The sequence below is a fragment of the Stenotrophomonas sp. PvP093 genome (genome assembly GCF_017876915.1).
Lineage (GTDB): Bacteria > Pseudomonadota > Gammaproteobacteria > Xanthomonadales > Xanthomonadaceae > Stenotrophomonas > Stenotrophomonas muris.
Map to the genome: position 1 here is coordinate 3672531 of NZ_JAGIOX010000004.1, position 113038 is coordinate 3785568.

General features: G+C 66.5%; 100 protein-coding genes, 14 tRNA genes, 1 other RNA gene and 1 pseudogene (2 of these 116 only partly in view). 51 read left to right on the forward strand and 65 right to left on the reverse strand.

What is annotated here, in order from left to right:
• Positions 1-2: a 2-nt sliver of a pyrroline-5-carboxylate reductase gene (gene proC / locus J3A72_RS19790; protein WP_014646216.1), read on the forward strand. It extends 820 nt beyond the left edge of the window; a 2-nt sliver of its 822-nt coding sequence is all that appears in the window; its start codon lies beyond the left edge, outside the window; the stop codon is cut by the window's left edge — 2 of its three bases fall inside, at positions 1-2.
• A 59-nt stretch (positions 3-61) separates the two neighbouring features.
• Here the strand turns inward: proC and J3A72_RS19795 are convergent, their stop codons facing one another.
• Positions 62-937, reverse strand: coding sequence for a LysR family transcriptional regulator (locus J3A72_RS19795; RefSeq protein ID WP_014646215.1), 876 nt, complete (start codon positions 935-937; stop codon positions 62-64).
• Positions 938-1008: 71 nt separating this feature from the next.
• Here J3A72_RS19795 and J3A72_RS19800 point away from each other — a divergent pair.
• Positions 1009-1638 (forward strand): annotated as a pseudogene (locus J3A72_RS19800) (short chain dehydrogenase); the annotation flags it as partial.
• Between the two features lie 72 nt (positions 1639-1710).
• Here J3A72_RS19800 and soxR read toward each other — a convergent pair.
• Positions 1711-2145: a redox-sensitive transcriptional activator SoxR gene (gene soxR, locus J3A72_RS19805; protein ID WP_069117543.1), complete on the reverse strand. Its 435-nt coding sequence runs from the start codon at positions 2143-2145 to the stop codon at positions 1711-1713.
• 29 nt (positions 2146-2174) lie between these two features.
• Here soxR and J3A72_RS19810 point away from each other — a divergent pair, with 29 nt between their 5' ends.
• The gene (locus J3A72_RS19810) at positions 2175-3596 is read left to right on the forward strand and encodes an MFS transporter (protein ID WP_075075572.1); all 1422 of its coding nucleotides are present in this window, start codon (positions 2175-2177) and stop codon (positions 3594-3596) included.
• 87 nt (positions 3597-3683) lie between these two features.
• Here J3A72_RS19810 and J3A72_RS19815 read toward each other — a convergent pair whose 3' ends face one another.
• Both J3A72_RS19815 and J3A72_RS19820 read right to left on the reverse strand, forming a co-directional pair.
• Complete coding sequence (locus J3A72_RS19815) at positions 3684-5705, reverse strand: hypothetical protein (RefSeq protein ID WP_075075571.1); 2022 nt, start codon at positions 5703-5705, stop codon at positions 3684-3686.
• A complete protein-coding gene (locus J3A72_RS19820) occupies positions 5705-6679 on the reverse strand; it encodes a DUF4105 domain-containing protein (protein ID WP_075075570.1) in 975 nt (324 codons plus the stop codon). The genes J3A72_RS19815 and J3A72_RS19820 overlap by 1 nt, the downstream gene beginning before the upstream one ends.
• Before the next feature lie 171 nt (positions 6680-6850).
• Here J3A72_RS19820 and J3A72_RS19825 point away from each other — a divergent pair, with 171 nt between their 5' ends.
• Complete coding sequence (locus tag J3A72_RS19825; RefSeq protein ID WP_014646209.1) at positions 6851-7255, forward strand: GFA family protein; 405 nt, start codon at positions 6851-6853, stop codon at positions 7253-7255.
• Between the two features lie 278 nt (positions 7256-7533).
• On the opposite strand, the gene J3A72_RS19830 is transcribed toward J3A72_RS19825, so the two are convergent.
• The gene (locus J3A72_RS19830) at positions 7534-9051 is read right to left on the reverse strand and encodes an MFS transporter (RefSeq protein WP_075075578.1); all 1518 of its coding nucleotides are present in this window, start codon (positions 9049-9051) and stop codon (positions 7534-7536) included.
• Between the two features lie 106 nt (positions 9052-9157).
• Here J3A72_RS19830 and J3A72_RS19835 point away from each other — a divergent pair, with 106 nt between their 5' ends.
• A complete protein-coding gene (locus tag J3A72_RS19835) occupies positions 9158-10075 on the forward strand; it encodes a LysR substrate-binding domain-containing protein (RefSeq protein WP_075075569.1) in 918 nt (305 codons plus the stop codon).
• A 49-nt stretch (positions 10076-10124) separates the two neighbouring features.
• Here J3A72_RS19835 and J3A72_RS19840 read toward each other — a convergent pair whose 3' ends face one another.
• Entirely contained in the window at positions 10125-10988 is an 864-nt protein-coding gene (locus J3A72_RS19840; RefSeq protein WP_032958514.1) for a DMT family transporter, read from the reverse strand.
• Between the two features lie 133 nt (positions 10989-11121).
• On the opposite strand from J3A72_RS19840, the gene J3A72_RS19845 reads away from it, so the two are divergent.
• A complete protein-coding gene (locus J3A72_RS19845; protein ID WP_069117551.1) occupies positions 11122-12501 on the forward strand; it encodes a PLP-dependent aminotransferase family protein in 1380 nt (459 codons plus the stop codon).
• Between the two features lie 98 nt (positions 12502-12599).
• The gene (locus tag J3A72_RS19850; RefSeq protein WP_075075568.1) at positions 12600-13274 is read left to right on the forward strand and encodes a class I SAM-dependent methyltransferase; all 675 of its coding nucleotides are present in this window, start codon (positions 12600-12602) and stop codon (positions 13272-13274) included.
• A 3-nt stretch (positions 13275-13277) separates the two neighbouring features.
• Here the strand turns inward: J3A72_RS19850 and smqnr are convergent, their stop codons facing one another.
• Positions 13278-13925 carry a SmQnr family pentapeptide repeat protein gene (smqnr, locus tag J3A72_RS19855; RefSeq protein WP_075075577.1) on the reverse strand — a complete coding sequence of 216 codons (648 nt, stop codon included), beginning with the start codon at positions 13923-13925 and terminating at the stop codon, positions 13278-13280.
• A 162-nt stretch (positions 13926-14087) separates the two neighbouring features.
• Between smqnr and J3A72_RS19860 the strand changes: the two genes are divergently transcribed.
• Both J3A72_RS19860 and J3A72_RS19865 read left to right on the forward strand, forming a co-directional pair.
• Complete coding sequence (locus J3A72_RS19860; RefSeq protein WP_014646202.1) at positions 14088-14864, forward strand: DeoR/GlpR family DNA-binding transcription regulator; 777 nt, start codon at positions 14088-14090, stop codon at positions 14862-14864.
• A gap of 11 nt (positions 14865-14875) precedes the next feature.
• Complete coding sequence (locus J3A72_RS19865; protein WP_209572138.1) at positions 14876-16009, forward strand: MFS transporter; 1134 nt, start codon at positions 14876-14878, stop codon at positions 16007-16009.
• A 9-nt stretch (positions 16010-16018) separates the two neighbouring features.
• On the opposite strand, the gene J3A72_RS19870 is transcribed toward J3A72_RS19865, so the two are convergent.
• The 3 genes from J3A72_RS19870 to J3A72_RS19880 form a co-directional block, all read right to left on the reverse strand.
• Complete coding sequence (locus J3A72_RS19870; RefSeq protein ID WP_140222868.1) at positions 16019-17524, reverse strand: PepSY domain-containing protein; 1506 nt, start codon at positions 17522-17524, stop codon at positions 16019-16021.
• Between the two features lie 11 nt (positions 17525-17535).
• Positions 17536-19674: a TonB-dependent receptor gene (locus tag J3A72_RS19875; RefSeq protein WP_075075565.1), complete on the reverse strand. Its 2139-nt coding sequence runs from the start codon at positions 19672-19674 to the stop codon at positions 17536-17538.
• A gap of 129 nt (positions 19675-19803) precedes the next feature.
• Positions 19804-20199 carry a DUF2946 family protein gene (locus J3A72_RS19880; protein WP_075075564.1) on the reverse strand — a complete coding sequence of 132 codons (396 nt, stop codon included), beginning with the start codon at positions 20197-20199 and terminating at the stop codon, positions 19804-19806.
• 241 nt (positions 20200-20440) lie between these two features.
• Here J3A72_RS19880 and J3A72_RS19885 point away from each other — a divergent pair, with 241 nt between their 5' ends.
• Both J3A72_RS19885 and J3A72_RS19890 read left to right on the forward strand, forming a co-directional pair.
• Entirely contained in the window at positions 20441-21016 is a 576-nt protein-coding gene (locus tag J3A72_RS19885; RefSeq protein ID WP_075075563.1) for a hypothetical protein, read from the forward strand.
• 40 nt (positions 21017-21056) lie between these two features.
• The gene (locus tag J3A72_RS19890; RefSeq protein ID WP_075075562.1) at positions 21057-22154 is read left to right on the forward strand and encodes an XVIPCD domain-containing protein; all 1098 of its coding nucleotides are present in this window, start codon (positions 21057-21059) and stop codon (positions 22152-22154) included.
• Positions 22155-22188: 34 nt separating this feature from the next.
• Here J3A72_RS19890 and J3A72_RS19895 read toward each other — a convergent pair whose 3' ends face one another.
• Positions 22189-22569, reverse strand: a complete 381-nt coding sequence (locus J3A72_RS19895; RefSeq protein ID WP_074726395.1) for a tautomerase family protein — start codon at positions 22567-22569, stop codon at positions 22189-22191.
• Positions 22570-23133: 564 nt separating this feature from the next.
• Here J3A72_RS19895 and J3A72_RS19900 point away from each other — a divergent pair.
• From J3A72_RS19900 to J3A72_RS19915, 4 genes are all read left to right on the forward strand, one after another.
• Positions 23134-23541: a hypothetical protein gene (locus J3A72_RS19900; RefSeq protein WP_075075561.1), complete on the forward strand. Its 408-nt coding sequence runs from the start codon at positions 23134-23136 to the stop codon at positions 23539-23541.
• Positions 23542-23593: 52 nt separating this feature from the next.
• Positions 23594-24157, forward strand: coding sequence for a hypothetical protein (locus J3A72_RS19905; RefSeq protein ID WP_075075560.1), 564 nt, complete (start codon positions 23594-23596; stop codon positions 24155-24157).
• 136 nt (positions 24158-24293) lie between these two features.
• Entirely contained in the window at positions 24294-24515 is a 222-nt protein-coding gene (locus J3A72_RS19910; protein WP_140222869.1) for a hypothetical protein, read from the forward strand.
• A 308-nt stretch (positions 24516-24823) separates the two neighbouring features.
• The gene (locus J3A72_RS19915; protein ID WP_140222870.1) at positions 24824-25306 is read left to right on the forward strand and encodes a hypothetical protein; all 483 of its coding nucleotides are present in this window, start codon (positions 24824-24826) and stop codon (positions 25304-25306) included.
• A gap of 94 nt (positions 25307-25400) precedes the next feature.
• Here J3A72_RS19915 and J3A72_RS19920 read toward each other — a convergent pair whose 3' ends face one another.
• Positions 25401-25547, reverse strand: coding sequence for a hypothetical protein (locus J3A72_RS19920; RefSeq protein WP_172617741.1), 147 nt, complete (start codon positions 25545-25547; stop codon positions 25401-25403).
• A gap of 155 nt (positions 25548-25702) precedes the next feature.
• On the opposite strand from J3A72_RS19920, the gene J3A72_RS19925 reads away from it, so the two are divergent.
• Positions 25703-26278, forward strand: a complete 576-nt coding sequence (locus J3A72_RS19925) for a hypothetical protein (protein WP_075075559.1) — start codon at positions 25703-25705, stop codon at positions 26276-26278.
• A gap of 518 nt (positions 26279-26796) precedes the next feature.
• On the opposite strand, the gene J3A72_RS19935 is transcribed toward J3A72_RS19925, so the two are convergent.
• The 14 genes from J3A72_RS19935 to J3A72_RS20000 form a co-directional block, all read right to left on the reverse strand.
• Positions 26797-26871, reverse strand: a tRNA-Val gene (locus J3A72_RS19935).
• A gap of 111 nt (positions 26872-26982) precedes the next feature.
• Positions 26983-27336 (reverse strand): PilZ domain-containing protein, encoded by a 354-nt coding sequence (locus J3A72_RS19940; protein WP_005412452.1) that lies wholly within the window; start codon positions 27334-27336, stop codon positions 26983-26985.
• The gene (locus J3A72_RS19945) at positions 27333-28289 is read right to left on the reverse strand and encodes a DNA polymerase III subunit delta' (RefSeq protein WP_014646193.1); all 957 of its coding nucleotides are present in this window, start codon (positions 28287-28289) and stop codon (positions 27333-27335) included. The genes J3A72_RS19940 and J3A72_RS19945 overlap by 4 nt, the downstream gene beginning before the upstream one ends.
• Positions 28286-28951, reverse strand: a complete 666-nt coding sequence (gene tmk, locus J3A72_RS19950; RefSeq protein ID WP_075075558.1) for a dTMP kinase — start codon at positions 28949-28951, stop codon at positions 28286-28288. Before tmk ends, J3A72_RS19945 begins: the two co-directional genes overlap by 4 nt.
• The gene (mltG, locus tag J3A72_RS19955; RefSeq protein ID WP_075075557.1) at positions 28948-30009 is read right to left on the reverse strand and encodes an endolytic transglycosylase MltG; all 1062 of its coding nucleotides are present in this window, start codon (positions 30007-30009) and stop codon (positions 28948-28950) included. Before mltG ends, tmk begins: the two co-directional genes overlap by 4 nt.
• 192 nt (positions 30010-30201) lie before the next feature.
• The gene (locus tag J3A72_RS19960; protein ID WP_075075556.1) at positions 30202-31566 is read right to left on the reverse strand and encodes an aminodeoxychorismate synthase component I; all 1365 of its coding nucleotides are present in this window, start codon (positions 31564-31566) and stop codon (positions 30202-30204) included.
• A 92-nt stretch (positions 31567-31658) separates the two neighbouring features.
• The gene (gene fabF, locus J3A72_RS19965) at positions 31659-32921 is read right to left on the reverse strand and encodes a beta-ketoacyl-ACP synthase II (RefSeq protein WP_075075555.1); all 1263 of its coding nucleotides are present in this window, start codon (positions 32919-32921) and stop codon (positions 31659-31661) included.
• 143 nt (positions 32922-33064) lie between these two features.
• Positions 33065-33304, reverse strand: a complete 240-nt coding sequence (gene acpP, locus J3A72_RS19970; RefSeq protein ID WP_005415509.1) for an acyl carrier protein — start codon at positions 33302-33304, stop codon at positions 33065-33067.
• 152 nt (positions 33305-33456) lie between these two features.
• Positions 33457-34200: a 3-oxoacyl-ACP reductase FabG gene (gene fabG / locus J3A72_RS19975; protein ID WP_005408312.1), complete on the reverse strand. Its 744-nt coding sequence runs from the start codon at positions 34198-34200 to the stop codon at positions 33457-33459.
• Between the two features lie 82 nt (positions 34201-34282).
• The gene (fabD, locus tag J3A72_RS19980) at positions 34283-35227 is read right to left on the reverse strand and encodes an ACP S-malonyltransferase (protein WP_075075554.1); all 945 of its coding nucleotides are present in this window, start codon (positions 35225-35227) and stop codon (positions 34283-34285) included.
• A gap of 159 nt (positions 35228-35386) precedes the next feature.
• Positions 35387-36169 (reverse strand): serine/threonine protein phosphatase, encoded by a 783-nt coding sequence (locus tag J3A72_RS19985; protein ID WP_075075553.1) that lies wholly within the window; start codon positions 36167-36169, stop codon positions 35387-35389.
• Positions 36170-36246: 77 nt separating this feature from the next.
• A complete protein-coding gene (locus J3A72_RS19990; RefSeq protein ID WP_075075552.1) occupies positions 36247-37224 on the reverse strand; it encodes a beta-ketoacyl-ACP synthase III in 978 nt (325 codons plus the stop codon).
• Positions 37225-37315: 91 nt separating this feature from the next.
• Entirely contained in the window at positions 37316-37510 is a 195-nt protein-coding gene (gene rpmF, locus J3A72_RS19995) for a 50S ribosomal protein L32 (RefSeq protein ID WP_005408308.1), read from the reverse strand.
• A gap of 107 nt (positions 37511-37617) precedes the next feature.
• Positions 37618-38127 (reverse strand): YceD family protein, encoded by a 510-nt coding sequence (locus J3A72_RS20000; RefSeq protein WP_075075551.1) that lies wholly within the window; start codon positions 38125-38127, stop codon positions 37618-37620.
• A 113-nt stretch (positions 38128-38240) separates the two neighbouring features.
• On the opposite strand from J3A72_RS20000, the gene J3A72_RS20005 reads away from it, so the two are divergent.
• The gene (locus J3A72_RS20005) at positions 38241-38810 is read left to right on the forward strand and encodes a Maf family nucleotide pyrophosphatase (protein ID WP_075075550.1); all 570 of its coding nucleotides are present in this window, start codon (positions 38241-38243) and stop codon (positions 38808-38810) included.
• A gap of 102 nt (positions 38811-38912) precedes the next feature.
• Here J3A72_RS20005 and J3A72_RS20010 read toward each other — a convergent pair whose 3' ends face one another.
• Positions 38913-40745 (reverse strand): glycosyltransferase family 39 protein, encoded by a 1833-nt coding sequence (locus J3A72_RS20010; RefSeq protein ID WP_075075549.1) that lies wholly within the window; start codon positions 40743-40745, stop codon positions 38913-38915.
• A 42-nt stretch (positions 40746-40787) separates the two neighbouring features.
• Between J3A72_RS20010 and J3A72_RS20015 the strand changes: the two genes are divergently transcribed.
• The 4 genes from J3A72_RS20015 to J3A72_RS20030 are packed head-to-tail and all read left to right on the forward strand — an operon-like array spanning position 40788 to position 45154.
• Positions 40788-41741, forward strand: coding sequence for an AAA family ATPase (locus J3A72_RS20015; RefSeq protein ID WP_032958559.1), 954 nt, complete (start codon positions 40788-40790; stop codon positions 41739-41741).
• Between the two features lie 23 nt (positions 41742-41764).
• The gene (locus tag J3A72_RS20020; RefSeq protein WP_032958561.1) at positions 41765-42688 is read left to right on the forward strand and encodes a DUF58 domain-containing protein; all 924 of its coding nucleotides are present in this window, start codon (positions 41765-41767) and stop codon (positions 42686-42688) included.
• Entirely contained in the window at positions 42681-44630 is a 1950-nt protein-coding gene (locus tag J3A72_RS20025) for a DUF3488 and transglutaminase-like domain-containing protein (protein WP_075075548.1), read from the forward strand. The genes J3A72_RS20020 and J3A72_RS20025 overlap by 8 nt, the downstream gene beginning before the upstream one ends.
• The gene (locus tag J3A72_RS20030) at positions 44627-45154 is read left to right on the forward strand and encodes a Slp family lipoprotein (protein WP_014036182.1); all 528 of its coding nucleotides are present in this window, start codon (positions 44627-44629) and stop codon (positions 45152-45154) included. The genes J3A72_RS20025 and J3A72_RS20030 overlap by 4 nt, the downstream gene beginning before the upstream one ends.
• Before the next feature lie 103 nt (positions 45155-45257).
• Here the strand turns inward: J3A72_RS20030 and J3A72_RS20035 are convergent, their stop codons facing one another.
• The 4 genes from J3A72_RS20035 to dnaX all read right to left on the reverse strand — a co-directional run bounded on the left by J3A72_RS20035 (position 45258) and on the right by dnaX (position 48760).
• Entirely contained in the window at positions 45258-45617 is a 360-nt protein-coding gene (locus tag J3A72_RS20035; RefSeq protein WP_014646179.1) for a histidine triad nucleotide-binding protein, read from the reverse strand.
• Positions 45618-45684: 67 nt separating this feature from the next.
• The gene (gene recR, locus J3A72_RS20040; protein WP_014646178.1) at positions 45685-46284 is read right to left on the reverse strand and encodes a recombination mediator RecR; all 600 of its coding nucleotides are present in this window, start codon (positions 46282-46284) and stop codon (positions 45685-45687) included.
• A gap of 82 nt (positions 46285-46366) precedes the next feature.
• Entirely contained in the window at positions 46367-46687 is a 321-nt protein-coding gene (locus J3A72_RS20045; protein WP_005408298.1) for a YbaB/EbfC family nucleoid-associated protein, read from the reverse strand.
• 6 nt (positions 46688-46693) lie between these two features.
• The gene (gene dnaX / locus J3A72_RS20050; RefSeq protein WP_075075547.1) at positions 46694-48760 is read right to left on the reverse strand and encodes a DNA polymerase III subunit gamma/tau; all 2067 of its coding nucleotides are present in this window, start codon (positions 48758-48760) and stop codon (positions 46694-46696) included.
• Positions 48761-48903: 143 nt separating this feature from the next.
• On the opposite strand from dnaX, the gene J3A72_RS20055 reads away from it, so the two are divergent.
• The 17 genes from J3A72_RS20055 to J3A72_RS20135 all read left to right on the forward strand — a co-directional run bounded on the left by J3A72_RS20055 (position 48904) and on the right by J3A72_RS20135 (position 63747).
• Positions 48904-48996 (forward strand) — tRNA-Ser (locus tag J3A72_RS20055).
• Between the two features lie 1003 nt (positions 48997-49999).
• A complete protein-coding gene (locus J3A72_RS20060) occupies positions 50000-50329 on the forward strand; it encodes a hypothetical protein (RefSeq protein WP_126411778.1) in 330 nt (109 codons plus the stop codon).
• Positions 50330-50373: 44 nt separating this feature from the next.
• Positions 50374-51381, forward strand: a complete 1008-nt coding sequence (locus tag J3A72_RS20065; protein ID WP_168708242.1) for an OmpA family protein — start codon at positions 50374-50376, stop codon at positions 51379-51381.
• A 539-nt stretch (positions 51382-51920) separates the two neighbouring features.
• Positions 51921-52193, forward strand: a complete 273-nt coding sequence (locus J3A72_RS20070) for a hypothetical protein (protein ID WP_014036176.1) — start codon at positions 51921-51923, stop codon at positions 52191-52193.
• A gap of 190 nt (positions 52194-52383) precedes the next feature.
• Positions 52384-53835 carry a pilus assembly protein TadG-related protein gene (locus tag J3A72_RS20075; protein WP_075076728.1) on the forward strand — a complete coding sequence of 484 codons (1452 nt, stop codon included), beginning with the start codon at positions 52384-52386 and terminating at the stop codon, positions 53833-53835.
• Positions 53832-54617, forward strand: coding sequence for a hypothetical protein (locus J3A72_RS20080; protein ID WP_014646173.1), 786 nt, complete (start codon positions 53832-53834; stop codon positions 54615-54617). Before J3A72_RS20075 ends, J3A72_RS20080 begins: the two co-directional genes overlap by 4 nt.
• A gap of 15 nt (positions 54618-54632) precedes the next feature.
• Entirely contained in the window at positions 54633-55448 is an 816-nt protein-coding gene (locus tag J3A72_RS20085) for a hypothetical protein (protein ID WP_209572139.1), read from the forward strand.
• Entirely contained in the window at positions 55432-56100 is a 669-nt protein-coding gene (locus J3A72_RS20090; RefSeq protein WP_014646172.1) for a hypothetical protein, read from the forward strand. The genes J3A72_RS20085 and J3A72_RS20090 overlap by 17 nt, the downstream gene beginning before the upstream one ends.
• Before the next feature lie 10 nt (positions 56101-56110).
• Positions 56111-56296, forward strand: a complete 186-nt coding sequence (locus J3A72_RS20095; RefSeq protein WP_014646171.1) for a hypothetical protein — start codon at positions 56111-56113, stop codon at positions 56294-56296.
• On the forward strand, positions 56293-57087 hold the full coding sequence (gene cpaB / locus J3A72_RS20100; RefSeq protein ID WP_075076727.1) for a Flp pilus assembly protein CpaB: 795 nt from the start codon (positions 56293-56295) through the stop codon (positions 57085-57087). Before J3A72_RS20095 ends, cpaB begins: the two co-directional genes overlap by 4 nt.
• Positions 57074-58570, forward strand: coding sequence for a pilus assembly protein N-terminal domain-containing protein (locus tag J3A72_RS20105; protein ID WP_075076726.1), 1497 nt, complete (start codon positions 57074-57076; stop codon positions 58568-58570). The genes cpaB and J3A72_RS20105 overlap by 14 nt, the downstream gene beginning before the upstream one ends.
• A gap of 13 nt (positions 58571-58583) precedes the next feature.
• Positions 58584-60308 carry an ATPase, T2SS/T4P/T4SS family gene (locus J3A72_RS20110; protein WP_080342718.1) on the forward strand — a complete coding sequence of 575 codons (1725 nt, stop codon included), beginning with the start codon at positions 58584-58586 and terminating at the stop codon, positions 60306-60308.
• Positions 60301-61155, forward strand: coding sequence for a type II secretion system F family protein (locus tag J3A72_RS20115; RefSeq protein ID WP_014646168.1), 855 nt, complete (start codon positions 60301-60303; stop codon positions 61153-61155). Before J3A72_RS20110 ends, J3A72_RS20115 begins: the two co-directional genes overlap by 8 nt.
• On the forward strand, positions 61152-62042 hold the full coding sequence (locus J3A72_RS20120) for a type II secretion system F family protein (RefSeq protein ID WP_014646167.1): 891 nt from the start codon (positions 61152-61154) through the stop codon (positions 62040-62042). Before J3A72_RS20115 ends, J3A72_RS20120 begins: the two co-directional genes overlap by 4 nt.
• Positions 62043-62052: 10 nt before the next feature.
• On the forward strand, positions 62053-62436 hold the full coding sequence (locus J3A72_RS20125) for a DUF192 domain-containing protein (protein WP_041863110.1): 384 nt from the start codon (positions 62053-62055) through the stop codon (positions 62434-62436).
• Positions 62433-63119 carry a TadE family protein gene (locus J3A72_RS20130; RefSeq protein WP_032958205.1) on the forward strand — a complete coding sequence of 229 codons (687 nt, stop codon included), beginning with the start codon at positions 62433-62435 and terminating at the stop codon, positions 63117-63119. Before J3A72_RS20125 ends, J3A72_RS20130 begins: the two co-directional genes overlap by 4 nt.
• A gap of 1 nt (position 63120) precedes the next feature.
• Positions 63121-63747: a hypothetical protein gene (locus J3A72_RS20135; protein ID WP_032958203.1), complete on the forward strand. Its 627-nt coding sequence runs from the start codon at positions 63121-63123 to the stop codon at positions 63745-63747.
• Positions 63748-63847: 100 nt separating this feature from the next.
• Here the strand turns inward: J3A72_RS20135 and J3A72_RS20140 are convergent, their stop codons facing one another.
• Together J3A72_RS20140 and sugE are read right to left on the reverse strand one after the other, a co-directional pair.
• Positions 63848-74740 (reverse strand): autotransporter-associated beta strand repeat-containing protein, encoded by a 10893-nt coding sequence (locus tag J3A72_RS20140; protein WP_075076725.1) that lies wholly within the window; start codon positions 74738-74740, stop codon positions 63848-63850.
• A gap of 359 nt (positions 74741-75099) precedes the next feature.
• Positions 75100-75417, reverse strand: coding sequence for a quaternary ammonium compound efflux SMR transporter SugE (gene sugE, locus J3A72_RS20145; RefSeq protein ID WP_005415486.1), 318 nt, complete (start codon positions 75415-75417; stop codon positions 75100-75102).
• 301 nt (positions 75418-75718) lie between these two features.
• Between sugE and ffs the strand changes: the two genes are divergently transcribed.
• Positions 75719-75815: signal recognition particle sRNA small type (gene ffs, locus J3A72_RS20150), an RNA gene on the forward strand.
• Positions 75816-75905: 90 nt separating this feature from the next.
• On the opposite strand, the gene J3A72_RS20155 is transcribed toward ffs, so the two are convergent.
• Genes J3A72_RS20155 through J3A72_RS20165 form a run of 3 tightly spaced genes read right to left on the reverse strand, consistent with a single transcriptional unit; the run spans position 75906 to position 77808 of the window.
• Positions 75906-76295, reverse strand: a complete 390-nt coding sequence (locus tag J3A72_RS20155) for a nuclear transport factor 2 family protein (RefSeq protein WP_075076724.1) — start codon at positions 76293-76295, stop codon at positions 75906-75908.
• A complete protein-coding gene (locus tag J3A72_RS20160; RefSeq protein WP_032958196.1) occupies positions 76292-77059 on the reverse strand; it encodes an MBL fold metallo-hydrolase in 768 nt (255 codons plus the stop codon). The genes J3A72_RS20155 and J3A72_RS20160 overlap by 4 nt, the downstream gene beginning before the upstream one ends.
• On the reverse strand, positions 77059-77808 hold the full coding sequence (locus J3A72_RS20165) for a 3-deoxy-D-manno-octulosonic acid kinase (RefSeq protein WP_075076723.1): 750 nt from the start codon (positions 77806-77808) through the stop codon (positions 77059-77061). Before J3A72_RS20165 ends, J3A72_RS20160 begins: the two co-directional genes overlap by 1 nt.
• Positions 77809-77828: 20 nt before the next feature.
• On the opposite strand from J3A72_RS20165, the gene J3A72_RS20170 reads away from it, so the two are divergent.
• Complete coding sequence (locus J3A72_RS20170) at positions 77829-78875, forward strand: glycosyltransferase family 9 protein (protein WP_046429133.1); 1047 nt, start codon at positions 77829-77831, stop codon at positions 78873-78875.
• An 18-nt stretch (positions 78876-78893) separates the two neighbouring features.
• On the opposite strand, the gene J3A72_RS20175 is transcribed toward J3A72_RS20170, so the two are convergent.
• Together J3A72_RS20175 and J3A72_RS20180 are read right to left on the reverse strand one after the other, a co-directional pair.
• Positions 78894-79298 carry a DUF6165 family protein gene (locus tag J3A72_RS20175; protein ID WP_014646159.1) on the reverse strand — a complete coding sequence of 135 codons (405 nt, stop codon included), beginning with the start codon at positions 79296-79298 and terminating at the stop codon, positions 78894-78896.
• Positions 79299-80008: 710 nt separating this feature from the next.
• Positions 80009-80099 (reverse strand) — tRNA-Ser (locus J3A72_RS20180).
• 165 nt (positions 80100-80264) lie between these two features.
• Between J3A72_RS20180 and J3A72_RS20185 the strand changes: the two genes are divergently transcribed.
• Entirely contained in the window at positions 80265-80969 is a 705-nt protein-coding gene (locus J3A72_RS20185) for a PP2C family serine/threonine-protein phosphatase (protein ID WP_014036153.1), read from the forward strand.
• Between the two features lie 110 nt (positions 80970-81079).
• On the opposite strand, the gene dnaQ is transcribed toward J3A72_RS20185, so the two are convergent.
• The 3 genes from dnaQ to J3A72_RS20200 are packed head-to-tail and all read right to left on the reverse strand — an operon-like array spanning position 81080 to position 82925.
• Positions 81080-81811: a DNA polymerase III subunit epsilon gene (gene dnaQ / locus J3A72_RS20190; protein ID WP_014646158.1), complete on the reverse strand. Its 732-nt coding sequence runs from the start codon at positions 81809-81811 to the stop codon at positions 81080-81082.
• A 4-nt stretch (positions 81812-81815) separates the two neighbouring features.
• Positions 81816-82268 (reverse strand): ribonuclease HI, encoded by a 453-nt coding sequence (rnhA, locus tag J3A72_RS20195; protein ID WP_014646157.1) that lies wholly within the window; start codon positions 82266-82268, stop codon positions 81816-81818.
• Positions 82269-82280: 12 nt separating this feature from the next.
• Complete coding sequence (locus J3A72_RS20200; protein WP_041863105.1) at positions 82281-82925, reverse strand: methyltransferase domain-containing protein; 645 nt, start codon at positions 82923-82925, stop codon at positions 82281-82283.
• A gap of 11 nt (positions 82926-82936) precedes the next feature.
• Between J3A72_RS20200 and gloB the strand changes: the two genes are divergently transcribed.
• Together gloB and J3A72_RS20210 are read left to right on the forward strand one after the other, a co-directional pair.
• Positions 82937-83701 (forward strand): hydroxyacylglutathione hydrolase, encoded by a 765-nt coding sequence (gene gloB / locus J3A72_RS20205; protein WP_032961823.1) that lies wholly within the window; start codon positions 82937-82939, stop codon positions 83699-83701.
• The gene (locus tag J3A72_RS20210; protein WP_046429131.1) at positions 83698-84900 is read left to right on the forward strand and encodes a lytic transglycosylase domain-containing protein; all 1203 of its coding nucleotides are present in this window, start codon (positions 83698-83700) and stop codon (positions 84898-84900) included. Before gloB ends, J3A72_RS20210 begins: the two co-directional genes overlap by 4 nt.
• A 181-nt stretch (positions 84901-85081) precedes the next feature.
• Here J3A72_RS20210 and J3A72_RS20215 read toward each other — a convergent pair whose 3' ends face one another.
• The 18 genes from J3A72_RS20215 to J3A72_RS20300 all read right to left on the reverse strand — a co-directional run bounded on the left by J3A72_RS20215 (position 85082) and on the right by J3A72_RS20300 (position 96282).
• Positions 85082-87037 carry a peptidyl-prolyl cis-trans isomerase gene (locus tag J3A72_RS20215; protein ID WP_032961821.1) on the reverse strand — a complete coding sequence of 652 codons (1956 nt, stop codon included), beginning with the start codon at positions 87035-87037 and terminating at the stop codon, positions 85082-85084.
• A gap of 181 nt (positions 87038-87218) precedes the next feature.
• Positions 87219-87295, reverse strand: a tRNA-Asp gene (locus tag J3A72_RS20220).
• 106 nt (positions 87296-87401) lie between these two features.
• Positions 87402-87478 (reverse strand) — tRNA-Asp (locus J3A72_RS20225).
• Positions 87479-87565: 87 nt separating this feature from the next.
• Positions 87566-87642, reverse strand: a tRNA-Asp gene (locus J3A72_RS20230).
• Positions 87643-87724: 82 nt separating this feature from the next.
• A tRNA-Asp gene (locus J3A72_RS20235) sits at positions 87725-87801 on the reverse strand.
• 26 nt (positions 87802-87827) lie between these two features.
• Positions 87828-87902, reverse strand: a tRNA-Val gene (locus tag J3A72_RS20240).
• 11 nt (positions 87903-87913) lie between these two features.
• A complete protein-coding gene (locus tag J3A72_RS20245; protein ID WP_004146343.1) occupies positions 87914-88186 on the reverse strand; it encodes an HU family DNA-binding protein in 273 nt (90 codons plus the stop codon).
• 219 nt (positions 88187-88405) lie between these two features.
• Positions 88406-90853, reverse strand: a complete 2448-nt coding sequence (gene lon, locus J3A72_RS20250) for an endopeptidase La (RefSeq protein WP_209572140.1) — start codon at positions 90851-90853, stop codon at positions 88406-88408.
• A 143-nt stretch (positions 90854-90996) separates the two neighbouring features.
• Entirely contained in the window at positions 90997-92286 is a 1290-nt protein-coding gene (clpX, locus tag J3A72_RS20255) for an ATP-dependent Clp protease ATP-binding subunit ClpX (protein ID WP_014646099.1), read from the reverse strand.
• 126 nt (positions 92287-92412) lie between these two features.
• Positions 92413-93039: an ATP-dependent Clp endopeptidase proteolytic subunit ClpP gene (gene clpP / locus J3A72_RS20260; RefSeq protein WP_019659528.1), complete on the reverse strand. Its 627-nt coding sequence runs from the start codon at positions 93037-93039 to the stop codon at positions 92413-92415.
• Between the two features lie 74 nt (positions 93040-93113).
• Positions 93114-94409, reverse strand: a complete 1296-nt coding sequence (gene tig / locus J3A72_RS20265) for a trigger factor (RefSeq protein ID WP_032961818.1) — start codon at positions 94407-94409, stop codon at positions 93114-93116.
• 189 nt (positions 94410-94598) lie between these two features.
• Positions 94599-94683 (reverse strand) — tRNA-Leu (locus J3A72_RS20270).
• A gap of 139 nt (positions 94684-94822) precedes the next feature.
• Entirely contained in the window at positions 94823-95191 is a 369-nt protein-coding gene (locus J3A72_RS20275) for a hypothetical protein (protein ID WP_014646096.1), read from the reverse strand.
• Positions 95192-95411: 220 nt separating this feature from the next.
• A tRNA-Lys gene (locus J3A72_RS20280) sits at positions 95412-95487 on the reverse strand.
• 196 nt (positions 95488-95683) lie between these two features.
• Positions 95684-95759: transfer RNA gene (locus J3A72_RS20285), tRNA-Lys, on the reverse strand.
• A gap of 79 nt (positions 95760-95838) precedes the next feature.
• Positions 95839-95915: transfer RNA gene (locus tag J3A72_RS20290), tRNA-His, on the reverse strand.
• A 174-nt stretch (positions 95916-96089) separates the two neighbouring features.
• A tRNA-Arg gene (locus tag J3A72_RS20295) sits at positions 96090-96166 on the reverse strand.
• Between the two features lie 39 nt (positions 96167-96205).
• A tRNA-Pro gene (locus J3A72_RS20300) sits at positions 96206-96282 on the reverse strand.
• Between the two features lie 180 nt (positions 96283-96462).
• On the opposite strand from J3A72_RS20300, the gene J3A72_RS20305 reads away from it, so the two are divergent.
• Both J3A72_RS20305 and J3A72_RS20310 read left to right on the forward strand, forming a co-directional pair.
• Complete coding sequence (locus tag J3A72_RS20305; RefSeq protein WP_014646095.1) at positions 96463-97221, forward strand: Bax inhibitor-1/YccA family protein; 759 nt, start codon at positions 96463-96465, stop codon at positions 97219-97221.
• Between the two features lie 89 nt (positions 97222-97310).
• On the forward strand, positions 97311-97931 hold the full coding sequence (locus J3A72_RS20310; RefSeq protein WP_014646094.1) for a flavin reductase family protein: 621 nt from the start codon (positions 97311-97313) through the stop codon (positions 97929-97931).
• A gap of 11 nt (positions 97932-97942) precedes the next feature.
• On the opposite strand, the gene J3A72_RS20315 is transcribed toward J3A72_RS20310, so the two are convergent.
• From J3A72_RS20315 to grxC, 6 genes are all read right to left on the reverse strand, one after another.
• The gene (locus J3A72_RS20315) at positions 97943-98695 is read right to left on the reverse strand and encodes a sulfite exporter TauE/SafE family protein (RefSeq protein WP_075076704.1); all 753 of its coding nucleotides are present in this window, start codon (positions 98693-98695) and stop codon (positions 97943-97945) included.
• A gap of 25 nt (positions 98696-98720) precedes the next feature.
• Positions 98721-99629: a LysR family transcriptional regulator gene (locus J3A72_RS20320; RefSeq protein WP_075076705.1), complete on the reverse strand. Its 909-nt coding sequence runs from the start codon at positions 99627-99629 to the stop codon at positions 98721-98723.
• A 71-nt stretch (positions 99630-99700) separates the two neighbouring features.
• Positions 99701-100426: a cysteine hydrolase gene (locus tag J3A72_RS20325; protein ID WP_075076706.1), complete on the reverse strand. Its 726-nt coding sequence runs from the start codon at positions 100424-100426 to the stop codon at positions 99701-99703.
• A 248-nt stretch (positions 100427-100674) separates the two neighbouring features.
• Entirely contained in the window at positions 100675-101679 is a 1005-nt protein-coding gene (locus tag J3A72_RS20330) for an isocitrate dehydrogenase (RefSeq protein ID WP_014036138.1), read from the reverse strand.
• A gap of 322 nt (positions 101680-102001) precedes the next feature.
• Entirely contained in the window at positions 102002-102394 is a 393-nt protein-coding gene (locus tag J3A72_RS20335; RefSeq protein WP_209572141.1) for a carboxymuconolactone decarboxylase family protein, read from the reverse strand.
• Positions 102391-102681, reverse strand: coding sequence for a glutaredoxin 3 (grxC, locus tag J3A72_RS20340; RefSeq protein ID WP_004154541.1), 291 nt, complete (start codon positions 102679-102681; stop codon positions 102391-102393). Before grxC ends, J3A72_RS20335 begins: the two co-directional genes overlap by 4 nt.
• An 88-nt stretch (positions 102682-102769) precedes the next feature.
• On the opposite strand from grxC, the gene J3A72_RS20345 reads away from it, so the two are divergent.
• The 6 genes from J3A72_RS20345 to J3A72_RS20370 all read left to right on the forward strand — a co-directional run.
• Complete coding sequence (locus tag J3A72_RS20345; protein WP_209572142.1) at positions 102770-104476, forward strand: M48 family metalloprotease; 1707 nt, start codon at positions 102770-102772, stop codon at positions 104474-104476.
• A gap of 116 nt (positions 104477-104592) precedes the next feature.
• Positions 104593-105282, forward strand: coding sequence for a phosphate regulon transcriptional regulator PhoB (phoB, locus tag J3A72_RS20350; protein ID WP_005408258.1), 690 nt, complete (start codon positions 104593-104595; stop codon positions 105280-105282).
• 106 nt (positions 105283-105388) lie between these two features.
• A complete protein-coding gene (gene phoR / locus J3A72_RS20355; protein ID WP_075076708.1) occupies positions 105389-106720 on the forward strand; it encodes a phosphate regulon sensor histidine kinase PhoR in 1332 nt (443 codons plus the stop codon).
• Positions 106721-106724: 4 nt separating this feature from the next.
• Positions 106725-108812, forward strand: a complete 2088-nt coding sequence (gene ppk1, locus J3A72_RS20360; RefSeq protein ID WP_046429123.1) for a polyphosphate kinase 1 — start codon at positions 106725-106727, stop codon at positions 108810-108812.
• Between the two features lie 175 nt (positions 108813-108987).
• Positions 108988-110514, forward strand: a complete 1527-nt coding sequence (gene ppx, locus J3A72_RS20365; RefSeq protein ID WP_032955928.1) for an exopolyphosphatase — start codon at positions 108988-108990, stop codon at positions 110512-110514.
• A gap of 317 nt (positions 110515-110831) precedes the next feature.
• On the forward strand, positions 110832-113038 hold the 5' portion of the coding sequence (locus J3A72_RS20370; protein ID WP_075076709.1) for a TonB-dependent receptor. The gene runs 733 nt beyond the window's last position; only the first 2207 of its 2940 coding nucleotides appear in the window; it begins with the start codon at positions 110832-110834; its stop codon lies beyond the right edge, outside the window.

A 113038-nucleotide genomic window follows, 5' to 3' on the forward strand; every position in this document is an offset into this window, starting at 1 on the left:
GATCCCGATGTGTGCCGACCAACGGTCGGCACCTACCATCATCCACGCATGGCGTGGATGCTCATTGCCCAAATGTGGCCATGACGAAATCGACGAAGCACTGCAGCCGCGGGCGCGGCCGTCGATCCGGCAGGTAGATCAGGTGCATCGGTCGCGGTTCGGGCAGGTAGTCGCGCAGCAGCGGCTTCAGGCGCCCTGCTGCAATCTCCCCCGCCAACAGCGCGGTGGGCTGCAACACCAACCCGGCCCCGGCCACGGCGGCTTCGCGCAGCGCGAACCCGTCGTTGCAGGTCAGCCGCGCCTCCCAATCCACCTGTTCACCGTTGGCCAACTGCCAGCCATGGCCACCACGCCAGGCAAGATGGCTCAGGCAATCATGCCCCTGCAGGTCCGCCGGCGTGCGTGGCGTGCCGCGCCTGCGCAGGTAAGACGGCGCCGCGCACAGGCTCATCGCATACGGCGGCAGCGGCCGCGCCACCACCTCCTGCGATGGCAACGGCCCGACCCGGATCGCCACGTCGAAGCCGTCCTCGATCAGGTCCACACGGCGGTTGCTCAGATCCAGTTCGATGTTCAACTGCGGCTGCGCGCGCAGCAGGCCGGCCAGCTGCGGCGCCAGCACGCAGCTGCCCCAGGTGGTCGGCGCACTGACCCGCAGCAGGCCGCGCGGCTGTACCTGCAGACCGGCCACATCGGCCTCGGCCTGCTGCACCTGCTCCAGCACTTGCCGGCAGCCAGCCAGATAGGCGCTGCCGGCTTCGGTCAGGCGCTGGCGGCGGGTGTTCCGTTGCAGCAGCGCGGTGCCCAGATGCGCCTCCAGCTGCTGGATGTACTTGCCCACCATCACCGCCGAGACCTGCAGCTGTTCGGCGGCGCCGGCGAAGCTGCCACGCTCGGCCACGGCAACGAAGGCCTGCATGCATCGAAGGGTATCCATTACTAATCCTTAGTTAGGAATCTGCGAATCATACGCCGCTTACCTAACCCCATTGTGAGGGCGCAGACTGCGCTCACTCCCTTACGCAAGGAACGGCCATGAAGATCCTCCTCGTTGGTGCCAGCGGCACCCTCGGCCAGGCAGTCGCCCGCCAGCTCGGCCAACAGCATCAGATTCTCGCCGCCGGCCGCAGCAGCGGCGAACTGCGCGTGGACCTGACCGATGACGCCAGCGTCGCCGAACTGTTCGCACGTACCGGCCCGGTCGATGCGGTGATTTCCACCGCCGGCAAGCTGCACTTCGGCCCGCTGCAGCAGATGACGCCGGCGCAGTTCAACCTCGGCCTGCAGGACAAACTGCTGGGCCAGGTGAGGCTGGCACTGGCCGCGCAGCATCATCTCAACAGCGGCGGCTCGATCACCCTGACCAGCGGCATCGTCAGCGCACAACCGATCCGCGACGGCGTCAACGCCACCTCGGTGAATGCCGCACTGGAAGGCTTCGTGCGCGCAGCCGCACTGGAGCTGCTGCCGCGCGGCCTGCGCATCAACGTGGTCAGCCCGAACGTACTGATCGAATCGATGGCCGCCTACGGCCCCTACTTCCCGGGCTTCGAGGCGGTAAGCGCACAGCGCGCGGCACTGGCCTTCCAGCGCGCGGTGGAAGGCATCCAGAGCGGCGAAACCATCACGGTCTGGTAAGAAAAAGGGGACGGAGGGGATTAAGTCGCAAGTGCACAAACGACATAATCCCCTCCGTCCCCTTTTTGTCGCTCACTCCCAGCGCATCGGGCCGTCGCCGCGTTCGCCGAGGACGTCGTCGGGATTGGCCAGGCGGCAATGCTGCAGCGACAGGCAGCCACAACCGATGCAGCCGGTCAGTTCGTCGCGCAGCAGCTGCAGCATGTGGATGCGCTCTTCCAGCTCGGTGCGCCAGCGCGCGGACAACCTGGCCCAATCCGCTTTGGTCGGTGCGCGGCCGTCAGGCAGGCTTTCGAAGGCACGGCCGACTGCTTCCAGCGGCATGCCCACCCGCTGCGCCACGCGGATCACCGCCAACCGGCGCAGCACGTCCCGGCTGTAACGCCGTTGGTTGCCCGAGGTGCGCAGGCTGCTGATCAGCCCCTTGCGCTCGTAGAAATGCAGTGCGGAAACGGCCACGCCACTGCGCTGGGAGACCTCGCCAACGCTGAGTTCCTGGGATGCCATTGCTTGACCTCAACTACAGTTGAGGTGGCATGCTGCTATCTTCGCCGCCCGTTGACAAGCGCGGCCTGCACCTGACCCGTATGACCCCGACCCTCTCTCCCGCCGACACCCACCTGCCGGCTGACAGCTCGATCCTGTCCGCGCGCTACCGCGCCACGACCATCGGCATGGTCGCACTGGTCGCGCTGCACGCCTTCGAAGCACTGGCCGTCGCGGCCGCGATGCCCACCGTGGCCGAAGCACTCGATGGACTGCGCCTGTACGCGCTGGCCTTTGGCGGCACCCTGGCCACCAGTGTGATCGGCATGACCCTGGCCGGGCGCTGGGCCGATCGCCACGGCCCCGCGCGGCCACTCTGGTACGGCCTGGGCTGCTTCGTGCTGGGCCTGCTGCTGGCCGGCTTTGCGACGCGCATGGGCATGCTGGTGGCCGGGCGCCTGATGCAGGGCCTGGGCGCGGGCGCGATTTCGGTCTCGCTCTACGTGATGGTCGGCCGCAGCTACCCCGAGCACCTGCGACCGAAGGTGTTCGCGGCGTTCTCCGCAGGCTGGGTGGTGCCCTCGATGGTCGGCCCGGCGTTGAGTGGCCTGATGGTGCAGCACCTGGGCTGGCGCTGGGTATTCCTGGCAGTGCCACTGCTGGCGATACCGGCCGCACTGCTGCTGCGCCCGGCACTGGCGCGCATGCAACCTCCCGTTGCGGTCTGCAACGATGGCGAACGCAGCAACGTGGTGTGCTGGGCCTCTGGCGCCTCACTGGCCGCACTACTGCTCTACGTCGGCGGCCAGCAACAGGGCATGGCCGCCCTGCTCTGCATCGGCGTGGCGATGCTGGCGCTGCTGTTCTGCGTGCATCGGCTGCTGCCGGCCGGAACCCTGATCCTGCGCCGCGGCCTGCCCAGCGTGATCGCGTTGCGGGGCATTGCTGCAGCGGCGTTCTTCGCCTGCGAGGCCTATCTGCCCCTGCTGCTGCAGCGCGAACGCGGGCTCTCGCCCAGCTGGGCAGGCGCCGTGCTCAGCCTCGGTGCGCTGGGCTGGTTCGCCGGTTCATGGCTGCAGGGCCACCAGCAGCGTGGCTGGTCACGCCAGCAGCTACTGCGCGTTGGCACGGTGATGATGACGTTCGGCATCGCCGCAACGCTGTCGGTGCTGTTCAACCCGATGCCGCTGCCGGTCGCGCTGGTCGGCTGGGCCGTGACCGGCTTCGGCATGGGCATGATCTACGCCAGCCTGTCGGTGCTGACCCTGTCGCTGTCAGCACCGCATGAGCAGGGTGCCAATACCTCGGCGCTGCAGCTGAGCGAGGCGTTGTCGGTGACCACCGCGCTGGCGGTGTCCGGCGCGTTGTTCGCCATGTTCGTGGAAAGCGCGCCGCACACCGGCTACCTGCTGTGCCTGGCCATCACCTTCTGTCTGGCGGTGCTGGCCGCAGTGATCGCGCGGCGGGTGTAGCGCCGCCGGATTCCGGTAGCGCCGGCCGCTGGCCGGCAACCTCCGCGCACGCGGGAATCCCATGATGGCGACGGCCAGAGGCCGGCATTACCGTGTACCGGCTCCCACATCATCGATATCCCGATGCAGGATGCGGCGCACTTCCAGCACGGCCTGCGGGGTCTCCTGCACGCTGTGGCCGGAAATGATCACCTTCTCCGACAGCGCGCCCGGCAGATGCGCGCTCCAGTACGGCACCAGCCCGTCATCGGACTTCTCCACCGGCAGCTCCGGCTTGCGCTGGGCGATGATCGAGTGGTACTTCAGGCCCGCTTCGATCGGCAGCTGTGCGGCGGCCTTCACGAACGGATCGCTGGCCTTGAGGTTGTCGATGCTGTTGGGAATCTTCGGCTTGGCGGTGCCGTCGACCTGCTGCTCGGCCTGTGCCAGCGCCATGAACACGTCCTCGAACTTGCCGAGAATGGTCAGCGGCAGGCGTACCAGGCGCCCGATCAGCCGCCCGACCTTGTTGCCGGCGATATCCGTGCCCTGGTGCGGCGCGGCGATGAAGATCGCGCGTTCCACGTTCGGCTGCGCCTTGAAATGCAGCAGTGGCCCCAGCTTGGCCTGCACACGCTTCAGCCGCTCGCCCTTCAGGTCATAGTTGGCCAGCAGGTCATCCCACAGCACATCACCCGAGTCGCTCACCAGCAGCCGCGCGAGCACGCCGCCCATGCTGTGGCCGATATAGACCATGTCCTTCGATGCGCGCGTGCTGCCGTTGGGGTCGAAGTGCTTGAGCGTGTCATTGAACGCGTTGGCGATCTCGTAGCGGTTCAGCGCGATCGGTGCATTGGTCGGGTAGTAGACCTGCCACACCTGGAACTGCTGGCGCAGCTCGGGGTCGCCCATGATCTCGTTGGCCAGGTTCACCCAGGCTTCCGGGCTGCTGGCCAGGCCGTGCAGCATGAAGATGATGCGGCGGTTCGGGTCCCAGGGCTGCATCAGGTAGATGTGCGGTTCGCCGATGCCCTCACTCATGCCGAACAGGGTGCGCAGTGACTGCCGGGCGAAGCCACTCTGCGCCAGCCACAGGCCGTAGGCAGCGGTGAAATTGCCGGCCAGCGGCACCTGTTCGCCGTGCAGGGTGATGCGTTCAGTGGCCTCCGGCGAATAGGCGTCCAGCTCGACCCGGCGCGTGCGCATCACGTCTTCCAGGCTGCTGCCTTCGAAACGCAGCAGCGCGGTGACGTTGATCGAGGACATCTCGCTGAATTCCGGCACCGAATCGTCATGCCGATGGCGGCGGCCACGGCGCTCGTCGTCAGCATCATCCGCCGCTGTTTCCGCCTTCGGCCCATCGCCCGCGATCACCGGCGCGACCAGCTTGGGCGGGTCCATCACCATCACCAGCTCGGCACCGAAGCCATCGCGGCGATAGGTGCTGCGCAGGCCGACGAAGCTGACCGTGCCGGCCGGCACCAGCTGCGCCGGAATGCTCTTCAGGTTCAACTGCTGGTAGTTGGAGGCCAGCGACCAGCTGCCGACCGAGATCGGCTTCGTATAGTCCTCGCCGGCCAGTGCCGCTGCACGCGCGCGCACGAACAGCACCACCGCCGCCTTCTCGGCGGCGTAGTTGTAGTAGTCGCGCACCTGCGTCTGCCGGTCCTCGAAGGCGCGGTCGGACGGCGAGCGGCCGCTGTAGAACAGGTAGGCATAGGCATAGCGCGCGGCTTCCAGCCAGGCATCCAGCGCCGCATCGCTCATCGGCGGATCGCCGGCGGCGGTCTTCTTCGGCGTCAGCGCCAGTGCGGCCTTCACCCACAGTTCGGACAGCGCCGACAGCCGCTGCTCGACGTTGAGGTCATCGGTCATCAACAACGTGCTGCGGCAGACCAGGAAGTCCTTCTCGCACTGCGACTCATCCAGGCCCGCCGCGCTGAGCGTCTCGCGCGCGGCCGGGCTGAGCTTGCCGGTGTTGAGCACATCGGCGCGCTTGTTCACCAGCGAATCGCTGGACTTCACCTGCTTGACAGTCACCATCGCGCAGCCGCTGCTGCCCAGCAGCAGGAAGGCGGCGAACAACACCGGCAGCGCGCGCTGCCAGCGGATCAGGAAGAGTCGGTTCATTACTGCGGGTCCTGCTCGGTGCCGGGCACGCCCTGGCGGATCACGGTGGAGAAGTGGTCGCCGCTGCCCAGGTCCAGCGCACGCTGGGTGATGCGGCCCTTGTCATGCAGTTCGGCATAAGGCACGCCCGGCGTGAGCGCGCCGACCTCCTGTGCGTATTCGGCCAGGTAGCCGGACAGCAGCAGGCGGTAGTCCAGCGGCAAGCGCGGCGCGATGTGGCGGGCCAGATCGAAGACGATGGTGGTGCAGTTGCTGGTGAGCGTGTTGTAGAAGCCCGGCTTCGCATCCAGTTCGCGCGCCTGCGCGATGTACGCGGCGAACAGTTGCTTCAGTTGCGCCTGGTCCATGCCGTGCAGGCGGTACAGGTAGACATCCTCGCCACGCGCGTTGGTGCGGGTGCGGATGATGTCGGTCTCCTCCGCGGCCACCAGGGTCATCTCGAATTTGCGGAAGAAGCCGCCCAGCGCCGAGAACGATTCGCCGCGTTCCTTGCGGATCTCCAGCGAGAACACCACGTGGCGCCCATCCTCGAAACCGAACGAGATCAGGGTGTGGGCGATCGCCGGGCCCATCCAGTACGACAGCACCAGATCGGCCGAGCGGAGTTGGTCCAGGCCGTACGCGCGGCGCACCCAGTGCGCGTCGTAGTCGGTCTCGCTGCGCCAGGTGAAATCACGCACGTTGTCGAGCACCACGTGGCGCCCGTCGAAGGACACCACGTGCAGGCGCTGGGCCACGTCATCGGCCCAGACGCGGTCCTGGCGCGGGGTGAGCAGCAGCCACCACAGGCCGGCCAGCGCCAGCGACGCGCCGAACGCCATGCCCAGGCGACGATGGCCACGGCCACGCGCGACCTGCCACGACGCCCACAGCGCAACCAGCAGCCACAGCACCGCAATGCCATTGGCCAGCCAGCCCGGCCCCGGCATCTGATAGGCCAGCAGCCCGGTCACCCACAACGCTGCCAGCGCCATGGCACTTCCTGTCATCCAACGTCCTGCGGCTCTCACTGGCATCCTGTCGCGGTCCCGAAGCCGCATAGTTAGCCACAAGCGGGTTCACCGTGGCATCTACGGCCCGTTCAGGGACCGCGGCGCACCGTCTGCGGCGGTCCATGCGGCCAGGTTCACCTCACAGGAGCAACGATGGGCATCACTTCCGTGGCCGGCGTTCCGGTCCAACCCCAGCACCGCGCCACCTGCCACTGCGGCACGGTCGAGCTGTTGCTGGACCTCCCGGACGGCATCGTCGACCCGCGCCGCTGCGACTGCTCGATGTGCCGGCGCCGGGGTGCCATCGCCGCCAGCGTCCCCCGCCAGGGCCTGCAGGTGGTGCGCGGGCAGCATCATCTGCAGAAGTACCAGTTCAACACCCATGTGGCCGAGCACTACTTCTGCGGGGTGTGCGGCATCTACACCCATCACCGGCGCCGCTCCAACCCCGACCAGTACGGCTACAACGTGGCCTGCCTGGAGGGCATCGACCCGTTCGCGCTGGGGGTGATCCCGGTCAGCGACGGGGTCAACCACCCATCAGACCGCACCGGCTAGTGGCGCGTGCGCCGCGGTGGCGTGGCCACCTTCTGCCAGGGCGCCATGCCGCTGCGCCCGGCCCGCGCCGGGCGTTTCAGCCAGGGCCGGCGTGACGGTGCCTGTGGCGCGTCCTCGACCGGGGGAGGAAGGGGTCGACGGCTGGGCCAGAGATGGTCGAGCAGCCACATGGCGGGTCTCCGTGGGGGACGGGGACGATCAACACTAGGCCCGGGTGGGCATAGGCGGCGTGAGCGGGACACGACAGCGGGATGACGGCGGAGGCGGCGATGAGCCTGCTACACCATGTCCCCGACCAAGGCACCTGTGCGTTTCCGCAGCAACAGGCGCAACACGGCGGCACAGGCGGCGGTCAGCAGCGCCAGTACACGCAGCAGTGTCGCCAGCGCCTCACTACTGGCGTGCTGCAGCTGCATGCGGCTCATCGTCGGTAGCAGTGCCTGCGCCTGTTCCCGCGCCCCCGTGGCCAGATAGGCACCGGCACGCACCAGCGATGCCGGCGACGCGCCCTGCAGCTGATGGCCGATCAGCAGCGCAAGCAAGGCAGTGACTGCGGCCAACGCGATGCCTTCGCCGGCCACCCGCACGGTTCCGAATATGCCTGCGGCCATGCCGGCACGTTGCACCGGTACCACGCTCACCGACAGTCCATCCATCAGCCCCCACGGCAAAGCCGTGCCTGCGCCGACCAGCATCAGCAGCGGCACCCACTGCAAGGGCGACGGGTGCGACGCCTGCCGCGACAACAGGTACAGGCCGGCGGCGCACACCAGCAGACCCAGCGTGCACAACCGCGCACTTCCCACGCGCTCCGCCCAACGCGCGGCCAGCATCGGCAGGACCAGCATCGGCGCGGACAGCGCCAGCATCTGCAGTCCCACCAGCGTCGCGCTCTGGCCATGCACGCCCAGCAGTTGCAGAGGTAACGCGACCAGCAGCACCACGTAGCCGAAGCAGGTCGCCACCGGCAGCAGCTGGACACCGAGGAACGCCGGTTGTGAGAACAGTGAGAGGTCCAGCAACGGTGAGGGGTGCCGCCGTTCGATGAAGACGAACACCCCGCCCAACAGCAGCGTCACCAGCAGCGCCAGCCGCACGCGCGCGGCATGCAGGCCGAACTCGCCCAGCCACAGTAGCGCCAGGGTCAACGTCGCCAGCGTCAGGCTGAAACTCAGCATGCCGCCGATATCCAGTGGTCGGCGCTCGCCATGACTTTCAGGCAACGCGCGTGCCCCCAGGCCGAAGGCCACCAACGTGAGCACACCGCCCGCGGCGAACACGCTGCGCCATCCCAATGTCTGCAGCAGCAGGCCCGCGAGCAGGGGCCCCAACGCCAGCCCCATGCCGAACGTGGTGCCCAGCAGGGCGAAGACACGGGCACGCGCCGGCCCCTGCCAGGCCTGTGCCAGCAGCGCCGTGCCGGATGCCAGCGCCGCCGCCGCGGCAACGCCCTGCAACCCGCGCGCCAGATCCAGCCATAGCAGCGTGCGAGCAAGGCAGACGGCGGCGGTGGCGGTGGTGAAGCCCGCCGTGCCCAGCAGGAACAGCCGCCGACGGCCATATCGATCGGCCAAGCCGCCCGCAGCGAGCAACAGACTGCCGAAGGTGAGCATGAAGGCGTTGGTCACCCAGGCCAGCGCGGTGGGCGATGCCGCCGCGGAACGGGCCAGCGCCGGCACCGCGACTGCACCGGCAGAGAAGGACAACGGCAACGCCAGCGCGGCCAGGCAGACCGCAAGCAGCGCCCAGCGCTGCTGCGCGCGGACAGGTACAAGGAGCATCGAATCCGGGGCCATGCGGGCCTCCATCCATCAGGGGCATTGATGATGGACAGGCCGCTATTCCAGAAAAACAGGCTCGGTGGACGTTGATTGCGGCGAGATGTTCCGCAATCATCCAAGCATGGACTCCATCTCCGCCCTGCTCGCCTTCGTCCGCACCGCGGAGGCCGGCAGCATTGTCGGTGCCGCCCGCGTACTCGGCCTGTCAGCCTCGGCCGTCGGCAAGCGCATCGCCCGGCTTGAACAGGAACTCGGCACGCGCCTGTTCCAGCGCACCACCCGCCGCGTGCATCTCACCGACGAAGGCGAACTGCTGCTGCAACGCTGCCGACGTGCGCTGGATGAGCTTTCCGAAGCACAGGCGGACCTGGCGCAGCGACAGCACGCCCCCAGCGGGCTGCTGCGCATCGGCCTGCCCACCATCGGCTACCGCTTCCTGCTGCCGGTGCTGCCCGGCTTCCAGCAACGCTATCCGCAGGTGCAGCTGGAACTGGACTTCAACGACCGCATCGTCGATGTGGTCAGCGAAGGCCTGGATGCGGTGATACGCAGTGGCGAACTGGCTGATTCCAGCCTGACCGCACGGCGGCTGGGGGGTTTTCGTTTCATCCTCTGTGCGGCGCCGGGCTATCTGCAGATGCATGGAACGCCCGGCGATGTGGGCGACCTGCGCATACATACCGCGCTGCGCTTCCGTTACCCCACCACCGGAAAGCTGCATCCGTGGCAGCTGCCCGGCATCGAAGGCGACGCCGGGGCGCGCCTTCCCACGGCGATGACCTGCAACAACATGGAGGCCGTGCTGGCCGCTGCGACCGGATGCATGGGCCTGGCCTGGATGCCTGACTTCCTCGCCGCTGACGCGCTGGCCGATGGCCGCCTGCAACAGGTGCTGCCCACACTGCCCACGCACCAGGGGCAGTTCTCGCTGCTGTGGCCCGGCGGGCGCCATCCCAGTGCACGCCTGCGGGTGTTCATCGACTACGCCGTTGCGCACCTTTTCCGCCCGGAAAAGGGGACGGAGGGGATTAAGTCGTAATTGGTCCTGCTGTGCCTGAAACGACTTAATCCCCTCCGTCCCCTTTTTCCTAGCGGCTGAAGCGGCGCGCGCCGGCGACGCAGATCACCGCGACCAGAGTCACCAGCACCATGCTGAGGCTGACCGACTCGTGCAGCAGCAGCGCGGCCAGGGCCAGGCCGAAGAACGGCTGCAGCAGCTGCAGCTGACCGACGGCAGCGATGCCGCCCTGGGCCAGCCCGCGGTACCAGAACAGGAAGCCGATCAGCATGCTGAACACTGCCACGTAGCCCAGTGCCCACCACGCCGAGGCACCGACCGCAGTGAACGAGGCCGGGCGCATCAGCACCGTCAGCGGCAGCATCACCGGCAACGCCAGCAGCAGTGCCCAGCTGATCACCTGCCAGCCGCCCAGATGACGGGCGAGCCGACCACCTTCCGCGTAGCCCAGCCCGCACACCACGATCGCCGCCAGCATCAGCAGGTCTGCCTGCAACGAGGCTTCGATTCCGTTGCGCGCGGCATAGCCGACCACGCAGGCACTGCCCAGCAACGAGAACAGCCAGAACGCCGGGCGCGGCCGATCGCCACCGCGCAGCACGCCGAACACTGCTGTACTCAACGGCAGCAGGCCAAGGAACACGATGGTGTGCGCCGACGACGCGTGACGCAGCGCGAGCGCGGTCAGCAGCGGGAAGCCGACCACAACGCCGAGGCTGACCACCACCAGCCCCGGCAGGTCGCCGCGCCGCGGCCATGGCTGGCGCAGCAGAAGCAGCAGCCCCAGACCGAGCACCGCGGCGATGGTGGCGCGTGCGGCGGTGACGAACCCGGCATCCAGCTGCAGCACCGCCAGGCGGGTGGCCGGCAATGAGCCGGCGAAGATCACCACACCGATGAAGCCATTGATCCAACCACTCGCCGACCGTTCCACGCCTGTACTCCTGAAGGTGCCGGACGATGCCCGGCTGCACCTGTATGGAAGCATCCGGCGCGGAACGACCCCAGCTACAATCCAGTACAGCCGCAAGTAACTGTATTGCCCACACTTCCACTACGGTTCCACCATGCCGCGCCCGCTCACCCGCATCGAATCGGTCATCCAGACCGTCCGCACCCGCATCAGTGCACGGGTGGACGGCCCCGGCTCCCGCCTGCCTTCGGTACGTGCGCAGGCGGCGACCATGGGGGTTTCAGTCTCCACCGTGGTCGAGGCCTACGAGCGCCTGGCGGCCGAAGGCCTGATCAGTGCGCGCGCAGGCTCGGGCTTCTACGTCAGTGGCCCGGCCGCACCGCTGGCGCTGGCTGAAATGGAGCCGCGGCTGGATCGCGCGGTGGATCCGCTGTGGGTGTCACGGCAATCGCTGGAAACGCCCGCGGGCGATCTCAAGCCAGGGTGCGGCTGGATGCCCAGTGACTGGCTGTATCACGATGGCGTGCGCCGCGGCCTGCGCCGGCTGGCGCGTGCCGATGCCATGCAACTCGTGGACTACGCCGGTCCGCTCGGGCTGCCCGCGTTGCGCCAGCTGCTGCAAAGGCGCAGCGCCACGCTTGGCATCGATGCACCGATGGAGCAGATCCTGCTGACCGAATCCGGTACGCACGCGGTCGATCTGCTCTGCCGTTTCCTGCTCAAGCCCGGCGACTGCGTGCTGGTCGATGACCCGAGCTACTTCAATTACCACGCGCTGCTCAAGGCGCACCAGGTGCAGGCCATCGGCGTGCCGTACACGCACAGCGGCCCGGACCTGGAGGCGTTCGCGCAAGCCCTGCAGGCGCATTCGCCGCGGCTGTACATCACCAATTCCGGCCTGCACAACCCGACCGGCGCGGTGCTTTCGGCCAACACCGCGCACCGCCTGCTGGGCCTGGCCGAACGCAGCGAGTTGATCATCGTCGAGGACGACATCTTCGCCGACTTCGAACTGCAGCCGGCACCGCGGCTGGCCGCGCTCGATGGACTGTCACGGGTGATCCACGTCGGCAGTTTCTCCAAGACGCTGTCGGCAGCCTCGCGCTGCGGCTACATCGCTGCACGCCATGACTGGATAGAAGCATTGACCGACCTGAAGCTGGCGACCAGCTTTGGCGGCGGCCATCTGGCCGCGCAGTTGATGCACATCGCGCTGACCGATAGCGGTTACCGCCGCCACATGCAGTCGATACGTTCGCGCCTGGCCGATGCACGCCGGCACACACTGCGGAAACTGCAGGCGCTGGGCATCACGCCGTGGCTGCAGCCGGAAGCCGGCCTGTTCCTGTGGTGCCAGCTGCCCGACGGCCGCGACGCCGCCGCCCTGGCGCGGCAATGCCTGCGCGAGGGCATCGTGCTGGCGCCGGGCAACGCGTTCAGCCAGTCGCAGCGCGCGGCCGACTATCTGCGCTTCAACGTCTCGCAGTGCCAGGACCCGAGGATCTGGCAGGTGCTGGCGCGGGCGTTGCGCTGAGCTGGATGCAAGCCGGTCAGCGCAGGCAGGAGCGACCCGCGGCAAAGGCACTTGCATGCCACGGTACAGTGGTATGTCCCTGTTGCAGGAATGCACGCATGTCTTCGTTCTCCGATCCGCAGGCCGTTGCCCGCTATGCCGAGGGCCCGCTGCGCCAGGTGCCGGGCTTCCTCGCGTTGCAGCAGATGAGTCGCCTGCTGCTGGCCGAACACGTTCCTGCGCAGGGCCGCGTGCTGGTGCTGGGCGCCGGTGGCGGGCTGGAGCTGAAGGCATTTGCCGAGGCGCAGCCGGGCTGGCAGCTGCTGGGCGTGGACCCGGCTGCACCGATGCTGGCCCTGGCCGAACAGACACTGGGCCCGCTGATGTCGCGCGTGCAGTTGCTGGAAGGCTACATCGACGATGCCCCCGGCGTGCGCTTCGATGGTGCCAGCTGCGTGCTGACCCTGCACTTCCTCGATGCCGCGCAGCGCCTGCATACGCTGCGCGAGCTGCACCGACGCCTGCAGCCCGGCGTGCCGCTGGTGGTGGCGCACCACAGCGTGCCGCAGGATCCGGCCGGCAAGCTGCGCTGGTTGCAGCGCTACGCGGCATTCGCCGAAGCCTCGGGCGTTGCCCACGCCGATGCACAGCGCGCGATCGACGCCATTGCCGAGCGGCTGCCGCTGCTGGCCCCCGAACAGGAAGTGGCGCTGCTGCAGGAGGCCGGCTTCGACGGCGTGGAGCTGTTCTATGCAGGCTTCAGCTTCAAGGGCTGGGTGGCGTACGCCGGGTGATGCCTACGGCACCACGGTGATGCCGATGCGCTGCATCAACAGCGCCACCTGCTGCACGTCCAGCGTAGCGCCACGCAGGTTGGTGCTGCGCAGGTCCAGCTCGCCCAGCTCGGAGTTGGTCAGATCGCAGTCGGTGAAGTTGGCACTGTTCCAGTCAATGCCCTCGAACTGGCCGCCGGACAGGTCCGAGCCGGCAAAGCTGGCGCCGCTGACGTTTGCACCGTCCCAGCGGTTCTCCCACAGTTCGCATTTCTCCAGCGTGACCCGCGAGAAATTGGCATAGCGCAGGTTCGACTTCTTGATGAAGGCGCTGCAGAACCAGCTGCGCGTGGTGATCTGGTTCATGAAGCTGGCGTTGCTGAAATCCGCACCCTGCGCGCGGCACTCGCTGATCTCCAGGCCCAGCGCCTTGATGAAGTTGAAGTGGCACATGCTGATGTCGCAGCTGCGGAAGCTGGCCTCCTTCAATGTGGCGCCATTGAAGCGGCAGCCGCTGCGGCTGTCGGCATCGTAGAAGCTGCAGTTGATGAACTCGGTGGCGGTCAGGTCGGCACCGGAAAAATCGCACTCATGGAACTGCTGGTCGACCACTTTCTGGCCGGTGTACTGGTCCGCGCCGATGCGCAGCTTGCGGTGAACGGTGGGGGACATCAGGGATTCCATGCCAGGTGCCCCGCCATCATGCCGGGCCGCGAGGGCGATCCATAGACGTGGGCGCGGGCGGATTCACCGGCAGTCCAGCCGCCCTGTGCCCCGCCCAAACGCAGCATGCACGTTGTTGCACGTTAATGCACGAACGTGCAGACTTGCAGCATGAGCTCCGATCCCAGCCCCCTCCCCGCCCAGCGCACCCGGCAGATCCTGGAGGAACTGCGCCAGCAGGGCCGCGTGGTTGCCGCCGAGCTGGCGCGCCGCTATGCCGTGTCCGAAGATTCGATCCGCCGCGACCTGCGCGAGCTGGCCGCGCAGGGCCTGTGCCAGCGCGTCTACGGTGGCGCCGTGCTGCCACCGCCCAAGGAACGCCCGCTGCGCGAGCGGCTGACCCGCGACCGCGGCGACAAGGCCGAGCTGGCCGCCCGCGTCTGCGCGTTGCTGCAACCCGGCCAGGTCGTACTGCTCGACGCCGGTTCAACCAACCTGGCGATCGCCCAGCAGTTGCCGGCCGCCCTCGGCTTGACGGTGATCACCAACGCGCCACAGATCGCCACGGCCGCCAGCCTGCTTGAAGGCACCTCGGTGCAGCTGATCGGCGGGCGCCTGGCCAGCGGTGGCGGCGCGGTCGGCGCCGAAGCACTGGCCCAGGTGCAGCGCCTGCGCGCCGATGTGTACCTGCCCGGCCCCTGCGCGGTGGACGGCGACACCGGCGTGTGGGCAATGGATGCGGAAGAAGCCACGCTGAAGCGCGCGATGGTGGCCTGCAGCAGCCGTGTCATCGTCGCCGCCACGACTGAAAAGCTGGGTGCACGCGGCAACTGGCAGATTGCCAGCCTCGACGAGATCGACGACCTGGTGCTGACCACCACCGCACCGCCCGCATTGGCGGCACGCTTCCGCGCCGCAGGCATCGCGGTACACCCCACTCCCCCCTGACCGTACCGCTCATGTCCCTTCCCAACCGCGCGCGCGCCGAACAGCACGCGACCCGCGCTGCGTTCTTCATTCCCGGCTTCGCCACCGCGCTGTGGGCCACCCTGGTGCCGTTCGCAAAGGCACGCACCGGGATCAACGACGCCACGCTGGGGCTGGTGCTGCTCTGCCTCGGTGCCGGTTCGCTGCTGGCAATGCCGTTGTCCGGCGTGCTGGCCGCGCGCCTCGGTTGCCGGCGGGTGATGGTGGCCAGCAGCCTGCTGATCTGCCTGACCGTGCCCGGCCTGGCGCTGGCCGGTTCGGCCTGGACACTCGGGCTGGTCCTGTTCGTGTTCGGCGCCGCCGTGGGCGCGATGGACTGCACGATGAACGTACAGGCCGTCATCGTCGAGCGCGAAGCACGGCGCGTGATGATGTCCGGCTTCCATGCGTTCTTCAGCATCGGCGGCTTCCTCGGCGCGGCCACCATGACCGTGCTGCTGTCCGCACAGCTGCCGCCCTTGGCATCCGTGCTGGTCGGCGTCGGCGCCATGTTGCTGGTGATGCTGTTGTCGGCGTCGTACTGGCACAGCGAACGCATGCCGCATGACACACCGATGCTGGCCCTGCCACACGGCATCGTGCTGTTCATCGGCGTGCTGGCGTTCGTCGCCTTCCTCGGCGAAGGTGCGATGCTGGACTGGAGCGCGGTGTTTCTCAGCGACGTGCGCCGCGTCGATGCCGGCCTCGCCGGCATCGGCTATGTGACCTTCACCCTGACCATGACCGTCGCACGCCTGTTCGGTGATGCACTGGTGGCACGCGTGGGCCGCCAGCGCGCGATCGTGTTCGGCGCGTTGCTTGCCGCCGCGGGCGTGCTGGTGCTGACCCTGGTCACGCCGTGGCAGGCGTCGCTGATCGGCTATGTGCTGGTCGGCCTCGGCTGCGCCAACATCGCACCGGCGCTGTTCTCGCTGGCTGGCCACCAGACCCGCATGCCCGGCGCGCTGGCCATCACCGCCGTTTCCACGCTGGGCTTTGCCGGCATCCTTGCTGGCCCGGCACTGATCGGTTTTGCCGCCAACCACTTCGGCCTGATCGCTGCATTCATCGGCGTGGCCACGGCCTTGTTGCTGGTGGCGATGTCCACGCGTTGGCTGCGGGTGTAGCCCAGGGCATCAGCGCCGCCTGCGCCGCAGCTTCATCCGCAATCGCCGATAGCCGATCACTGTCGCCGTGGCACACAACGCGGTGCCGGCAGCGCTCAGCAGCAGCAACACCACCAACCGGGCACCTTCCTGGCGCAGCATCGCCGGCAGGTCCCAGCTATGCAGGAAGTAGAACAGCCAGCGCCCCACCCGCTCACGATGCCCCATCGTCAGCAACGGATCGCCGGTCGCCAGATCGAGATAGACGCGTGTCGCCTCGGCATCACCGAAATCCACCACTGCCACCGGGAAGCGACGTACCGCTGCACCATTCATGGCCTCGGGCGCACGCGGGTAGAAGTACGCATCCGCTGCATGCTGCACCACGAAACCCTGCATGGGTGTAGCGGACAGCGCACGTGCCCTCTGCTGCAACCACGCGGTCGGCAGCCACCGTGCGACATGCAGGTGCCCATTGCCGCCGGACACGATGCGCGTATCACCCTGCCCGTCCAGCAACACCGCGAACAGCTCACCACCGATCCGTCGCCACTGGATCTCCACCGGCTGGAAGCGCGCAGCTTCGGCCATCGCCAGAAGCTTCGCAGGATCACCCAGCGCACCATCCACCGCCACCGCGCCGCCACGGTAGTGCTCAACATCGATCGCTTCACCCGTACTGCTGAAGACACCCAATGGGTTCATCGACATCAGCCCGCTGAAGATCCAGGTGAACACGAAGGCGGACGCCATCAGGCCAAGCAGGTGGTGCCAGCGCATCCACGACTCCACGTACGGCGTCTTCGCACCGGAACGATAGTGCCCACGGAAACGCCAGCGCCATACGCCCACCACGATGCCGCTGATCGCCGCCACCGTGCACAGTGCGGACAGCACGATCACCACCCACGTCCACACCGGGTCGACCGACTGCATGCGCAGGAAGTACAGCCAGTGCAGCCAGGCGCCCACATAGTTCCAGCGCTGCTGCACATGCGGAGCGTCCAGCACCACTTCACCGGTACGCGAGGACACATACAGGTCGCCCGGCTGCGCGCCGCCCACCTCCACCCGATACAGCGGCCGATGCGCGTCCAGTGCACGCGAATGCGTCCAACGATCCTCATTCACGCGCATCGCACCCACGAAGGCCTGGCCGCCCGCGAACTGCGCAGCGGATGCTTCGGCGCGCTGTGCCGACACCGGCAGCAGCGCCTGGCCGGTCACGGCAGACCAGGCGCCCACGTTGCTGCCACTGCGCACCACATACGCAGGCTCGCCACGCAGCGTGGTCAGTGCCACGCTTTCCGGCTCGGCCTGCACGGCGGCAGGCAGTACCGACAGCCCCTGCAGGTCGCGGGCCTCACCCAGCACCGGCAACGCCGCCAGCCGCTCGCCGGGCGTCAGCTTCGGGTAACCAATGAACAGCATCACCATGCCGCTGACGAACCACAGCAGCATCAGCAGGCATCCGCCGATGCCCAGCCAGCGATGCACCAGGTAGGTCCAGCGCTTGGCGGTGGAACGCATCGTCATCGCCAGCGCCCTCAGAAGCGATGGTCGACGGTGAATTCGACGCGCCGGTCCGCCCCCAGCAGCCACTGCGTGCTGGTGTAGTACGCGGTGGCGTAGTACGCCTTGTCGAACACGTTGAACAGGCGTGCGGACAATCGCGTGTGCGGTGCCGCCTGCCAGGTCAGGGCGAGGTCGGTGGTGCTGTAACCGGGCAACTCCAGCGTGTTGGCATTATCGGCGTAGCGCTTGCCGACATAGCGAACGCCAACCGCCGCGCTCCAGTCCGGTGCGAACTGCCAGCTCAACCACATACTGGCCAAGCGCTCGGCCACGTTCGGCGGCACGTTGCCGTCGCGCGACACCAACACCGCCGGCGAACCCGTGGTTTCCAGGAAGTCCTCGAATTCGGCCTTCAGCACCGTCGCGTTGGCATCGAGCGACCAGCGCGGCGCGAAGTTCCAGTTCAGCGACGCCTCGATACCGCGCGAGGTCTGCGCGCCCACCTGCACCCGGCGATCCGGCACCAGCGGATCGCGGCTGAGCAGCCCGGTCTTGCGGATGCGATACGCCGCCAGCGTCCACTCGCCACCGTCGAAGGCCTGCTTCAGGCCCACCTCGATCTGCCTGCCCTTGGCCAGGTCGAAAGCACCGTTGGCCGGGCTGATCATCAACAGGCCACTGACCGGGTCCGCCGCCTGCGAATACTGCGCATACAGGCTCAGCGTCGGCTGCAGCGCGAGTACCGTACCCGCACGCCAGCCTGTGCTGCTGTAGGTCTTCGAGAACGCATTCTGGCCACTGATCAGATCGGTGCGATCAATGCGCGCGCGGTCGTGGCGCAGGCCACCCAGCACCGACCAGCGCTCGCTCAGCGCCAGCCGGTCCTCCACGAACAACGCGAACTGCTCGGCACGGTTACGGTAGCGCGGCAGGTTCGGCGCGTCGCTGGCGAACTGGCCCGGCACCGGATCGAACGGATCGACCGGGCCCGAGCTGCCGGCATAGGTGTTGTTGGTGTGCTTGAAGTGCGCGCGGTTGGCGTCCAGGCCCACCACGAAGTTGTTCTGCAGGCCACCCGCCGTTCCCTGCACACGCAGCGTCGAGGTCAGTCCGGTCTGGTCCTGATTGTGGGTGATCTCGGTATTGCCCGAGCGATCGATCAAGCCGGTAGCGCGGTTGTAGACATAGGCCTCGGCATTGCGCCAATCACGCTGGCTGTCGATCTGGTAGACGCGGGTTCGCCATTCCACGTTCGCGTTCGGTGCCCACAGCGCGTCGAGCTGGGTCCAGCGGTCGCGGAAGCGGATCTCGCTGTCGTCCACGTTGTAGTTGCGGTGGCGCAGCGCCTCCAGCTGGCGGCCCTCGACCAGCGGCGTGCCGAAGTAGCGCATCGGTTGCTGGTAGCCCTGCGCATGGGTGAGCGTCAGCTGCAGGTCCGCACGCGGCTGCCACAGCAACGCACCGGAGAACGTCGCATCGTAGTTGCGGCCACGGTCGACCCAGCCACCGCTGTAGTTGCCACCCACATCAACCCGATAAGCCAGCTCGGGGGTCAGCGCGCCACCACTGCCGAAGCCCAGCCGCGCGGTGTCCTCGCTGCCCACGGTCACGCTGATCTCGTTCTCGATGGCACCGCGCGAGGGCTTCTTCGGCACGATGTTGATCACGCCGCCGATTGCACCGTCGCCGTGGATGACCGACGCCGGGCCGCGCAGCACTTCGATGCGCTCGATCGACCAGGTATCGAACGGGAAGGTGATGCCCACGCCGCCATACTGGCGCAGCCCGTCGTAAAGCCGCATCACCGAGGCACCGTCGGTGAAGCCGCGGCTGGACAGCGCACTCAGGCCATTGCCCGGATGCGGCATGGCACTGATCGCACCCGCCCGGCTGATCGCATCGTTGAGGTTGCTGTCGCCGCGCTGCTCCAACTGCTCGCGCGAAATCACCGTCAGGCTGGCCGGTGTCTGCAGCACGCTCAGGCCCAACGCAGAGCCGGCGCTGGCGGTGGAGGACAGTTCACCGCTGCGGGTATCGACCACCCGCACGGTATCCAGCGTGGTCGGGGGTGCCGCGTCGGCGGCCAGCAGGGGCGCGGAATGCAGGAGCAGCGCGCACAGGACAGGCAGCGTCGCCCGGCGCAGGCGCGCGGAGTTGGGGTTCGTTTTCATTTTTTCACGGCACGCAAGGCCACCCCGCAATGGCAGGGCAGCAATCAGAAAGGGACAGACACGCGCGTGCGGGCACCGGCCGTGGCCGGCAACCTCATGGAAGAACGTTCAATGCAGCGCGCGTGCGGCTCAGGCAGCCATCAGTGCTGGCGGCCCACGCGCGCCCAATGTGCCGCTGATCCGTTGCGGCAACGCCCGCACCGCGCCGCGCAGTGCGCGGCACACCGGTGCCATCGGCGCCAACAGCAGCACGGCCGCCACCAGCAGGGTGATCAGCCGTGCAGCGATCAGGCAGTAATCGCAGTCCACGCCCATCTCATGATCGGCGTGTGGATCGGCGGGCGGCTTCTTTGCGGCCTCGCCGTGCGGCATCGCCATCGCGTGATGGTCGTGGTGCCCTTCCATCGCGTGCTGCGCATGTTCTGCGTGCATTGCGTGGTCCATGGCTGCCACCGGCGCAGCGGCAGCCATGTGACCGTGCGCCAGCCAGCGGCTCACCAGCGGAGCGAGCAGCACCAGCAGCATGGCAAGCCATGCCAGGGCCTGGAACCGGCGGTGGAGAGCAGAACGGCGCACGCCGCCATTCTACGGGGCCATAGCCAACCTTGGACCCCGTTCAGGGTTTGGCCCCTGCGACACGGTGACGCAGGGGCTCGCCTCCAGCGGCGACATGTGAATGCACCGCACCGCGGTCCCTACGCTTGCAGGCCCCGCCTCGCCAACGTTAGGGTTCAGATGGCCACGGCAAGGAGCCAGAGGGATCCGCATGACCACTCGCATCACACACCGGCTGCGCATCAGCCTGCTCGGCCTGACCGCGTTGCTCGCCGCCTGTGCCGACAAGGGGCCGCCCCCACCGCCAGAGCCGCTGGAACTCTCACAGCCCATCGCCGTGGACGCGCCCGGCCAGCGGGTGCAGTTCGAGTTCGAAACCACGGCGCGCAATTTTGCCAGCTACCGCACTTATGCGGTGGAACTGGATCTACAGCACGTTTCCCCATCGCCAGATGCTGCTTCTCCGCGCGACCTGCACATTCCTTTACGCGTTGGACTTCAGCAATGGTCCGGCGGCACGTGGCAGTCGCTGGCAAGCCCCGACGCCTACCAGATCGCACAGTCGCAATCTGGCCAGCCACTGCCAGACTGGCACCGCGATGCGGGACTGAACTATGCCCAGACCCAACGGGGCAGCGATGGCGCATACCGATTGCATGTCGCGTTGCTGCCGTTGCAGGCGCATAGCCGCTATCGGGTCCAGATCAGCACGGTTGAAGACATCGCACCGCTTCGTGGCGCAAGCGCCAGGATACTGATTCACGAATCGCGTCCGCTCGCCAAGTAGCGCAGCGCCTTCGTACACCTTCCAGGAGGATCACACGCACATGGACAAGCCACGCTACATCGTCGATATCGTCATTGCGGCGCCGGGAACACCGCTTCTCGACCCGGTAACGCAGCAGCCGCTGCGTAATCCGGATGGTTCCCCGCAGACATCCGGGCCGGGGCACATGTTCTACGTCCTGCGAGCACCGGGAAAAGATCCGGCGAGCTACGGCTTTGCACCGATCGAGCACGGCAGCGTGAACGGGCCGGGCGACATCGTGGACAGCGATGCAAAGACCTACAAGAACCCGCATTACACGCGCTCTCTGGAAATCACCGAAGCCCAGTACAACAAGCTCAAGGCGTTCGGCGACGATCCAGTGGCGCACGGCTTCAGCAAGCACTACGCCGACGTGCGCCACAACTGCGTGGACTTCACCTGGGACGCATTGAATCATGCCGGCATCCAGCGCAAGCAGAGCCTGGACGTGAACAGCATCGGCGGCCCTGTTGGGCAATTGCTGCCCGATGTCCGCATTCCGCTGGGCGTCCAGTCACAGGGCAAGGACGGTTATCGCCCCCTGCGCAACATCCATGGCGTGGACAGCATTGAACCGCCCTTCCCCAACAGCGAACTCAACCGCACGACCACCCATCCCCTGCCCGAGCGCAGCTTGAAGCAGCGTCTGCTCAGCGAAACCGATGGTATTGATGGCCCCTTGGGCGAGCGTCTGGCTGCGGACGCGCGCGCACCGGGGCACAGCCTTCATGCCTTGGACCAGAAAGTGCGTACCGCACTCGCCCAGGCCAGCGAACAGCAGGGACTGCCCCCCGGACAGGAGCACGAACGACTGGCCGGCCATCTGACCCACGCGGCGGTGCAGGCCGGCTTCAGCGAAAAGGACACGCTGCAGGTGGCATTCAGTTCAAACAGCACCGCCGAGGCACCCGGCTACGTATTCCTGCATCGCAGCGGCGACACCGCCTCGCCGGACCCTGCCGCCAATCGCCAGCGCCTGTCCCTGCTCGATACGCAGCAGGGCGACGCGGATACGCTGTATCAGCAGGCCAACGTGCAGCAGCAATCCCGCGACGCAAGCCGGCTGGCGCAGGACGAGCAACAGGCACAACAGCAGGCGTCGCCGCGCATGGCCTGACCCAGCCGCATCAGGCGCAGACACCGTTCCCGCATCAACTCACGTATTGCGCCTGACCGTTCCCGAACGACCAGTTCTCCTTCTTCACTTCCACCAGATTGATGAACACATCCTCGCGGCGGATGCCCACCGCCGCATGCAGGCCATCGGCAATGCCCAGGTACAACGCCTTCTTCTGCTCCAGCGTGCGCCCTTCGTTCCAGGTGATCTGGATGCAGATGAAGTCGTCGGTACGGTCCACGCCCAGGTAGCCGGGGTCGTAGATCAGCGTGCCGGGCGCGTGTTCCTGGAAGATCTGGAAGCGGTCGTTTTCCGGCACACCCACCGCGCGCATGGCCTGGTAGATGGTTTCGCCGACGCGTTGCAGGTAGTCGGCGGATTTACCTTTGCGAAGATCGATGCGGGCGAGCGGCATGGTGGCACTCCAGAGTGGATGGGCATGGCAACGGGCTGAGACTACGCCTGCCCGGGGCGGCGGGACAGCGCAGGGATGGAACCCTCTGGCTCCATCCGTGACATGTTCCCGCCAGAACTGCGCGAGGTGACGCGATCGCCATGGTGGCGTTCCTGCGGAGTCGTAATGTGCACGGTCGGCAGGGGCGGCGATGTGCGCCATCAGTGATGGGCCGCACTACTCGCGCGTGTCGAACGGCACACATCAGAAAACGTCTGGCCTGCCTAGGGACAGTTGAGAATTTTCCTTACAGACCGATGTGATTGCCCGGCTTGAAGATCGCCGCGCCGAGGCAAGACGCCTTGGCCGGGATTGGCGTCTCGAAAAAGCAAACCGAACGGATAGGTTGCGCAGCAGTGCGTAGCCGCAAGAATGCACCAACTGCCCTCAATGGCGGGCGGTGTGTGGGGATCACTCGATCCGCCGGGTGATTTCTCACTCCGTTGTGTTTGCCCCGGTACGCCAACCCGCACCGTCCGCCACCTTCACTCCGGAAGGTGGCTCTACGCCAGTGAGGGTTTCGCCATGACCAACCGCACCGCCGCCCATCCCCGCCTCCACGCTCTGATCGGCGACATCGCCGCCGACGTACCCGAAGGCGTCGCACGCGAGATCGAGTGCGCCCTGAACGCGCAGAATTTGTCCGCGCAGCTGCCCACTTTCTTCGCCCGTCTCAATGCGATCAACCAGGCCGACGGTGATGACGGACAGCCGTGCAACAACCTCACCCTCGGTGCCGGCAATCACGCTTCATTGCGCCGCTCGCTGTCTGGGCTCGGCGCATTGCTCGATCTGCTGCAGGCCGCCGACCATGCGCGCAACGAAGGCGGCCCGGACGAACAGTTGGGTGCCTTCCATATCGACGGACTGATCGTGGCCGCCCGACAACTGGTGCGCGAGGCACATCATTGCCTCTCCGGCGGCGACGCCTGACCGGCCCGGATATGCTCCCGCTACAATCGCGCAGGGAGCGCAGGAGACCGCAATGGACGCCGAACACCTGGAGTACTTCAAGGCCGCACTGGAAGGCCGCGCAACCGTGGGCTGGAACGTCTGGTTCACCGCCAACCAGCAGGCGCTGGCACAACACCTGAGCCGCCCTGCACTGCTGCGCTTGAAGTTCAGCAAACTGGATGAAGCCGAACGCCTGCTGGCCGAGGCCGGCATCGTGCCCCGCAGCACAGCGGGCAAGCGCTACGAAATGTACTGCGCGCAGTTCTCGGCGGACGTGGTGGACGCGAACGGTCGCCCGCTACCGGCGATCTGGCGCGCGGCGCACGGCGGTGCCATCGGCCTGCTTGCCGATGGGGAGCAGGAGGCCGGCCAGGCGAAGTTGCTCGCGGAGTTCCGACGCGTCCGCAAGCGCGGGCTGCAGCAGGCCCATGAATGGTTGGCCGATCTGTGCTTTGAAGGCGAGATGGAACTGACCAGTGGCCATGCCGAGGTGGGCCGTAGTCTGCTGGCGGTGGTGGCGCAGGCCGGCAGCGGCCATGACCTGCTGGATGCCACGGCGATGATCGCGAGCGAGCTGCTGGAGCGGCACGGCTGAAACGGTGTGCACATCCAGCTGATCCTGCTGGATCGCCAGCAACAATGAAGTAGCTATCGGAACCAACCAGTCAGACTGAAATAACGAAAAATTTACGAAACGGGGCTATAGTAGAGTCTCCACGGAGAGCCGCCCTATGAAAAGCCTAAGCGCAGAAGCCACATTTAGCGCCGCTGCCAAGAAGGCATTCGCCGACAAGGGAACCGCGCGCACCTTGGCAAGCAAGGTCCTTGCCGCTCGCTCTGCATCCGGAACTGGCTCCTTTGTTGTCAGTGGGCATTCGTTCACGACGACAAAAGAAGTCCGTGCGGTGGCTGCCAGTACCCTTTCCCAAGCCACCAAGAATAAGAAAAAGTAAGGAGATCCGTGGGGTCCTTTAGCCTTTCGGTGCTAGTTGGGCTCTGCATCTTCTTGCCCGGAGCCGCGTTCGTCTTGGGTCTGACGCGGCTTTACAATCCATCCGCTCCCAGCAGCCCCATCGACCAGCACTTCAGCGCCGGTCTAGCGTTAGCCGTGGCAGCGAACGTAGTGATTCACGGAGTCGGCTTTTCTCTGGCCACGGGATACACCCGTGCCCGGGGATTGCCGGAACCTGATGTCGGTCCGGTCCTCGCGCTTCTTTCTGGGGATCTCAAGAGCGCGTGGGGGAAAGCTGGAGTTCAGAGCTTGGCCGAGTTCCCCCTGAGAATTTCAGCATATTTCCTTACTAATACGGCAATTGCGTGGGGCGCGGGCATCTTGGCCAATCGGCTGATAAGGCTGCGCCCCCGCGCCAGCTGGTCTGAACTTCTCCGACCGCAAGAAGTGTCATTCGTATGGCTTACCACGGAAGTTCAATTGGACGGCACGTGCTATCTGTTCGCCGGGCCAGTCCAAGAGTTCAGCGTTGGAAAGGATGGCAACCTTGAGCGGGTAGTTCTGCCATATGCAATCAAGAAGCCACTCCCCCCACTCAAGAGAAAATCGGCGGACGGCGTCCCTCCAGAACAGCCCCCGCAAGGGGCTGCATCCGGTGCGGAGCTGAATGACGGGTGGACTGAGATTCCCGGTGAAATTCTTGTCTTGCAGCTGAAGGACTCCAAGACGGTAAATCTGGACTACTTCTACGAGAAAGAAGAGGCTCCGAAAGTCGCCAAGAGCCCGGATTAGATTAGCGCTTCGGTGGCGATGGGAAATTTTCTACGAAATCGCAGATTGTTCAGGTGGCGCCGTCAACAGAATGACGGCCCCGCTACCACATCGGCTACTTCTTCTTACCCTTCCCCTTGTCGGATGCCTGAGTAAGGGCACTAGCTGCAACTGACTTCACGGCCTTGGACGACTTCGGATCGGACAGAAGCTTGCCTGCAGTCGAAGCTGTTTTGGAGCCGGTCTTCTCGTTCTTCGCCATCTGGACGTTCCTTGAACCGTGCGGAGGATTCCGCGACGCCGATTCTAGTCATATCCGGACTTAATCAGACAGCTGTCCCGGCGCGACAGACGGCCTGTTTACTTAGACGGCTCCGTCGCCTCATGCTTGGGCAACCACCAAGGACCGGGAATGTCATGGTTGAGCCACTCTACTGCTCCCCACTGCAGCTCTTTTGCCAGCCTTTGAGTTGGTGGTCATCCGCAGCGGCGTGGGCCCAGGCGGTCCTATCAGCGGCCGCCATCTTCGGCGCCGCAATGATCGCCCGATGGCAGCACAAAAAGGCTCTGGGGCAACGGGTACAAGCCATCACGGCTATTGCTGCTTTCGCCATCGATGCCGCAAATGGCTATCTCGAGGAAATGAAGCGCTACGAGCACAAGCCAGTCGCCCGTCCTTGGAACCTCGACCAGCTGACCGAGGCGGCCAGAGCATTCGGGGCCATCCCAGCTCACGAACTGCCAGAAGATCGGCTGGTTTATCCGACCTTGGCTCTTAACGACAGCTTGCGCGAGCTGCTGGCGCTAGCACAGCAACTGGACATGCGTATCGCGAGCACCGGAAGCCCCATCAGCGCCACTCACATGAACTCCATTGAGGACCTAGTCGATCGGATCGAAAAGGGCTATGAGGCAGTGGTCGCTGTAGATCGAGCGGTCAACCCCCTAACCTGGCGCGACGTGCGGCGCATGAAGAAGGGACTGGGCAAGTAATGCCAGTGGGCAAAACACACGGGATACGGCGGGCGCTGGCAATCAGGTGGAAACGACGTGCGAAGATCACACTCCGGCAAGATCACCGGCCTGCCTGGTGATTTACCCGCCCACCAGACAGGCGCCGGTGGGGGGCCTTTACTTCATATTACTGCTGGTTCCGAGGCCGAAGTACGACAAGACTGTAGATGCGAGATTGAGGCTCATTCTTTGAATCAAACCACTCGCACTTTGCTTCGTCGTCACGTACCCACGCAACGGTCATCAAGGGACCACTGCTTTTCAGAACGACAACATCCCCTGCCTTGATTTCCATGTCTGATCCCTCGTTGTTGGAAGCCCCACGGGCACGAGAAATCATGGAGGCTGATAAGCGCCTTCTCAAGCAATGAATCAGAAGGAGATCTCTGCTCAACGCGAAGGCCCCCCCACTTCGCGGATTGCACCTACTCTGCAAAAACAAAAAAGCCGGCTCAGGGCCGGCTTCTTCATAACACCTGAAAAATCAGGGTTCTATTTGGTGGGCGGTACAGGGATCGAACCTGTGACCCTTGCCGTGTGAAGGCAATGCTCTACCGCTGAGCTAACCGCCCGGTGTGTTGCTGAGCCGCTCATTATAGGGGCTTTTCAGAGGCCGTCAACAGTTTTTCACATTCGTGTTCACGGGTGTTTCGAGGTCGCCGTCGGGCATGGCCCGGCGCCCCTCACATCGTATGGGTTGGCTTGTCCGAGCCGGTCAGGCCGGCCAGCAGGGTCTCGATCTTGTGCCGCACGCCCTCGCCTTCGGCACCGTCGGCCAGCTGCACGCCGATGCCGGCGGTGCGGTTGCCCTGTGCGCCGGCCGGGGTCACCCAGATCACCTTGCCGGCCACCGGCAGGCGCTCGCTGGAATCGGGCAGCGTCAGCAGCAGGAACACCTCGTCGCCCAGGAAATAGCGCTTGGGCGTGGGCACGAAGATGCCGCCATTCTTCACGAACGGCATGTACGCGCTGTACAGCGCGGCTTTGTCCTTCACAGCCAGGGACAGGATGCCCTGGCGGGCGTTGCTGGCACTCATCGATTTCCCCTTGCGGCAGGCCGCTCGTTCACCTTGTTCCAGGCCAGCAGCAACTCGACCACCGCAAGGTCTGCACGCACCGTGGTGCGCAGCAGGTCGCGGGTGCGGTTGGCCGCATCGAACCAGGCTGCAAGCTTGTGCAATCGCTCCGGCGTGGTCAAGGCATCGGTACTGGCCTGGGCCAGCGCCAGATCGGCAGCGAAGCGCAGGCGCAGCGCCGCGTTGTCATCACCGCACCACTTCTGCGCCAGCTCCACCGCGCCGGTCTTGCCGGCGGCCAGCTGTTCCAGATCTCGACCGACTTCGCGGCGCAGGCTCAGGCCGTCTTCGCGCAGCCAGTTGTCGGCCTGGCCGGGATGGCCGCGGGCGGCCTCCAGCGCTTCGCGCGCCGATGCTTCACTGTGGCCCAGCTGCTGCAGCCAGGCCAGTGCTTCGTGCTGCGGCGGCAGCTTGAATTCCAGGCGCTGGCAACGGCTGCGGATGGTCTGCGGCAGGCGTGCCGGGTCGCTGCTGATCAGCCACAGGTAGCGGCCGGGCTGCGGCTCTTCCAGGGTCTTCAGCAGCGCATTGGCCGCCGAGCGGTTGATCGCATCGGCCGGATCGACGATCACCACCTGCGCCACGCCGTACTGCGGGGTCAGCGCCAGCTTTTCGGTGATCTCGCGCACCTGCTCGATGACGATCTCGGTACGCAGCTTGTCGCCGCTCTTGTTCGGAATGAAGCTGACCAGCTGCAGGTCCGGATGGGTGCCGGCGGCGATCAGCTGGCGCGTGCGCGTGGCGTGCGTTGCATCACCCTGCGCCAGCACGTGGTCGGCCAGCGCCAGCGCCACCTCGCGCTTGCCCAGCCCGGCCGGGCCGCAGATCAGCAGGCCATGACCGAGGCGACCGGCGTCGAGCGCGGCCACGGTCTGGTCGAACGCGCGCTGCTGCCACGGCGAAAACGTGCTCATGCGCCCTCCCCGTCCTGCAGCCAACGCTCGACATGTGCGACCACATCGGTGGCCACGCGTTCCTGCACCTGGCCGGCGTCGATCAGCGCGAAGCGCTGCGGGTCCTGCTGTGCGCGGCTGCGGAACACTTCGCGCACGCGCTGGAAGAAATCGTCCTGCTCGCTCTCGATGCGGTCCGGCCACAGGTCGCGACCATTGGCGCGCGCGCGGCCGACGGCCACGTCCACGTCCAGCAGCAGGGTCAGCCCTGGCAGCAGGCCGACCGCGCGGCGCTCCAGGTCGGCAATCCACTGCGGGTCAAGCCCGCGGCCACCGCCCTGGTAGGCGTAGCTGGAATCGGTGAAGCGGTCGCTCAGCACGTAGGCACCGCGCTGCAGCGCCGGCCGGATCACCTGGCGCACATGCTGGGCGCGTGCGGCGAACACCAGCAGCAGCTCGGCTTCGGCGCTGAGCGGTTCGGCGGCGATCTCGGCATCGGGCTTCAGCACCAGGCCGCGGATGCGCTCGGCCAGCGGCGTACCGCCCGGCTCGCGGGTCAGTACCACCTCGTGGCCGTGGCGGCGCAGGCAGTCACGGATGGCATTGATGGCGGTGGTCTTGCCTGCGCCCTCGCCGCCTTCCAGGCTGACGAAACGCGGGTGGCGAAGCAGCGCGGGACTCATTGCGCCGGGGTCTCCTGGGTACGTTGCTGGCGCAGCTGCTGCAGGTAGCGGGCTACGGCGGCGTTGTGCTGGTCCAGGCTGGGCGAGAACACGTGCGCGCCGCTGCCGTCGCCCACGGCGACGAAGTACAGCGCATCACCGGCGGCCGGCCGCGCCGCGGCCATCAGCGCGTCGCGACTAGGCATGGCGATCGGGGTCGGGGTCAGGCCCGCACGGGTATAGGTGTTGTACGGCGTATCGGTGGTCAGGTCGCGGCGGCGGATGTTGCCGTCATACGCGGCACCGATGCCGTAGATCACGGTCGGGTCGGTCTGCAGGCGCATGCCGATCTTCAGGCGGCGCATGAACACGCCGGCGATCTGCGGGCGCTCGCTGGCCAGCGCGGTTTCCTTCTCGATGATCGACGCCAGCGTCAGCAGTTCGTAGGGCGTGTTGATCGGCAGGTCCGGCGCGCGGCTTTCCCAGGCTTCGTCCAGCGCCTTTTCCATTGCGGCGTGGGCGCGCTTGAGCACGTCCAGATCACTGTCGCCGCGCTGGTAAACGTAGGTCTCCGGCAGGAAGCGGCCTTCCGGGTGCTGGCCACCGAAGCCAAGGCGCTGCATCAACGCGGCGTCATCCAGGTTGTCGGTGGTGTGCAGCAGCGGCTCGGCGCGCTTGAGTGCGGCACGCAGCTGGCGGATGTTCCAGCCCTCGACAATGGTGACGCGGTGCTGCAGCACCTTGCCGGCGCGCATGCGCAGCAACAGCTCGCGCGGGGTCAGCTCGCCACTGAGCGCGTACTCGCCCACCTTCAGTTTGCCGGCCGCATCGAGCTGGCGCGCCAACAGCTGCCACTGGGTGTCCTGGCCCTCGTCCACGCCGGCATCGCGCAGCTTGCGCAGCACGCTGTTCATGCCATCGCCGCTGGCGATGACCACGCTCTCGGCGGTCGGGGTGATCGGGGCATCGGCGAACCGGGTCTGCTGGTAGAAGAACCACGCGCCCGCGCCGGCCACGACGGCGGCCAGCACCACGACCAGCGTTACCACGAACAGACACCCGCGCTTGGCTCCCGCCATGGACTACCTCTGAACTCGATTCCGTCGTGCAGGATACCGTGCCGGTGGATTGGGGTCATGACCGGGGTGGCGCCTGCGTGCCGGCCAACGGTCGATCAGTAGATCCACGCCATGCGTGGATGAACGCCCGGCGGCATGACTGCGGGGGTCAGAGCCCTCGCGCGGTGCGCAAGGGATCCGACCCCGACCGGATCAGCCCTGCTGGCCCAGCGCGCGCAGCAGGCCGCGGGCCTTGGCGCGGGTCTCGTCCAGTTCCTTGTCCGGGTCCGAATCGACCACGATGCCGGCGCCGGTGCGGAAGCTGACCTGGCGGCCATCCACTTCGGCGGTGCGGATCAGGATGTTCAGGTCCAGGTCGCCATCGCGGTTCAGCCAGCCGAACGCGCCGGTGTAGGCACCACGCGGCACCTGCTCCAGCTCGCTGATGATCTGCATGCAGCGCACCTTGGGGCAGCCGGTGATGGTGCCACCCGGGAACGTGGCGGCGATCACCTCGCCGGGCGTGACCTCCGGGCGCAGGTGGCCGCTGACATTGCTGACGATGTGGTGCACATGGGCGTAGCTCTCCACCGTCATCAGCTCATCGACCACCACGGTGCCGGGCAGGCAGATGCGGCCCAGGTCGTTGCGTTCCAGGTCGATCAGCATCACGTGCTCGGCACGCTCCTTGGGGTGGCCGACCAGCTCCTGGATGCGCGCAGCATCATCGTCCCCCTCGAAGCGCGGACGCGTGCCGGCAATCGGACGGGTCTGCGCGTGGCCGGCATGCACCGACACCAGCCGCTCCGGCGAGGAACTGACCACATGGCGGCCGTGCGCGCTGAACAGGCCGGCGAACGGTGCCGGGTTGGCGCGGCGCAGCTGCGCGTACAGCGCCTGCGGGCTGACCGGCGCGGCAAACTGCGCGCTCCAGCGCCGCGACAGGTTCACCTGGAACACGTCGCCGGCACGCAGGTACTCGATCACCCGGCGCACGCCGTCGGTGAAACGTTGCGGCGCATCCTCGCCTACCGCCTGCGGTGGCTGCCAGCCCTGCCCGGCCTCGGGCAGCGCGGCCGAGGCCAGTGCCACCAGCGCATCCAGCAACGCCTGCTCGCCGGCCTCGGCGATAACGAAGCTGGCATCGTTGTGGTGGTCGTGCAGCACCGCGGCCGAGCAGCGCAGCGCCAGCGCGGTCGGGTGGCCATCCTCGCGTGCGCGCGCCGGCAGCACCGGTTCGATCTGGCTGGCCACTTCGTAATCGAGCATCAACGCCCAGCCGCCGCGGAACGGCAGGCTGTGGCTGCCGTCATGCGGCAGGCGTTCGCGCTGCCAGGCACGGTCCAGCACCTGCAGGAAGCTGCCGGCGTGCACTGCGTCGTGCTGGTCGCGCACCTGGCCATCCGCATCCAGCCGCAGGCCATCACCCTGCGCGGCCAGCAGCAGGCTCCAGCGGCCCTGCGCGGTGCCCGAAGCAGTGGATTCCATCAGCAGCGGAAAGCGCGCCGGGTCATGCTGCTGCAGGGCCAGCAGATCGATCGGGCGCGGCAGCGGGTGGATCAGCGGTGCGTGGGTCATGGCAGCCAGTTCTGGGGTTCAGATGCACGGAAGCCGCCTTGCGGCGGCTCCGTAGAACGCGGCGTCGAGCATGGCCCGACGCTACACCTCGGTCAGACGCGCTTGAAGACCAGCGTGCCGTTGGTGCCGCCGAAGCCGAAACCATTGGACATCACCACGTCGACCTTGGCCTGGCGTGCTTCGTTGGGCACGTAGTCCAGGTCGCAGCCTTCGCCCGGCTGCTGCAGGTTGATGGTCGGCGGGATAACGTTGTCCTGCAGCGCCATCACCGAGAAGATCGCTTCCACGCCGCCGGCAGCACCCAGCAGGTGGCCGGTCATCGACTTGGTGGAGCTGACCATCATCTTGTAGGCGTGGTCGCCGAAGGCGGTCTTCATCGCCATCGTCTCGCCCAGGTCGCCCAGCGGCGTGGAGGTGCCGTGCGCGTTGAGGTAACCCACCTGTTCCGGGGTCACGCCCGCGTCCTGCATGGCCATGGCCATGCAGCGCGCGGCGCCTTCGCCGTTCTCGCTCGGTGCGGTCATGTGGTACGCGTCGGAGCTGGCGCCGAAGCCGGCCAGTTCGCAGTAGATCTTCGCGCCACGTGCCTTGGCGTGCTCGTACTCTTCCAGGATCAGGATGCCGGCGCCGTCGCCCAGCACGAAGCCGTCACGGTCCTTGTCCCACGGGCGCGAGGCCTGTTCCGGGGCATCGTTGCGGGTGCTCATGGCCTTCATCGCGCAGAAGCCGCCCAGTGCGGTCGGCGACGAGCCACGTTCGGCACCGCCAACCACCATCACGTCGGCGTCGCCGTACTGGATCATGCGCATCGCGGTGCCGATCGAGTGGTTCGAGGTCGCGCAGGCCGACACCGCCGAGAACGACGGGCCCTTCAGGCCGGTGATGATGCTCAGCTGGCCCGGCAGCATGTTGATGATGGTCTTTGGCACGTAGAAGGGCGAGATCTTCTTGCCCTCGTGGAACTCGATGGTCTGCTCTTCGATGCCGAGCAGGCCGCCGATGCCGGCGCCGACGATGGCGCCGATGCGCTCGGCATTGGCGTCGGTGATCTCCAGGCCCGAGTCGTGCAGGGCCATGAACGAGGCACCGAGGCCGTAATGGATGAACGGGTCCATCTTCTTGGCATCCTTGCCGCTGACCCGGAACTTGCCGAACAGTTCATTGTCGGCGGTGATGTCGAATCCCTTGACCTCACCTGCAATCTTGGTGGTGAACCGATCCAGATAGGCATCCGCAACGTTGGTCAGCGGACCGATGCCCGAACGACCGTGGGTGATGCCTTCCCAGCTGCTGGCCAGATCATTGCCCAACGGCGAGACGATACCCAGGCCGGTTACGACGACGCGACGCTTCATTGCTGATTCTCCTGACCCGGCTGATTTCAACGGGCAACTCGGTTTGCTTCGGTGTGATGCTCAAACACACGGGGCCGCAACTGCGGCCCCATGGGGTGCGGTGCGCGGCGAGCGTGGGCCCGCGCGCGCACTGCCGTCTGACATCAGGCCTTGACGTGGGCCTTGATGTAGTCGATGGCGGCCTGCACGGTGCTGATCTTCTCGGCTTCTTCGTCCGGGATCTCGCACTCAAATTCTTCTTCCAGGGCCATCACCAGCTCGACGGTGTCCAGCGAGTCAGCGCCCAGGTCATCGACGAACGATGCGCTGTTGGTGACTTCTTCTTCCTTGACGCCAAGCTGTTCGACGACGATTTTCTTGACGCGTTCTTCGATGGTGCTCATGGGATCTCGCTCCAGATGGAGTTGTGGTTCAAAAGTGGTCGCCATCAAAGGCGATGGCCGTGGGATAGTGTAGTGGAAACCGGCGCGGCCTTGCATTGCAGCAAAAACCTCCGCAGATCAACCACTTGCGGCGCAATCCCTGCGCCCCTTGCTTACGGCATGTACATGCCGCCGTTCACATGGAGGGTTTCGCCGGTGATGTAACCGGCAGCCGGGCTGGCCAGGAAGGCCACCGCATGGGCGATGTCCTCCGGCGAACCCAGGCGTTCGAGGGCGATGTCGTTGATCAGCGCGGTGCGCGCTTCTTCCGGCAACGCCTTGGTCATGTCGGTGTCGATGAAGCCAGGTGCGACAACATTGACGGTGACGCCGCGCGAACCGATTTCCTTGGCCAGCGACTTGCTGAAGCCGATGATGCCCGCCTTGGCCGCGGCGTAGTTGGCCTGGCCGGCATTGCCGGTCACGCCCACCACCGATGCGATGTTGATGATGCGGCCCTTGCGCGCCTTCATCATGCCGCGCATCACCGCCTTGCTGGTGCGGAACACGCTGGTCAGGTTGGTGTCGATGATCGACGCCCAGTCCTCGTCCTTCATGCGCATGAGCAGGTTGTCGCGGGTGATGCCGGCATTGTTGACCAGGATCGAGATCGGGCCGAATTCCTTGGCGATGCCATCGAGCACGCTGTCCAGCGCGGCGGCATCGGTGACGTTCAGCGCGCGGCCGTGACCACCGTGGGCGGCCAGGCGTTCGCCGATCGCGGCAGCGCCGGATTCAGTGGTGGCGGTACCGATGACGGTGGCGCCCTGGGCGGCCAGCAGATCGGCGATGGCGGCACCGATGCCACGGCTGGCGCCGGTGACCAGTGCGATTTCACCCTGCAAGGGCTTGCTCATGATGTTTTCCTCAGGCTGGGGCGACCGCCGCACCCGTGCCGCTTGCCGCGGCCACCGGTACGGTCGGCAGGAACAGGGGGGATCAGGCCGACCATGCCTCGCGGGCGGCTTCGAAGTCGCCCGGCGTGGCCAGCGGACGGCCGTCGATGGCCTTGTCGATGCGCTTGACCAGGCCGGTCAGCACCTTGCCCGGGCCGCACTCGGCGATCCGGGTGACGCCACGGGCAGCCAGCGCCTGCACGCACCCGGTCCACTGTACCGGCTGGTACAGCTGCTGGACCAGCGCGGTGCGGATCGCGTCGATGCCGCTGTGCACCTGGGCGTCGACGTTCTGCACCACCGGCAGCTGCGGCGCGTGCCAGGACAGGCCGGCCATCACTTCGGCCAGGCGGTTGGCGGCTTCGCGCATGATCGGGGTGTGCGAGGGCACGCTGACGGCCAGCTTGACCGCCTTGCGCACGCCCTTCTCGGCCAGCAGCGCCAGCGCACGGTCGACCGCGTCGGCGTCGCCACCGATCACGATCTGGCCCGGCGAATTGAAGTTGGCCGGCACCACCACCTGGCTGCCTGCCGCTTCGGCGCAGACGTCCAGCACCAGCTGGTCTTCAGCGCCGAGCACGGCAGCCATGGCGCCGACACCGGCCGGTGCGGCTTCCTGCATCAGCTGGCCGCGCAGGCGCACCAGGTGCGCACCGTCATGCAGGCTCAGCGCGCCTGCGGCAACCAGGGCGGTGTACTCGCCCAGGCTGTGGCCGGCCAGCACCGACGGGCGCGGACCGCCCACGGCGTTCCAGGCGCGCCACACGCCGATGCTTGCCGCCAGCAGGGCCGGCTGGGTGTATTCGGTACGGTTGAGCATTTCCTCCGGGCCACCCTGGGACAGCGCCCACAGGTCGACGCCGGCACCATCGGATGCCTCGGTGAAGGCTTCACGCACCTGTGGGTGCAGTTCGGCCAGCTCGGCCACCATGCCCACAGACTGCGAGCCCTGGCCGGGGAAGACAAAAGCGAGGGTGGATACGGTCACGCGGTCATCCGCTTGTTGCAATCGAAGCGGGCCATGATAAGGGGGAACATGCCGTGTCGTCTGTACGTGCGCGTATGCACGCGTATGGTGAATGGCCGGGCAAGCGCAACGGGGTCAGATCCCTTTTCCTGCGGAAAAGGGATCTGACCCCTATCAGCCTCAGCAGAACAGCTGCAGGACGTCCAGGTCGCCGTCGGCGAGGAAATCCACGCACAGGCCCACCAGCATCAACACGCCGGCGGTGCTGGCGCCGTGGGCGATGAAGATGGAATGGGCCAGCGCGCGCGCCGAACGGCCCAGCTTCATGCAGACCCGTGCCAGGCTGCGCAGGCGGCCGCTGACCGCATGCACGTGCTCGCGCACCGGCGCCTGAACGTCACCCATCGCCTCGGCCATCATCGCCTGCAGGTGCCCGGGGCGGTCGGCGTAGTACTTGGCCACGCCGTAGCCGAACATCAGCCAGTCGCGGGCCTGCGCTTCGGACAGATCCATCACTTCCAGCGGATCTTCCTCGAAATCGATGAAGCCGACCTTCTCGCCATCCCATGTGAGGTTGCGCGGCAACGGCTGGCCGAAATAGGCGCCGCGGGCATGAGCTTCAGCAATGGCCAGCATCGCCGCCATCACCAGCCGATCGCGACCGGCTTCGTCGGCTTCGCGCAGGCAGGTATTGAACGAGCTGCCGTTGTCGCCGATCACCAGTGCAGCGTGGCCGGTGCCCAGCACGTCGGGCACGTTCACGCCCTGTGCCTGCAGTTCCCCCAGGCGCCGGGCTTCGGTTTCGCGTGCCGCATCGCCGCCGCGATGCGGTGGCGGGCGCAGCGCATCCAGATGGAAACGGCGCGCAACAAAATTGAGCAGGCCCAGGGCCATTGCCCGGCTTCCCTTGCCGTACTGCTTCAGCCAGGCACGTTGCCCTTCGATGACGATGGGCTCAACCATGACAGGTCCTCCTTAAACGCGTTACGGCCCCGGAGGGGCCGTAACGACAAGACTTCACATTGTCGTAACTTGCACTATCAATAGCGCAGCAGGGCCGAACCCCAGGTGAAGCCGCCGCCGAAGGCCTCCAGCAGCAGCAACTGGCCACGCTCGACCTTGCCCGAACGCACCGCAGCATCCAGCGCCAGCGGCACCGAGCCGGAGGAGGTGTTGCCGTGCTTGTCGACGGTCACCACGACCTGGTCCATCGACATCTCCAGCCGCTTGGCGGTGGCTTCGATGATGCGCAGGTTGGCCTGGTGCGGGATCAGCCAGTCCAGGTCGGACTTGTCCAGGCCGTTGGCGGCCAGGGTCTCGTCCACGACCGAGTCCAGCGCCTTGACGGCGTACTTGAACACGTCGTTGCCCTTCATGTTGATGGTGCCACCACCATTGGCGCCGTCCTTGAAGCCGGTCGAAACGCCGACCGGGTTCCACAGCAGTTCCTTCTTGCTGCCATCGGCATGCAGGTGGGTGCTGAGGATGCCGGTGTCTTCGTCGGCCTTGAGCACGACAGCGCCGGCGCCATCGCCGAACAGCACGCAGGTGGTGCGATCGTTCCAGTCGACCATGCGGGTCAACGTTTCGGTGCCGATCACCAGCACGTGCCTGCAGTCGCCGGAGCGGATGAACTTGTCGGCCACGCCCAGCGCGAACACGAAGCCGGAACAGGCTGCGTTGACGTCGAAGGCGGGGCACCCGGCCACACCGAGCTTGGCCTGGATCAGGCACGCGGTGGACGGGAAAATGAGATCAGGGGTGGTCGTGCCGACCACGATCATGTCGAGCTGCGAGGCATCGATGCCTGCGGCTTCAAGCGCGCGCAGGGCGGCGTTGTAGCCAAGGTCGCTGGTGGTTTCGCCTTCGGCCGCGATGTGCCGTTCACGAATACCGGTGCGCGACTGGATCCACTCATCCGAGGTTTCGACCATTTTTTCCAGGTCGGCGTTGGTCAGGACTTTTTCCGGCAAATAGCTACCGGTGCCCGCGATCCTCGAATAGATCCGCTTGCTCATCATGTTTCCTGTTGCGCGGGCCGCCGATCACCGGCACGCCCGGGAAAGAAGGCAAAGGCCGCTGCCCGGAGGCAGCGGCCTTCCCGGCACATCAATCTTCTTCGACGGCCGAGGTCTTGGTCTGGATGACCTTCTTGCCGCGGTAGAAACCATCGGCAGTGATGTGGTGACGCAGATGCACTTCGCCGGTGGTCGGGTCGGTCGACAGCTGCTTGGCGCTCAGGGCGTCATGCGAACGGCGCTGGCCGCGGCGGGACGGGGTAACACGGGATTTCTGCACAGCCATGGGATTGCTCCAAACTCGGTTCGTTTTGCTTCGTCGTATCGTCGCGCAGGACGCCAGCGCCCAGCACACTTTCGCTTTCGCCGCAGCCGCCGACGACAATCCGGCTGCTATTGTTTCTTCAGTGCCGCCAACGCCGCGAACGGGTTGGCCTTCTTCGTTTCTTCTTCGCTCGGTGCCCAGTCCTTGTCGACTGCTTCACCGTCGGGCGACAGCGGCACCACGGGCACCGCCAGCACCAGCTCATCCTCGACCAGGTCCAGCGGACGCAGCTGGCCGTCTTCCGGCACCAGCAACGCCTCGTATTCCTCCGGCAGGGACGATTCCTCGCCCTCGTCGCGGATCAGGCCAAGCCTCTGGGTCACCTTCACCGGCAACAGGAATCGCTGCATGCTGCGCTGACAGGTCAGCGGCAGCGCGGTGTCGATGGTCAGTTCCACATAGGATACCCGCAAGACGTCGTCGCGACCGAATTCAAGCGAGTAGACACACTCGCCGTCGGTATCTGCGACCAACCCCTGCAGGCGGGTCAATTCAGCCAGGGAGACCTGACCGTCGAAGCGCCTTCGCGCTACAACCATCCGCCAGGCATCCAGCGTTTCGGGCACGTTCGCGGACATAAGCCGCTGAATACTAAGGATCGCCCCGCCCGCTGTCAAATGCCCGCCCTGCAGGACTTGCCGCTGGCGCCGTGGAGGGGCCAGACTGCCGCGCCCTGCCCCGGTATTGTCACATGTCACTGGTCCTGGCCTCCACCTCCCGCTACCGTCGCGAACTGCTGGAACGGCTGGGCCTGCCCTTCGACTGCGCACGCCCGGACGTGGATGAAACCCCTCTGGGCGCCGAGACCCCGCCGGCCCTGGCCACGCGCCTGGCCGCCGCCAAGGCCGCCGACGTGGCCGCCCGCCATCCGGGCGCCTGGGTGATCGGCTCGGACCAGGTGGCCGACCTGAACGGCCAGCCGCTGGGCAAGCCGGGCACGGTCGAGGCGGCCTGTGCGCAGCTGGCGGCAATGTCCGGACAGACGGTGCGCTTTCACACGGCAATCAGTCTCAGGCGGGATGGAGAATCCCTCGCCACCCTGGATCTGACCGAAGTACGCTTCCGCGTGCTGGACCCGCAGGAAATCATCCGCTACGTCGCCGCCGAGCAGCCGCTGGACTGCGCCGGCAGCTTCAAGTGCGAGGGCCTGGGCATCAGCCTGTTCGAGGCAATCGACAACCGCGACCCGACCGCGCTGGTCGGCCTGCCACTGATCGCGCTGTGCGGCCTGCTGCGCAGGGCTGGATTCGCGGTGCCGTGAACGGTGGAGCCGAGCCCTTGATCGGCCGTTTTTTTCGAGGCTGCCCGCCATCTGTAGCAGAAGCAGCCGAGCATCGGCTCGGCTCTACAGGACCAAGGGACCTCAACGAACTTCGAACGGCTGCTCCTGCCACGCCTCCACGCTGCCGTCGCGGCCGTGCAGGCGCAGGCCAAGCCAGTGCCGCCCCGGCGCCAGTGTGGTGGTATCCAGCGATGCGTCGAAGCCCACCGCCGGATGCTGCGGATCGGTGCTGTCCGGCCAGGTGTGGCGGATGTCAAACATGCGCCCGTAGCGCGCATCGCCAATCGAATGGCCATCGACCAGCACTTCGATGCGCGCCAACCCCACGCCATCCTTGAATGCCCAGCCCTTGATGGCGAGCGTTCCGGAGACCTTCTCACCGTTGGACGGTGCATCCAGCCAGGCCATTGCCGGCGTCACGCAGGGCCCCTGCGCGCGCTGCACCGGCAGCCGGAACAGCAGGAAGCGCTGGAAACCATGATCGCTGCTGACCACGCGCGGCGCCGGCAACGGCCCCACCTGCTCGCAGATGGCGTGATAGCGCGCCAGCAGATCGCGGTAGCGCTGGTCGCTGGGTGACAGCACCAGCAGCATCGGCGCACTGCGCGGGCCTTCGTGCAGCAGGCCCCACTGTGCCAGCTGTGCGGTCCGCCCATGCTTGTCGTTGAGCGGGTGCGGCAGCACCTCGATATCACCGTTGCCCAGCTGGAAGCCCAGTTCGGCACCGACCTTGAAGTTGCCCGCCAGCACACGCGTGCCCGGCGGCATCTGCCGCAGTTCGTCGCGCACCGCCACGGCCAGCGGCTGCCAGCCGGCAAAGTTGCGCGGGTAGTACTTGCTGCCGGCCATCTGCTCGCGCAGCGCCGGCGTGGACGCCATCAGGTAGTAGCCGAAAGCCAGTACGGTGCCTGCAGCTGCCAGCCACCAGCCGGTGCGGCGCAGCCAGCGTGGCCAGCCGTTGAGGACCACCGGCACGGCCACCAGCAGCGCCAGGTAGCCCGGCAACGGCCAATGGAAACTGATCCGCTCGACATCGGTGAAGAAGCCCAGCAGGAAGATGCCCAGCGTCGACACCCCGCCCACCAGGCCGAAATAGCGCCATTGCACCCGCACACCACCACTGCGGGTACCCGCCAGGGCGACCTTCCACATCGCGATGCACAGGATCGGCGTCACCAGCATCGGCTGGATCACCAGGAACCACAGCCCTTCCCACTCGAACGTCCACGGGTGGCGCTCGACCACCTGGAACTTCAGGCCGGCATCATGGTTGTCCGCGTTCCACGCCAGCAACGGCAGCCAGGCCAGTACACCCACCGCCAGCGCCACCCATACGCGCGGGTCGGCCAGCATGCGGCGGCCCTGCGGCAGCGCCAGCAGCGCAATGAAGCCGACACCGATGACGCCAATGAAACGGTAGTGGCTGAGCGCACCGATCAGCAGGCCCAGCGCCAGCTTCATCGCCGACGACGCATCCACGTTGTGCAGCAGGCGCGCACCGGCGTGCAGGCAGATCACCGCCGCAAGCGCCATCGGCACATCCGGCACGGCCAGCAGGCCCAGCGTGGCCGACAGCGGCATCAGCAGGGTCAGGCTGCCCGCCTGCCACCCTGCGACGTTGCCAAACCAGCGCGTGGCGATGCGCACCACCAGCAACGGCAGCAACGCACCGATGGCCAGGAACGGCAGGCGCAATGCGAGCACGTGATGGCCACCGATTTCCACGCCCAGGCGTGCAAGCCATGCTGTCAACCCCGGCAGGTCGGAATAGGCGGCGGCCAGGTGCTGGCCTTCCTGCCAATAGAACGCCTCATCGACGAACAGCGGCAGGCGTGCAGCCACCACCAGCTTGGCCGCTGTGATCAGCGTCCATAACCAGAGAAATATTGCCCGCGCGCGGTGTTCGCCTTGCATTGCTCTATGGATAATCGAGTGGATTCCAGACCTGAGACGATCATGCCAGCCTCGTCCCCCAATCCCAGCATGCTAACCGATCAACTGCGCCAGGCCCTGCGGGAGGCACAGGATCAGGTGAACGCACTGGTACTGGGCAAGGTGCCGGAAGTCAGGCTGGCCTTTGTCGCCCTGCTTTCCGGCGGCCACCTGCTCATCGAAGATCTGCCCGGGCTGGGCAAGACCACGCTGGCGCATGCATTGGCCAGCAGCCTCGGCCTCAGCTTCCAGCGCGTGCAGTTCACTTCCGACCTGTTGCCGGCGGACGTACTGGGCGTATCGGTGTACGAGGCCGGCAGCCGCCAGTTCCAGTTCCACCCCGGCCCGGTGTTCACCCACGTGCTGCTGGCCGATGAGATCAACCGCGCACCGCCGCGCACGCAGAGTGCGTTGCTGGAGGCGATGGCCGAGCAGCAGGTCACCCTGGATGGACAGACGCATCCACTGCCCGATCCATTCTTCGTGATCGCCACGCAGAACCCGGTCGACCTGTCCGGCACCTTCCCGTTGCCGGATTCGCAGCTCGATCGTTTCCTGCTGCGGCTGGCGATGGGCTACCCGAGCGTGCAGGCCGAGCGCGAGCTGCTGCGTGGCAGCGATCGCCGCGACCTGATCGCCCGCGCGGTGCCGAAGCTGGATGACACCCAGGTGCGTGCGCTGCGTGAAGCCGTTGGCCAGGTACACGCCAGCGACGCGCTGATCGACTACGTGCAGGCACTGTTGACCCGCAGCCGCCAGCATGCCGGCGTACGCGTGGGCCTGTCACCGCGCGCCGGGCTGGCCCTGCTGCGTGCCGCCAGGGCGCATGCACTGCTGCTCGGCCGCGGGCATGTGGTGCCCGAAGACGTGCAGACCCTGTTCGTGGCAGTGGCCGGCCATCGCCTGGTGGCGGAGGCCGAATCCAGCTCCGGGCCGGCACTGGCGCGGGCGATCCTGCAGACCGTCGCGGTGGACTGAAGGTGGCCACACGCTGGGCACGCATGCAGCTGCTGGCACGCCCACGCAGGCCTGAAGCCCTGCCGCAGCGACTGGATCGCCATCGCATCTATGTACTGCCGACGCGCTTCGGCCTGTTCGTCGCCACCCTGCTGTCGGCGATGCTGCTGGGCGCATTGAACTACAACAACAACCCGGCCCTGCTGCTGGCACTGTTGCTGGCCGCAGCAGCGATCGCCAGCGCCATTGCCGCGCACCTGCAGCTGTCCGGCATACAGATCGATGCAATCTCCGCCGAGCCGGTTCCGGCCGGGCACCCCCTGCGCCTGCGCGTGGACCTGTCGTTGCGCGACCCGCGCGCGCGCCACGGGCTGCACCTGCAGCTGGGCGCAAGCGAGGCGTGGGTCGCACTGCCTGCACACGGTCGCGGCGAAGTGGAGCTGGATGTCCCCAGCGAGCGCCGCGGCTGGCTGGAACTGCCGCGCATCCGCCTGTCCAGCACGCAGCCGCTGGGGCTGGTGCGGGCATGGTCGTGGGTGTGGCCGGAGCAGCCGCTGCTGGTTTATCCACTGGCCGAGGCACTTGCACCACCCCTTCCGGAAAGTGGCAGCGATCCACTGCACACCCGCGCCCATGCCAGTGGCGACGAGCTGCACCAGCTGCGCCCCTATCGTGCCGGCGACGCCCCGCGCAGCATTGCCTGGAAACACTCGGCACGCCGCGACAGCCTGCTGGTACGCGAATACGAGAAGCCGATCGGCATCGAAGTGGTGCTGGACTGGCGCACGCTGGCGCCGCTGGGCCATGAAGCACGCATCGCGCGGTTGGCACGCTGGGTCGACATGGCCGAGCGCGAAGGCCGGCGCTACACGCTGCTGCTTCCAGCCCATCCCCCGTTCGGGCCCGGCCAGGGCGCCAGCCACCACCACCTGTGCCTGCGCGCACTGGCGCTGATGCCCCATGACTGAGCCTGCCGTCCTGCTCGATCGCAACGCCCGCAGCTGGACCCTGGCCAGCGCAGCGCTGGCGCTGCTGCCACTGCTGCTGCAGCTGCCGCCGGTGCTGGCCGTCGTGATCGCGATCACCGCCGTGCTGACCGCTGCGCTTTCCTGGCGGCGGGTGCTGCCGATGCCGGTGCGCCTGCTGCTGGTGCTGGCCATGCTCGCCACCATCGTCTGGCAGATGGGCATGGTGCGGCCGGGGCGTGATACCGGCTGTGCGCTGCTGGCGGCGATGCTGGCCATCAAATCCAGCGAACTGCGCAACCTGCGTGATGCGCGCAGCCTGCTCGGTTTCGCGCTGTTCTCGCCGTTCGCGGCCTTCCTGCTCGACCAGGGCCCGCTGACCACGGGACTGGCCGCGCTGGCCGCGGTTGCCGCACTGCTGGCCCTGCAACGCCTGGCCCAGGACGAGGGCCGCAGCCCACGCCTGCCACTGCACGGTCAACTGCGCGGCGTCGGCCGCCTGCTTGGCATCGGCCTGCCGCTGGCACTGGCCTGCTTCTGGCTGTTCCCGCGCTTGTCCACGCCGTTGTGGGGCGTACCCGAACGAGCGGTGGGTACACCCGGCCTGGCTGACAGCATGGCGCCGGACCAATGGCTGGACCTGATGGCCGACGACACCCCGGCGCTGCGCGTGCAGTTCTTCGGCGCGGTGCCCGAGCCCGCGCAGCGCTATTGGCGCGGCCCGGTGCTGACTTCCTTCGATGGCCACCGCTGGAGCCGCGATCGCGCGACGGCCCGGTGCCCCGCCCCCGTGGTCGAAGCCGCCGCACAGGGATGGGACTACCAGATCGACTACGAACCCACCGACCGTCGCCTGCTGGTGGCCCTGGACCTGCCCAGCCGCGCACCGGAAGGCAGCAGTTTCGATGCGGACATGAGCCTGCGCAGCGACCGCACGCTGTCCGCGCTCAGCCGCTGGCGATTGCATTCGGCGCCTCCGCAACGGTTCGACACCGATCTGTCGCCCTACCTGCGCCGTGCCGCGCTGCAGCTTCCCCCCGGCTTCAATCCGCGCACCGCCCAGCTGGCACGGCAATGGCGGCAGGAGGCCGGCAACGATGACGAAGCCATCGTCCGCCGAGCGCTGCAGTGGATCACCCGCGACTTCTCCTACACGCTCGATACCCCGGTGGCCGGGCGCGATCCGGTCGACGATTTCCTGTTCAACTACAAGGCCGGCTTCTGCCAGCACTTCAGCTCGGCCTTCGTGGTGCTGATGCGCAACGCCGGCATTCCGGCCCGGGTGGTGACCGGCTTCGCAGGTGGCACCCGCAACCGCATCGGGGACTACTGGGTAGTGCGGCGCATGGACGCCCACGCCTGGGCCGAAGTCTGGCTGCCCCAGCGCGGCTGGGTCCGGGTGGACCCGACTGCGGCCGTGGCACCGGAACGCATCCTGGACACGCTGGACGACCGCTTGCAGGCCGGCACGGACACCCCGCTGCAGCAGCGCTGGCTGCAGCTGGGGCAGATGGGTGACTGGCTGCGCCGTGGCTGGAACGACCTGGTGCTTTCCTTCGACGCACGCCGTCAGCAGCAGCTGCTCAGGCCGTTCGGGCTGGATGATCTCGGGCCGGCGCAGCTGGTGGCCGGCTTCGTGGTCGCCGCACTGCTGGCATTGGCATGGATGGCCTGGCTGCTGGCCCGCGGCGAGCGCGAGCGCGACCCGCTGCTGCGCGCCTGGCACCGGCTGGGGCGGCGCTATGCACGCCTTGGCCTGGCCCGCGTACCCCACGAGACGGCATGCGACTGGTCACGACGGGTAGACGCCGTGCGCCCCGACCCCGCCCTGCTGGCACTCAGCCAGCGTTTCGCCGACGCGCGTTACGCTGGAACTTGCACCGACCTCGCTTCATTATTGCGGGACCTGCGCAGGCATCGCCCGACTTCCGGAGCCTCCCCATGAACACCAAGTTCCTCCTCACCGCTGTGGCCACGCTGGCCCTGTCGGCCTGCGCCACGGCCCCCAAGCCGCTGCAGGGACAGTTCAGCCTGGTCTCCCCGCGCGACTCGGTCGCCACCCAGCAGGTCGGCACGCCGGTCCGATGGGGTGGTCGCATCATCGAGACCAAGCCCGGCCAGGGCGAGACCTGCTTCCAGATGATCTCGCGCCCCCTCAACGCCAGTGGCCGCCCGAACACCACCTCGTCGGACGCCAGCGACGGCCGCTTCATTGCCTGCCGCGCCGGCTTCTACGACCCGGCCGTGTTTGAAGCCGGCCGCGACGTGACCTTCATCGGCAAGATCGACGGCTACCAGAACACCCGCATCGGGGAGTACGACTATCGCCTGCCGAAGCTGTCGGCCGATGTGATCTACCTGTGGCCGGAACAGCGCCAGGTCGATGTGGTGCCCTATCCCTATGGCCCGTGGGGCCCGGGCCCGTATGGCCCGTACTGGGGTGGTTACGGCCGTTGGGGCTGGTGGTGATCGCCACCGGCCATGCGTGATCGAAAAAGGCCGCCTTCGGGCGGCCTTTTTTTCATCCACGCATCGCATGGATCCACTGCGGGCAATGGTGGATGCCGGGCGCTCAGCGCCCCGGCGTACCGAAATGCCCCAGCGGCGCACCGGCCAGCAGGTGCATGTGGATGTGGAACACGGTCTGCCCGGCATCCTCGCGGCAGTTCATCACGATGCGGTAGCCGTCCTGCGCGAACCCTTCGCGGCGCGCATATTCGGCGGCAGCCAGGGCAAGCTTCCCGATCAGGTGCGCCTGCGACGGCTGCAGGTCGTCCAGGGTCGGGATGATCTCGTTCTTCGGAATGAACAGTACGTGCACCGGCGCCTGCGGTGCGATGTCCTTGAAGCCCAGCACCTCGTCGTCCTCGTAGACGATGGTGGCCGGGATCTCGCGACGGATGATCTTGCTGAAGAGGGTTTCGTTGCTCATGGTCGGCCTCGGCGGGAGTGTCTTCCGCATTGTAGGCCGGCCGCGCCGGGCGATGCCCGGGTGGCGCTCAATCGCGGAATTCGCTGCGCGTTCCGAACGCGTGCGACAGCGTGCCGCGGTCAACGTATTCAAGCTCGCCACCGAGCGGCAGGCCCTGTGCCAGCCGGCTGGGCTGCACCTTGCGCGCGCGCGCCAGCTGCGCCAGGTAGTGCGCGGTGGCTTCGCCTTCGACGGTGGCACTGGTGGCGATGATCAGCTCCTGCACCTCACCGTCGGCCAGACGCTGCTCCAGCTGCTCCAGGCCCAGCTCGCGCGGGCCGATGCCATCGAGCGGCGACAGCCGGCCCTGCAGCACGAAGTAGACACCGCGGAAGCCGGTGGCGTTTTCGATGGCCAGGCGGTCGGCCGGCGATTCGACCACGCACAGCTGGCTGCGCTCGCGGCTGCTGTTGGCACAGGTCGGGCACAGCTCGGTTTCGCTGAAGTCGCGGCACTGCGCGCAGTGGCCGATGCGCTCCACCGCCAGCGCCAGGGCTTCGGCCAGTCGCTGGCCACCTTCGCGCTCGCGCTCGAGCAGGTGGTACGCCATGCGCTGTGCGGTCTTCTGGCCCACGCCAGGCAGCACCCGCAGTGCGTCGATCAATTGTTCAAGCAGGGGTGCGGACACGGCGGCATGCTTTCATGGCGTCGAGCAGGCTCGACAGCTACAGATTCTGTGGCACCCGCTTGCACGGGTGCCACGCTGGCAATCAGAACGGCAGCTTCATGCCCGGCGGCAGCTGCATGCCGGCGGTGGCCGAACCCATCTTCGACTTCGACTCGGCGTCGATCTTGTTCGAAGCGTCGTTGAAGGCGGCGGCGATCAGGTCTTCCAGCATCTCCGGGTCGCTGGTCAGCGACGGGTCGATGCGCACCTTGCGGCATTCCTTGGCACCGGTCAGGGTCACGCTGACCATGCCGCCGCCAGCGCTGCCGGTCACTTCGATCTTGGCGATTTCTTCCTGGGCCTTCTGCAGGTTTTCCTGCATCTTCTGGGCCTGCTGCATCAGTTGGGCGATGTTTCCGCGCATGGTGTCTTACTCGTCAAAAGAACGGATGGAATCGGAAACAACCCGGGCACCGTGCTGCTGGATCAGCACCTGCACTTCCGGGTCGTCCATGAAAACGGCCTCTGCCACCTGCTGCCGCTCGCCACGCTGGCGGTCGGCCCGCTGATGCAGGGTCTCGGCCGGAACGTGTTCGGTTTCCACGGTCTCGACCACGATCTTCGGCGCCTGGCCGAGGGCCTTCTGCAGCATCTCGCCCAGGGCAGCCAGCGCGCGCTCCGAGCGCAGGTATTCAAATCCGGGCGAAAGGCCCAGTTTCAAGGTCCCGTACTGGCAGCTGATGAAGGCGGCGTTGGCAGCCAGCTGCCGCGAGGGGCCGCTGAGGCCGCTGTTGGCGACCAGGTCCAGCCAGTCTTCGGCCGTGGCCAGCTCGCTGACACCTTCCTGCGGCGCGGCGGCATGCGCCGGGGCCGGCTTGGCATGTTCGGCCGGCGCAATGGCAATGCCTTCGGCGCGGAACGGGCGCTCGGGCGGCGCAGGCTCGCTGGGAGCCGCGACGGGAGCCGGCGGTTCGTGCCAGGGCGCAGCCATGGCGGCGTCCGGGCCGGACATCTCGGCCGCCAATGCCTCGTCACGCGCCTCGGCTTCGTCAGTGGCCCACGGCGGCAGGTCGTCGCCTGCCTCTGCAGTGACGGCAGGCGCCGGCGCCTGTGGCTCAGCCTTCACCGGCGGCGGCGACACGGGCTCTTCCACCGGAACCGGCTCGGGCTCCGGCGTCGGATCTGGTTCCGGTTGCGGGGCCGGTTCGGGCTCGGGTTCAGGTTCGCGCGGCGCGGCCTGCACCGGCGCGGCGGCCTGCGCCGCTACCGCCGGGCTGCCCGAAGCGGCAGCAGCGGCCGGCGTCGCATCGTGGCTACCGGTACCGGCGCCACCACCGGCAGCGTTGCCACCCGGCGTGCCGCCCAACGCACCGTCGACGGCCTTCGGCACCGGCGGTACCGCTGCGGCCGGACGGAACGCCAGCATGCGCAGCACGGCCATTTCAAAGCCCGCGCGCGGGCTGGGTGCCAGCGGCAGGTCGCGGCGGCCATTCAAGGCCATCTGGTACCAGAGCTGCACCACTTCCGGGCGCAGGCGCTCGGCGAATGCGGCGACATCCAGGCCTTCCGCCGCGGCAGCGCCCGGCACCAGCTGCTGCACCTGGATGCGGTGCAGCCCTTCGGCCAGCGCTTCCAGCACACCACTCCAGTCCGGCGAGAACTCTGCCAGCGCGGCTACCACCTGCAGCAGGCGCGGGCCATCGCCGTCGGCCAGCGCATCGAGCATCGCCGCCACCTGGGTGCGGTCCACGGTACCCAGCATGGTGCGCACCACGTCCTCACGCAGCGCGCCGCCGGCATAGGCGATCGCCTGGTCCAGCAGTGACAGGCCATCGCGCAGGCTGCCGTCAGCGGCCTTGGCCAGCTGCACGATGGCGCTTCCATCGGCCTCGATCGCTTCCGCCGCCAGGATGCGGGTCATCTGGCCCTGGATCTGGTCTTCATCCAGGCGCTTGAGGTTGAACTGCAGGCAGCGGCTGAGCACGGTGACCGGCAGCTTCTGCGGATCGGTGGTGGCCAGCAGGAACTTCACATGTTCCGGCGGTTCTTCCAGCGTCTTCAGCAGCGCGTTGAACGCCGCCTTGGACAGCATGTGCACTTCGTCGATCAGGTAGACCTTGTACTTGCCGCGCGAGGGCATGTACTGCGCGTTCTCGATCACCTCGCGCACGTCATCCACACCGGTGTTGGACGCGGCGTCGATTTCCAGCAGGTCGATGTAGCGGCCGGCGTCGATGTCCAGGCAGGCCGCGCACTGGCCGCACGGGTCGGCGCTGGTGCCCTGCTCGCAGTTCAGCGACTTGGCGAAGATGCGCGCGATGGTGGTCTTGCCCACGCCGCGGGTGCCGGTGAACAGGAACGCGTGGTGGACCCGGCCGCTGTCCAGCGCGTTGCTGAGCGCACGGACCACGTGTTCCTGGCCCACCAGCTCGGCGAAACGCTTCGGACGCCACTTGCGGGCAAGGACGAGATAGGACATCAGGCCACCGTTTTCCATCGGATGTTCCATTGTGCCATGCCTGTCCAGCCCCCTCGCCAACAATGCCGCTGGATGCGCCCCTGATCAGGGTGCTTGTGTCCGGCCGCGCCGCCCGCTAGAATCTGCGCCCCTGCTGAGGCGTTTGCCGATGGCAGGGATCCGGAGAGGTGTCCGAGTGGTTGAAGGAGCACGCCTGGAAAGTGTGTAAGCGTCTAAACCGCGCTTCGGGGGTTCGAATCCCCCTCTCTCCGCCAGACAAATGAAGAAGCCGCCCTCTGGGCGGCTTTTTTATTTGGCTGGCGGAGAGCATCGGGCGAGAGAAGCCCTGCCGGGGTTCGACGGTTCTGCAGGAGCAGAACCGGACCGCCGAAGGCGGGTCCCGGGGCGCAGCGCGCACCGGGATCGGGTGCATGGATGCACCCGACAATCCCCCTCTCTCCGCCAGATAACTGAAAAAGGCTGCCTTCGGGCAGCCTTTTTCAGTTATCTGGCGGGGGATGCGAAGTGCGCTGCGCGCGCTTCGCCCCAAACGTTGCTGCGCAACGTTCGGGCCCCTCCCCTTGCCGGCCTCTCCCCGCCCCTGTCGGGGCAGCCCCTCAACAGAGGGGCTTGTTGCTCCAGATCCATCAATGGGTTTCCGCCGTGCGGGGATGCCTGGTCGGCTGTACCTCGCAGAAGCCACTGGCGGGGGATGCGAAGTGCGCTGCGTGCGCTTCGCCCCAAACGTTGCTGCGCAACGTTCGGGCCCCTCCCCTTGCCGGCCTCTCCCCGCCCCTGTCGGGGCAGCCCCTCAACAGAGGGGCTTGTTGCTCCAGATCCATCAATGGGTTTCCGCCGTGCGGGGATGCCTGATCGGTTGTACCTCGCAGAAGCCGCTGGCGGGAGATGCGAAGTGCGCTGCGCGCGCTTCACCCCAGACGTTGCTGCGCAACGTTCGGGCCCCTCCCCTTGCCGGCCTCTCCCCGCCCCTGTCGGGGCAGCCCCTCAACAGAGGGGCTTGTTGCTCCAGATCCATCAATGGGTTCCGTCGTGCGGGGATGCCTGGTCGACCGTCCCGCTTCCACGTTCGATGGCCGTCCAACGACAGGATCTGCCCCACGTCGTGGCACCCCGCGCTTCCTGTCCACGCCCTGACCACTGGCCGTGCCGTGGCGATGCAACGACACGCTGGCACTCACTGCCTGTTGCTATGCTCGGGCCACAGGGGATTGATGCCCGCTATCGGGCCGGATGAGGAACATCAACATGCGGTATTTCATGACGAAGCTAGTGATCACCTCCGCCTTGCTGATCGGCAGCGGCACCGCAGTCGCACAGGGCGGCGGTGCGGCGCAGTTCGGCGCACTGGGAGGCACGCATGCAGGCAATGCCCTGGCGTGCGGCGCAACCCCGGAACAGGCCGCCAAGCTGCGCGCAAGCCACAAGGCACAGGCAAAAACCGTGTTCGGCGCCGAAGCAGGCTTCGACCAGGCCTATGACACGGCCGAAGCGCAGACACAGAAGAAGATCACCGATGCCTGGAAGAAGGGCCAGTACAAGCCCACCAGCGAAGTCTGCAACGAACTGATGAAGCAGGTGCGTTCATGACGCAGAAGCACGGATCGACGATGTCCGCAGTGCGCGCGAGCCTGTTGGCCGCCAGCCTGGTACTGGCACTGGGTGCCTGCAAGCGCGCTGGCGAAGCGCCTGCAGAGGGTGGCGCTTCCTCGGCCGCACCTTCCAGCACCGCAGCCGAACCATCACCGCAGGCGGCTGCGGCCACGGATGGAAGCCAGAAGGCCGCAGCATTCAATGTTGCCGAGCTGCCCGTATCGCAGGCAACGATCGGCAGCTTCCCTTATCTCGGACTGCCGCAGGGCTACACCAGCCAGGACGTCGTAGACAGCGAATTCGATCGCGTACCGTTCTGGACCGGCGATCGCGTGGAATGGATTGAAGGCAAGGTTCATTCTTCGGTCCTGCAGAGCAGCAGCGATCACCCTTATTCGCAGCTGGAGCTCAGCCGCAATGTACAGAGCCTGGTCGAGGCCCTAGGGGGCAAGCGCATTTTCTCCGGCACCATACCGGCCGATGCATCGCGTGACATCGGCAACAGCAAGGCGGCGACCACCTATGTCGGCGGCATCGGCGACATCTACAACGAACCCGCAGAAACCTATGTCATCCATCGCGAAGATCGCGATATCTGGATTCACCTGGGCTCGGGTGGAAACTCCGGCGGCCTGCTCGTCGCAGAGACAAAACCGGTGCAGATCACGGCCAAGGTCATTGAAGCGGACACGCTGAAACAGGCACTGGACAGCAGTGGCAAGGTATCCATCCAGGTGAACTTCGCAACCGACGCCGCCGAGATCCTGCCCGATTCGGAACCGCAGATCGCACAGGTCACCCAGCTGTTGAAGGCCGACCCACAGCTTCGCCTTTCCGTTGAAGGACACACCGACAACAGCGGCAGCCAATCGCACAACCAGACGCTCTCGCAGGCGCGTGCGGAGTCGGTGCGCACGCGTCTTGTCGGCGGTGGAATCGCAGCCGAACGCCTGAGCGCGAAAGGCTATGGGCAGAGCCAGCCGGTCGCCGACAACGCAACCGAAGAAGGGCGCCGCGCCAATCGTCGCGTGGAACTGGTCAAGCGCTGATATCACCACGACGTTACTGCGTTGAAGCGCTCCGGAAAAAGCACATGCCCTGCATGTGCTTTTTTCTTTTCCGCGCCGCACGGTCATTTGTTTTGCCGCGGATGCAACGAGATAAAAACACGCGGATCTCTCATCCCGTTCGAACAAGAAGCAGGCCGTGCACGCGCCCTCTGTAGCGCGCCAATATTCCGGCACCACAAGCCGCCTGCGTGACACAAATATGTCAGTTAAGTGTTAATTTCCTTAACGAAAAGCGGTGCATCTAGCTCAAATTTGACGTGATTATGTGCAGACAATTGTTAATCTGCAATGTGCATCACATTTTCAAATATTTCATTGCATATCGGAAAAACCTGACTTGTATCGTCAATTTTCTGTCGATAGGCTTGGCCCCGTTCTCGAACAAGCGACAAATTTTCGACGAACCAGGGTGTGAGCTTCCTGTCTTTACCTCGCCCTGCCATTAATCAGGATCCCCCAGCGGACACGCCGAATATCCCGCACACCCGGGAGGATTCCTGCCATCAAGGAGGAAATACATGGAACGCAGCCGTCGTCACATCCGTTTTTCCCGTAAGCAGGCCGGTCAGGGCATGACCGAGTACATCATCATCACCGCGCTGATCGCCATCGCCGCGATCGGAGCCGTCACCTTCTTCGGAGGCACGGTTCGCAGCCAGGTGGCAGGCATGTCGAAGGAACTTTCCGGCCAGAGCGCGACGCAGTCGATCAACCGCGCCAAGAACCAGGCCAACAGCGCCCAGCAGGAAGCTGACAAGACCAAGGGCATGGACGCGTACAAGAACAAGTAATACCCCAGCCCTGGCGGCATGAAGCCGCCAGGGCCCTCCCAGCATAATCTCCCTGCGCGCACCGCACGCGGCGCGCGACGGGCAGCCATGGCCTCCGGCCCAGGAATTCGTTATGCGCAGCGCATTGGCTTTGGCACGAAGCCGTGCGGCCCGGGGCGTTTCCAGCCACCGAACGGTCGCCGGCCAAGCAATGGTTCTCGGGCTGGCACTCATTCTGGTTCTATGCATCGGGATTGTCCTGCTGTTCAACACAGGGCAGGTGGTGAACAAGAAGGTGGAGCTGGTCAATGCGGCCGACGCCGCCGCCTACAGCGTTGCGATCCAGCAGGCACGCGCACTGAACTACGCGGCCTACATGAACCGTGCCCGCGTTGCCAACGAAGTGGCCGTGGCACAGACGATCAGCCTCTATTCGTGGCTGAACCAGATGCACACCACCTCCATCGTCATCCGCACCACGCTGGATGCGCTCTCCGCCATTCCCTACATCGGCGTGGTGTTCAAGGCATTGGCAACCGCCTTCAAGGTCGCCGAACGCATTCTCAAGGTCACCCGCCAGGCGTTCCAGCCTGTCGCGCAGGCGGCCATCATCGCCATCGACAAGCTCAACATGATGTTCGCCGCCTCGGTGCAGCTCGTCATCGAGGGCGTATCGCGGCTGGACAGCTACACCATCGCCAAGGATGTACTGCAGCGGAACTCACCGCAGGCACAACTGGGCACCATCGGAACCGCGGTGCTCGGCACGCAACTGGCCACGGCCGAGAACCGGCTGCTGCAGCGCTACAGCATTCCCCGTACCGCCAACGGTGGCTCGGCCACGCAGCGCCAGGGCGCCGACCGCTTCCGCAATGTGGTGATGCAGTCGCGTGATGGCTTCAGCAAGAGCCGCAGCGATGATTTCCTCGGCTTCCTGGTGCAGTCCGGCGGCACCGACATGGTCGACTACAACCGATGGGCAGCGCTGGACACCATGGCCGTCGAGCTTCCGCTGCCATGGCCGCTTTCCGATATCGATATTCCGGTCGGCTGGGGCGGTGCGCAGGCCGTGGAAAGCTATCGCAACCAGCGCTTCCTCAACGGCTTCGGCAACGGCAACGGCTGGTACTCGGACTGGGACCGCCGCCGCTACCGCCCGTATGGCGAAGCGGTGCGCCGCAATCGTGGCGCGGCGTGGATTGTCGACCGCAGCCAGGATGCCAACGTGCGCTTCGCCAATGGCCAGCATCGCAAGGCCTTCTTCACCGGCTACAACGGCCTGCGCGACTATCACGACGTCAAGGCCGGGCAGGCACTGCAGCCCTACGCCGAGAATGATCGTGACCGCGACAAGGTCGGCCCGGTCTTCACCATCTATGCCGAGACCGCCGGCACCAGCGCGCGCACCACGTCCGGCGCCGGCATCGGCGCCCCGGCCGGCTCGCAGATGGAACTGCCGGACAGGATGGCCAACAACAAGATCGCCGCACTTTCCTCCGCGCAGGTGTTCTTCGACCGCCCGGTGCAGCTGCGCATGTTCAGCCGCGATGACCGCAAGCGTGAAACCGGAAACCTGTTCAGCCCTTACTGGCAGGCACGACTGGTCAAGACCGATGCCACCACCAAGGCTGCCCTGGCGGCAGCCGGAGCCTTGATGCCATGACGTTTGCTGTTTTCAATCGCCTGCACCTGTCGATCGCCACACTGCTGATCAGCGGCTGTGGCAGCGCGGCGGACAACGGCGAGCCCGCCGCTGCCAGGAACATGCCGGGCATCCATCTTGACCAGATTGCCGAAACCCTGGTGGATGGACGCAACGCGGCGCGCACCAGCTACCAGCAGGCACTGAGCGACTGCCAGGCGGCAGGATTGCCGACCCGCGCACTGGATGACGCCGATGTCGCCCGCCTGGGAACCGTTCGTTACGAAGCCTGGCTTTCCAGCAAAGAGGAAGTGTTCCGTACCCGCGAATGGCGCCTGCTCAACGATGGCCCTGCGACCAGCTGCCAGTTCCGGCTGGAGGCCACCGGCCTGCAGGAGACCCAGAGCGCCTCCGGCGTGGAGCAGGTCGATCTGGCAACGGGAGAGCGTAGCCAGTCCCCCGCCGACAGCGACGGGCTCACCCGCTTTGCCGCCGAAGCCGACGAAGGCAGCGCCTCGCCGGGCTTCCAGCGCGCGGGCAACCGCAGGGTCGCTGGCCAGCCGTGCAACGTGTGGAAGGACGAGAATGGACGGTTCAGCCAGTGCGTGTGGTCGGCTGGTGCCAGCTGGGGCTTCACCCCCGGTGCACTGAACGACTACCGGCCGAGCCGCTACGCCATTGTCCTGGAGCAGGAACCCCTCGACGGCAATGGCACCCGCCTGACCACGCAGCGCATGACGGTGGGCCAACCCTTTGAACGCGGCGACCTCGAGGTACCGCGCGAACCGTCCTCCCAACGATGACCTGCTGAGGTAGCCATGGACAGGGAACGCCCATTCCGCGGCGCGCGTCGCCAGCGCGGCCAGAGTCTCACCGAAGTCGCCGTGCTCTGCGCCGTGCTGGTGCCGATCTTCCTGCTGATCCCGATCCTGGCCAAGTACATCCACGCCCGCCAGGCCACCCAGCAGGCCGCGCGCGCGATCGCCTGGGAAGCCACCGTATCGCCGGACTACAAGCTGCCGGCCAGCGGCCGCCAGCGCGATCTTGCCGTCGACCGCTATTTCGGGCGTGCCAACGATCCCATCGTCAGCCAGGCGCAGACCGGCGCACGCGATGCCGCCGTCGGCGACGTCCTGATGAATACCTTCTCCAACCAGCCGCTGCTGCGGCGCGGTGACCTCGCCCTGGTCTCCTACACCAGCACGTCGGCAGGCGGCATGATGAAGAAGATCGGCGACGTGACCTCGATGTTCGGTTCGTTCCCGCCCAACCGCAACGGCCTGACCCAGGCCCAGCTGCGGTTGGATGTGCAGGATCTGAAAAGTGCCAACGGCAGTGCTGCCGCCTATCTGGAACCCTTCGATTCGCTGGGCCTGAAGCTGCAGGCCACCCATGTGGTGCTGGCCGACCCCTGGAATGCAGCCGGTTCCGGGCTCAAGGTCAACTCGTCACGCTCGGTGATCGCGCAGGTCAAGCCACTGGTGCCATCCCAGCACATGGCGGGCATCGCCAAGGCGTTTGACGGCCTCTCCGGCATTCCGATGATCGGGACGCTGAGCAGGCTTGATCCCGGTTACATCGCGCCCGACGTGGTGCCTGTCGACAAGTTGCCTGCCTATGCGCCGTCGCGTTGACCTGCTGGCGGCACTGGCCGCGCTGCTGTTCGCCTGGCCTGCGCTGGCCGCGTCCTGGCCGGACATTCCCGAGCCCGAGGGCGCGCAGAGCGAGTGGGTGGCCAAGGACATGCTCTACAACGGCCTGCCCATGCGCATCTCGCGCTTCACGTCCGCCTTGCCGGTGTCGTCCATCGTCAGCTACTACAACCGCGAATGGCCCGGGCAGACCGTGATCAACGAGGTCGGCGGCAAGACCGTGATCGGCCACGCACACGGCGAGTACTACGTGACCATCGAGGTATCGGCCAAGGGCAGTGGCAGCCAGTCACAGATCGGCATTACACGCCTGCTCAAGCGCAAGCCCGATGCCGCGGCCGGCGCCGATTTCCCGAAACCGTCCGGGACGCAGGTGATCAATGACATCACCTACCTGGACACGCCCGGGCGCAGCCTGTCCATGGAAAGCACGCTGTCTCCGTTCCAGACCGATGCCTTCTATGCCAGCCGCCTCCCTGCGGACGGCTGGAGCCGAAGTTCCGGCCCTGCGGGCTGTTCGATGATCGCGCTGCAGTGCGTTGTCCGCTACAGCAAGGGCAGCCAGGAAATGACCATGACCTTCAACCGGCACGAGCAGGGAACCTCGATTGTCGTCAACCAGTCGCAGCACTGAGACCACCGCCATGAGAAAACGCATTCCCCCGTCCCTACGCCGCCAGCGCGGGGCCGCACTGATCGAGTACGCCGTGGTCGCTTCCGTCGGTGTCCTGGTCCTGGTCGCCGAGCCGAACATCGTGCTCGAGCTGATCGATTCACTGCGCAAGGCGTACCAGGGGTTCACCTACATGCTGTCGATGGGAGTCGTATGAAGGCGCTCCCGCTGAAAGCCAACCGCAACGTCGTCTTCATCATCATCGCCCTCGCGCTCGGCCTGTTCGCGGCCCTGATCGCCGTGCGCTACGTGCAGAAGGCAGTGAACGAGCGTGCCGCTCCGCCGGTGGAAATGGTGCCGGTAGCCGTGCCCAAGACCGACATGGAGCCGGGCAGCATTGTCACCGTTGCCGACCTTGCAGTGCGCGAAGTCCCCGCCGACCTGCCGCCTGCCGATGCGATCACGCCGGACAATGTGTCCGAGTACAGCGGCCGCATGCTGCGCGCGCCGATCCGCGAAGGTGCACCGCTGGGTGCCAGTGCACTGGTACCGCTGTACGACCAGTTCTCGCGCGTTATCGCCAAGGGCAACGTGGGCTACACCCTCCAGGTGGACGAGACGAACTCGATCTCCGGCATGATTGCTCCCGGGGATCACGTCGACATCCTGCTCACCGTCGAGCAGGAACAGACCGGTGCCCGGGTGCTGCCGCTGCTTGAGGACATCAACGTTCTGGCAACCGGCAACCGCGTCGGCGAAACGCCGGCCTCGGAAGACCAGCAGGGCTATTCGAACATCACTCTGGAACTGACACCGGCACAGGCGCAGCGACTCACGGTCGCCGCCAAGGCCGGTTCGATGCGGGTGATGCTTCGCCAGGTGGAGGATCGTGGTGCGTTCGGCCTCAGTGGCATGACGCAGAGGGAACTGCTCGGCAACGGCACGCAGGGTCGTGCTGGCGTGCAATTCATCATTGGGGGCAAAGGGTCGACGAATGCGCAGCAATAATGGAATCCGCAGCCTCATCGCCGCCACTGCGGCCATCGCTGTTGTCACCTCGCCACTGCTGGCCGTGGCACAGACCACCGGCACCCAGCTGACCCCGGTACCGGTCATGGCCGCACCGCGCCCTGCTGTCCAGGCGCAACCGCAGCCCAACACCAACCATGCACCGGTACCCGGTGGGCAGAGCGCCTTCCCGGCGCCGGTTCCCGATCCCGCCTATCGCACCAGCGCGTCGGCCATGCCCGCGGTGCCACTGCCCACCCGCGCCCGGATCTATGCCGGCCAGGCCGCCGTCTACACGCTGCCCAGCGGGCTCAAGCGCGTGGCCGTCGGTAGTGGCGAGATGCTCGAGGTCACCAACGTCGGCCCGCGCGACCTGATCATGATGGGCATGAAGCCCGGCTCCACCACGGTTCACCTGTGGCTGCAGAACGGCAAGCAGCTGCAGGTGCAGGTGGACATCTCCGAGAACGATGCCGTCAGCCTGGCCGAGACCATCCGTACCCTGCTGGCCGACGTGGAAAAGATCAATGTGCATGCGGTCGCCGACCGTGTGGTCATTACCGGCCAGGACATCAACCCGGGCATCGGCAGCCGCATTGATGCGATCCAGAAGATCTACCCGACGGTGTTGAATTTCACTACTGCCGACCCGGTGGGCATGCGCCCGATGGTGCAGATGGACGTGAAGATCATGGAATTCGACACCAATGCGCTGGAAGAACTCGGCATCCAGTGGGACAACGTCATCCGTGGCCCGGTGGCGGGCATCGTCAAGGATTTCACCAACAACAACTACTACCGCATCAACCCCGAGCAGAGCCCGGCCAACGGCGTGCTGCTGCCGAACAAGCTGCAGGGAACCCAGGCCTTCTTTGGCATCGCCACGCAGATCGGCTCGGCGATCAACCTGATGATGAACAAGGGCAAGGCGTTCCTGCTGGCCTCGCCCCAACTCAGCGCCCGCAGCGGCGGGCAGGCCAAGTTCCTGGCCGGCGGCGAAGTGCCGATCCCGGTTCCGCAGGGTTTCGGCCAGGTCACCGTCGACTACAAGGAATACGGCATCAAGCTCGACATCGAGCCCCTGGTCAACTTCAACCAGGACATCTCCACCCGCATCCTGGCTGAGGTCAGCCGCGTCGATCCGACGGTGACCGTGCAGGGCGTGCCTGGCTTCACCACCCGCCGCACCGAGTCGGAAATCAACGTCCACGCAGGGGAAACCATCGTCATCTCCGGGCTGATCGACTCCAGCGCGCAGCAGGATGCCAAGCGCCTGCCGTTGCTGGGCGATATCCCGATCCTCGGAAAGCTGTTCCGCTCCGATGGCTTCCGTGGCAACCGTACCGAGCTGGTGATGTTCGTTACTCCGCGCGTGGTGACGCCGGGCTCGCAGGAAAACCTCGATGGCCTGGAGCGTGCGCGACAGATCCAGGAGCGCGGCCAGCAGGCCATGCCGCGCCGGAGCAAAGATTTCGTGCAGTGACCGGAGCCGTCGCATGTTCAACATCCTCATCGACACACCCAACCGCGACCAGCGACGTGTCCGCTGCCTGCACCGTGAATGCGGGATCGGCCGTGGCGACGGCAACCTGGTGGTGCTGCAGGGCTGGAGCATCGCCCAACGCCATGCGGCGCTGAAGCGCGAGGACGAGGGCATCTTCATCGAGAGCCTGGGAGGCCGCTCGCCGGTACTGGTGAATGGCGAACAGGTCAAAGGCAGCCGTGGCCCGCTCACCAGCCGTGACCGGGTGCAGATCGGCGACTACCTGCTGCAGGTGGTGGACGACGACCCGCCGGCCGAACCCACCGCCGATGCTGGAAGTTTCAATGCGGGCGCGGCCAACGATGTACCGGTGGACGCCACGCCCGCACCGGCACCCGCACCGGCGCAGCCATCCAGCGAACGCCAGCTGGCGCGGCCGGAGCAGCTGCCGCCGGACATGGCGGTCTATCGTGCAAAGCTGCATGCCTCGCTGGTCAAGCAGATGGACCTGCGCCGGCTTGACGTGCGCAGCATGGACGATGAGTCGCTGCGCAACGCCACGATCAAGCTGATCGATGAAGTGATGCAACGGGAGTTCTCCGAGCTTCCCAAGACGATCAACCCACGCAGGCTGGCCAAGGAGGTGCTCGATGAGGCCATCGGCCTGGGCCCTCTGGAAGACCTGATCGACGATGCGACGGTGACGGAAATCATGGTCAACGCGCACGACCAGATCTTCATTGAACGTGCGGGCCGGATCGAACGGTCCCCCATTGTCTTCACCAGTGACCGCGCGGTGCTGTCAGCCATCGAGCGCATCGTGACGCCCCTCGGTCGCCGCATCGACGAAAGCTCGCCGATGGTCGACGCGCGACTGAAGGATGGCTCCCGCGTCAACGCCATCATTCCGCCGGTGGCGCTGCGCGGCCCGAGCATCAGCATCCGAAAGTTCGCCAAGCGCAAGCTGGAAGGAAAGGACCTGCTCACCTTCGGTTCGCTCAGCCAGCCGATGCTGGAATTCCTGATCGTTGCGGTGCGCGAACGGCGCAACATCGTCGTCACCGGCGGCACCGGCTCCGGCAAGACCACCCTGCTCAACATCCTTTCCAACTTCATTCCCGATACCGATCGCATCGTCACCATCGAGGACGCGGCCGAACTGAAGCTCGTCCAGCCCAACCTGGTTGCCCTGGAAGCGCGTCCTCCCAACATGGAAGGCAAGGGCCATATTTCCATCCGCGACCTGGTGCGCAACGCGCTGCGCATGCGCCCGGACCGCATCGTGGTCGGCGAGTGCCGCGGCGGCGAAGCACTGGACATGCTGCAGGCCATGAACACCGGCCACGAAGGATCGCTGACCACCGCCCATGCCAACAATCCGCGCGAGGCGCTGTCGCGTCTGGAAGTGATGGTCATGATGTCCGGCATGGAGCTGCCGATGACGGTGGTGCGCGAACAGATCTCGTCGGCAGTGGACCTGATCGTGCACCAGAAGCGCTTCCCCTGCGGTTCGCGCAAGGTCAGCCACATCACTGAGTTGACGGGCATGGAAAGCGGAACCATCCAGCTGCAGGATGTGTTCCTGTTCAAGGCACGCTCCACTGCCGGACGCGATGGCAAGGTGGTGGGCGAGTTCGTCGCGACCGGTGCAGTGCCGGAGTTCTATGAAGAGCTTGCCGAGCGCGGCGTCGCCGTTGACCTGGACATTTTCCGTACCGGGGGACGGCGGAATGAGTGACATCCTGCTGATCGCCCTGCTGTGTTTTGCCTGCGTGACGGGCTCGGTGCTGTTGCTGGCGCGTGCCAGCTCCGGCTTCATGGACCGTTACCGCGCCAACTTCATGGACCAGGCGCGGGTCAATCTGGCCGACATGTTCCTGTTCGTCGACCCGCGCGTGCTGTTCAGGACCAATGTGCTGATGCTGCTGGCGATTCCCGTGCTGCTGTGGATCGTCACCGGCGGCAACCTGCTGCTGCCGATCCTGGCCCTGATCCTGCTGGCCATAGCGCCACGCAAGATCTACCTGTGGCTGAAGCAGCGCCGCCTCGACCAGATCCAGCAGCAGTTGCCCGACGGGCTGCTGATGCTGGCCGGCAGCCTCAAGGCCGGCGTCGGCTTCAATCCTGCGCTGGAAGCACTGGCCCATGACGGCCTGCCTCCGCTGGCCCAGGAGCTGGCACTGGTACTGCGCGAGCAGCACATGGGCGTGCGCACGGAGGAGGCGCTGGACAACTTCGCCGCCCGCGTGCCCATTGCCGACGTGAAGCTGTTCGTGGCCGCCGTCAGCATTTCGCGCGAGGTTGGTGGCAATCTCGCCGAGAGCCTCTCCACGCTCGCCGAAACGCTGCGGCGCAAGCTCATCATGGAAGGCAAGGTCAAGGCACTCACCGCGCAGGGGCGCCTGCAGGGCATCGTCATGGCGATGCTGCCAGCCGGCCTTGTCGGCTTCCTCGTGCTGTTCTATCCAGAAACGATGAACCCCATGTTCCACACCTTCATCGGCTGGTGCGTCATGGCCCTGATCGGGGTACTGGAATACCTCGGCTACCGCATGTGCCGCAAAATCATGACGATCGATATATGAACGCCCTGCTCATCCTGGTCGCACTGCTTGCCGCTGCCGCTGTTGGGCTGCTTGCATTCGCGCTGCGCGGACTGGTGCAGTCGGTCGAGGTGGACCAGCGCAACTACCAGGATCCGCTGCCGCTGCTGCTGCGCATCCTGTGGCCGCTGATTACGGTCGCTACGCGCCTGGCCGGGCCGCGCCTGTCCTCGGCACAGCTGGAGCGCGCGCATCGCAGCCTGCAGTCGGCCGGCCAGGACTTCGTGCTGTCACCGGAAGAACTGTATGGCGCACGCATTGTCTCCGCCGCCGTGGCCAGTACCTTCCTGTTGCTCACCATCATCCTGCTGGGCCGGTTCGGAGTCGGCTCCGTGCTGATGGCCCTGGCATTCGGCGCACCCTTCGGGTGGATGTATCCCACGCTGTGGCTGGGCGAACGGCGGAAAGCGCGCTCCAAGCATGTGATCCGCGACCTGCCTATCTTCCTCGACTTCATCACCATGGCCGTCGAAGCGGGCCTGAACATCACCGGTGCGATCGAACAGTCCGTCGACAAGGGTCCACCCGGTCCGCTGTCACAGGAGTTCTCGCGCATGTTGCGTGATCTGCGCGCCGGCCTTCCGCGTGCCGAAGCGCTGCGGCGCATGTCCGATCGCGCCGACATTTCCCAGGTGACCAGCTTCACCAGCGCTTTGATCCAGGCGGACCGGGTGGGTGCCAGCCTGAGTGACACACTGCGCTCGCAGGCCATGCAGCGCCGCGAAGAGCGCTTCCTTCGCGCCGAGAAGCTGGCCCTGGAAGCGCCGGTGAAAATGATGCTGCCGCTGGTGCTGTTCTTCTTCCCGCTGATCTTCGTCGTCCTGGCCTACTTCATCTTCCTGCAGATGAAGCAGCAGGGCATCCTGTGAGTCCCCGCACATGAGAACCGGCGCCCTGATCCGCAACCACCAGCAGTTGCTCAGCTGCGTCTGGCATGCCGATCGCTGGCACCAGCGGCTGCGCGGCCTGCTGTTGCGCGCGCCACTCCAGCCTGGGCAAGGCCTGCTGATAACCCCCTGCTCGAGCGTGCACACCCTGGCCATGGGGTATCCACTCGACCTGTTGTTCCTGGACCGCGATCAGCGCGCCGTTGGCTGGCGCGAGGCCGTGCGCCCATGGCGCGGCGCCTGGTGCCGCGGCGCCTACTCGACGCTGGAAATGCCGGTGGACAGCCTCAGGCATATTGCTCCGGTGCTGGGCGAGACGTTCCAATGGTGCCCTTCTCCGCCTGCGGCACCGCCATCCACGAGGGCGTTGCAATGAAGCACATCCGCACATCCATCCGCCAGCAGCGGGGGCAATCGCTGATTGAATTCTGCATCGTGGTTCCGGCCTTCGTCTTCCTCATCCTGGTCATCTTCCAGTTCGTCCTGATCTATCGCGCCAAGTCGCTGCTGGATTTCGCCACGCTGCAAGCCGCGCGTGCCGGCGCGGTCAGTGGCGTCAATCATTCCGAGATGCGCAGCGCACTGGAAATGGCAATGGCTCCCCTGTACGCGACCTCGCCGGATGCCGCCGGTGCCGTCGCCGCCCGCGCCAAGGTCGCCCTGCTGTGGAAGAACCCGTTGCTGTCACCGAAGATCGAGGTCATTTCACCCAGCCGCGCGGCGTACAACGAGTTCCGCGAGCGCCAGTTCGATGGGCGCTATGCGCTGCCGAACGACAATCTTGCCTTCCGCGATGCACGTGTCGGCAGCAGCCGCGTCAGCGTGCAGGACGCCAACATCCTCAAGATCAAGGTCACCTATCCGATGCCCCTGATCGTTCCCTTTGCCGACCGGGTGATTGCCGGTCTTTCAGACCTGGTCAGCGAAGGCGACAGCTTCCGCCCGGCCTCGATGCTGATCGAGGACCCGATCACCGGCCATCGCCGCATGCCGATCGAGTCCTACGCGATCGTCCGCATGCAGAGCCCCGTGCATGACAGCAACAACCTGGCGCGCTGACATGCAGGTGCTGCTGGCCAGCCTGTTGATGGCAGCAACCTGGGCCGTCGCCGCGCAATCCACGGACGCTGCTGACAACGAACCTCCACAGGCGCGATTGCTGGCACGCGCTTATGGCCTGGGCCCACTCGGTCCAAGCTCGCCTGGTGGTGAGGTCGAGGTCGAGATCCGTTTGCGCGGGCCTGCCATCCGTATTGATTTCCGCGGCGACAATGCGCCCGATGCATGGCTGACCACCCAGGGCCAGCGCGGCCGGGCATGGCTGGTGAGCGAGCGCGGCAACTACACGCTGCCGGTCGCCGACGCCAGTGGTCCCTACTGGTACGATCCTGCCGCCCCATGCCACACGATCGGAGGGCGCTGCTCTCCCGCACCCGGCGAGTTCATCCTGGGTCGCCTCGCTGCCGGCTGGCGCTATGACAATGCGCAGGGCCCTGATGGCACCACCTCCGGCACGTTGTGGATCGATACCCGCACGGGCCTGCTGCTGGGTTACCGCGGACGCACCGGCAACCAGCGTACCGAACGCGGCCTGCGGGTTACCGAGGTCACATTCGATGAGGTGCCGTCGAGCCTGTTCGACCCGCCCGCCGGATTGCGGCGACGCACGCAGGATGCGGCGAACTGAGCGAGGTGGTTGCAGTGCCGACATCGTGGCGCGGGAGGTCTCACTCCCTCCGCGCCGGTAGATCCACGCAGCGCGTGGATCTACCGCTGGCCCGCCCCCCTTAGAAGCCTACCCGCAGGTTGATCTGCCCGCCGACATCGCGGCGGCCATCACCGTGCTGGCCCTGCACGAACATCGACAGCTGGCTGTTGCGACCCAGGCCGACCGCCACGCCGAGCTGGCTGACCAGCGCATTGCGTGCCATCACCGCGCTGTAGACATCGAAGGCATCGCCACCGACCGCGAAGCGGTTGCGGCTGGCCACATCGGTGTCACCCGATGCATGCTGCCAGCCCAGGCCGACGGTCAGCTGCGCCGGGAAGCGCGCGCCGCTACCCACGTCCCAGCGGCCCCGCACGCCCACCGTGCTAACGTTGAGCGTGTCCTTGCCGCCTTCCAGCACCAGTGCGGCACTGCCACCCTGCTCCAGCGCACGATCACTGTCGACCCAGTGCCGGGTGAACTGCACGTACGGCTGCAGTTGGGTCCTGCCATGGGTCCAGGTCCAGCTGCCTTCGACCTGGGCGATGGTCACGTCCGAATCCTGGCGGCTGTACAGGGTCTGGCCCAGCAGAGGCACTTCACGCGTGGTGCGCGTGCGGTAGTCACCGCGCGACACGCTGCCACCGGCCGCAAAGCCGTTGTTCCACTGTCCCTGTGCATACAGGCCGAACGTGTTGCCGCGCAGGCGGGCGCGCGAACTGCGATCGTACAGGCGCGTATCCAGCCGTTCGTTGCCGGCCGCCGCACCCAGCACCACGTGTTCACCCAGCTGCCAGTCCACACCCGCCATCACCGCATTGCGATTGGAACGGATCTCATCGCCATTGCCATCGCCATCCTGCTTGAACACCTTGCCGCTACCGGCCAGCCAGGCCGAGGCACGCTCACCACGCACGGTCGGCAGCTCACTGCCCAGGCGCTGGCGGATGCCCTCTTCCAGGTAGTTGTCGTACAGCAGCACCGCGCGGCTGGCCGCGTGCACTTCGCCGGAGAGCTGGTCGAATGCGCTGCGCGCAGTGCTGGCGTCATACAGCAGCACCGTGTTGTACAGGCCCAGCGCCGCGCCACTCTGCGGCAGGCTGTCCAGCGCCGCAGCGGTGTTGTACTGGTTGCGCGTGTTGGCCACGGTGGTGGACGCCGCCGTCTGCGCCACGTCGATCTGCAGGTTGGCGGTGTTGGCGGTGTAGACCGGGGTGATGGTCAGGAAGGCCGACGGCGAGTTCGCCGAGGCGAACTGCCCGCTCACCCCACCGCCCGCATTGACCACCGTGTACTGCTGGCCCTGCTGGTAGCTGGTGCTCGGCGAGATGGTGTTCACCTTTACGGTGCTGCCACCCACGTTGGCGCTGCCGCCCACCTGTACCGTATCGCTGCCGCTGGCACCCAGATCGATGCCCAGCGTGCTGCCCGGCGACAGGGTCAGGTTGCCACCCACGGTGATCGTGCCGGTGCCATTGCCTGTGCCGCTGCCGTTGCCCGGGCCATTGCCCGGCGACAGCACGCCACCACTGGACACCGTCACGCCACCGCCGGTGCCACCAATGGTGCCGGTGCCGGACAGCGTGGTACCGCTGCCGATGGTCCACTGGCCGCCGATGGTGCCGGTGACATTCAGGCCGCCGCCGGTGACCTGGCCGGTACCGTTGAAGCCACCACTGTTGCCGCCGAGGTTCAGGCCACCGGGGCCGGCCTGCACGATGCTGCCGCCGCCGCTGATGCTGCCGCCCAGCGTGGTGGTGCCACCGGTGTTGATCACCAGGCCACCGTTGTTGGTGATGTTGCCGCTGATCGCGCCGCTGGCCCCACCGTTGCCGACCTGCACCGTGCCACCGGCGTTGATGGTGGTGCCACCGGTATAGGTGTTGTTGCCGGTCAGGATCACGGTGCCGGTGCCGGCCTGGGTCAGGCCGCCGCTGCCGCTGATGGTGCCGCCGACGGTGGTGTTGCCACCCACGTTGAACACCAGGCTGCCGTTGTTGCTGACGTTGCCGGTGATCGCACCGCTCGCGCCACCGTTGCCGACCTGCAGCGTGCCGCCGGTGTTGATGGTGGTGCCGCCGGTATAGGTGTTGTTGCCGGCCAGGACCACGGTGCCGGTGCCGGCCTGGGTCAGGCCGCCGCTGCCGCTGATGGCGCCGCCGACGGTGCTGTTGCCACCCACGTTGAACACCAGGCTGCCGTTGTTGACGACACTGCCGCCGATCGCACCGGTCGCACCGCCATTGCCAACCTGCAGCGTGCCACCGGCGTTGATGGTGGTCGGGCCGGTATAGGTGTTGTTGCCGGTCAGGGTCAGCGTGCCGCTGCCGGCCTGGGTCAGGCCGCCACTGCCGCTGATGGTGCCGCCCAGCGTGGTGTTGCCGGCCACGTTGGACAGCAGCGTGCCATTGTTGGTGACATCACCGACGATCGAACCGGTCGCACCGCCATTGCCCAGCTGCAGCGTGCCACCGGCATTGATGGTGGTACCGCCGGTGTAGGTGTTGGTGCCGGTCAGCAGCAGCGTACCGCTGCCGGCCTGGGTCAGGCCGCCACTGCCACTGATGGTGCCGCCCAGCGCGGTGTTGCCGGCCACGTTGGAAATCAACGCACCATTGTTGGTGATGTCGCCGGCGATGGCGCCGGTTGTACCGCCATTGCCCACCTGCAGCGTGCCGCCGGCATTGATGGTGGTACCGCCGCTGTAGGTGTTGTTGCCGACCAGGGTCAGCACCCCGCTGCCGGCCTGGGTCAGGCCACCACTGCCACTGATCGCGCCGCCGACGGTGGTGTTGCCCGCGACGTCGAAGACCAGGCTGCCGTTGTTGGCGACATTGCCGGTGATCGCACCGGTGGCACCGCCATTGCCCACCTGCAGCGTGCCACCGGCATTGATGGTGGTACCGCCGGTATAGGTGTTGTTGCCGGTCAGGGTCAGCGTACCGGCACCGGCCTGGGTCAGGCCACCGGTGCCGCTGATGGTGCCGCCCAGGAAGGTGTTGCCGGCCACGTTGGACACCAGCGCACCGTTGTTGGTGATGTCACCGACGATCGCGCCGGTCGCACCGCCATTGCCCACCTGCAGCGTGCCGCCGGCATTGATGGTGGTACCGCCGGTGTAGGTGTTGTTGCCGGTCAGCACCAGCGTGCCACTACCGGCCTGGGTCAGGCCGCCGCTGCCACTGACCACCGCACCCACGGTTGCCGTCGTGCCCAGGTTGTAGACCAGGCTGCCATTGTTGGTGATGTCGCCCAGCACCGAGCCGGTGCTGCCGCCATTGCCGATCTGCAGCGTGCTGCCACCATTGATGGTGGTGCCGCCGGTATAGACGTTGTCGCCGCTCAAGGTCAGCGTGCCGGTGCCGCTCTGCACCAGGCCACCAGTGCCGCTGAGCACACCGCCGAAGGTGGTGCTGCCGTTGTTGCCGCCGGTGGTCAGGGTCGCACCGCCCAGCACCACGCTGGATCCGGTCACGCCGGCCAGGCCACCGATGCTCTGGCTGCCACCGGCACTGATGTCCAACGTGCCGGCACCGGACAGGTTCACCGTGCTGGCACCGGACAGGCTGCCACCGGCCGCCACCGCCAGCGTGCCGCTGTTGATGGTGGTGGTACCGGTGTAGGTGCTGGCGCCGCCCAGGGTGACGGTTGCCGCGCCATCTTTCAGCAGGCCGCCAGCGCCGCTGATCGGGCCATTCAAGGTCAGCGCGTTGCTGCCCGCCAGGGTCAGCGTGCCATTGGCCAGCTGCACGGTGTTGGCCAGGGTCAGCGCGCTGGTGCCGTCCAGGCTGGCGTTGCCGCCCACGGTCAGCGCGCCGGTGCCCAGCGAACCGTCGTTGCCCAGCAGCAGGCCACCGGCATTGAGGGTCACGCCGCCCGTGAAGACGTTGACGCCAGTCAAGCCCTGGATGCCTGCGCCGTTCTTTACCAGGCCACCGGCCCCTCCGATGGTGCCGGCGAACGTGGTATTGCCCACGCCATTGAGGGTCAGCGTGCTGCCGCCCAGCGCAACGGTCGAACCCGCCACGCCTGCCAGCGAACCGATCGCCTGCGCACCACCCGCGCTGATGTCGAAGGTGGTACCGGCATTGGCCAGGTTCACCGCACCGGTCGCCGCCAGGCTGCCACCGGCGCCGATCGCCAGCGTGCCGGCGTTGATGGTGGTACCCCCGGTGAAGGTGTTGGTGCCGGTCAGCGTCTGGGTCCCCGAGCCTTCCTTGATCAGGCCACCCGAGCCGGCCAACGAACCACTGAACGTGCCATTGCTGGCATCACCGATCGTCAGCGTGTTGGCCCCCAGGTTCACCGTACCGTTGCCGACCAGTGTGCCGAACTGCTGCGTGCCGCTGCCCGCCGACAGATCGAAGATCGCACCCGAGGCCAGGTTGACGATGCCACTGGCGTGCAGGCTCGCGCCAGCACCCAGTGCCAATGTACCGGCGTTGATGTTGGTGCCACCGGTGTAGGTGTTGGTGCCGTTCAGGGTCAGCGTTGCGGCTCCCTCCTTGGTCAGGCTGCCGGTGCCGCTCAGGTTGCCGTTGAGGGTGAGGTTGTTGCTGCCGAGGACGGTCAACGCGTTGTTGAGGGTGAAGTTGTTGGCGAGGGTGACCGCTGTGTTCGAATCGAGCGTCGCAGCGCCTGCGACCGTCACCGCACCGGTGCCCAGCGCAGCATTGTTGCCGACCACCAGGCCGCCGGCGTTGAGCGTTACGCCGCCGCTGAAGGTGCTGCCGCCGTTGAGCGTCTGCACGCCTGCGCCGTTCTTGACCAGGCCGCCGTTGCCACTGATCGCACCGCTGAAGGTGCTGTCCACGTTGCCGCCCAGGGTCAGCGTGCTGCCACCCAGCGCCACCGTACTGCCGGCGACGCCGGCCAGCGAGCCGATGGCCTGGTTGCCCGCCGAAATGTCGAACGTGCCGGCACCGGCCAGGTTCACCGCGCCGGTCGCGGCGAGGCTGCCACCCGCGCCGATCGCCAGCGTGCCGTTGTTGATGGTGGTACCACCGGTGTAGGTGTTGGCACCGCTCAGGGTCACGGTGGCCGCACCGTCCTTGACCAGGCCCCCGGTACCGGAAATCACACCGCCCAGTGTCAGCGCCTGGCTGCCAAGCAGGTCGAGGTTCGCGCCCGCTGCGAGCCCGATGTTGTTGGCCAGGTTGACGCCTGTCGATGCGTCCAGCGTCGAGTTGCCGCCCACTGCCAGCGCACCGCTGCCGAGCGCAGCGTTGTTGCCGACCACCAGGCCACCGCCGTTGAGTGCGACGCCACCACTGAACAGATTGGCGCCTCCCAGTGTGAGGACGCCGGCGCCATTCTTGACCAGGCCACCGGTGCCGGAAATCGCGCCATCGAAGAGGCTGTTGCCCACACCACCGAGTGTCAGCGTCTGTGCACCCAGGCTCACCGTCGAGCCCGCCACGCCGTTCAACGAGCCGATGGTCTGGTTGGCCCCTGCGGTGGAGATATCGAAGCCGGTGCCTGCAGCGCTCAGCGTCACCGCGCCGGTGGCTGCAAGGCTGCCGCCCGGACCAATCGCCAGCGTACCGGCATTGATGAAGGTGCCGCCGGTGTAGGTGTTGGCACCGGTCAGCGTCTCGATGCCCGTACCGACCTTGGTCAGGCCACCCGTGCCTGCGATCGAGCCACTGAAGGTGCCATTGGTGGCGCCGCCGACTTCGATCGAGTTGGCGCCGAGGTTCACCGTACCGTTGCCGACCAGGGTTCCGAACACCTGCGTGCCGCTGCCGGCAGACAGATCCAGCGTGGCACCTGTGGCGAGGTTCACGGTACCGCTCGCCGCCAGGCTGGCACCGGCCCCCAGCGCCAGCGTGCCGGCGTTGATGTTGGTGCCACCGGTATAGGTGTTGATGCCATTCAAGGTCAGCGTCGCGCTGCCGTTCTTGGTCAGGCTGCCGGCACCGGAAAGGACGCCGTTTAGCGTCAGTGCGTTGGTCCCGAGCACGGTCAGCCCGGCGTTGAGCGCGATGTTGTTGGCCAGCGTTGCCAGGCCGGTGGTATCCAGCGTGGCAGCACCGCCGACCGTCAATGCACCGGTGCCCAGCGCCGCGTCATTGCCGAGTATCAGCCCGCCTGCATTGAGGGTCACGCCGCCACCGAAGGTATTGGCGCCGGACAAGGTCTGTACGCCCGCGCCCACCTTGACCAGCCCCCCGCCGCCACTGATCACGCCGTCGAACGCGGCGTTGCCGGCCGTACCGAACGTCAATGAGTTTCCGCCCAGCGCCAGCGTGCTGCCGCCCAGACCATTGAGTGCGCCGATGGTCTGGCTGCTGCCGGCACCGGAGATATCGAAGCCGGCGCCCGCCCCCAACGTGACGTCACCCGCCGCGGCCAGGCTGCCGCCCGTGCCCAGCGCCAGCGTGCCGGCATTGATGGTGGTACCGCCGGTGTAGGTGTTGGCACCGGACAGCGTCAGCGTGGTAGCGCCGTTCTTGATCAGGCTGCCATTGCCGCCGACCACGCCCGACAGCGTCAGCGCATTGCTGCCCGGCACCGTCAGTGCAACGCCCGAGCCCAGCGTGACCGCATTGCCGAGCGTCACTGCCGCGCCCGCATCCAGCGTGGTGCTGGTATTCACCGCCAGCGCGCCGGTACCAAGCGCACCATCCGCACCGACGACCAGGCCACCACCGTTCAGGGTCAGGCCGCCAGCGAAGGTGTTGGTGTTGTTGAGGGTCAGCAGGCCCGTACCGTTCTTGACCAGGCTGCCATTGCCGGCCACCACGCCACCGAGCGTGACATCGTTGCTGCCGCCCAGCGTCAGCTGCGTGCCCGCACCGAAGTTCACTGCATTGGCCAGGTTCAACGCCACCGTGCTGTCCAGCGTGGTGGTGCCACCGATGCCCAGCGCACCGGTGCCGAGCGCGCTGGCATTGCCGAGGATCAGGCCACCCGCGTTGAGTGCAACACCGCCACTGAAGGTGTTGGCACCGGACAGCGTCTGCACGCCGGTACCCGTCTTGACCAGGCCGCCAGTGCCACCGATCACGCCGGCAAAGCTGCCGTTGCCGGCGCCGCCAAAGGTCAGCGACTGCGCGCCCAGCGCCAGCTGGCTGCCTGCGACGCCGTTGAGTGCGCCAATGGTCTGCGCGGCACCGGCTGCGGAGATGTCCAGCGTCGCACCGGCGCCGGCAAGATCCACCGCACCGGCCGCGGCAAGGCTGCCACCGGCCCCCAGCGCCAGCGTGCCGGCGTTGACGGTGGTGCCACCCCCGAACGTGTTGGCGCCAGACAGCGTGAGGCGCGCCGCGCCATCCTTGATCAGCCCGCCGGCGCCGAACACCGGACCGGTCAGCGTCAGGTCATTGCTGCCCAGCACGGTGAGGTTCGCGCCGGCGGCGAGGCCGAGGGTGTTGCCCACCGAAAGCGCCGCAGTGGCATCCAGCGAAGCGTTGCCGCCCACGTCCAGCTGGCCGGTACCCAGCGCCTGTGCGTTGCCAAGCTGCAGTACGCCCGCGTTGAGCCCGACGCCCCCGCTGAACGTATTGGCGCCGTTCAACGCCAGTGTCGCCGCACCGTTCTTGACCAGCCCGCCGGTGCCGCTGATGACGCCCCCCAGCGACACGTTCTGGCTGCCCAGCAGATCCAGCACCGCACCGGCGCCGAGGTTGACGCTGTTGGCCAGGTCCAGCGCCACCGAACTGTCCAGCGTGGTATTGGCCCCCACCGACAATGCACCGGTGCCCAGCGCGCCGGCATTGCCCAGCAGCAGGCCGCCGCCGTTGACGGTCAGCCCGCCACCGAAGCTGTTGGCGCCATTGAGAGTCAAGGTGGTGGCACCGTTCTTCACCAGCCTGCCCGCACCGGACACCACCCCACCCAGCGTGATCGACTGCGAACCCGGCAGCGACAACGCGGCGCCTGCACCCAGTGCCACGTTGTTGCCCAGGTTCAGCGGCGCACTGCCGTCGAGCGAGACGTTGCCACCGATGCCCAGCGTCCCCGTGCCGAGTGCGCCGCTGTTGCCCAGCAGCAGGGCGCCAGCGTTTGCGTTCAGTCCACCACTGAAGGTGTTGGTACCGTTCAAGGTCAGTGTCGCCGCGCCGTTCTTGACCAGGCTGCCGGTGCCCGTGATGTTGCCGGCCAGGGCCAGGTTCTGGCTGCCCGGCAGGGTCAGGGCCGCGCCGAGGTTGATCGCATTGCCCAGGTTCAACGCTGCCGTGGTATCCAGCGAACCGTTGCCGCTGACCGTCAACGCCCCGCTGCCGATCGCACTGCTGTCGCCCAGCAGCAGGCCGCCCGCCGTCAGATTCACGCCGCCACTGAAGGTGTTGGCGCCGCTCAGCGTCTGGATGCCCGTGCCCTGCTTGACCAGGCCGCCGGTACCACCGATCACGCCCGCGAACGTCTGGTTGGTGGCATCACCGAAGGTGAGCGTGCTGCTGCCCAGCGTCACCGTGCTGCCGGCAATACCGGACAGCGCGCCGATGGTCTGGTTGCCGCCGAGCGAGATGTCCAGGTCCGCGCCAACGCCGGTCAGGCTGACCGCACCGCCGGCAGCCAGGCTTCCGCCGCTGCCCACCGCAACCTTGCCGGCATTGATCGCCAGGCCGCCGGTGAAGGTATTTGCGCCACCCAGCGTAAGCGTGGCTGCACCGTTCTTGACCAGGCTGCCGGTGCCACCGATGGCGCCGCCCAGCGTCAATGCGTTCGAGCCCAGCACATTGAGCGAGCCACCCGCGCCCAGCGTGATGCCATTGCCGACCGCAAGCGCCGCGCTGGTGTCGAGCGACACCACGCCACCAACATTCAGCGCACCGGTTCCCAGTGCTCCAGCGTTGCCCAGCACCAGGCTGCCGGCATTGAACGCCACGCCGCCGCCGAAGGTGTTGGCGCCATTGAGCGTCAGCGACGACGCACCGCTCTTGACCAGGCCACCGGCGCCACCGATCACGCCGTTGAACGTCAACGCCTGGTTGCCGAGCAGATTGAGGCTGGCACCCGAACCGAGGTTGACCGCGTTGGCCAGTGCAAGCGCCCCCGTGGTTCCATCGAGCGTCACGTTGCCGCCGACACTGAGCGCACCGCTGCCCAGCGCAGCAGCATTGCCCAGCAGCAGGCCGCCGCCGTTGAGAGCCACGCCGCCGCTGAGGTTGTTCACGCCCGACAAGGTCTGCACGCCGGTGCCCAGCTTGACCAGGCCACCCGTGCCTGCGGCGAACGTACCGCTGTAGCTGGTATCGCCCAGCCCCGCGAGGGTGAGCGTGTGGCTGCCCAGGTTGACCGAACCGCCGAGGCCCGCCAGCGAACCGATGGTCTGGTTGGCGGCCGCCGACAGGTCCAGGGTGGTACCGACGCCGACCGTGATCGCGCCGGTGGGTGACAGGCTGCCGCCCGCGCCCAGCGCCAACGCGCCTCCGGCCAGGTTGAAACTGCCGGTCAGCGCATTGGCGCCGTTCAAGGTGAGGGTGCCGGCGCCGCTCTTGGTCAGGTTGCCGGCACCGGAGATCGAACCGTTCAATGACAACGCATTGCTGCCCAGCAGGTTCAGCGAGCCCCCGCCATTGATCACCAGATTGTTGCCCAGGGTGAAGCCCGCCGTCGTATCCAGTGAAGCGCTGCCACCCACGGTCAGGTTGCCGCTGCCCAGTGCACCGGCATTGCCCAGCACCAGGCCGCCGGCATTGAGGTTGACGCCGCCGGAGAACAGGTTTGCGCCGCCGAGAGTAACGATGCCAGTATTGTTGACCGTCAGCCCGCCAGTACCGGACAGCAAGCCCCCCAGGCTGAACGCATTGGTCCCTGCCAGGGACAGATTGCCACCAAGGCTGAAAGCGTTGGCCAGGTTCAGACCGGCCGTGGCAGAGGCGATGGCACCGCCGTTGGCGGTGAACAGCCCTGTGCCGAAGGAACCGGCATTGTTGAAATTGACCAGACCATCATTGAGCGTGGTCGTACCTGCACCCGCCCACGCACCCTGCAGGTTCCAGGTGCCGCTGTTGACGGTGAGCTTCTGGAAGTTGAGGTACTGGTTCCAGCCCAGCGTGGTCACCGCTCCGCCGGTGCCGGACCCCGGACCGCTGACGACGTTCTGCAACACCAGCGTGTTGTTGGCCGCACCACTGCCGGTACCGGCGTCGACCGATCCCGCAGCCGCAACCTTTACCCCGGTGACACCGGTAATCACGCCGGCAAGAGCGCTGCCGCCGCCGCTCACAACGCTGGAACCCGACACTGCGGTGAAGGTGTTGCCGCCGGTTGAATCACCCAGGTGAACGCTGCCACTGACCGCCCCCGCATTGAGGAACGTGTTACCGCCAGAAGCACCCAGGCCGACGCGTCCGTCGATGGTGCCTGTGTTGGTCACATTGGCGGCTGCACCACCATAGGTCACCACCGTGGTCGCGTCGGAAACGCTGCCTGCACCGATCAGCGACGTGCTGATCAGGCCGGCGTTGTTGATGGTGGTGGTGCCGTTGACATTCTGTGCCACCAGCGCCTGTCCACCGAAGCCCAGCAGCGTTGCGATGTTGACGACACCCTTGATCTGTCCGCTGGCGTTGTTGTTGACGACGATCGCGCTGTTGTTGGCAGAACCATTGCCGATGACCAGGCCGGGCGAGGCGAGGATGATCGAGCTCGGATCGATCGTGCCATTGTTGTTGACCGTCACGTTGTCGCCGGTCAGCGTTGCTGCGTTGCCGCCACCTACGACCGGCGGCGTACGCAGCAATGCACCCGCGGCGATGTTCAGCGTGAGGCCGTTGGTCGCGTTGGAGTAGTTGTTGATGTTGGTGGTGCTGTCGCAGTTTACGGTTGTGGTGCCGGTGCACGCTGCGAATGCCGATCCGCTGGCCAGTGTGGCGGCCAAAGCCGCCGCCAGCTGGTGCGCCCGCAATCGCGGCACCCGCCCTGCGCTGACCGCGCTTCCGCCGGGGTTCTGGGCGACCTCCGAAGCAACCTGCATTACCCCAAGGGCACGATTGAAAACCAGACGGTAAATGCGGTTCATCGGTAAATCTCCATGAAAAGACCGGATGGCACAGCTGGCAGGTTTTTTGGAGACAATGCGGCCCACCCCGGCTCCCCGAACGGGAACAAGGCCTGAAGGCATTAACTCCTGAAAATCTTCACATCTTCACGCGATCGCACCCGGGGACAGGTGCGCCAGCGCGTCCGTCAAGGCGAAAACTCCCCGATTTCGCCCGACGAATGGCGGCACTGTGCGACCGACGGTGCCAGCGGCATGTGAATCACGCGCGCTATTTTTATGACGTGCGTCAAATAACAGGGGCGGACAAAATGGTTTTGCCGAAAATGCATATTGCTGCATGTGGCGGAGAATCCATTCCCCGCCATGAGTAAATAAATTCAGCTGCTGGAGAGTTTCATCAGCACCAGGCCGGAAACGATCAACACCGCCGCACCGATCCGCATCGGGCTGACCTGCTCGCCCAGGAACACAATGCCAACCACGAACGCCCCGACCGCGCCGATGCCGGTCCAGATCGTATAGGCGGTTCCCAGCGGCAGGCTGCGCATGGCCACCGCCAGCAACCAGAAGCTGGCGATCATGCCGATGATGGTGACCACGGTGGGGGTGAGCCGGGTGAAGCCTTCGGACTGCTTCATGGACACGGCCCAGACGATTTCCAGCAGACCGGCAAACAACAGATAGATCCAGGCCATGACGGCCCTCCTCTTGGTAGGGCCAGGCCGTCCTGGTCATTGGTTCCCGATGTGGGGGAGGTCGTTCCTCCTGGCCGGCATTCTAGCAACGGGGGTGGGTACCGGCCGCTGCCGCCGGGAGCGGGTTACAGCCGATTCAGTGCATGAAGCTGGCGTCGATGGGCCCGTCTGCGCTAGAATGCGCGTCTGCCATCGGCCAGCCCGATGTGCAGTCCGGCTGTGGTCTCCGGCGCGCCGCGCGCTGTTTCCCCTGATCCGTGAACTGGCCGCCCATCGGGCGGCCAACGTCTCTATGGTGGCCCCGTCGGCCCCTCGCGACGCTAGGTCGAAAACCCCGCCAGGGCCGGAAGGCAGCAACGGTATCGATCGACGCGGGCGCCGAGGTCAGCCGGCGGGGCCACCGCCTTTTCCGCACTGGGGTCAGTTCCCTTTGCATGGCAAAGGGATCTGACCCCGGCTTCGCATTCTTGGCCCGGCATGGCGCCGCGCTACCCTGCCTCGGGCGTGCCCTGGTGGAACACCATGCGCCATCTGTCCCCGTGCCGGCGCCACAGCGAACTGCGCAGCACCCAGTGCTGCAGCTGCCCATCAAGGTGATGGCGGCTGCGGTAGCGCACCTGGGCCAGGTCCTGCGACAGCAGCCAGACGGCGTACTGCTCCGATTCGATCTGCACCTGGGCACGCTCCTGCGGAATCTCCACCAGCGCGGCCGCACGGTCGTAGCACTGGCCGGAGCTGCCGATCTCGCTGAAATCCTCATCCAGCAATGCGGCCAGTTGCTCGCGGTCGGCACGCACCTGCGGCGCATGCAGTGCACGCTCCAGCGCCTCCAGCCCGGCAGCCAACGCCGCACCTGCGGGCTGGCCGGTACCGCTCACGGCGGGTCCTGGGCCAGCACGTGCGGGGCGGTCGGGCTCGCCAGCGGCACGCACTGCCCCGGCTGCGCCACGCGGTGCCCACGCGCAGCCAGCGCCAGACCATCGGCCGCGCTGGCGTAGTGGTACAGCATCATCCGCGCCTGCAGTTCGGCGCTGTACTCACGCTCCAGATCGTCCACGCCGGTATGCGAGGGATTGCCGTGCAGGCCGCAATCGTGAGCGATCAGTTCGTTGTCACTGGCAAAGCGTGCCAGCATCTCCGGAATCGGCCGGGTATCGCCGCTCCAGGTCAGCGCGCCCTGCAGGCGCAGGCCATAGGCCGTCTCCGGCCAGTGGTGGCGCACCGGAAACACTTCCAGGCGCACGCCCTCGTGCCAGAACGCCTCGCCCACCACGATCAGCTGGAAGGCATCCCAGAAGTTCGCACCGCCCTCGGCCAGCACGTTCGGGTAATCCCCGATGCGCTTGTGCAGCAGCGGCACCACCGTGGCGGGCACGTACAGGCGCACCTTGCCGCGCCGGTGCGCATTGAAGAAGGTATCCACGAACAGGCGCTCGAAGCCGGCCACGTGGTCCAGGTGCACATGGGTGACGAACAGCGCCTGCGGCATCTGCCCGTAGTGCGCCTTGAACGCGGTCAGGCCTTCGCCACCACAATCGATGGTCAGCCATGGGCGCCCCTCCCGTTCAATCACCGACATCGGCGACCCAAGCTCGACCGCCGACGCATTGCCGACGCCGAGGAAACGCAGCGACCAGTCCATCAGGTGCCCCGGTTCCAGGCCATGTCATAAGCACGGCGCAGCCGCGCGTAGTCCTTCTGCACGTCTTCCACGCTGCGCTCGCCGCGCAGCTTGATCAGCGAGCGCAGCAGGCGCTTGAGGTTGCGCTCGCGCCAGGCGGTCGCCGGGATGCGGATCACGCCGCGGTCGAAATCGATCAGCCAGCCATGGCCGCTGCCATCGAACAGGATGTTGTGCGCGTTGAGATCGGCATGGTCCAGGCCGGCACGATGGAAACGGGCAATCAGGCGCCCGGTCTCCTCCCAGGGTGCCCCCCGGCCGGCCACCAGTGCGCGGTCGGCCAGCGAGCGCACGCCCTCGATTCGCTCCATCAGGATCGCCGCCCGGTAGCGCAGGCCCTCGCGCATGTAGAACGCGGCGATCGGCCGTGGCACCGGCAGCTTTTTCTCGCGCAGGGCGCGCATCAGGCGGAATTCGGCGAAGCTGCGGGTCCGGTCCGAGCCGCGCCAGAGGTACTGGTCACGGCTGATACGGGCCGCCATGCCGCCGCGCAGGTAGTGGCGCAGCACGCTGGCACCGAACGGCGCATCGACGAACCAGGCGCTGCCGCGGCCGCCCTCGCCCACCGGCCGGGCCCTGCTGCCCCAGTGCTGGGGCGAGAACAGGCCGATCTCGGCTTGCCGCAGCCGCTCGCGGTCGAACAGAATGGCCCCGATGCCGCGACCCTCGCGGCATGGCGTCAGCGCTTCATTGGCGTCGAATGCGACCATTTCATTGAGTCTAACAACACATGGCATCAGCGTCCTCCTCCTTGTGCCTCCTGCGCCTGTCCGCACTTGGCGATGTCACCCACGTGGTGCCCCTGGTGCGTACCCTGCAGGCCGCGCGCCCGGACACGCCGATCCACTGGATCATCGACAAGGTCGGCCACAAGCTGCTCGACGGCCTGCCCGGCGTCACCTTCCATGCCTACGACAAGAAGAGCGGCATGGCCGGGGTCAAGGAACTGCGCAGGCAGCTGCCGCCGGGGCGCTTCGAAGCGCTGCTGCAGATGCAGGTCGCGTTCCGCGCCAACCTGCTGTCGGCCTTCATTCCGGCCGAGCGCCGCATCGGCTACGACCGCAGCCGCTCGAAGGACCTGCATGGGCTTTTCATCAACGAACGCATTCCCGACCGTCCGGGCATCCATGTGCTCGATGCCATCGGCAGCTTCTGCGAACCGCTGGGCCTGCGCCAGACCGAGGTCAGCTGGGACCTGGCCGTGCCGCAGTCGGCATATGAGTGGGCCGCCGCGCAGTGGCACGACGATGGTCGCCCGGTGCTGATGATCTCGCCGTGCTCCAGCCACGTGCGCCGCAACTGGTACGCCGACCGCTACGCCGCCGTGGCCAACCACGCGGTCACGCGCGGCTGGCAGGTGGTGCTGTGCGGCGGCCGCAGCGAACTTGAGCGCAGCATGGCCGACGCCATCCAGGCACAGCTGCACACGCCGGCGCTGGACCTGGTAGGCAAGGACACGCTGAAGCAGCTGCCCGCCCTGCTGGCCCGCGCCAACCTGGTGATGACGCCCGATTCCGGCCCGATGCACATCGCCAACGCGATGGGCGCCAAGGTGCTGGGCCTGCATGCGGCCAGCAATCCGAACCGCAGCGGCCCGTACTCGGATCGTCGCTATTGCGTGGACCGCTACGACGATGCGGCACGCAAGTACCTCGCCAAGCAGGCCACCGATCTGAAGTGGGGCACCAAGATCGAGTTCGACGATGTGATGGAACTGATCACCGTGGAAGACGGTATCGCTGCCTTCGAACGCTACGTCGCCGACCACCTGGGGTGAGCGGCAGGCCGCCCGGGATTACACGCGCTGCGCGTAATCCTGATAGGACTTCTCCTCCACGTACGCCGAGCCCAGCGCCAGGTTGATCGCCTTCTTGATGCGCGCGCGTTCGTCATTGCGCAGGTACACGCTGCGCGCCAGGTCGATGAAGCCCTGGTCGAACGCCTGCGCCTTCTCCTTCAGCCGGATGTCGTCCTCGATCTCCCACAGCTGCTCGTTGACCACCTTCAGCTCGGCACGCAGCCTGGCGATGTCCTTCACGGCCGCCGGGTGTGCCATCCAGGTCTGCTCCAGCGCCGACAGCTCCCTGCGCACGTTGGCCAGCTTGCCCTCGTCGCTGATGCGCTCGGACTTGATCTGCAGGATCGAAATCTTGTCCAGCAGCTCGCCGAAAGAAACGGGAACGAGGATTTCAGCGGTCATGGGGAAAAGCTCCAGCAGGTGATGCGTACATGGTAACCCGCAGCGTCCGCACGGATATCCCCGGTAGATCCACGCCATGCGTGGATGAGCCTGCCAGCAGGAACAGCGTCCACGCACCGCGCGGATCTCAGTGATGCATCTGGAGGACCAAGCCCCTCTGTTGAGGGGCTGCCCCGACAGGGGCGGGGAGAGGCCGGCAAAGGGAGGGGCCCACACGTTGCACAGCAACGTGTGGGGCGACACGCAGAGCGCGTCGCGTCCCGCGCCAGATCAGTACAGGGTCACTACGGCGTGATTCCCGCCGCGCATCGCACCGCGCGGATCTCCCGTGATGCATCTGGAGGACCAAGCCCCTCTGTTGAGGGGCTGCCCCGACAGGGGCGGGGAGAGGCCGGCAAAGGGAGGGGCCCACACGTTGCGCAGCAACGTGTGGGGCGACGCGCAGAGCGCGTCGCGTCCCGCGCCAGATCAGTACAGGGTCACTACGGCGTGATTCCCGCCGCGCATCCACGCACCGCGCGGATCTCAGTGATGCATCTGGAGGACCAAGCCCCTCTGTTGAGGGGCTGCCCCGACAGGGGCGGGGAGAGGCCGGCAAAGGGAGGGGCCCACGCGTTGCGCAGCAACGTGTGGGGCGACGCGCAGAGCGCGTCGCGTCCCGCGCCAGATAAAGAAAAAGGGCTGCCTTTCGGCAGCCCTTTTTCTTTATCTGGCGGAGAGGGGGGGATTCGAACCCCCGAGGCGCTATAAACGCCTGCCTGATTTCGAGTCAGGTACATTCAACCACTCTGCCACCTCTCCGGGTGGTCCCCGGCGGACCGGGGACGCGCATCATACGAGGAAGTCAGGCCGACGACAAGTCATTCCGGTCAATGAAGTGAAAATTTCCTGGATGCATGCCTTGCCGGATGCCCGCAGCCCCCCGATGATGCCTGTCTCCCCAGCAATACCCCGCCCCTGCACACCATGATCGAATTCGGACACCTCACCCACCCCGGCCTGCGCCGCGAGCTCAACGAAGACACCTACTACGGTGACAGCGAGCTGGCCCTGTGGCTGGTGGCCGATGGCATGGGCGGCCACGCCTGCGGCGAGGTGGCCAGCGCGCTGGCGCGCGAAACCATCGTGCGCGAGATCCGCCGTGGCGCGCCGCTGGCCCAGGCCATCCGCACCGCCGACGAAGAGATCATCCGCGCCTCGCGGCGGCGCAACGACACCCTGCCGATGGGTACCACCGTGGTCGCCGCACGCGTGCAGGGCAATCGCTATGAAGTGGCATGGGTCGGCGACAGCCGTGCCTACCTCTGGCGTGACGGCCAGCTGGCACAGCTCAGCCAGGATCACAGCGTGGTGCAGGAACTGGTCGCGCAGGGCAACCTGACGGCCGAACAGGCACGCGCGCATCCACATCGCAACGTGGTCACCCAGGCGCTGGGCGTCACCGATCCGGCACATCTGAACGTGGCCACCACCAGCGGCGAGCTGCGCCCCGGCATGCAGCTGCTGCTGTGCAGTGACGGCCTGACCGAGGAAGTGGACGACCGCGGCATCGCCCGCACCCTCGCCTTCGAGGATGCAAGCGCACAGGAATGCGTGGACACGCTGGTCGCCGCCGCGCTCGACGGCGGTGGCCGCGACAACATCAGCGTGATCCTGGTGCGCTGCCATTAACCCGTAGATCCACGCCATGCGTGGAGGCGGTAGTGCCGGCCGCTGGCCGGCTCACCGGGAAACGTGTTCACGCAGATGCCGGCCAGCGGCCGGCACTACCTCTTCAGGCATTACGCGCTGGCGGCCTCTTCCACCTTCGGCCCATCCCACAGTGCGTGGCCGGCCTTCTTGCGCAGCCGCTCCAGCCGCGCCGCATGCGCTTCCAGCTCCGACGGCGTGGCCATTACGCGCGGGCGCGGCAGCAGCTTGCTGGTATCGAAGGCCTGCAGCGCCGCACCGGCGCCACCGCCATCGTCATCCCCCAGGCCGAATCCGATCTCTTCCTGCCCCGAGGTCAGCGCGATGTACACGTCACCCAGGATCTGCGCATCGAGCAGGCCGCCGTGCAGCGCACGGTGCGAGTTGTCAACGCCCAGTCGCTTGCACAGCGCATCCAGCGAATTGCGCTGGCCCGGGAAGCGCTCGCGCGCCATCACCAGGGTATCGATCACCGTGCAGCGATCGGTGATCTTCCCGTACTGCGGGCCCAGCAGCGACAGCTCGTTGTCGAGGAAGCCCAGGTCGAACGCCGCGTTGTGGATGATCAGCTCGGCGCCATCGATGAAGGCCAGGAACTCATCGGCGATCTGCGCGAAGTCCGGCTTGTCAGCCAGGAACTCCAGGGTCAGGCCGGTGACTTCCTGCGCGCCCTGTTCGAACTCGCAGTCCGGCTTGATGTACTGGTGGTAGTTGTTGCCGGTCGGGCGGCGCTTGAACAGCTCCACGCAGCCGATTTCGACGATGCGGTTGCCCTTCTTCCATTCCAGGCCGGTGGTTTCGGTATCGAGGATGATCTGACGCATGGGCTCAGTTTACCGGGCTGGCGTCGCGGATCTGGATGGCCGCGTTGCGCGCCAGCGTATCTACCCGCTCGTTGTCCGGGTCACCGGAGTGGCCCTTTACCCAGCGCCAGTCGATCTGATGCCGCAGCGTCGCGGCATGCAGGCGCTCCCACAGCTCGCGGTTCTTCACCGGGTCGCCGCCGGCGGTCTTCCAGTTCTTGCGGATCCAGCCGGGCAGCCACTGCGTCAGGCCCTGCCGCACGTACTGCGAATCGGTATAGAGCACGATGTTGCAGGGCTCGGTGAGCGTCTCCAACCCGGAAATGGCCGCCATCAGCTCCATCCGGTTGTTGGTGGTGTGCGCTTCGCCGCCGCTCAGTTCACGCTCGTGGCCCTTGTAGCGCAGCAGCGCAGCCCAGCCGCCGGGGCCGGGATTGCCAAGGCAGGAACCGTCGGTGTGGATTTCGATGGTTTTCAATACAACTCCAGATCAGGTGGCAACGGTGCCGAGCCAACGCACCGGCAACGGTTTCGGCCCGGGCAGGGCCAGCGTGCGCTTTTCAGCATGGAACAGGCAGGCCGCGCGCAGCGGCGCCCAACCGCCCGTGCGGCGACTGCCTGCACCGCGCCAGAGCGGGCCGAGGTAACGCATATCGTCGCACTCCAGCCCGTGGCGGCCGAGCAGCAGGCGGATCCGCTGTGGCGTGCGCACCACCAGTCCGTGCTGGCGCCAATGCGTGCGGTAAGGGCTGAACGGGTTGAGGCTGCTCAGCCACAGGTGGCCGCCCGGCATCAGCACGCGCTCGCACTCGTCCAGCAGTCGCTCCGCATCGCCCGCGGTCACATGCTGCAGCACGACCGCGTTGACGCTCTCGCTGGCCAGCGGCAGCGGCAGCGCACAGCGGGTGTCGCCGGCATAGCCCTGGCCCTGCCGGAACAGCCGCAGCCCGCGCCCGCCCAGCTGCGCATCCTCCAGCCAGGCCGCACTCGGTGCGATCCACAGCCAGGGCTGCGTCGGCAGGACAGACAGCTGCGGCAGCAGCAACTGCCGCTCCAGCACGCGCAAGGAGCCCGCCGGTTCAGTGTCGAACCACGGGGCCTGGCTCGCTTGACGGGTGCTCTGCAGCGCGGGCATGGTCCAATTCTATGCGACTGACTGCCCTGCCCGCATTTGCGGACAACTACATCTGGACGTTGATCGACGACGCTGGCGCCGCCGTGGTCGTCGATCCCGGCGATGCCGCGCCGGTGCTTGCGCTGGCCGATCAGGGCCTGCGCGTGGACACGATCCTGCTCACCCATCACCACGATGACCACATCGGTGGCGTGCCCGCGTTGCAGGCACGTTTTCCCGGTGTACGGGTCATCGCGCCCGTCGAGGAGCGCATCCCTGCAGCGACCGAGCGGGTCGGCGAAGGTGAACGCGTTCAGGCACTGGGCCGGACGTTCCACGTACTATCCGTGCCCGGGCATACCCGCAGCCACATCGCGTTTCACACTGCTGAACATCTTTTCAGCGGAGATTCGTTGTTCAGCCTGGGCTGTGGACGCCTGTTCGAAGGTACGCCGTCCCAGCTGCTGGCATCGATGCGCAAGCTGGGTACCTTGCCCGCGCAACTGCTGCTTTGTTGCGCCCACGAGTACACCGTGTCAAATGCCGTCTTCGCGCGGCATGTCGACCCCGCCAACGCTGCCCTGTGGCAGCGCCAAGAGGAGGCTTTGGCCATGCGCCGCGATGACCGTTCCACCCTGCCGGTAACCCTGGCCAACGAATTCGACTGCAATCCGTTCCTGCGTGTGCACACGGCGCCGATCCGCGCGGCAGTGGCGGCGCACCTGGGCCGCGACGTCGTTGACGACGTCGACGTCATGGCCGGTCTCCGGCACTGGAAAGACGGCTTCCGCGCATGATGCGCCGAAGTCTGCCGCTGGCCCTGGGCCTGGTCCTGGGGCTGGCCGGAACCGCCGGTGCCCAGTCGCTGGGCGCGGGCATCGGCCAGAACCTGGCCGCCGCGGCGGCCCTGCCGCTGGATCCGGCCGCGTTGCCGGCCGCGTCGGTCCGCAATGGCCAGGAGATCTTCTCCAGCTTCCGCGACGGCCTGGCCGAGCCCACCTGCAATGCCGAGGCCACCAGCCCGCGCTGGCAGAAGCAGTTCGCCCACGCCCCGTCGCGCCTGGCCAACCAGGATGACGATGCGCTGGTGCTGTTCGGCTACGTGGTTGAAGAGCTGCGCAAGGCCAACCTGCCTACCGAATTCGCACTGATCCCGTTCGTGGAAAGCGGCTACCGGCCCAATGCCCGCAATGGCAGCGGCCCGACCGGCCTGTGGCAGTTCATCGCCACCACCGCGCGCAACCACCGCGTGCCCATGGCCAACGGCTACGATGGCCGCCTGTCGGCGGTCGATTCCACCCAGGCCGCAGTGCGCTACCTGAAGACCCTGCACGGCATGTTCGGCGGCGACTGGCGCCTGGCCACCATGGCCTACAACGCCGGTGAGTACCGCGTGTTGCAGTCCATGCGCAAGGCCGGCATGAACGCGCAGAACGCCAAGCCGTCGGCGCTGCCCGGCCTGTCGCCGGTCACCCATGCCTACGTCGAGAAGCTGCATGCCCTGGCCTGCGTGCTGGAAGACGTGGAAGACCAGCCGGGCGTGATGGCCTCGCTGGACCGCACCGTGCCGGTGCTGAAGGACCACACCCTGCCCGCCGGCACCAGCGTCCAGCAGTGGGCCGCACAGCGCGCCCTGGACCCGGCCAGGATCGCCCGCCTCAACCCCGCCCTGGCGGGCGGTGGCCGCGCCTCGTCGGGTACCACCCGCGTGCTGGCTCCTGTCTCGGCTGCCAATGCGACGGTGGCGGACACCGCATCCGCCCTGGTCGCCAGCGCTGCGCCAGTCGCCACCGCAGCACCGACGCCGCAGGTGGCCAAGACCGTCGCCGCGATCGCTGATCGTCCGCGCAGCCGCCGCCACACCGTGCGTGATGGCGAGTCGGCCTGGACCATCGCCCGCCGCTACGGCATGCCGGTCAAGGCCCTGTTGTCGCTGAACGGCCTGAGCGGCAGCAGCGTGCTGAAGCCGGGCGCCGTGCTGCGCGTCGAAGACTGACGCGTAGGCCAGGACCCTCCTGTAGAGCCGAGCCCATGCTCGGCTTTTTTCTTGCCTGCGACTTGTCGGGGTTCATGACCAGCCGAGCACGGGCTCGGCTCTACAATTCGATTTCCAGCAGCGCCCGCACAAAAAAAGGCCCGGCAATGCCGGGCCTTCTTCGATCTGCTCGCCGCAAGGCTTACAGGTTCGCCTCGGTGGTCTGGATCACGAACTTCTTGCGCATCGCCTCGATGTAGGCCTTGGCCGCGGCCATGCCATCGATCTGGCTCAGCTGTTCCTTCAGCTGCTTCTGCTGCTCTGCAGTCACTTCCTTGATGTCGCCCGGATTGACCTTGTTCACCGCGAACAGCAGCGCGTGGCCATTGACGTCGACCTTGCCATAGCTCGGCTTGCCTTCGGCCGGCACCGGCGCACTGAAGATCGCGCGGTTGATTTCCGGGGTCGGCACCGGCTGGCTGCGCGGCAGGCCCGGCATCGGGCTCAGCTGCAGCTTCTCGCTGGCGGCCAGCGACTGCAGGGTGGCACCCGCCTTCAGCTTGGCCAGGATGGCATCGGCCGCCTTGTCGCTGGCCTGGCGCTGGCGGTCAGCGCGGATCGCGGCGATCACCTGTTCACGAGCCTTGTCCAGCGGCAGGGCCTGTTCCGGGGTGTGCGCAGCCACGCGGATGACCACGCTGTGGTTGGTCGCGCCCCCCAGGGCGATCGGGTCACTGGCGGTGCCGTCCTGCACCAGCACGTCGGAGAACGCCGCACGCAGCACGGCCGGGTCAGCGGCAATGCCACTGGCGGTCGCGCGGGTGATCGGGCCCAGCGTCTGCAGCGGCAGGTTCACTTCCTTGGCGGCAGCGGCCAGGTCGCTCGGGCTCTTGTTGATGGCATCGACCAGGCGACCGGCCAGCTCGTTGAAGCCGCGCTCACCGTCGGCCTTCAGCTGTTCGGCGGCCAGCGTGTCACGCACTTCCTCGAACGACTTGCCCTGGCCACCGCGCACAGCGGCCACCTTGATGATGTGGTAACCGAACTCGGTCTTCACCGGGCCGATCACATCACCGGCCTTGGCCGCAAACAGCGCGTCCTCGAACGGCTTCACCATCGCACCGCGCTCGACCCAACCCAGGTCCCCGCCCTGGTCCTTGGAGCCCGGATCTTCCGAATTGGCCTTGGCCAGCGCGCCGAAATCGGCACCAGCGGCCTTGGCTTCGGCAGCGATCTTGTTCGCCTTCGCTTCTGCACCGTCACCGGTGATCAGGATGTGCGAGGCCTGGCGCTGCTCCGGCGAGGTGAACTTCGCCTTCTCGTCTTCATAGCGCTTGCGCAGGGTGGCTTCATCGGCCGCCGCCGGTGCCGGCAGGTTCGCGCCGTTGATCTCGACGTACTCCAGCGACACGCTCTCGGCCTGGCGGAAATCCTTGCCGTGGCTGTCGTACCACTGCTTGATCTGCTCATCGGTGACCGGCGCGGTATCGGCCGGTACGGGCGGCAACGCGGCCAGCTCGACGTCGCGGGTTTCGCCCAGCAGCTTCAACAGGCGCTCGGTCTCTGCCTGGGTGACGAAGCCGGAGCTCTGCAGGCCCGACGGAATCACCGACTGCTGCAGGCTCTCGCGCACCAGCTCCTGGAACTGGGTCGGCGTACGCGGCGGGTTGCCGCCGGCCAGGGCCAGGCGATAGTTGTTCTCGTTGAACTTGCCGTTCGAATCGAGGAATGCGGGCATGGTAGCGATGTACTCGCGCACCGCGCCGTCGCCGATCACCACGCCTGCCTGCTCACCGACCAGGCGCACGACCTGCTCGTCGATCAGCTGATCGAGCACGGCCATCTTGTTCTCGGTGCTCTCGAACGCGCGCGGGTCGAAGTTGTCGCCCTGCTGCTGGCGCTCACGCATGCGCTCCTGCTCGAAACGCGTGCGGAAATCCTGCGAGCTGATCTCGTGGTGCTGCCACAGCATGCGCACCGGCCACCACGACGGCGCCGAACGCCACCAGGTCGGCGGCGCGGAAACCTTGGCCACGTTCTGTGCGCCAACGCCACCGAGGTAGCTGTTGTCGATCACGAACAGGAACGGAATCATCAGCAGCCCCAGGATCACAGTGACGATCCAGCCTGAGGTCTTGTCGCGGAGTTTCTGCAGCATGGTGAGGAATCACAAGGCCTTATTGGCGAGCCCGGCAGTGTAACCCGCTTCGCCGCAGGGACCAAAAGCAGCGCCAGCGCGGCCTGCGCCCACATCGGCAGGCATGCGCCATCCGCGTGTCGGCCATTTCCACCATGGCGCAAAGAAAAAGCCCCCGGCTTGCGCCGAGGGCTTTTGAAGTTGGCGGAGCGGACGGGACTCGAACCCGCGACCTCCGGCGTGACAGGCCAGCATTCTAACCAGCTGAACTACCGCTCCGCGCTTGAACTTTGCAGGCGCCCAGTATATCCGAGGACTGTCTGGAAACCCAGCCCGATGAACACTTTTTTCAAAGTTTTTTCACAGGGACTTAAGAATTCTGCAATGGCGGAGCGGACGGGACTCGAACCCGCGACCTCCGGCGTGACAGGCCAGCATTCTAACCAGCTGAACTACCGCTCCGTTCTTGCAAAAACCTTTTCGCCTTCCTTCCGAACCTGTCGGTGAGAAGACAAGGCCCCCAGCTTCAGGCCGGGGGCCTCGATGTAATGGCGGAGCGGACGGGACTCGAACCCGCGACCTCCGGCGTGACAGGCCAGCATTCTAACCAGCTGAACTACCGCTCCGCGTTGTTACCTTTTTTGCTTTCAGCCGGCCTGGACCGGGAGAAAACAAAGCCTCCAGCTTTTGGCCGGAGGCCTCGTTGAATGGCGGAGCGGACGGGACTCGAACCCGCGACCTCCGGCGTGACAGGCCAGCATTCTAACCAGCTGAACTACCGCTCCACACTCAAACTTTTACCGCGGTGCTGTGGTGGGTGCTGAGGGTTTCGAACCCCCGACCCTCTCCGTGTAAAGGAGACGCTCTACCGCTGAGCTAAGCACCCCAGCGAGCCGCTTAGTTTACAGCATCCTTCAGGGCCTTACCAGCCTTGAACGACGGATTCTTCGAAGCAGCGATCTTGATGGTGTCGCCGGTCTTCGGGTTGCGGCCGGTGCGGGCAGCACGGTCGCGGACCTGGAAGGTACCGAAGCCAACCAGGGTGACCGCATCGCCGTCCTTCAGCGCCTTGGTGACGGCAGCAACGACGGCATCGACAGCGCGGCTGGACTCGGCCTTGGTCAGGTCTGCAGCTTCAGCAACGGCATCGATCAATTCGGTCTTGTTCATTCTCTACAACTCCTTTGGCGGTGGGTTCCGCTTATTCGACAGGGAAGCAACCGCACGCGCTCTGCATGCGGCCGCCATGTGGAAACGGTTCGCCGAATTCAGCGATCGCCAGACTGCGATCACTCATTCGCGAGTGCTGCTTTTATACCAGTGGCCCTACCCCCACGCAAGCTGGAAAGCCAGCAACGACGCGGGTTTCGGGCCATTGGACAGCGCGCGTCAATGCTTGACGCGCGCGTTTCCACTCGGTTTGGCCTTGCTGCGCACCGTGACACGTTGCGCACTCTTGCGCGCCTTCTTCGGTGCCAACGGACGCTCCAGCGCCAGGTCCAGGACTTCTTCGATGTACTTCACCGGCACGATCTCCAGATCGCGGGTGACGTTGGCCGGGATGTCGGCCAGGTCCTTGCGGTTCTCCTCGGGAATGATGACCGTGCGGATTCCGCCACGCAGTGCGGCCAGCAGCTTCTCCTTCAGTCCACCGATGGCCGTGACGCGACCACGCAGGGTGATCTCGCCGGTCATCGCCACGTCGGCACGCACCGGCACCTTGGTCAGCATCGATACCAGCGAGGTGACCATCGCCGCGCCGGCACTCGGGCCGTCCTTCGGCGTAGCGCCATCGGGCACATGCAGGTGCACGTCGTGCTTCTGCAGGAAGTCGCTGTCGATGCCGAAGCCGACGGCGCGCGAACGCACCACCGACAGCGCCGCTGAAGCCGATTCCATCATCACGTTGCCGAGCTGGCCGGTCAGGATCAGCTGGCCCTTGCCCGGCACCAGCGTCGATTCGATCTGCAGCAGATCGCCACCCACCTCGGTCCAGGCCAGGCCGGTGACCAAGCCGATCTCGTTCTCTTCCTCGGCACGGCCGAAGTCGAAGCGACGCACGCCCAGGTACTTGTCCAGGTTCTTGCTGGACACGCTCACCAGCGCCTTCTTCTTCGCGCCCTTCTTCGCCTTCACCGGCTGCGGGCCGGCCAGCGCGATCTCCTTCACCACCTTGCGGCAAATCTTGGCGATCTCGCGTTCCAGGTTGCGCACGCCCGACTCGCGCGTGTAGTAGCGCACGATGTCCTGGATGGCGTCACTGCCGATCTCCAGCTCTTCCGGCTGCAGGCCGTTGGCCTTGACCTGCTTGGGCACCAGGTAACGGGTGGCGATGTTGAGCTTCTCATCCTCGGTGTAGCCGGGGATGCGGATCACTTCCATGCGGTCCAGCAGCGGCCCGGGAATGTTGAGCGAGTTCGAGGTGGCCACGAACATCACTTCAGACAGGTCCAGGTCCACTTCCAGGTAGTGGTCGTTGAACGCGTTGTTCTGCTCAGGGTCGAGCACTTCCAGCAACGCCGAGGACGGATCGCCGCGGAAGTCCATCGACATCTTGTCGATCTCGTCGAGCACGAACAGCGGGTTCTTGCTGCCGACCTTGTTGAGGTTCTGCACGATGCGGCCCGGCATCGAACCGACGTAGGTGCGACGGTGGCCACGGATCTCGGCCTCGTCACGCACGCCGCCCAGCGACATGCGCACGAACTTGCGGTTGGTGGCCTTGGCGATGGACTGTCCCAGCGAGGTCTTGCCCACGCCCGGCGGCCCGACCAGGCACAGGATCGGGCCCTTCATCTGCTTCACGCGCGACTGCACCGCCAGGTATTCAAGGATGCGTTCCTTGACCTTCTCCAGCCCGTAGTGATCGGCATCGAGGGTGTCCTGCGCCACCTTCAGGTCCTTGCGAACCTTGCTGCGCTTCTTCCACGGCACGCCCAGCAACCACTCCAGGTAGTTGCGCACGACCGCCGCTTCGGCCGACATCGGCGACATCTGCTTGAGCTTGTTCAGCTCGTTGCGCGCCTTGGCCTCAACGGCCTTCGGCATGCCGGCCTCGGCGATCTTGCGCGCCAGCTCTTCCAGCTCGCCAGGCGCATCGTCCAGGTCACCCAGTTCCTTCTGGATGGCCTTCATCTGTTCGTTGAGGTAGTACTCGCGCTGGCTCTTCTCCATCTGCGACTTCACGCGGCCGCGGATGCGCTTCTCCATCTGCTGCACGTCGATCTCGCCGTCGACCAGGCCGACCAGCATCTCCAGGCGGTCACCGACGGCCAGCGTTTCCAGCAGGCGCTGCTTGTCGGCCAGGCGCACGCTGATGTGCGCGGCGATGGTGTCGGCCAGGCGCGCCGGCTCATCGATGCCCGACAGCGTCTGCAGCAGTTCCGGCGGCAGCTTGCGGTTGGTCTTCACGTACTGCTCGAACAGCGACATCAGCGAGCGGGCGATCGCCTCGACCTCGCGCGCTTCGCGCTCGTCGCTGGCGTCGATCTCCACGGCCTGGCCGTGCAGCGAGCCGTTGCGCTCGTCAACGTGGGTGACCTGCACGCGCGACAGGCCTTCGACCAGCACCTTGATGGTGCCGTCGGGCAGCTTCAGCAGCTGCAGCACCTGCGCCAGCGTACCGACCTGGTAGAGGTCGGCCGCATGCGGGTCGTCGGTTTCGGCCGACTTCTGCGCCAGCAGCAGGATGCGCTTGTCCGCCTCCATTGCCTGTTCGAGCGCGTGCATGGACTTGTCACGGCCGACGAACAGCGGAATGACCATGTGCGGGAACACCACTACGTCGCGCAGCGGCAGGACCGGCAGGTCGAGGGTTTCACTTGGGGAACGGGCCATGGGGGCTCCAGGGAAGGGGGAAAACCGCCTCCGGGAGGGCATCTTCCGGAGACAAAAAAAGCCGATGGCCCCGTTATGGGGCCATCGGCTTTCAGATGCAAGGCATTCCTTGAAAATCCTTTCCAATCAACAACCTGGAAGGATCACTCGGCGCCTGCGGCCTTCTGTTCAGGGACCGCCGGGGTCTGGTAGATCAGGTACGGCTCGGACTTGTGCTCGATCACCGATTCGTCCACCACCACCTTGCTGACGTTTTCCTGCGACGGCAGGTCGTACATGGTGTCCAGCAGGACCGATTCGACGATGGTGCGCAGGCCACGGGCACCGGTCTTGCGCTTGAGCGCCTTCCTGGCGATGGCCGACAACGCGTCCGGACGGAACTCCAGCTCGACGTTCTCCATCTCGAACAGCTTCTTGAACTGCTTGGTGATGGCGTTCTTCGGCTCGGTCAGGATCTTGATCAGGGCCGGCTCGTCCAGCTCCTCCAGGGTCGCCACCACCGGCAGGCGGCCGACGAACTCCGGAATCAGGCCGAACTTGATCAGGTCTTCCGGCTCGACTTCGGCCAGCACCTTGCCCACTTCCTGCTTGCGCTCGCTGCTCTTCACCTTGGCGCCGAAGCCGATGCTGCCGACGTCGGTGGAACGGGCCTGGATCACCTTGTCCAGCCCGGCGAACGCGCCGCCGCAGATGAACAGGATGTTCTTGGTGTCCACCTGCAGGAATTCCTGCTGCGGATGCTTGCGCCCGCCCTGCGGCGGAACGCTGGCCACGGTGCCTTCGATCAGCTTCAGCAGGGCCTGCTGCACGCCTTCGCCGGACACATCGCGGGTGATCGACGGGTTCTCGCTCTTGCGCGAGATCTTGTCGATTTCATCGATGTAGACGATGCCCTGCTGTGCCTTCTCGACGTCGTAGTCGCACTTCTGCAGCAGCTTCTGGATGATGTTCTCCACGTCCTCGCCCACGTAACCGGCTTCGGTCAGCGTGGTGGCGTCGGCCATGGTGAACGGCACGTTGAGCAGGCGGGCCAGGGTTTCGGCCAGCAGCGTCTTGCCCGAACCGGTCGGGCCGACCAGCAGGATGTTCGACTTCGCCAGTTCGACGTCGTCGTTCTTCTGCCGGCTCTCGATGCGCTTGTAGTGGTTGTACACGGCCACGGCCAAGGTGCGCTTGGCGCGGTTCTGGCCGATCACGTACTGGTCCAGGACCTCGAGGATCTCGCGCGGCTTGGGCAGCGAACTGCGCGCCGACTGCGCCTTTTCCTCAAGTTCCTCACGGATGATGTCGTTGCACAGCTCCACGCACTCATCGCAGATGAATACGCTCGGACCCGCAATCAGCTTGCGCACTTCATGCTGGCTCTTGCCGCAGAAAGAGCAGTAGAGGATCTTGCCGGTGTCCGTGGAACGACCTTGGCGGTCTTCGCTCATGCTTCGCTTACCCAGTTACCCCACCCGCTGAACGGGGGTTCGATTCGAGAATAGCACAGGGCCGAGGGGACACCAGTCCCGCCCGACCCTGCAGGAACGGGGCCTCCCTGGCCCCGTGAAGGCCGGTCAACCGGCCTGGATCGACTCATCCGGACGACGCTCCAGGACCTGGTCGACCAGACCGTAGGCCTGCGCCTCGAAGGCGCTCTTGAAGTTGTCGCGCTCGGTGTCGCGGGCGATCGTCTCCAGCGACTGGCCGGTGTGCTTGGCCAGGATCTCGTTCAGGCGCGAACGCAGGGTCAGGATCTCACGCGCGTGGATGTCGATGTCGGTGGCCTGGCCCTGGTAGCCGCCCAGCGGCTGGTGGATCATCACGCGCGAGTTCGGCAGCGCATAGCGCTTGCCGGCTTCGCCCGCGGCCAGCAGCAGGGCGCCCATCGAGGCGGCCTGGCCGATGCAAGTGGTGCTCACATTCGGCTTGATGTACTGCATGGTGTCGTAGATCGCCATGCCGGCGGTGACCACGCCACCCGGCGAGTTGATGTAGATGTTGATGTCCTTTTCCGGGTTCTCCGATTCCAGGAACAGCAACTGCGCCACCACCACGTTGGCCATGTGATCGTCGATCGGGCCCACGAGGAAGATCAGGCGCTCCTTCAACAGGCGCGAATAGATGTCGTAGGCACGCTCGCCGCGGCTGGTCTGCTCGACCACCATCGGAACCAGGTTCAGGGCTTTGGTTCGGTTGTCCATTACGTGAGGTACCTATCTTGGGGGGCAACAACCCCGCGCCGGCAAAGGCGCGGGGCATCCGGTGATCCGCCGGCTTACTGGCGGATCGCGTCCTGGAACGACAGCTTCTCTTCGGTGTGCTGGGCACGCTCGGCGATCCAGTCGATCACCTGCTCTTCCATCACACGGTTCTGCAGGCCAGACATCAGCTGGGGGTCGTTGCGGTACATCTCAATGACCTGCTCCGGCTCTTCGTAGGTCGAGGCGATCAGACGCATCGTTTCGTTCAGGCGCTTGGCTTCCAGGCGCAGGTCGTTGATGCGGGCCACTTCACCGACCAGCAGGCCGACCAGCACGCGCTTGGCGGCGGCGTCCTTGAAGCCTTCGTGGGCATCGGCCGGGATCTCGCCGACGTTCTGGCCGTTGCGGCGCAGCTGCTCGACCTGCTGGGCCAGCATGGCGCGGGCTTCGTTCTCGACCAGGCGCGGCGGCATTTCCACCGACGAGTAGGCCGCGATCAGCTGCTCGCCCACTTCGCGGCGCAGGCGGTTCATCAGCGCGCCCTTCAGCTCACGCTCCAGGTTGGCGCGGATGTCGCTGCGGAACTGCTCGACGTCGCCACCCTTCACGCCGAAGCTCTTGATGAAGGCTTCGTCGACCGCCGGCACGACCGGCTCGGACACTTCGGCAACCTTGACGGTGACCTGCACGGTCTTGCCGGCCAGCACCGGCACGCGCCAGTCAGCCGGGAACTCGACGTCCAGGGTCTTCTCTTCGCCCTTGGCCAGGCCGACCAGGCCCTTTTCGATGGTGTCGAACATCATGCCCTGGCCGAGCACGATCGAACCCTTCTCGGTGCCCTCGGCCGGCAGGCGCTCTTCGCCGGCCTGCGACCAGGTTTCCACCGCGACCAGGTCGCCGTCCTGCGCGCCACGGCTGACCGGGGCCCAGGTGCGACGCTGGTTCTGCAGGTTCTCGATCATCTGGTCGATGTCGGCGTCGGTGATCTCGGCGGTGTGGCGCACGACGGTCAGCTTGCTGACGTCGATGTCGCCGAAGTCCGGCACCACTTCCACGGTGGCCACGAAGGAGAACTCACCCTCGTCGCCCTTGTCGATGCGCGGGCTGCCGACGACGCGCAGGTCGTGCTCGCGCACGGCCGCGTCGAAGGTCTCGCGCAGCAGGCCGTCCAGCGCCTCGCCACGGACCTGCGCGCCGAAGCGCTGCTCGATCACCTTGGCCGGCACCTTGCCCGGACGGAACCCCTTGATGCGGGTGGTACGGGCGATTTCGCCCAGGCGGCCGGCGATGTGGCTCTGCAGACGCTCTTCCGGCAGCGAGAAGCTCAGGCGGCGTTCCAGGTTGCCGGTGGATTCGATCGAAGCTTGCATGTTGACTCCTGCCACCGGTGGCCCAGGCCCCCGGCTCGATGATTGGGATGAAACGGTTGTTAGGACACGACGTCTGGGACGCGCCTGCTTGCCGCAGCCCTTTAGTTTCGCCCAATTCGGCCTGCACTGCCAGCGCGTGCCGGTCAAGGGGGCGCCGATGGCCCGATCAGGGCGGGGACAGGCCGGCACTGGTGCGAAAGGGGGGACTCGAACCCCCACGCCTTGCGGCACTGGAACCTAAATCCAGGGCGTCTACCAATTCCGCCACTTTCGCGTGGCCGGCACAGGTGTTCATTGTCGCAGGCGGCGACTGGAATCGGAAGGCCTGCACAAAGCTGAATCCACTACGCTCCGCGCCATCGCTGCATCGCGGCCAGCCCGGCGGGTGCGCGACCCGCCGGGCTGGCCGCAGCCTACTGCTGCGGTACCGTGCGGGCCGGCGCCGCGCCTGAGCCCGGGTCGACGGCCGCATCCACCTTCCGGACCTCCACGCCCCCATCGTCGGTGCGACGCAGGGCCACCGACGCCGGCGCAGCCCTGCGCACATCCACCGAACCGTCCGCATTGCGCTGTACGTCCACCGCGCCGGGCAGGACCTCCCCCTCCGCGGGCCGGGCCGGCCGCAACTGCATGGCGTCGTCGATCTGGCGCGCCGGAATGCGCTCTGCGCCCGCATCGCGCTCGACAGCCTGCGCAGGATCATTGCCCGGCGTGCAGGCCGCCAGTGCCATCAACGCGAAGGGAACCCACACCGTGCCGTGCAATCGAGTGATCTCAGCCATCAACATCTTCCTTCCTGCATGCGCCATCAGCGCGGAAGATCTATTGGGTGCGATGCAGGACGCCATGCGGTGAGAAGCAGTGCACAGCATTGAAAACACTGATGACGCGTATGCCCCTGATTTCAGCACTGCTTCAGTAGATCCACGCCATGCGTGGATGAAGCGCAACCCGGCGTACGGGCAAGAAAAAAGCCACCTGGATGACCAAGTGGCTTTCGTCTGGTGGGCTGTCAAGGATTCGAACCTTGGACCTATTGATTAAGAGTCAACTGCTCTACCAACTGAGCTAACAGCCCGAAATCGGGGCGCGAATTATGACCCGATCCGCTCGGTGGGTGCAAGCACTTTCTTCAACATCGTTGAAACCAGCACTGCGATCCCGATGCGCTGCAGATCCACGCCAGGCGGGGCCCTGCAACGTGTGGCCCATTGAAACGAAAGGGTCACACCTATAAGAAAAAAGCCACCTGGCGTACCAGGTGGCTTCCGTTTTGGTGGGCCGTCAAGGATTCGAACCTTGGACCTATTGATTAAGAGTCAACTGCTCTACCAACTGAGCTAACGGCCCGTGAAACTCAGACGCACATTGTAGCGTGCTTTCTGTTTATTGCAATACCGTTTCGGCTGCGCCGATGCGGTTGAATCAGTGGGGTGGCTGAGGGGATTCGAACCCCCGACCACCGGAATCACAATCCGGTACTCTAACCAACTGAGCTACAGCCACCACTGAAACTTTCGCTCCACCGCCGATACCGCCAGCACTGGAACCTTGAAACCTTGCCTGGAGACTGTCACCGAAGTTCCGGTCCGCCGAAGCGAGTCCGATATTCTGGTGGAGTCTTTACGCTTTTGCAAGCACTTCTTCACATCCGCCGATGCGATCCCGCTGTCCCGCCAATGGCGCGCCCGACAGGAATCGAACCTGTAACCGCCGGCTTAGAAGGCCGGTGCTCTATCCAGTTGAGCTACGGGCGCCCGAACCGGAACGGTGTCCAATCCGACGTGACGTGGGATTGGTCGGGGTAGAGGGATTCGAACCCCCGACATCCTGCTCCCAAAGCAGGCGCGCTACCAGACTGCGCTATACCCCGGTCTTGCAATCCCCTCGGGTCAGGCCCGGGGAGTTGGTCATTGTCGCCAAGCGCGTTGGGAACTGTCAACGAAGGATGCGCAGTTCCGCGGCCTGCCACAACGCCGAAAGCAGTCATCGGCTATGCTCACGCCCATCGGCCGGATGGCCGTCCTGACCCTCATTCGCACGGAGAACACGCATGCGCAGCGGCAACCCGGCTCTTTCCGAGTCGACCTTCCTCGACCTCGCCAGCGGTTCGGTGGTGACCAGCCCCGACCAGGCAATGACCCTCAACGGCACCGTCAACAAGACCGGTTTCCTGCTGCTGTTGACCGTGCTGACGGCCGCTTTCGCCTGGAACCAGACCATCGACGACTACGGCCAGGTCATGGCCGGAGCCAGGTTGTATGCCATGGGCGGCGCCATCGGCGGCCTGGTGCTGGCGCTGATCACCATCTTCAAGAAGGAATGGTCGCCGGTCACCGCGCCGATGTACGCGCTGGTGGAAGGCGTGTTCCTAGGCGCCATCTCGGCCCTGTTCAACGCCAAGTTCCCGGGCATCGTGTTCCAGGCCGTGCTGCTGACCTTCGGCACCCTGTTTGCGCTGCTGTTCGCGTACCGCAGCGGCGTGATCAAGGCCACCGAGAACTTCAAGTTGGGCGTGGTCGCCGCCACCGGCGGCATCGCCCTGCTCTACCTGGCCTCGTTCGTGCTGGGCTTCTTCAACATCAACGTGCCGGTGATCCACGACTCCAGCTGGCTGGGCATCGCCTTCAGCCTGTTCGTGGTGGTCGTGGCGGCGCTGAACCTGGTGCTGGACTTCGACTTCATCGAAACCGGCGTGGCCCAGCGCGCGCCGAAGTACATGGAGTGGTATGGCGCATTTGGCCTGATGGTGACCCTGGTCTGGCTGTATGTGGAGTTCCTGCGCCTGCTGTCGAAGATCCAGCAGCGCTGAGTCCAGCCACGCCGAGAGAGACAAGCCGCGATCCGCAAGGGTCGCGGCTTTTTTGTAGAGTCGAGCAAGCCCACACGTCCCCTGCCCCCATGCCCGACACCTTCCACAGCTACCGCCCGGCAGAGGGCCACCGTCTGCCGCATGACCCGTTCAACGCCATCATCGGCCCGCGCCCGATCGGCTGGATTTCCAGCCGCGACGCACAGGGCACGTTGAACCTGGCGCCCTACAGCTTCTTCAACGCCTTCAACTACACCCCGCCGATCATCGGCTTCTCCAGCCAGGGCCGCAAAGACTCGCTGCGCAACATTGAAGCCACCGGTGAATTCGTCTGGAACCTGGCCACCTTCGACCTGGCCGAGGCGATGAACGAAAGCTGCCGTGCGGTCGCGCCGGATGTCGACGAGTTCGTCCTTGCCGGCCTGACGCCACTGGCCTCAACGCAGGTCACGCCGCCCCGCGTGGCACAGAGCCCGGTAAGCATGGAATGCCGCTGCACGCAGATCGTCCGCCTGCGCGATGCCGCCGGCCAGGACACCAACGGCTGGCTGGTGCTGGGCGAAGTGGTGACGGTGCATATCGATGAACGGCTGCTGGTCGATGGCATCTACGACACCGCTGCGGCGGCCCCGATCCTGCGCGGCGGCGGGCCTGCCGACTACTTCCGCATCGGCGCCGGACAGCGCTTCCGCATGTTCCGCCCGACCTGACGTTCAACCGGTTACGGCCGCGCCAGCAGCACCGGCATCGACGACGCCAGCAATGCGATGCCCGAAGCGGTCAACAGGCTCAGTACGATCTGCCGGAAGCGCGCCTCGCTGATGCCGATGTAGACGCGCGCACCCAGCAGGGTCGGCACCAGCATCGCCGGCGCCACGATGGCGAAGTACGGCAGCATCTGCCGGCTCACCAGGCCGCTGCCGACATAGGTGGCCATGGTCACTGCCAGCATCGCCAGGTTGAAGTTCTGGATGACCGCGCGCTGCTCGTCCTTGCCGAAGCCACGCAGCGTGCTCCACAGCGTCGGCACCGGTCCGGCGAAACCGCCGATGCCGCTGAGCACCCCACCTGCCATGCCGGCGATCGCGTCACCGATGCGACCACCCACGCGGATCGGCGGCAATGATCGCGCCATCAGCATCACCGGGCACCACAGCGCAAGGAAGCCGCCCAGCAGCGCCTTGAACCAGTCCATGTCCAGGTGTGGCAGTACCATCACGCCGAGCGGAATGCCCACCAGCCCACCCAGCACGAACGGCAGCAGCAGGCGCAGGTTGAAGCCACGCCGCACGGTGAACACTGCCACCAGCTGACCGACCAGCGCGCCGAACACCGACAGCGTAGCCGCCAGGCGCGGCTCCAGCCCCCACGCCCAGAACGACATCGCCACCATCCCGAAGGCGAAACCGGACAGGCCCTGCACGAATCCGGCGACGATCGCGCCGAGCACGACCAGCAGATACACCGACTCCATCACCACCCCGGCTGCAACCGCGCGACTACCCTGCCGCGCTCACCTGTGCAGCGTAGTGCGCCGCGAGATGCTCGACCAGCGCACGCACCTTGGGCGCCAGCGCACGTGCATGCGGATACAGCGCGAAGTAGCGTCGCTGGCCGGCATGCCAGGCCGGCAGCACGCGGATCAAACGACCGGTGCGCAGGTCCTCCTGCACGGTGAAGGCGGTGAACAGGCTGATGCCCATGCCGGCCAGCGCGGCGGCGTACAGTGCGGGCGTGGCATCCACGCGCAGGCGCTGCCCGGCTTCGATGCTCGCGGTTGCGCCGCGCGGCCCCTGCAACTGCCAGGGCGGCATTGCTGGCGTGGGACTGAAACCCAGCAGCGTGTGATGAGCCAGGTCCGCTGCCTGCCGCGGCAGTCCGTGGTGTGCCAGGTAGGCCGGTGCGGCGACCAGGATGCGCGGGCAGCTGGCCAGCTCGCGCGCGACCAGCTGGCTGTCCGGCAGTGAAGCCGCGATGCGCAGGGCCAGGTCGAAACCACCACCGACCACATCGACCAGCTGGTCATCGGCCGACAGGTCCAGCGTGACCTGGGGGTAACGCTGCAGGAATGACGGCAGCCAGTGCGGCAGCTCCTGGCTGGCCACCACCTGCGGCACGCTGATCCGCACGCTTCCACTGGGCTGCGCCTGCCCGGCACGGGCACGGTCGTCGGCTTCCTGCAGGCGGTCCAGCAGCGTTGCCGCCTCACGGTAGTAGTCGCGCCCGGCCTCGGTCAACGACAGCCGGCGGCTGTTGCGATCGAGCAGGCGCACCTGCAGGTGTTCTTCCAGCTGCCGCAGTTGCCGCGACATCGCCGAGTGGGTGGTACCGAGGCGCTCGGCTGCCGCGGTGAAGCTGCCCGCATCGACGATGGCGCGCAGTGCACGCAGGGCAGCGAAGTGATCCATCGGCGGGCAGCTCCACGTGGCGGAGCCCGCGGCATGCGGGCCCCGCCAGCTTATCAAGCGCCGTCGCCGGCCTAGCGCACCGGCAGTGCCAGGATCGCGTCAGTCGTCATGACATCGCCGAAGGCGTCCTCGATCTGGGCCAGAGCGGCTTCATGCAGCGTGCGATGGCCGATGCGCCGGCCGCCAGCCAGGTCCAAGTCACGGCTGGCGCTGGCATCGGACGAGACGATCACCCGGTAACCACGGGGCGCGGCCGCCGCGTCGCGCGCGGCACCAGCCACGCAGGCATGGGTCTGCAGGCCGGTGACGATCAGGGTGTCGATGCCGGCGTTCTTCAGCAGCGGGTCGAGCACGGTGGAGGACGCGCCGGCGAACACGCTGACATTGTCCTTCTGCACCACGGTCTCGCCCTGGCGCGGCTGCAGGTCGCGATGGAAGGCAGCATTGACGCTGCCCTGTGCGAACAGCGGCGCACCCGCCGGCAGCACGTGCTGCACATGGATCACGCGGATGCCATGGGCATCGGCGAATTCGACCACCCGCTTCGCCTGCCGCAGCGCGGCCACGCCATCGGGAATGACCATGCGGCCACCGGCAAAGCCCGGTGCGGCCGTGGCATCGAAGTACTCATTCTGGAAGTCGATGACCAGCACGGCGGTCTTTGCCGCATCCAGCGAGGTCGCGACCGGCGCGCCAGCCATGTGGCGGATGGTGGGATGGGCCGGCTCGGCGGCGGCGACCGGGGCGGTGGTGGCCATGCCGATCAGGCTGGCCAGGCCGAAGGCGGTGAGGTTCATGTTCGAGCTCCAGTGCGTTGGGAAGTGGGCACAGGATGCGGAGCGCGTGACGCACGAACCAGCTGCGTAGCGGCACATGATCTGTGCAATGTACGCACAGACAATTCCCCTGTAGAGCCACCCCATGGGTGGCTGCGGACCAAGGCCCCGCCATTCCACGCACGGCGTGGACCTACCGGGCCGGCCCACAACGCAACGGGGCGCCCGAAGGCGCCCCGCTGTGGATCCAACCGAGGTCGGCCGGCCGCTTACAGGCGGCTGGCGATGGCCTGGGCAAAGCTCATGGTGGTGCCGGTGCCGCCCAGGTCGCCGGTCAGCGAATCCTTGGCTTCCATGGTCGCCACGATGGCCTTGCGCAGGCGCTCGGCGTTTTCCGGCTGGCCGACATGGTCCAGCATCTGCGCGGCTGCCAGCAGCAGCGCGCACGGATTGGCCTTGCCCTGGCCGGCGATGTCCGGCGCGGTGCCGTGCACGGCTTCGAAGATCGCCGCGTCCTTGCCGATGTTGGCACCCGGGGCCAGGCCCAGGCCGCCGACGAGGCCGGCGCACAGGTCGGAGATGATGTCGCCGAACAGATTGGTGGTGACGATCACATCGAACTGTTCCGGACGCATCACCAGCTGCATGCAGCAGTTGTCGACGATCATTTCCTGGAACTCGATCTCCGGGTACTGTGCGGCGACTTCACGGGCGACGTTCAGGAACAGGCCCGAGGTCGACTTGATGATGTTGGCCTTGTGCACGGCAGTGACCTTCTTGCGGCCAGTGCTCTTGGCCAGCTCGAAGGCGTAGCGCACGATGCGCTCGGAGCCCTTACGGGTGATGCGGGTGCCGGAGAAGGCGGTTTCGCCGTCGGCCGACACTTCCTGGCCTTCGGCCAGGTAGGCACCTTCGGTGTTCTCACGGACGGTGATCAGGTCGACGTTGTCGAAACGCGACTTGGTGTTCGGGAAGGTGTGGGCCGGACGCACGTTGGCGTACAGGTCGAAGTGGCGGCGCAGGCTGACGTTGATCGAGGTGAAGCCACCACCGACCGGGGTGGTCAGCGGGCTCTTCAGCGCGACCTTGTTGCGCGCGATCGATTCCAGGGTCACTGCCGGCATCAGGTCGCCGTGCTTTTCCAGGGCCACCAGGCCGGCGTCGGCGTCTTCGTACTCCAGGCCAGTCTTGAGCTGGTCGAGCACGAACAGGGTGGCGTCCATGATTTCCGGGCCAATGCCGTCGCCGCGGATGACCGTAATTTTCTGCGTCATTGATCGATGTTCCGAACAGGGGGAAAAACGCCGTCCGGACGTGCCCGGAAACGCCGGCGCAAAGGAAGTTTCACCGGCAATTATGCCTGAGCCGGGGCCGAGGTCCCAAATAGACCATGGTCCCAGTGCCCGGCCCAGGCAGAATTGCCCGCGCATTCCGCCTTATCCCCGCGCCTGTCGGCGCGCCCCCTTGAACAACAAGGGGGCTCCTGGGCTGTTGGATCGTGGGAAGGCCCCTCGCGGGTGCGGTAGTGCCGGCCGCTGGCCGGCAACCCCGGCCATGCCGGATTCAGGGAATACCGGCCAGCGGCCGGCACGCCCCTCAGTGCTCGTGCGCTGCCGGGGCGGCGGCGCCACCTTCAAGCTGGTCGAGGAAGTCGACCGCGCGGCGCAGGTGCGGGATCACGATCGATCCGCCCACCACCAGGCCGACCGAGAAGGTCTCGAAGAACTCCTCGCGGGTCACGCCGGCGTCCTTGCACTGGGCCACGTGATAGCTGATGCAGTCGTCGCAACGCAGCACCATCGAGGCCACCAGGCCCAGCAGCTCCTTGGTCTTCACGTCCAGCGCGCCGGTCTGGTAGGTCTGCGTGTCCAGCGCGAAGAAGCGGCGCACCACCTGGTTCGGCTCACCCAGGATCCGCTCGTTCATGCGCTTGCGGAACTCGGTGAACTCGGCGATGCGGTCCTTGCTGCCGTCGTCGGCCGCGCTCATGCCTGGCCCTGCCCGGCCAGCAGCGGCTCGAGCTTGCCTTCACGGTGCAGGGCCATCATGTCGTCGTAGCCGCCGACATGGACGTCGCCGACGAAGATCTGCGGCACGCTGGTGCGGCGCGTCAGCGCCATCATCTTCTCGCGCTCGGCCGGGTCCAGGTCGATGCGGACCTCGGTCCACTGCTGGCCCTTGCTCTTCAGGAAGTTCTTGGCGGCCACGCAGTACGGGCAGACGGCGGTGGAATAGATGGTGATGGCGGGGGCACCGCCGGCGGTCTGGGCTGTCACGGGAAACTCCACGATGGATCGACGGTCTACATATGGTACCGGTGCGCTGGAATTTCCACGCCACGGCCGCAACACTGTGGATTAACGAATGCTTGCCCCCCGCCCTGCCACGCTTGGCGCGCCCCGCCCGAGGAACCCCTGCTTGCGAGCCCTGCTGCTGACTACCGCCGTCACCCTGGCCCTGGCCCTGGCCATGCCGCTGGCCCAGGCTCAGGAGAAGCTGCCCGACATCGGCTCCTCGGCCGGCGAGCTGCTGACCCCGGCCCGCCAGGCCGAGTACGGCGCGATGATGCTGCGCGAGCTGCGCAACTACGGCTACCTGCTGGAAGATCCGCTGGTCAACGACTGGCTGCAGACCATGGGCACCCGGCTCGGCTCCAACAGTGACCAGCCGCGGCAGCCGTACACCTTCTTCGTGATGAACGACCGCCAGATCAACGCGTTCGCCACGCTGGGCGGCTACATCGGGGTCAATGCCGGCCTGGTGCTGACCGCCGAGCGCGAGGACGAGGTCGCTGCGGTGCTGTCCCACGAAATCGCCCACGTCACCCAGCAGCATGTGCTGCGCGGCGTCGAGCGCGCCCAGCGTGACCAGATCCCGATCCTGCTGGGCATGCTGGCAGCGGTGGTGGCCGCCCAGGCCAGCAACAGCACGTCGTCCGGCAACGCGACGATGGCCGCGATCAGCTCGGGCATGGGCCTGATGCAGCAACGGCAGATCAACTACACCCGCTCCAACGAGTCCGAGGCCGACCGCCTCGGCATCCGCACCCTGTCGCGCAGCGGCTACGACGTGGATGCCATGGCCGGCTTCTTCGAACGGATGTCGGCGGCCATGCGTGGCAACGAAGGGGGCTACAGCGTGCCCGAGTTCCTGCGCACCCACCCGGTCAACATCACCCGCATCAGCGAAGCCAAGGCCCGCGCCGAGCAGATGAAGAAGGATACAGTGCTGCTGACCACCAGCACCCCCACCGGCGAGCGCAAGGAGCGGGTGGACCCGGCCGATCCCAGCCTGGGCGAGCCGCTGCTGCGCGGCAACAACCCGCTGCTGCCCAGCAGTGTGCTGCGCCTCCCGATCGGCCAGCTCAACCGTGGCGCCAGCGGCGACTTCGACTGGGCACGTGAGCGCCTGCGCGTGCTCAGCGCGGATTCCACCCCCGAGCTGGAACGCGAGTATGCCGACCTGGCCAAGCGGCAGAAGGACGGTCTCAACGATGCGCAGCGCTATGGCCAGGCGCTGGCGGTCATGCGCGGTGGCCGTGCCGGCGCCGGCCAGGCCCGGCAGACCCTGGCCGGCCTGCTCCAGACCCATCCCGGCAACCTGTGGCTGGCGCTGGGCCTGGGCGAAGCGGAATCGCGGGCAGGCCAGGCGGCCCAGGCCAACAGCCGCTTCGAGCAGCTGCTGCGCGAACACCCCAACAGCCGCCCGGTGGCACTGACCTATGCCGAGATCCTGAACGAACAGGGCAACCGCGAGGCCGGCCAGCGCGCGCAGGCGATGCTGCGCCCCCTGTTGTCGCAAAGCGGTAACGATCCGGTCTTCCAGCAGCGGTTTGCCCGCGCCAGCGAGCTGGCCGGCGACAGCGTGCGTGCCAGCGAGGCCTATGCCGAGGCCGCCTTCCTCAGCGGTCGGCCGGAACAGGCGCTGCTGCAGCTGCAGGCGCTCAAGCGCAACCCGGCGCTGGATTACATTGGCCGCGCGCGGGTCGATGCCCGCATCGAAGCGATCACCCCGACCGTGCTGGAGCTGCGCCGCCAGGGCGTGCAGGACCCGGACCTGGACCGGCGCTGAGCGCTGCATGACCGGCCGATGGCAATCCAGGCCGGTTCCGGCCGGGTAGTCACAAACATGTCATCAAACCGTAGTCTACTGGCACCACTCCAGTAACCGAGCCCTACGGTGTCCTCGTGCAGAAACGCATCCTGATCGTCGATGACGAGCCCGCGATCCGTGAAATGGTCGCCTTCGCCCTTCGCAAGGGCGATTACGAACCGGTCCACGCCGGCGATGCCCGGGAGGCCCAGACCGCGATCGCCGACCGCGTTCCGGACCTGATCCTGCTGGACTGGATGCTGCCCGGCACCAGCGGCCTGGACCTGGCCCGTCGCTGGCGCAAGGAAACGCTGACCCGCGAAGTGCCGATCATCATGCTGACCGCCCGCGGCGAAGAGAACGACCGCGTCGGTGGCCTGGAAGCCGGCGTCGACGACTACGTGGTCAAGCCGTTCTCGGCGCGCGAACTGCTGGCGCGCATCCGTGCGGTGATGCGCCGTGCCCGCGAGGACGACGAGGACGGCAGCGTGGCAGTCGGCCCGATCCGCATCGACGGCGCCGCCCATCGCGTGTTCGCCAACGACCAGCCGGTGCCGATCGGCCCGACCGAATACCGCCTGCTGCACTTCTTCATGACCCATCCGGAGCGCGTCTACACCCGCGCGCAGCTGCTGGACCATGTATGGGGTGGCAGCGTGTACGTGGAGGAGCGCACCATCGACGTGCATATCCGCCGCCTGCGCAAGACGCTGGAACCGTTCAACGCCGAGAACATGGTGCAGACCGTGCGCGGCGCCGGCTACCGGTTCTCCACTGCCACCTGAGTCTCGTCGTGCCGGCACCGCGCACCTGCGGGTGCCGGTGCCGGCAACTCTGCTATAACCCTTGGTTCACTCCAGTGAACCGCCGCACCTCAACGACGAGACCGCAATGCCCCGCCACATCCGCTCTGCCTGGTTGAAGACCCTGGCCACCGTTGCCGCGGTACTGCTGTTCGCCGGACTGGTGGGGTGGTTCACGGGCCATCTGTGGTTGTGCATCGCGCTGGGCGCACTGGCCACCCTGGCCTGGCATTACTGGCGCCTGCGCAGCGTGCTGCGCCGCCTGACCGCACGCCAGCGCTGGGATACCGCCGAAGAAGGCACCGGCGTCTGGAACGAACTGGACCGCCTGCTGTATCGCAACCAGGTGGAAATGCGCGTGCGCAAGCGCCGCCTGCTGGACATGCTGCGCAGCTACCGCGCCGCCGCCGCCGCATTGCCCGACGCGGTGGTGGTGCTGGACCGCAACAGCCAGCGCGTGCAGTGGTTCAACGAAGCGGCCACCGCCCTGCTCGGCCTGCACCATCCCGGCGACCTTGGCGAGGCCCTGGTCGAACGCTTGCAACCGATGCCGCTGGCCCACTGGCTGGCCGGTGGCCGCAATGCCGAACCGATCCTGGACGTGCCCTCGCCGGTCGATCCGGCGATCCGCCTGAACCTGCGCCTGATTCCCTATTCGTCGGATTACTGGCTGCTGATCGCCCGCGACGTCAGCAAGCTGCTGCGCCTGGAACAGGTGCGCCGCGACTTCGTGGCCAATGTTTCACACGAGCTGCGCACGCCGCTCACCGTGGTCCACGGCTACCTGGACATGATGGATCCGGAGGACTTCCCCGGCACCGGCCCGATGCTGGAAGAAATGCGCAAGCAGAGCCAGCGCATGGCCCAGCTGGTGGAAGACCTGCTGACCCTGTCGCGGCTGGAATCGCAGGAGCACAGCGAGGAAGAGACCGTGGCCATGCAGCCGATGCTGGCGACCCTGCGCCGCGAGGCCGAGGCGCACAGCCAGGGCCGCCACCAGATCAGCATCGATGATCTGGCCGGTGTCGACCTGCAGGGTTCGACCAAGGAACTGCACAGTGCCTTCTCCAACCTGGTCACCAACGCGGTGCGCTATACCCCGGCCGGGGGCCGCATTTCGGTGGAGTTCCGCCGCGAAGGCGACGGCGCCGTGCTGGCGGTGCGCGATTCCGGCTACGGCATTCCCGCCACCCACCTGCCGCGCCTGACCGAACGTTTCTACCGTGTGTCCAGCAGCCGCTCGCGCGAGAGCGGCGGCACCGGGCTGGGCCTGTCCATCGTCAAGCACATCCTCGGCCTGCACCACGCACGGCTGGAGATTGAAAGCGAAGTCGGCAAGGGCTCGGTGTTCTCCTGCCATTTCGATGCCGACCACGTGCGCCCGCGCGAGTCCGCCCCCCTGACCTCCATCGAAGAATGACGCCATGAGCAGCCTCGGATCCCTCCCCCTCCCCGTGAGCCCGGACAACGATCCGTTGCGCGACCCGTCGCTGTACATCAACCGCGAGCTGTCGCAGCTGGATTTCAACTTCCGCGTGCTGGCGCAGGCCATGGACCCGCAGGTGCCGCTGCTGGAGCGCCTGCGCTTCATGTGCATCTCCTGCACCAACCTCGACGAGTTCTTCGAGATCCGTGCCGCCGCCGTGCGCCACGCGCAGGAATTCGGCCTGCCGCCGGCGCCGGACGGCATGAGCCCGCAGGCCATCCTCAACGCCATCCATGACCGCGCTGCGGAGCTGGTGGACCAGCAGTACCGCTGCTGGAACGAGACGCTGCGCCCGGCGCTGATGGAGGCCGGCATCGGCGTGCTCGGTCGCCATTCCTGGACCGACCGCCAGAGGCGCTGGCTGCGCGCCTACTTCCGCAACGAGATCATGCCGGTGCTGTCGCCGCTGGGCCTGGACCCGGTGCACCCGTTCCCGAAGATCCTCAACAAGTCGCTGAACATCGTGGTGGTGCTGAAGGGCACCGATGCGTTCGGCCGCGCCGGCCACCTGGCGATCGTGCGTGCGCCGCGCTCGCTGCCGCGCATCATCCAGCTGCCGGAGAAGCTCGGCGGATCGCAGAACTTCGTGTTCCTGTCCTCGGTGCTGTCGACCTTCGTCGATGAGCTGTTCCCGGGCATGGAAGTCCAGGGTGCCTACCAGTTCCGTGTCACCCGCAACTCCGAGCTGGTGGTGGACGAGGAGGAAGTCGAGAACCTGGCGCTGGCGCTGCGCGACGAACTGGTCGACCGCGGCTACCGGCCGGCGGTGCGCCTGGAGATCGCCCACGACATGCCGCGCGAGATCGTGCGCACGCTGCTGCAGAATTTCGGCCTGACCGAGAACGCGGTGTACCGCATCGACGGCCCGGTCAACCTCAACCGCATCATCCAGCTGTACGACCTGATCGCGCAGCCAGACCTGAAGTACCCGCCGATGACCCCGCGCACGCTGCGCGACAGCGACGGCATCTTCGAGACCACGGCGCGCCAGGACCTGCTGCTGCACCACCCGTTCGATGCCTTCACCGCGGTGCTGGACCTGATCCGGCAGGCGGCGATCGATCCCAACGTGCTGGCGATCAAGCAGACGCTGTACCGCACCGGCAAGGATTCGCTGATCGTCGACGCACTGATCCAGGCCGCGCGCAACGGCAAGGACGTGACTGTAGTGGTCGAACTGCGTGCGCGCTTCGACGAAGAGGCCAACCTGGGCCTGGCCGATCGCCTGCAGGAGGCCGGGGTGCAGGTGGTGTACGGCGTGGTCGGCTACAAGACCCACGCCAAGATGCTGCTGATCGTGCGCCGCGAAGGCCGCAAGCTGCGCCGCTACGTGCACCTGGGCACCGGCAACTACCACAGCGGCACTGCCCGCGCGTACACCGACATCAGCCTGATCACCGCCGATCCGGACATCGGCAATGACGTGCACCTGTTGTTCCAGCAGCTGTCCGGGCTGGCCTCGAAGATGAAGCTCAAGCGCCTGCTGCAGTCGCCCTTCACCCTGCACACCGGCATCCTCGGCCGTATCGAGCGCGAGACGCGCATCGCCGCCGCCGGCCGCCCAGCGCGGATCATCGCCAAGATGAACGCGTTGAACGAACCGCAGGTGGTGCGCGCGCTGTACGCCGCGTCGCAGGCCGGCGTGCAGATCGACCTGATCATCCGTGGCGCCTGCACCCTGCGTCCGGGCGTTCCGGGTGTCTCGGACAACATCCGCGTGCGCTCGATCGTCGGCCGCTTCCTGGAGCACAGCCGCGTCTACTGGTTCGGCAACGACGGCGCGCCGGAGATGTACTGCGCCAGCGCCGACTGGCTGGAACGCAACCTGCTGCGCCGGGTCGAGACCTGCTTCCCGATCCTCGATCCGGAACTGGCCAAGCGGGTGTACCGCGAGGTCCTGCAGAACTACCTGGACGACAACCTCAACGCCTGGGAACTGGACGCCGACGGCCTCTACCACAAGCGTGCGCCGGCGCACGACGAAGCCCCGCATTCTGCGCAGATGGCATTGATGCAGGGGCTGTAGTCCTGCCCCGGTGGATGCCGACCGCTGGTCGGGATTCGATCAGCGGTCGCCCGGGGTCAGATCCCTTTCCTGCGGGAAAGGGATCTGACCCCTTGCAATCCTGCTGCACGCCTCCTTCCAGAATGTGAAGGCCGCGCGGTGACGAGCACACCGCCGCTTCGGCTAACATTCGCCCATGCCGCATACCTCCACGACTCCGCCCGCATTGCAGGATGGCGACCTGCTGGCCGCCATCGACCTTGGCTCCAACAGTTTCCACATGGTCATCGCGCGCTACACGCTCGGCCAGCTGCGGGTGATCGACCGCCTGCGCGAGACGGTGCGCATGGCCGACGGGCTGGATGGCAAAGGCGGACTGTCTTCCGCCGCACGGCAGCGCGCGCTGGAATGCCTGGCCCGTTTCGGCCAGCGCATCCGCAATGTGCCGCCGCATCGGGTGCGCGCGCTGGCCACCAACACGGTGCGCCAGCTGCGTTCTCCCCAGTCGTTCCTGGTCCCGGCCGAAACTGCACTGGGACACGCCATCGAAGTGGTCAGCGGCCGCGAAGAAGCCCGCCTGATCTACCTGGGCGTGGCCCACGCGCAACCCCCCAAGCCCGGCCAGCGCCGGCTGGTGATCGACATCGGTGGCGGCTCCACTGAATTCATCATCGGCATGGGCATGCAGACCCTGGAGCGCGAAAGCCTGCAGGCCGGTTGCATCGCCAGCACCCGGCGCTTCTTCCCCGGCGGCAAGCTCAGCAAGAAGCGCTGGAAGGACGCGCTGGCCGAGATCGGCCGCGAGTTCCAGCCCTTCGCCAGCAAGTACCGCGCGCTGGGCTGGCAGGAGGCGCTGGGTTCTTCGGGCACGCACAAGGCGATCAGCGAGATCTGCGCGACGATGAAGCTGAGCAAGGGCGCGATCACCGCCGAGGCCCTGCCGCAACTGCGCGATGAGCTGCTGAAGGCCAAGAAGATCGACGACATCCAGTTGCCGGGCCTGTCCAGCGACCGCCGCCCGATCATCGCCGGCGGCATCCTGGTGCTGGAAGCGGCGTTCCAGGCACTTGGCCTGCAGAAGCTGCTGGTCAGCAAGGCCGCGATGCGCGAGGGCATCCTCTACGACATCGTCGGCCGTGCCGGCGAGAACGACCTGCGCGATGAATCGGTGGCCGCGCTCAGCCAGCGCTACGGTATCGATACGGTACAGGCCGACCGCGTGCAGGACACCGCTCTGTCACTGCTGGAGCAGGTGCAGGAACGCTGGAAGCTCGATGCCGATGATGCGCGCATGCTCGGCTGGGCCGCACGCCTGCACGAACTGGGCCTGATGATTGCCCACAGCGGCTACCACGTGCATGGCAGCTACGTGCTGGAGCACTCGGACATCGCCGGCTTCTCCCGCCAGGAACAGCAGATGCTGGCCGCGCTGGTGCGCAGCCATCGCCGCAGCGTGACCAAGACCGCCTTCGACGCCCTGCCCGAGCGACTGCTGCTGACCGCGCGCCGGTTGGCGGCCCTGCTGCGGCTGGCGGTGCTGCTCAACCGCGCGCATGAGGACGACCCGCTGCCGGCGCTGGAACTGACCGCCGACGACAACCGGCTGTCGCTGATCGTGCCGCAGGCATTCATCGATGCCCGTCCGCTGCTGCGCGCCGACCTGATCGGCGAGACCGACGGGATCGCCGGGCTGGGCATCCAGTTCCGTCCGTTCGTAGCCTGAATACGCCGTCGCCTGTTGTCCACAGGACAGCAGGAGTGACGCACTTCGCACCCCCACTTTGCGCAGTCTGGCGGTTTTTTGTGCTGCTTCGCAACACAGCGGCGGGGTACGGGGCGTCCCGACCATCACGTAAGCGCCTGCTTTTGTTCACGTTTTGTGAAGGGCGGCGGTCCGCTGTGACATGAATGGATACGAACCCTTTACAGAGCATTAACTAACGAGACTACTATCGGGTCACCGGCTCGGTCATCGACCCTGCTGGCTCCTTCGACGCCCACTTTGGCGTCCTTTGCACGACCTGAGAGAGAGAGCTCGCCATGACTTCACGCACCACCGCACTGGGGCAGGCCATCCGCTACGCCCTGGCTACCACCGCAGCGCTGGCCGCCGTGCCCGCGTTTGCCCAGGACGGCAGCAGCGCCACTCCCACCAACCTCGACCGCATCGAGATCACCGGCTCGCGCATCCGCCAGGTGGACGTGGAAACCGCCCAGCCGGTGTTCGCGATCACCCGTACGGCCATCGAGCAGCAGGGCTTCAGCTCGGTCGCCGACATCCTGCAGAACGTCACTGCGATGGGCAGCCCGGCGATCAGCCGCGCCAACGCGCTGACCGCCGGTGAGAACGCGGGTGGTTCGTATATCGACATGCGCAACCTGGGCACCCAGCGCACGCTGGTGCTGATCAACGGCAAGCGCCTGGGCATCAGCACCTCCGGTTACCAGGACATCTCCACGATTCCGGTCTCGGCGGTGGAGCGCATCGAAGTGCTGAAGGACGGCGCGTCGGCCATCTACGGTTCCGATGCCATGTCCGGCGTGGTGAACATCATCACCCGCTCCAATGTCACCGGTGTGACCGCCAACGTCTACCACGGCCAGTTCAGCCAGGGCGACGGCGCGCGTGACCGCTTCGACGTGGTGGCGGGCTGGAGCAATGACCGCATCTCGCTGACCGTCGCGGCCGAACATGCCGAAGAGAAGGCGGTGTGGGCCAAGGACCGTGGCTTCAGCGCCTACGGCCTGACCGACCGCCATGCCGACAACCTGACCAACTGGACCACCATCAGCCAGTGGGGCCAGTTCACCGGCCTGAAGGGTCGCCCGGGCTGCACCACTGCCAGCGGCTGCAACTACTCGCTCAACCGCGGTGCTGACCCGACCAACCCGGCCAACTACCACATCACCGATCCGTCGGCGTTCACCGGCGACGTCAGCAACGCCAACGAGCAGATGCACCTGAACTTCCCGCTCAAGCGCGATTCGGTGTACTTCGACGGCCGCTTCAAGATCACCGACAACGTCAACTTCCGCACCGAGCTGGGCTACAACAAGCGCAAGGCCGTGCGCCAGATCGCCGGCTACCCGCTGCAGTCCAGCACCGCTGGCGTGGGCTCGATGTCGATCGACAGCTACTTCAACCCGTTCGGCCGCCAGCACGGCTACGCCACCCCGACCGCCGTGGCCTGGAACCGCCGCACCTGGGAAGTGCCGCGCGTGACCACCAGCGAGCTGAAGACCTACCGCGCAGTGGCGTCGTTCGACGGTTCGTTCGAGATCGGCAGCCGCTACTTCGATTGGGAAGCGGGCTACCAGTACAACCGCAACGAGCTGGAAACCATTGCCACCGGCAACCTGCACAAGGCGCGCGTCGCCGGCGGCGTCGGCCCGTCGTTCTACAATGCGGCCACCGGCAAGGTCCAGTGCGGCACCGCTGCCGCGCCGATCTCCTATGACGTGTGCAAGCCGTGGAACCCGCTGGTGCCGTACGGCACGATCGATCCGAACGGCATCGATGGCAACGCCGACCTGCAGGCCTGGCTGTTCCCGCCGGAAGTCACCACCGGCAAGACCACCAGCAAGAACTTCTTCGCCAACATCGCCGGTTCCATCGTGACCCTGCCGGCCGGCGACCTGGGCTTCGCGTTCGGTGTGGAAAGCCGCAAGGAGACCGGTGAGTACCGTCCGGATCCGCTGGCGCAGGCCGGCGCCACCACCAACCTGGCCGCAGGCCCGACCGGTGGCGGCTACAAGGTCAACGAGGCGTACCTGGAAATCAACGTGCCGGTGCTGGCGGACCTGCCGGGTGCCAAGGAACTGACCTTCAACGGCGCCACCCGCTTCTCGGACTACGACACCTTCGGCAACACGCTCAACAGCAAGTTCGGCTTCAAGTGGAAGCCGTTCGACCAGCTGCTGGTCCGTGGTACCTGGGCTGAAGGCTTCCGCGCCCCGACCATCAGCGATCTGTACGGTGGCGGCTCGCAGACCTTCGCCCAGTTCAGCGATCCGTGCGACGTGCAGTTCGGCTCCTCGCGCACCAGCGCCGAGGTGCGTGCCCGCTGCGCCCGTGACATTGCCAACGCCGCGACGTTCCGCCAGTTGCGCCAGGGCAACCAGCCGGTCGCCACCTCGGTCGACGCGACGCCGGTGCCGTTCGTGTCCGGCTCCAACCCGGACCTGACCCCGGAAACCTCGACCAGCAAGACGCTGGGCCTGGTCTGGAGTCCGAGCTTCATCAAGAA

What these genes read in the sequence shown, in the direction of transcription:
- J3A72_RS20215 (WP_032961821.1), bottom strand. Translation starts at nt 87,037, where the DNA reads ATGCTGCAGAAACTCCGCGACAAGACCTCAGGCTGGATCGTCACTGTG.
- tmk (WP_075075558.1), bottom strand. Translation starts at nt 28,951, where the DNA reads ATGAGTCCCGCGCTGCTTCGCCACCCGCGTTTCGTCAGCCTGGAAGGC.
- J3A72_RS19875 (WP_075075565.1), bottom strand. Translation starts at nt 19,674, where the DNA reads ATGAAAACGAACCCCAACTCCGCGCGCCTGCGCCGGGCGACGCTGCCT.
- J3A72_RS20045 (WP_005408298.1), bottom strand. Translation starts at nt 46,687, where the DNA reads ATGCGCGGAAACATCGCCCAACTGATGCAGCAGGCCCAGAAGATGCAG.
- J3A72_RS19820 (WP_075075570.1), bottom strand. Translation starts at nt 6,679, where the DNA reads ATGGCGCTGGCAGCGTTGTGGGTGACCGGGCTGCTGGCCTATCAGATG.
- J3A72_RS20125 (WP_041863110.1), top strand. Translation starts at nt 62,053, where the DNA reads ATGAGAACCGGCGCCCTGATCCGCAACCACCAGCAGTTGCTCAGCTGC.
- J3A72_RS20175 (WP_014646159.1), bottom strand. Translation starts at nt 79,298, where the DNA reads ATGACCGCTGAAATCCTCGTTCCCGTTTCTTTCGGCGAGCTGCTGGAC.
- J3A72_RS20320 (WP_075076705.1), bottom strand. Translation starts at nt 99,629, where the DNA reads ATGGATCACTTCGCTGCCCTGCGTGCACTGCGCGCCATCGTCGATGCG.
- J3A72_RS20025 (WP_075075548.1), top strand. Translation starts at nt 42,681, where the DNA reads ATGACTGAGCCTGCCGTCCTGCTCGATCGCAACGCCCGCAGCTGGACC.
- dnaX (WP_075075547.1), bottom strand. Translation starts at nt 48,760, where the DNA reads ATGGAAAACGGTGGCCTGATGTCCTATCTCGTCCTTGCCCGCAAGTGG.
- J3A72_RS20075 (WP_075076728.1), top strand. Translation starts at nt 52,384, where the DNA reads ATGGTTCTCGGGCTGGCACTCATTCTGGTTCTATGCATCGGGATTGTC.
- J3A72_RS20015 (WP_032958559.1), top strand. Translation starts at nt 40,788, where the DNA reads ATGCCAGCCTCGTCCCCCAATCCCAGCATGCTAACCGATCAACTGCGC.
- J3A72_RS20305 (WP_014646095.1), top strand. Translation starts at nt 96,463, where the DNA reads ATGCGCAGCGGCAACCCGGCTCTTTCCGAGTCGACCTTCCTCGACCTC.
- lon (WP_209572140.1), bottom strand. Translation starts at nt 90,853, where the DNA reads ATGGCCCGTTCCCCAAGTGAAACCCTCGACCTGCCGGTCCTGCCGCTG.
- J3A72_RS20010 (WP_075075549.1), bottom strand. Translation starts at nt 40,745, where the DNA reads ATGCAAGGCGAACACCGCGCGCGGGCAATATTTCTCTGGTTATGGACG.
- J3A72_RS19880 (WP_075075564.1), bottom strand. Translation starts at nt 20,199, where the DNA reads ATGCTGCTGGTGCTGCTCGCTCCGCTGGTGAGCCGCTGGCTGGCGCAC.
- clpX (WP_014646099.1), bottom strand. Translation starts at nt 92,286, where the DNA reads ATGAGCGAAGACCGCCAAGGTCGTTCCACGGACACCGGCAAGATCCTC.
- J3A72_RS19895 (WP_074726395.1), bottom strand. Translation starts at nt 22,569, where the DNA reads ATGCCGCTCGCCCGCATCGATCTTCGCAAAGGTAAATCCGCCGACTAC.
- mltG (WP_075075557.1), bottom strand. Translation starts at nt 30,009, where the DNA reads ATGGCGGGAGCCAAGCGCGGGTGTCTGTTCGTGGTAACGCTGGTCGTG.
- J3A72_RS19885 (WP_075075563.1), top strand. Translation starts at nt 20,441, where the DNA reads ATGACCACTCGCATCACACACCGGCTGCGCATCAGCCTGCTCGGCCTG.
- J3A72_RS20110 (WP_080342718.1), top strand. Translation starts at nt 58,584, where the DNA reads ATGTTCAACATCCTCATCGACACACCCAACCGCGACCAGCGACGTGTC.
- J3A72_RS20245 (WP_004146343.1), bottom strand. Translation starts at nt 88,186, where the DNA reads ATGAACAAGACCGAATTGATCGATGCCGTTGCTGAAGCTGCAGACCTG.
- J3A72_RS19910 (WP_140222869.1), top strand. Translation starts at nt 24,294, where the DNA reads ATGAAAAGCCTAAGCGCAGAAGCCACATTTAGCGCCGCTGCCAAGAAG.
- dnaQ (WP_014646158.1), bottom strand. Translation starts at nt 81,811, where the DNA reads ATGCGTCAGATCATCCTCGATACCGAAACCACCGGCCTGGAATGGAAG.
- J3A72_RS19890 (WP_075075562.1), top strand. Translation starts at nt 21,057, where the DNA reads ATGGACAAGCCACGCTACATCGTCGATATCGTCATTGCGGCGCCGGGA.
- cpaB (WP_075076727.1), top strand. Translation starts at nt 56,293, where the DNA reads ATGAAGGCGCTCCCGCTGAAAGCCAACCGCAACGTCGTCTTCATCATC.
- J3A72_RS19920 (WP_172617741.1), bottom strand. Translation starts at nt 25,547, where the DNA reads ATGGCGAAGAACGAGAAGACCGGCTCCAAAACAGCTTCGACTGCAGGC.
- J3A72_RS20170 (WP_046429133.1), top strand. Translation starts at nt 77,829, where the DNA reads ATGGCATCAGCGTCCTCCTCCTTGTGCCTCCTGCGCCTGTCCGCACTT.
- tig (WP_032961818.1), bottom strand. Translation starts at nt 94,409, where the DNA reads ATGCAAGCTTCGATCGAATCCACCGGCAACCTGGAACGCCGCCTGAGC.
- J3A72_RS19945 (WP_014646193.1), bottom strand. Translation starts at nt 28,289, where the DNA reads ATGAGCACGTTTTCGCCGTGGCAGCAGCGCGCGTTCGACCAGACCGTG.
- J3A72_RS19985 (WP_075075553.1), bottom strand. Translation starts at nt 36,169, where the DNA reads ATGGTTGAGCCCATCGTCATCGAAGGGCAACGTGCCTGGCTGAAGCAG.
- J3A72_RS19860 (WP_014646202.1), top strand. Translation starts at nt 14,088, where the DNA reads ATGAGCTCCGATCCCAGCCCCCTCCCCGCCCAGCGCACCCGGCAGATC.
- J3A72_RS20335 (WP_209572141.1), bottom strand. Translation starts at nt 102,394, where the DNA reads ATGAGCGCGGCCGACGACGGCAGCAAGGACCGCATCGCCGAGTTCACC.
- J3A72_RS20315 (WP_075076704.1), bottom strand. Translation starts at nt 98,695, where the DNA reads ATGGAGTCGGTGTATCTGCTGGTCGTGCTCGGCGCGATCGTCGCCGGA.
- J3A72_RS20090 (WP_014646172.1), top strand. Translation starts at nt 55,432, where the DNA reads ATGCGCCGTCGCGTTGACCTGCTGGCGGCACTGGCCGCGCTGCTGTTC.
- J3A72_RS20140 (WP_075076725.1), bottom strand. Translation starts at nt 74,740, where the DNA reads ATGAACCGCATTTACCGTCTGGTTTTCAATCGTGCCCTTGGGGTAATG.
- J3A72_RS20325 (WP_075076706.1), bottom strand. Translation starts at nt 100,426, where the DNA reads ATGAACCTCACCGCCTTCGGCCTGGCCAGCCTGATCGGCATGGCCACC.
- J3A72_RS20115 (WP_014646168.1), top strand. Translation starts at nt 60,301, where the DNA reads ATGAGTGACATCCTGCTGATCGCCCTGCTGTGTTTTGCCTGCGTGACG.
- J3A72_RS20200 (WP_041863105.1), bottom strand. Translation starts at nt 82,925, where the DNA reads ATGCCCGCGCTGCAGAGCACCCGTCAAGCGAGCCAGGCCCCGTGGTTC.
- J3A72_RS19810 (WP_075075572.1), top strand. Translation starts at nt 2,175, where the DNA reads ATGCTGCTATCTTCGCCGCCCGTTGACAAGCGCGGCCTGCACCTGACC.
- fabF (WP_075075555.1), bottom strand. Translation starts at nt 32,921, where the DNA reads ATGAAGCGTCGCGTCGTCGTAACCGGCCTGGGTATCGTCTCGCCGTTG.
- J3A72_RS20160 (WP_032958196.1), bottom strand. Translation starts at nt 77,059, where the DNA reads ATGGACTGGTCGCTGCGTTTCCTCGGCGTCGGCAATGCGTCGGCGGTC.
- J3A72_RS20210 (WP_046429131.1), top strand. Translation starts at nt 83,698, where the DNA reads ATGATGCGCCGAAGTCTGCCGCTGGCCCTGGGCCTGGTCCTGGGGCTG.
- J3A72_RS19795 (WP_014646215.1), bottom strand. Translation starts at nt 937, where the DNA reads ATGGATACCCTTCGATGCATGCAGGCCTTCGTTGCCGTGGCCGAGCGT.
- J3A72_RS19845 (WP_069117551.1), top strand. Translation starts at nt 11,122, where the DNA reads ATGCCGCGCCCGCTCACCCGCATCGAATCGGTCATCCAGACCGTCCGC.
- J3A72_RS20035 (WP_014646179.1), bottom strand. Translation starts at nt 45,617, where the DNA reads ATGAGCAACGAAACCCTCTTCAGCAAGATCATCCGTCGCGAGATCCCG.
- J3A72_RS19850 (WP_075075568.1), top strand. Translation starts at nt 12,600, where the DNA reads ATGTCTTCGTTCTCCGATCCGCAGGCCGTTGCCCGCTATGCCGAGGGC.
- smqnr (WP_075075577.1), bottom strand. Translation starts at nt 13,925, where the DNA reads ATGTCCCCCACCGTTCACCGCAAGCTGCGCATCGGCGCGGACCAGTAC.
- sugE (WP_005415486.1), bottom strand. Translation starts at nt 75,417, where the DNA reads ATGGCCTGGATCTATCTGTTGTTTGCCGGTCTGCTGGAAATCGTCTGG.
- J3A72_RS20080 (WP_014646173.1), top strand. Translation starts at nt 53,832, where the DNA reads ATGACGTTTGCTGTTTTCAATCGCCTGCACCTGTCGATCGCCACACTG.
- J3A72_RS19990 (WP_075075552.1), bottom strand. Translation starts at nt 37,224, where the DNA reads ATGAGCAAGCGGATCTATTCGAGGATCGCGGGCACCGGTAGCTATTTG.
- J3A72_RS20020 (WP_032958561.1), top strand. Translation starts at nt 41,765, where the DNA reads ATGCAGCTGCTGGCACGCCCACGCAGGCCTGAAGCCCTGCCGCAGCGA.
- ppx (WP_032955928.1), top strand. Translation starts at nt 108,988, where the DNA reads ATGCCGCATACCTCCACGACTCCGCCCGCATTGCAGGATGGCGACCTG.
- J3A72_RS19865 (WP_209572138.1), top strand. Translation starts at nt 14,876, where the DNA reads ATGTCCCTTCCCAACCGCGCGCGCGCCGAACAGCACGCGACCCGCGCT.
- J3A72_RS20000 (WP_075075551.1), bottom strand. Translation starts at nt 38,127, where the DNA reads ATGTCCGCGAACGTGCCCGAAACGCTGGATGCCTGGCGGATGGTTGTA.
- J3A72_RS20005 (WP_075075550.1), top strand. Translation starts at nt 38,241, where the DNA reads ATGTCACTGGTCCTGGCCTCCACCTCCCGCTACCGTCGCGAACTGCTG.
- J3A72_RS19905 (WP_075075560.1), top strand. Translation starts at nt 23,594, where the DNA reads ATGGACGCCGAACACCTGGAGTACTTCAAGGCCGCACTGGAAGGCCGC.
- J3A72_RS19825 (WP_014646209.1), top strand. Translation starts at nt 6,851, where the DNA reads ATGGGCATCACTTCCGTGGCCGGCGTTCCGGTCCAACCCCAGCACCGC.
- J3A72_RS20165 (WP_075076723.1), bottom strand. Translation starts at nt 77,808, where the DNA reads ATGGTCGCATTCGACGCCAATGAAGCGCTGACGCCATGCCGCGAGGGT.
- gloB (WP_032961823.1), top strand. Translation starts at nt 82,937, where the DNA reads ATGCGACTGACTGCCCTGCCCGCATTTGCGGACAACTACATCTGGACG.
- J3A72_RS19870 (WP_140222868.1), bottom strand. Translation starts at nt 17,524, where the DNA reads ATGACGATGCGTTCCACCGCCAAGCGCTGGACCTACCTGGTGCATCGC.
- J3A72_RS20130 (WP_032958205.1), top strand. Translation starts at nt 62,433, where the DNA reads ATGAAGCACATCCGCACATCCATCCGCCAGCAGCGGGGGCAATCGCTG.
- J3A72_RS20330 (WP_014036138.1), bottom strand. Translation starts at nt 101,679, where the DNA reads ATGACGCAGAAAATTACGGTCATCCGCGGCGACGGCATTGGCCCGGAA.
- J3A72_RS20060 (WP_126411778.1), top strand. Translation starts at nt 50,000, where the DNA reads ATGACGAAGCTAGTGATCACCTCCGCCTTGCTGATCGGCAGCGGCACC.
- J3A72_RS19900 (WP_075075561.1), top strand. Translation starts at nt 23,134, where the DNA reads ATGACCAACCGCACCGCCGCCCATCCCCGCCTCCACGCTCTGATCGGC.
- J3A72_RS20310 (WP_014646094.1), top strand. Translation starts at nt 97,311, where the DNA reads ATGCCCGACACCTTCCACAGCTACCGCCCGGCAGAGGGCCACCGTCTG.
- J3A72_RS20275 (WP_014646096.1), bottom strand. Translation starts at nt 95,191, where the DNA reads ATGGCTGAGATCACTCGATTGCACGGCACGGTGTGGGTTCCCTTCGCG.
- J3A72_RS20120 (WP_014646167.1), top strand. Translation starts at nt 61,152, where the DNA reads ATGAACGCCCTGCTCATCCTGGTCGCACTGCTTGCCGCTGCCGCTGTT.
- J3A72_RS20070 (WP_014036176.1), top strand. Translation starts at nt 51,921, where the DNA reads ATGGAACGCAGCCGTCGTCACATCCGTTTTTCCCGTAAGCAGGCCGGT.
- J3A72_RS20105 (WP_075076726.1), top strand. Translation starts at nt 57,074, where the DNA reads ATGCGCAGCAATAATGGAATCCGCAGCCTCATCGCCGCCACTGCGGCC.
- clpP (WP_019659528.1), bottom strand. Translation starts at nt 93,039, where the DNA reads ATGGACAACCGAACCAAAGCCCTGAACCTGGTTCCGATGGTGGTCGAG.
- J3A72_RS20030 (WP_014036182.1), top strand. Translation starts at nt 44,627, where the DNA reads ATGAACACCAAGTTCCTCCTCACCGCTGTGGCCACGCTGGCCCTGTCG.
- rpmF (WP_005408308.1), bottom strand. Translation starts at nt 37,510, where the DNA reads ATGGCTGTGCAGAAATCCCGTGTTACCCCGTCCCGCCGCGGCCAGCGC.
- J3A72_RS19830 (WP_075075578.1), bottom strand. Translation starts at nt 9,051, where the DNA reads ATGGCCCCGGATTCGATGCTCCTTGTACCTGTCCGCGCGCAGCAGCGC.
- J3A72_RS19815 (WP_075075571.1), bottom strand. Translation starts at nt 5,705, where the DNA reads ATGAACCGACTCTTCCTGATCCGCTGGCAGCGCGCGCTGCCGGTGTTG.
- J3A72_RS19960 (WP_075075556.1), bottom strand. Translation starts at nt 31,566, where the DNA reads ATGACCCACGCACCGCTGATCCACCCGCTGCCGCGCCCGATCGATCTG.
- acpP (WP_005415509.1), bottom strand. Translation starts at nt 33,304, where the DNA reads ATGAGCACCATCGAAGAACGCGTCAAGAAAATCGTCGTCGAACAGCTT.
- phoR (WP_075076708.1), top strand. Translation starts at nt 105,389, where the DNA reads ATGCCCCGCCACATCCGCTCTGCCTGGTTGAAGACCCTGGCCACCGTT.
- J3A72_RS20185 (WP_014036153.1), top strand. Translation starts at nt 80,265, where the DNA reads ATGATCGAATTCGGACACCTCACCCACCCCGGCCTGCGCCGCGAGCTC.
- J3A72_RS20085 (WP_209572139.1), top strand. Translation starts at nt 54,633, where the DNA reads ATGGACAGGGAACGCCCATTCCGCGGCGCGCGTCGCCAGCGCGGCCAG.
- soxR (WP_069117543.1), bottom strand. Translation starts at nt 2,145, where the DNA reads ATGGCATCCCAGGAACTCAGCGTTGGCGAGGTCTCCCAGCGCAGTGGC.
- J3A72_RS20095 (WP_014646171.1), top strand. Translation starts at nt 56,111, where the DNA reads ATGAGAAAACGCATTCCCCCGTCCCTACGCCGCCAGCGCGGGGCCGCA.
- J3A72_RS19940 (WP_005412452.1), bottom strand. Translation starts at nt 27,336, where the DNA reads ATGAGTGCCAGCAACGCCCGCCAGGGCATCCTGTCCCTGGCTGTGAAG.
- fabG (WP_005408312.1), bottom strand. Translation starts at nt 34,200, where the DNA reads ATGAGCAAGCCCTTGCAGGGTGAAATCGCACTGGTCACCGGCGCCAGC.
- J3A72_RS19925 (WP_075075559.1), top strand. Translation starts at nt 25,703, where the DNA reads ATGGTTGAGCCACTCTACTGCTCCCCACTGCAGCTCTTTTGCCAGCCT.
- J3A72_RS20345 (WP_209572142.1), top strand. Translation starts at nt 102,770, where the DNA reads ATGCTTGCCCCCCGCCCTGCCACGCTTGGCGCGCCCCGCCCGAGGAAC.
- J3A72_RS19835 (WP_075075569.1), top strand. Translation starts at nt 9,158, where the DNA reads ATGGACTCCATCTCCGCCCTGCTCGCCTTCGTCCGCACCGCGGAGGCC.
- J3A72_RS20135 (WP_032958203.1), top strand. Translation starts at nt 63,121, where the DNA reads ATGCAGGTGCTGCTGGCCAGCCTGTTGATGGCAGCAACCTGGGCCGTC.
- ppk1 (WP_046429123.1), top strand. Translation starts at nt 106,725, where the DNA reads ATGAGCAGCCTCGGATCCCTCCCCCTCCCCGTGAGCCCGGACAACGAT.